The organism is Chitinophaga sp. MM2321, assembly GCF_964033635.1.
In the GTDB taxonomy this organism is placed as follows: Bacteria; Bacteroidota; Bacteroidia; order Chitinophagales; family Chitinophagaceae; genus Chitinophaga.
In genome coordinates this window covers 2,364,523-2,479,865 of sequence record NZ_OZ035533.1, presented here as the reverse complement: position 1 = coordinate 2,479,865, position 115,343 = coordinate 2,364,523, and the positions used below count along the sequence as shown (strand labels likewise).

Here is a 115,343-nt window from a genome sequence, read left to right as displayed (position 1 = left end):
ACAGGCTATCCTGTAGTACTACTTTTTTCAAAGCAATAGATACATTGGGAAAACTACGGAACAGGGAGGGCTCCATATCCTGTATGGTCAACTTACCATTGATATGGTCATTCAGCTGTGAGGTGATCTGTTTAAGGAAGTTAGCTTTATTGGCATGCATATACCAGGTAAGGCCAAGAAACAATAAGATGATCAACCCGATAATGCTACCGCCGGTAATGAGTGTAACCTTGAGCCATTTCCGCATGTAGTAAACGTTTAATGTTATAACAATGAAACAGTTAAACAGTTCATAATATACAAATAAAAAGCGGAAACCGTTTGATCTGATACCAAACGGTTTCCGCTTTTATGTTCCAGGTCAAATGAATAATACGATTCAGTTAACCAATTATCTATCTTATTAATCTATAAATCCGATAATCCTGGTCTTAGTCGTCCAGTCTTAATACTGCCAGGAATGCTTCCTGTGGTACTTCTACGTTACCTATCTGACGCATACGTTTTTTACCTTCTTTCTGTTTTTCCAGCAGTTTACGTTTACGGGAGATATCACCACCATAACATTTTGCGGTAACATCTTTACGCATGGCGCTGATGTTTTCGCGTGCTACAATCTTGGCGCCGATAGCAGCCTGGATAGCGATGAGGAATTGCTGACGGGGCAACAGTTCTTTCAGTTTTTCACAGAGCTTGCGGCCAAATTCCTGGGCTCTGCCACGGTGTATCAGGGCGCTCAGTGCATCCACTTTTTCTGCGTTGAGCAGGATATCCATTTTCACGATATCACTATCACGGAAACCGATCGGCGTATAATCGAAGGAAGCGTAGCCACGTGTCTGGCTCTTCAGTTTATCATAAAAATCGAATACGATTTCTGTCAGCGGTATTTCAAACATCAGCTCTACACGGGTAGTGGTAAGATAGCTCTGATTGAGCAGTATCCCACGTTTGCCGAGGCAGAGGGTCATGATATTACCGATATATTCAGGTTTGGAAATGATCTGTGCACGGATAAACGGCTCTTCGATCCTTTCCAGCCTGGTAGGATCGGGCATTTCGGTGGGGTTATTTACGATAATCACACCTTCATTGGTCGTATGTGCAATAAAGCTCACGTTCGGAACGGTGGTGATCACCGTTTGATTAAACTCTCTTTCAAGACGTTCCTGGATGATCTCCATGTGAAGCATACCCAGGAATCCGCAACGGAAGCCGAAACCAAGCGCCTGCGAAGTTTCCAGCTCATAGGTCAGGGAAGCGTCGTTTAGTTGCAGTTTATCCATACACTCACGCAACTCTTCAAAGTCCTCTGTTACTACCGGGAAAATACCGGCAAATACCATTGGCTTTACTTCCTGGAAACCGTTGATCCCTTCTTTACAAGGGTTGTTGGCCAGTGTGATGGTATCTCCTACTTTTACTTCTTTCGCACTTTTAATCCCGGTAATAATATATCCCACATCGCCGGTAAAGACTTCTTTCTTTGGCTCCAGTCCCAGTTTCAGGATACCTACCTCATCGGCTTCGTATTCATCACCGGTGTTAAAGAACCTGATTTTATCTCCCTTTTTAATAGTACCGTTAAAGATGCGGAAGTACGCGATAATACCACGGAAAGAGTTAAATACGCTATCAAATATCAATGCCTGTAATGGTGCATCGTTGCTGCCTTTGGGGGCCGGGATCCTGTTTACAATTGCTTCCAGGATCTCTTCAATACCGATACCTGATTTGCCGGAAGCCAGGAGAATATCTTCCTCTTTCACACCAATCAGTTCCATGATCTGATCTTTCACTTCTTCAATCATGGCGCCCTGCATATCAATTTTATTGATAACAGGAATGATTTCGAGGTCATTTTCCAGTGCCAGGTACAGGTTGGAAATGGTTTGTGCCTGGATGCCCTGGGCTGCATCTACCAGCAGCAGTGCGCCTTCGCAGGCTGCCAGTGCGCGGGATACTTCGTAAGAGAAGTCCACGTGTCCGGGTGTATCGATCAGGTTAAAAGTAATTTTTTCGCCATTTTTGGCGATATAATCCATCTGAATAGCATGACTCTTGATGGTAATGCCTTTCTCTCTTTCCAGGTCCATATTATCCAGTACCTGGGCCTGCATATCGCGGTCAGAGATAGTATGGGTAAATTCCAATAAACGATCCGCCAGGGTGCTTTTTCCGTGGTCAATATGGGCAATGATACAAAAATTGCGAATATTCTTCATATGTTGTTTTACTGGTCCATTGGCTTTTCTTACTATTCATGAAGCCTTTTCCAGCCCGCAAAGGTATTAAAATTAGTTTATTAGTTGGCAGCCGACCACGATTATGTTTTTGATAAACACCCTATCTGCGGATTGTCAATTTTTGATATATTAGATATAAATCCTCAACTTTAAGCAACAGACACCTTAAACTTATATTATGGAACTTGCAAGTCAATTCGAAAACGCTGTGGCAGCGAGCAAAACGCTGGCAGAAAAGCCATCAAATGATATTTTACTACAGCTGTATGCCCTGTATAAACAAGGCACTACCGGCGATGTAGACACGGATCCCCCCTCCAACCCTTTTGATTTTGTAGCCAAAGCCAAACATGAAGCCTGGGCAGCCATAAAAGGGAAAACCAAAGAAGCAGCGATGCAGGAATACATAGACCTGGTAGGAAAACTTAAAGGACAGCCATAAAGATTAATGTGTTATTGCTTACTTTTGATACATGATACCAGCATATACATATAGCGAAAGGACACAGCATTTCCTGGCTCTGGAAGAACAGTACGGCGCCCACAACTATCATCCGTTACCCGTAGTGCTGGAACGCGGGGAAGGCGTTTTCCTGTGGGATGTGGATGGAAAACGTTACTACGATTTCCTCTCGGGTTATTCTGCTATCAACCAGGGGCATTGCCATCCCAGGATCATTGCATCATTGATAGAACAGGCGCAGAAATTGACATTAACCTCCCGCGCTTTCCATAGTGATCTGCTGGGAGAATATGTACAGTATGTGACCCGCTACTTCGGTTATGATAAGGTATTGCCCATGAATACAGGTGTGGAAGCGGTGGAAACAGCACTGAAGCTTTGCCGCCACTGGGCATATATGGTAAAAGGTGTTCCGGAAAACAAGGCCAAGATCATCGTTTGTGCCAATAATTTCCATGGACGCACGCTGAACGTCATCTCATTTAGTACGGATCCTGCTGCCCGTGATAATTTTGGCCCGTTCATGCCCGGTTATGAAGTGATTCCTTTTAATAACCTGGCTGCACTGGAACAGGCATTACAGGATAAAAATGTGGCCGGTTTCCTCGTAGAGCCGATCCAGGGAGAAGCCGGTGTAATGGTACCTGATGAAGGTTACCTGGCCAAAGCCCGCCAGTATTGCCAGGACGCTAATGTACTTTTTATAGCAGATGAAATACAAACGGGGCTGGCACGTACCGGCAAAATGCTGGCATGTGACCATGAAAATGTGCGCCCTGATATACTCATTCTCGGCAAAGCCTTATCCGGTGGTACATTGCCGGTAAGCGCCGTATTAGCCGATGATGAAATTATGCTGACGATTAAACCAGGTGAACATGGTTCTACATACGGCGGTAATCCACTCGCCTGTAAAGTAGCCATCACTGCATTACAAGTACTGAAGGATGAAAAGATGACGGAAAATGCGGCTGCCATGGGACAATTACTGCGTAGTGGACTAGCGGAACTGCAATCTCCCTATATTACTACCATACGGGGTAAAGGATTGCTCAATGCCATTGTGATCCGGCATAAGGACCCTGAAGCCGCCTGGGATCTGTGTCTGACTTTAAAAGATAACGGCCTGCTCGCCAAGCCAACACATGGTGACAAAATCCGTTTTGCGCCTCCGCTGACCATTACTGCCGCCCAGGTGGCAGATTGTGTGCAGATTATCGGGAGAAGCATGGAAAAGGCCTTTAGCTAATTGTGGTATGACAACATCATATAAAGCCATCCGCAGTTCAGGATGGAACACGGACTTCTTAATCGGCTTCCCTGACGGGTTATTCCTGTTATTCTTTGCCACTCAGGTAATGGAAGGATTTCCCATGGAAGTACAGACCTTTTATACTATACATATCTGCATCTGGCTGATCGGTGGCTTGCTGGTGATGTACAGCGCCTACCAGGCCAACAAGGGAGACGCGCAGCACGACAGTGCCATCTTATCCGATAACGAGCGGTCCAAGTTACAACAGCTCGATATCAATGAGGGTATGATTGAGCAAATAGCAGATGAGATGATAAAAGATGCAGCAGTATGGGAAAATACACTGGAACAGGAACAAGTAAAGGAAACTACGTTTATCCGTTCCCGTGCCATCAGAAGTGCAGTGCTTACCTGCCTGTTTTTTTTATTGGGAGGGTCTTTATCATTAGGTCCTTATCTCTCGAATGAAAATTTCACCGCTGCTTCACAAACCAGTATGATGCTGGTTTTCCTGGGGTTAACCATCTTCAGTTTCATTAAAGCAAAAATAACCAGCCAACGTCCGTTACCACTTATTTTGCGTTACTGGCTCATGGGAGCCGGCATACTCGGTGGCGCCTGGATTCTGCACAAAGTATTCTGATTTCAGGAGCGTACAGGCGTAAAGAGCACGCATACAAATGCTACTCCGGCAGCGGCCAGCGATACATAAAGAGCGATACCTGTTTCCGGGCATTCTCCGATTTCGCAGCGTGAAAACAATAACATATTACGGAAGGTCCAGGCCAGCAGGAAACCACATACAAAAAGATTCATCCTGGCCACCCATTTGTTTTTGATGATAAAGATGACGATGCTCATCACCGACAACGCAATATTCAGCTTGCCGGGTTCCCCATAGTTAGAGCCGGTTGTGTTCATACCTGTAAAAAGAAGATGCCTGCTTTCTACCGTTGACCATGGAAGGAATGCGCATACAATAACTACCAGCGCAGCTATTATACCAATAATACCGGTTTTGTACATGAGTTTCAATTTAGCGGGGCGAAGATAAACAATTACAAATTACGAATACATGATTCCCCTCATCTTCCTCCTGGTTCGCAGTGTGTACGCAGGTAATTTGTATATAATGTAGACAGATGTTCAAAGGTCCCCTCCCCTTCAGAGATGTTGTGGGTGCGGTTGGGATACGCCATAAACTGGATCTGCTTATTATATTTTATCAGTTCATTCAACAGCATTTCCGCATTCTGATAGTGTACATTATCATCACCGGTGCCATGAATGTACAGGAGATTTCCTTTCAGATTGCGCGCATAGGTAATGGGAGATCCTTTTACAAAATCTTCCCGGTTCTCCTGTGGCAGTCCCATATAACGTTCCTGGTAAATGTTGTCATAAGTAAGCTGGTTGCCCACTGCGGCGATAGCAATCCCCGTTTTATAAATATCAGGATATTGAAAGAGTAAGTTGAGTGTCATAGAACCACCGCCACTCCAGCCCCATACTGCGGTGCGGGAAGAATCAATAAAAGAATACTTACGCATGAGCGCCAGCGCGCCCATGGCCTGATCGCGGGTGTTGATCACGCCCACTTTACGGTACACGCATTTACGCCAGTAGCGGCCTTTCGGTAAAGGGGTGCCACGGTTATCCATCGATATGTAGATGTAGCCGTCTGCGGCCATGTCGCCATCATACAGGTAGTTACGTCCTGCCCCTATTGCATCCAGGGTGGTAGCGCCGGCAGGTTCGCCGTACACATAAAATACAACGGGATATTTTTTAGCGGGGTTGAAGTTGGCCGGTTTACTCATCCAGCCGTCCATTGTAACGCCGTCTACAGTGGTTACCTGGAAGTATTCCACCTTATTGGGCTTAGCAGCGGCCTCTTTCAATGCCTGCGCCACGGTATTGCTGCTGCTTGTATGTGCGGGGAGCTGTATATTTTCTACAACCGGGTAAGTATAGGCGTTACTGAATTCATGTATGGCCCAGGAACCACTGGGAGATATCCCGTAGCTGTGCGTACCCGGTTCATTGGCCGGCGTGATGCGCACGGCCTTTCCGCCGGATAGCGGTACCTGGTAAAGGTATTGCTGGGTGGCGTTTTCGGGCGATGCCAGGAAATAGATCACATGATTAGCCTCATCAACTTTAGCGATGTTAATCACATCATAGTTGCCGGGCGTGAGTAAGGTAGCCTTGCCTTTGTCCAGCGGAATATTATAAAGATGACGCCAGCCATCCTGCTCACTTACCCATATAAATGCCTTGCCATTACCGGTAAAATCCCAACCTTCGATGTTATTATCGTCCCAGCGTGATTTCACATCAATCCAGGCGGTGTCTTTCTCTTCGTACAACGTATGTGCTTTACCGTTAGTTGCCTGGCAGACCATTATTTTGCTCTCGTTCTGTTTGCGGTTTAACTGCTGGATAATGAGTTCTTTTTTACCTGGCACCCATTCCATACGTGGAATGTAGTGTTGTTGCTGATCACCTGGAACCTGCATCCAGGTGGTTTTTGCGGTATGTATATCTACTACGCCTATACGACATGCAGAAGGATTTTCGCCCGCGACCGGGTATTCCACCGGTGTTGTAAATGAATAGATTGAATCTGTATTATTGATCATCAGGAAATCCCGGATACCGGTAGCATCGATCTGCCAGTAAGCAATGTTATTGCCATCGGGGCTCCAGCGGAATCCATCCCGGCAACCAAATTCTTCCTCGTACACCCAGTCAAAAGTACCGTTGATCAAACGACGGCTACCATCCCTGGTCATTGCCTGGATAGTACCGGTGTTCAGGTCTTCTACATAAATATTATGTCCGCTTACATAAGCTACTTTATTCCCGTCCGGCGACAATTTGGCGAACATCAGCGAAGCAGCCGGTTTATCTTTACCCAGCTGCTGTAATTTGCCTGTGGTGAGGTCCAATACCCAATAGTCGCCACGCGTTTCATAGCGCCATACTTTTTTGGCATTTGTATAAATCAGTAATTTTTTTTCGTCGGCAGAAAAATAAAAGTCTTTTATAGGAAGCGGTTTCGTGGTCCCTGCAGGGGTATATTGCGCGGCTGGCACTTTTATAGTAGTGGCAGCGCCTGATAAAGGTGCTGTCATAATACCCTCGGTGCTGCTCTTTAAAACGGACTGCCCGTCGCGGCTCCACCTGATGCCCGTTCCGGGTTGAGCAAACAGGGCGGTACTGCTAATAACGATAATAACAAATAGTACGGTAAGGCTCCTCATTGATTCAATATGAATCACAATGGTAACCAAAATTAAAAATATATAAAACGAACAATACGGGAATGGCGTAGTGACAGTGTTGAATGGCTAACTTTGGAAGATATAACCTTTTTTGTTTTTTCCAAGAAATGTGGATAAAATGGTGGAAAGATTAAAAAAATATTATTTCTTTTTTCCTACTTTTATGACATCAATGACATTTATCTTATGAAAATCAGCTGATTAAACAGCTGTTACCAGTATTCTTTTGATCCTATAGAAAAACCATCAGTTATGATTCAGATAACCTTATCTTACAAAAACCGCGAAGTAATTCAATTCGAAGACTCGCTCCTTGCGCAAATTGCAGAGAATACAAGACGACTCCTCTGCGTGTTACTGGAAGACATCTATGACCTGGTAGCCAAAGAAAAAGGGCGTTTCCGTATCTATCTGGATCATCATCCAAAAATTGAAGTGGAAGGGTTCAGCAAAGGTCTGCGAGACAAGATAGAACGCACTTTACGCGGCGAATCAGCTTATGATTGTTAAACGACTGGCCATTCTTCCCTGGTAATTCCTTTATACTAATTATCTTAGCGCGGTAAATAATACAAGGGGAATGCAAATCACCTTTATCCAGCTACTGGAATTACTGGGCACTTTCGCATTTGCTGTTTCTGGTGCAACAGCTGCCATTAATAAATCGTACGATGTAATCGGATTACTGGCGTTGGCCTTCATTACAGCCATCGGTGGCGGAACTGTGCGCGATTTGCTGATCGGCGCTACACCTGTTGCCTGGATGAATGATGAACTGAGTAATACAGCGATCATTGTAGCGGCAATTATTGCCGCATTATTTTTCTCCTACGTAAAAAAATTACAACGATGGCTCAGCATTTTTGATGCGGTGGGCCTGGCTATGTTTACCATTACCGGTATCAACAAAGGTGTGGCAGCAGGTCTGCCCATACCTGTTTGTGTGGCGCTGGGTGTTATCACCGGCGCTTTCGGGGGCCTGATCCGGGATGTAATTACCGGCGAACAGCCCATCCTGTTTACCCGCGAAATATACGCCGCGGCTTCTATTGCAGGTGGCGTGATCTATCTCACAACCAGCACCTATACCTCATTGCCGCGGGATCTCGTACAAAGTATAGCCGTTACCGTTATAGTACTTATACGGCTGCTGAGCCTTCGTTACAACTGGCAGTTGCCACGCATGCGGGCATAACATTTCCGGCGTCGGGAGCTGCGGTTTAATTTCAGGCAGCACGACCGGTCGTATTAATTTAAATTAATAAATTTCCTATATTGCTGATATGATGTCCTTGTTCGATAACTACATTGGATTTGCCACCACCGTATTCATGGGGTTGCTGGCGATTGTGAATCCGATTTCCGCCATCCCTGTATTTATGGAGCTCACCTCCAATATGGACAAGAAAGCGAAGCGGAATATCGCTACCAAATCAGTGTTAATCGCTTTTAGTATCATCCTGGTGTTTAGTGTGGCCGGCAAGCTCATCTTCCACGTATTCGGCATTACCCTGGCGGCGCTCCGTGTTACCGGCGGCATCCTGGTATTTGTGATCGGTTATGAAATGCTCCGTGGAAAAAATGAGAAAATGCAGGGTGAGAAACTGGGCGACCAACCAGTAAAAGCAGACCAGGGCATCAGTGTGGCCATTACTCCGCTGGCGATGCCCCTCCTGGCCGGACCCGGCGCTATTACCACCGCCATGAGCTATTCTGCCGCAAAAGACATTACCCACCTCACCATCGTAATCGCCCTCTATGCCATTATCTGTTATATCACTTATCTCCTCTTCATCGCCGGAGAACGGATCGTGAAAGTAATCGGCAACAATGTAATGATGGTGATCACTAAAATGATGGGACTTATCCTGGCCGTAATCGGCGTACAGATGCTGGCGCTTGGCCTGCAGGAGTTGTTCAACTTCTAAATTTTATTTCTTCGCAACAATTTTAAATCGTTTCGTGTTAATTAGAAGAAGCGAACTAAATATTCATTGACTTAGCTATCACAATTATATATAGAATACCATTACCCAGGCTACCGGTAGCCTTTTAATAGCGAACAAATGTAAAGTAATCTAATATACAATCCATTCATCTTATTCCCGGTTAACAGCAGGTCACGTTGCTTCAACGTGTGCCTGTTTTTTCCCTTTCAGGATACATTTTTTTAGTTGAACAACAGGTAAAATCCGTTATTGATTACTAGGTGGATATTACCGTTCCTTTTATTTAATAGGGACAAAAGAAATCAATATAGACGGAACAGTTAGCAAAAGCCGTCCCGAATCTTCGGGACGGTATGTATAATCAAATCCGGGGCCGGAAACCAGCACCCTAGTTAATCAAAATGTTTTCCTTTATTTCATCTGTGGCATTTACTACTACCCGGTCGTTGACCTGCAGGTCGCCGAATACTTCTGTAGAATCGTTGTGGTGGTTACCTTCCTGTATATCCACCCATTTTGTATGATGATCTTTTACCACTATTACATATTTTTTTTCTGTAGACATAACCACCGCGGAGGAAGGTACCACCATTGCTGTGGCGGAACCATTCAATGGCAGTGTGATCTCTGCATACATACCTGGTTTGAGTAATTGTTTACCATTTTGTACATCTATTTCCACAGCTTCCGAACGAAACTTATCATTCAGGGTACCGGCCTTCCTGGAAATGTTTCCCTTAAACTCCTCTCCCGGCAAGGCATTCACACCAAAACGGACAGCCGATTGTTTCAGAAGTTGCCCGCTGTACATTTCAGGTACCTGTACGATCAGCCTGAGCTTATCTTCCTGTTCCAGCATGAGCATGGGCGTGTCGTCTGTTTTGGTGTCGGGCCCTACCAGCGCACCAGGATGAATATTGCGCTCTGTGATCACGCCATCAAAAGGAGCGGTGACGGTGAGATAGCTGCGCATCACTTCCTGCGCTTTCAGATTGGCTTCCTCGCTGTTCATCAGGGCGCTGTCTCCCAGCATGCGGGCTTTGGCCAGCTCCAGGTCATGTGCAGAGATGGTACCCGGCGTTTCGCTGGTGGCGACGGTGCGCTCGTAATTGTCTTTGCTCCCTGCGTACATAGCAGCTGCCTGTAAATATTTGGACTGGGCTGCATAGTACTGCTGTGCTACTTCCGGCGCTTCCAGTACCAGTAACACCTCTCCTTTTTTTACACGGGAACCTCTGTCTACCGTAATATTTTTCACAAAACCATTCACTCTCGGATATATACTCACCTTCTGAAAAGCGGCCAGTGCGCCCGGTAGCCGGATGCTCCCGGCCAGTGGTTGTTGCACAACACGCGCAAAAGTGAAGGACTGATCTTTGATCGTTGTTTCCGGCTGCTTGGGAGCAGCGGCACTATTGCAGGCTGCTGTGGAAATAACAGCGCCCGCCAGGAGTAAGTGGATTTTATAATATTTCATTTGTTATATTTTTAAATTGAATTATTAAATATCAGTTGGCATTAAAGAAGGAGAATGCAGATCTGCCTTTCGTTGTATCCTTCCGTATACCAATGGTAAAATGAGCAACGCGGCAAATGTTGAAGCAACCAGTCCGCCAATCACTGCACGTCCCAGCGGGGCAGTCTGATCACCTGCTTCTCCCAGCCCCGTGGCCATCGGGATCATACCGGCTATCATTGCCAGGCTGGTCATCAGGATAGGCCGCAGCCGGATGCCGGCGCTGACCACAGCGGCCTTGCGTGCATCTTTGTATTCAATACGCAGTTTTTCCGCATTGGTAACAATCAGGATGGCGTTGGCTACCGATACCCCGGTAGACATGATCATGCCCATATATGATTGCAGGTTTAAAGTAGCACCGGTAAACAGCAATGCCAGCAAAGCCCCGGCGATCACTGCGGGCACTGTGGTAAGCACTACCAGCGATAATTTAAAAGACTGATAGTTGGCTGCCAGCAACAGGAAAATCACGACCACCGCAATGGCCAGTCCATTCTGCAGACTGCCCAGTGTTTCCACCAGTAAGCTGGAAGCGCCCTTCAGTTCTACGATCACGCCTTTAGGCGGTGTACCTGCGGCTGCCACCACCTCCTGCACTGCTTTGGTAGCAGCGCCCAGATCTGTCCCGGAAATGTTGGCACTAACGGTAACGAACCTACGTGGTCCGGCACGGTCAATTTGTCCCGGCATCCTGCCGGTAGTAAAAGTGGCTACATCGGCCAGCACAGGCCGGGAGCGGCCGGGCAGCAAAGGAATTTCTTTCAGATCATTGATAGCGGTCATACTATACTCCGGCACCTGTACCTGCACCTGGTAGGTATAGGCCACTTTTTCATCGAGCCACTGGTTCTTTTCCGTAAAGCGGCTGGAAGAAGTAGATGCCGTAACAGAGCGGGCCACCTGGTAAATATTCAATCCCATCTGCGCCAGTTTCAACCGGTCGATCTCTATATTGATCACCGGGAAATTCAGTGGCTGCGCTATCTGCACGTCCCGCAGGAAAGGTATTTTACGGAGATGATCAACGAGATTGGTAGCAAAACCGGCAATCTGTTCCAGGTCTTTTCCCGCTACGCGCAGCTCTATAGGCGTACTGGCGCCCTGGCTCATAATTTTTTCTGTGAGATCAATAGGCTCGAATGAAATACGCAGGTCGGGTATCTTCGCTGCAATATTCTTCCTGAGCTTATCTTTCAGCGATTCTATATCTACCTTATAATCTTCATCCAGATTTACCTGCAACACTGCTTCATGCGTACCACTGTTAAAAATATACAGGTTACTGGTGCCGTAACTGCTGGGGATAAGTCCCACATAAGCAGAGCTGATGGCCACATGCCCCTCCACCGTGCTGTCGATAATACCCAGCACTTCATGCAACTTAGCTTCCGTGCGCTCCAGGCGGGTACCGTCGGGTGCGCGTAAACGCAGCTGGAACTGGCCAGTATTGACATGCGGCATCAGGTCCTTCCCTATCCACAGGTAGCAACCGCCGGCCAGCAGTAAAGCTCCCACCACATAAACGGCCACGATGATACCGGATCTTTTCATACCGCTTTCCAGCACGCGCATAAACCGTAACTTGAAACGCTCAAAGAAACCATTGTTAACCGGGTGTTCCTGTTGATGCGCCAGGTGTTCATCTACCTCAGCTATTTCTTCTTTATCCAATGCCAGCCCTGCATGCATATGCTGGTATTTATCTGCTTTCAGCCACCAGTTCGAAATAACAGGCACCAGTGTTTGCGCAGCAAAAAATGATGCGATCATCGCAAAACCAATGGACAGCGACAAAGGCAGGAACATAGCGCGGGGCACGCCCGTCATAATAAAAGAAGGTGCAAAAACAGCGAGAATACAAAGCAGGATCAATAACAACGGGAAGGCTATTTCTTCACATGCATCATAAATTGCCCGCCGGATTGGTTTCCCCATTTCCAGGTGCTGGTGAATATTTTCAATGGTAACGGTAGCCTGGTCTACCAAAATCCCAATGGCAAGCGACAACCCGCTCAACGTCATCAGGTTGATGGTTTGTCCTGCCATCTTCAGCCCTAATACGGCGCAGAGGATCGCCACCGGAATGGTCACCACCACTACCAGGCAACTGCGCAGGTCGCGCAGGAACAACAGCACCATTAAACCGGTGAGTAATGCACCCAGCAATCCTTCTGTGACCAGGCTTTTCACGGCATTGATCACAAATATGGACTGGTCAAATTCATAAGAAACCTTTACATCATCGGGCAACAGGCTTTGCATTTCCGGCAGCCGCGCCTTTAGCAGCTTCACCACTTCCCAGGTGGAAGCCGTGGCAGTTTTAACGATAGGAATATATACAGAACGTTTTCCGTTGATCAATGCATAATCCACTGTAACATCGGCGGCATCCGCTACCCTGGCCACATCGCGGACAAACACCGTGGAGTTGCCATTGGTTACGATAGGAATATCCGCAAAATCAGTCACCTTCTTTTCCAGTGAGTTGATCGTAGTCACATACATGGTGTTATTGATGCGGATGTTGCCGGAAGGTGTCATCACATTATTTTTTGCGATGGCCTCTACCACCTGGTCGGCGGAGAGATTGAAGCTGCGCAGCTTCTTCGGGTCTACATTCACCACCACCGAACGTGAGTTGGCGCCAAAAGGTGGCGGCGCCGATAATCCCGGAACAGATGCAAACATTGGCCTGATACGGGTTGCAGCCAGGTCATATATTTCCTTCAGGGATTTATTGGGACTGCTGAACACCAGCTGCCCCACCGGCAACGACGAGGCATCAAAGCGTAATACCTGTGGTGGCAATGCTCCCGGCGGAAAAAACTTCATCGCACGGTTTACCTGCAAAGCCACCTGGGCAGAAGCTTCCGCCATATCCGTATTTTCATAAAAGGATAACTTTAATAACGTTAACCCCTGTATGTTTTTAGTTGAGATATTCTTTACACCATTTACATACAGGAACTGATCCTGTAGCCGTGTGGCAAAAAAACCTTCCATCTGCTGCGGCGACATGCCCCCGTAAGGTTCTATCACGTAGATAGTAGGCAGGTTTAACTGCGGAAAAATATCGATGGGAATCTTTAAAACAGACAGCAACGAAAAAAGCAGCATCCCACCGGTGATCACCACCACCGTGATGGGCTTTTTTAAGGCTGAAGAAACTAATGACATAGAAAAAAATTTATGAGCGGCTAAAAGCTGTTTAACAATTGTGTCAACGTGTTACCGGCATATGCTGCCCTGAAGAGTGCTTTCCACGCTTCATCGCGCGCCTGCACCACATCTGTTTCCGCCCTGTTGAGCACAAACAAGGCGTTTGTCACTTCAATGATATTGGTAAGGCCGCCTTTATACAGGGCCATCTTCTGCGCTGCTGCGGCATGCGCCGCATTTAACTGCAAGGGCAGCTCGCGTAGTTTATCCCTTGACGTTAGTATGTCTGATTGCGCCTGTTCGTAGATCGTCTGCAATACGGTGCGGGAAGTTTCCAGTTGTTGAGCAGCCGCAGCTGATTTAAATTGCTGCACGGCCAACTTTTCATGCGTACGTTTCAGGTCTGTAACATTCCAGGTAATGCCCAGGCCCAGCAGGTAGTTATATCTTTTATAACCCAATCCGCTAAACAGGTTCTTGTCATATATGTCGTTGAAAGAGCCGCTGGAGCCACGCATCCATCCCGCAGCCATGAGGTTTACTTTCGGTAGCTGCTGTTTCTTTACCACCTGTTCCTGCGCACGTTGGCGGAGATACAAGGCATCATAGTACTGTAGCATGGGATGCGCGCTGTTGTCCGTAGTGAAGTGGCCATCAAGTAAGGCCGGCAGTTCTGCCGCATTACCGATGGCTGGCTTTACCTGCGCCGTATCCAGTCCTGTAAGTCCCGCCAGTTCAATGCGTACCTGGTTATAGCGGTTCGCTACTTCCAGCAGGTTTAGCCGGGCCTTTGATAATTCGGCGGCGGCCACGGCGCTGTCTACACCCGGCTTAAGCCCGTGCAATACAATAGCGGTTACCGCATGCAATACTTCTGCGGTCCGTTTAATATTATCTGACTGGATACTTTTAAGTTCGTGTAGCCGTAACAGTTCGAGGTAACGTTGAATTACATTTACCGTTAGCTGGTTGGTTGTATTATCAAGATCGGTTTTGTTCACCCGCAATGCCTGTTGCGATTCTTTTTGCTGGCTGGTATAGCCGCCAAAGTTATAGATTTCCCATTGCATGGCCGCCATGGCGATATTGCCGCTCATCAGCGCACTGTTATTTTCATCACGGATACCACCGGAGGTGGAAGGGATCATCCCCATTGTAAAATAGGATCCGTAAATACTATTGTCGGTACCTGCATCTATCTGTTCATGTAGTTTTAAAGCCGGATACCAGTTATGCTTTACATCTGTAACGTTGGCCTGTCCTGCATTTACGAGCGCCTGTTTTGCTTTTACTGCCGGGTAATGCGCCAATGTAAGTGCAATGGCTTCCCGCAGTGAAAGGCTATCCACTGCTGATTGGGCGAATAAGGAAGTGATGGGTATTAAGCATAGCAATACCGCATACCTCTTCTTCGCAGAAATATGTATACGCATAAATCGCTGAAAAGATTTGTAAGAAATAAAATTAAAAGAGGGGGAATCAGGCCGTGGGCGGGCCTCTCCAACTTCTAAGCGGTATAGGAACGCTCAAGTAAGGATTGCAATGGTAACCGGTGGATGTATGTGTCTCACAAACAAAACAATCGCGTACGGCTGTATAAAAAACAGGACAAACCCTGTTGTGATAATCGTTTAATCCAACAGGACGGCGTTTGAGTTTTTTGATGGTCTCCTTATAAAAGGGCGCCTGGGATGCATGCGCGGGATAACTTTTTGCGATGGTATATCCGTCTGCGTTATGTGACGCAGGTATCGCCTTCTCCGCTTTTTGCGGGAGAAAAAAAATAGTAAACAACACAAGGCATAAGTGCCGGAAGAATTTCACGGGCATCAGATTATAGCATCCTTATTATAGCATCCAATTATAATCGCACTAAGATATTCAAATGATAGCTGGTTAAGAGAATAACCATCAACATTTTAATGAAATTTTAATGCATACAATTCCCAAGATATTAAAAAAAACAAATAAGACAAAGCTCTTCCATTTTTAACATGGCGTTCGCAAGACGGTGGTCCTGCATATACAAACAGGTGAAGGTCTGGTATTCATCCAGCGAGGGGCCCACCGCTACTACTTTGAGTTCGTAGTCTTCCAGTTGCAGGTTTACAAAATCGAGCAGTGCTTTTGCAAAATCATCTGCTGCTATCATCTCCTCATATTCTTCTGCAGCAGGTACTTCCAGCGTTATGCCCATTGTTTGCAACGGCGTGAGTTCATTCAATGCAAACATACCCGTATCCGCCAGATCCTGCCACTCAAATTCGGCCAGGTTACCCGTATTCTGCAAGGCCACCTGGAGCTCGTCCCATACCGCCATTACAGTGGGAGGCACTATCTCCGGCAGGTTGCTGATCTGTTCTTCCGCATCATCTTCATTGAAAATATCCAGGTATAACTGAGCCAGGGGTTCACGGGCATTACCAAGACTGCGCAGCTTTTCCAGTGTCTTTAGTTCCTGTATCAGCAGGTCCCAGCGCAGCGATAATTCCACGGCATCTTCTTCATTCATCTCATCCGCGATCAGCACGGCCTGATCGTGCAGCTTATAATTATCCAGTCGATTCTTTTTGATATGCAGTCCGGGTCCTGCAAAGGAAAGTTCATAAGAGGCACAATTCAGGAATGAAGTGCCTATCAGGACCTTGTCCTTAAATATTTCATGGACCACGCTTTCTTTGGTGTCTATATGCGAATACCCGCTATCCTGGCCGTATGTATCCGTTAACCAAATAAAATCTTCGCGTGAAATACTCCGAACCTGCTTTTGCATAAAATAGATAATAAAGCACAAAAGTAACTAAATTCGATGTGGGATAATAATTGACAGAAGAATCATTAAAAAAACGATTATGGAAAAAAGAAAACTGGGAAGATCAGGGCTGGAAGTAGCCCCACTCGCCTTTGGCGGCAATGTATTCGGCTGGTCAGCAGATGAACCGGCCTCTTTTACCCTCCTCGATGAATTCCTGGCTACAGGGTTCAACCTGGTAGATACTGCAGATGTTTACTCCCGCTGGGTTACCGGCAATAAAGGAGGTGAATCGGAAACGATCATCGGTAAATGGATGAAACAACGCGGCAACCGCAACCAGGTGATAGTAGCCACGAAAGGTGGTGGTGACATGGGTTTGGGCGATGGAAAGAATATCACCAAAGCCTATATTTTAAAAGCCGTGGAAGATTCGCTTAAACGCCTGCAAACGGATTATATCGATCTGTATCAAACACATTACGACAACGAAGCCACACCGGTGGAAGAAACGCTGGAAGCTTATGCCATATTGGTAAAAGCCGGTAAGATAAGGGCTATCGGCGCTTCCAATATGAAAGCAGCCCGGCTGCTGGAAAGTTTAAATGCCAGCGAAAAAAATGGCTACCCGCGTTACGAAACTTTTCAACCTGAATATAACCTGTACGACCGGGAGCGTTATGAAAAGGAGTATGCAGCTATCTGTGAGCAACACCAACTCGGCGTGATCAACTTTTATGCACTCGCCAGTGGTTTCCTCAGCGGCAAATACCGCACAGCAGCTGATGCCACCAAAAGCAGCGCACGCGGACAAAAAGCACTGAGCTATCTCAATGAAAGAGGATTGCGTATCCTGGCGGCGCTTGATAAAGTAGCCGCACAATACAACAGCACGCCGGCAGGTATTTCCCTGGCATGGCTGCTTACACGTCCTGCAATAGCGGCGCCTATTGCCAGTGCTACCAGCAAGGCACAGTTGCATGAACTAACCCATGGTGTGAGCCTGCAACTCGATGCAGCAGCAGTCGAATTACTGAATGAAGCCAGTAAATATTAATTTAGGGATTTTTTGATTTACGAATTTAGGGATTTGAAATGCAGCAAAGATAACCACGTAGGTCTCCGCTGCATTTCAAATCCCTAAATTCGTAAATCAAAAAATCCCTAAATATTATTATAGCCTGAATTTCAACCCTGCATTCAGTCCAAGTCCACCAATATTAATGTATGACTTGAGATCATTGGAAGCCTCATTATCGTTTTTATAAAATGTTTTAGTGCCACTCTCATTAATTTCCGTGTTCGAATTCTTATCCAGTGTAGTAACGTATATCGTATTCTTTTCTGCTACGCTGAGATCACCAAGAGAGCGGCCCGGCAAGTCCTGAATCTTGTCACCGGTGGTACCATTCACAAGTGTATGCGCTTCCTCATACGTGGTGATTTCCTTCTCTTTGCTCTTTACCGGTACATTGCGGTATTCTGCTTCTACAAAAATATCAAAGCGGGGTGACACATTGAAAGAGACACCCAACGCTCCCTGGAAACCGATAGTAGGATTGGGTTTGATCTCTTCCTTCCGGTGAATGGTTGTTTGTATCATAGCGCCGGGTACCGGGATGGATGGCGGTGGTGCAGACAATTGATAGGCGTCTGTTTCAATATACAGCCGTCCCCATAATGGTACTACCACCCCAAAGCGAACGTAAGGATTTACTTTTTCCATACCCGGGCTGAGCACCAGGCTGGGCGCAAAGTCAATTGCATTTACATAGCCATGGGATTCCACACCGCCCAATTCTTTTCCGGAACCAACTATTGTGGTGAGGTTGCGGGTCATCAGGTTTTTTTTGCTGTGGAAGTAGTTGAATGTTCCTTCTACCGCCATGTACTTATTGATGTTGTAACCAACAGACAAACCACCCCTTACTCCTTCTCCATAAGAGCCGGTGAGTACTTTTCTGCTCAGTGTATCCAGCGGGTTAGCGTTGGTAGGGTTATACTCCGTGTGCAGGTCCTGCGGCGGGTATGGGCCAACATTGGGGAACTGTCCCGGTGACACGCTAAAAAAATAGCCACCGCCGATTTTGAGATAAAATTTTGAATGTGGAGCTGATGAAGAATGGTCCTGGGCCTGGAGGCTTCCTGAAATTGCCAATGCAAGCATAGCTGCAGAAAGCAGGAAAGGTTTTTTCATATGCAATGGTTTTGGTGAGCGGTAAACAAAACGGGTAACAATCTATAGGAAGTTACCCAATTATTGCCATATGGCAAGCACCAAAACCCATGCCCTAAAACGCTTCCGCGAGTGACAAATAAAGCCCTTTCTGCCGTGATTCACCACTACGTTTCTCCCCTACGGCATAGTCTATACGAATAGTAAGCCGGGCGCCTTCATCATAGAAATAACGGATACCGGCGCCATATCCCGGCTTAAAGCCAGCGAAGCGGAAATCGTGGTTACTGAATACCGTACCGGTCCCTGCAAACGCTGCCAGGGCAAACTTGGGCTTCACATCCAGGAACCATATATGAACCCGTATTTTCGGATCAATAAAGTAGCGGTATTCTGTTTGTGCCGCGAGGTAGTTCTGATCGCGGTACCGGCCACTGTAATACCCCCGCATGATAAGATCATTCCCCATTTCAGGAAGGAGATAAAACGGCAGTTGATTGCCTTGCAGGCTGTTCAGGATACCATTGAAACCCAGTGTGCTTTTAGGCGACAAGGAAATAAAATGTGCGCCCTGCGCTTCCAGTTTAAACAGCGGATGCGAGCTGATGAAAGCAGGTGCATACGCTGCATTCAGCTTCAGCCACCAGCCACGGCGGGTATAGTTCTGGTTATCGCGGTTATCAAAAATGCCGGTAAGGCCCAGGAAAGTTACATGTCCGCCTTCCTTGTCTGTAAGGGACATCGTATTGTAAATGCCTTTGTTGTCACTACTGCTGTAGGCATCGTTCTGATAAAGAATGGAAGCGCCGGCATAAAAGTGTCCGGAGATGCGCCGTTCGCCCTCCAGCTGTACTTTATACCGGATATTGCTTAACAACGAACGGTCACTGTGGTGGGTGGCATCACCGATTCCAAAAAAGTAAATAGGATAATTATGATAGCGCAGATTACCCTTATAATGCCAGGTGTTACCACTGGTCCATATATTGGCTTTCAGGTCTACCTTGAATTGATTTTCAGTGGTCAGGGATGGGATCAGGTTAAGCGTAGAGTTGCGCGTAGTGGGGTCAGGGTACCTGTTATCCGTATAAAAGGAATACAGCATCGCTGCCCCTATCTCCAATCCTTTCTCCTGGGAATATCCCAGTACAGGCAATGGAAAAAAACTGCGCCTGCGTAAGGGTAAACTATCATATATACCTTCGGGTGAGGCGTCCGCTACTGCAATACTATCGTGTGTGTCTTGTGGCGACACACCAGCCTTTGAAACGCTATCCTGTTGAGCTTTTGCACCGGCCGTTAATAAAATAAAGGCCGCTGTGATCCTGACTATCTTACACATAGGCTGCAAATGTAAGTGTAAAAGCGGAAAATCAACCCGGTGCCAGGCTGGTTTATACCCTGTCAGAATGCCCCAGGCTTTTCTCCGGATTTACCACATCGCGGACCAGTTGTTTCAGTATTTTGATCTCCGGAAAATGACCAGCTTCTTTTCGGTCAAATATTTTTTCTCCGTTGAGATAAATGATATAGCTACCGCCAACCTCGCTGGGACGCAAGGTTACACCGCCCAGGTCGTCAGTAAAAGTAGTGAGCAGTTCCTGCGCCATGTAGGCTGCACGCAGCAGCCAGCCACATTTCGGACAATATTCAATCGTAATAACAGGTTTCATGATTAAAATGATTTTATTTATTGGCTTTCGCAAATTTAAATCCTGACAAAGAAATAGCGGCTAAGATCATACCGGCAAATAACAGTACACTACCGGCAATAAAAGGAGCGCCCGGAAAATAAACGATGGCACCCGCCTGGGTAAACCAGGTAAACATATTAGTCATTAACAAGGGACCTACCACCATGGTTAAACTGATCAGACTTGTGAGTGCCCCCTGTAATTCTCCCTGTTCATTGGCCGGTACCTGGTTGCTCATGATACCCTGTAATGCAGGACCACAGATACCTCCCAGGCAATAAGGCACCAGGAAAAGAAACATCATCCAACCTTCAGTGGCAAAGGCAAAGAGTATATAACCCACCGTATAAAAGAGCAAACCAAGGATCACGGATTTTTTTTGCCCGATCTTCGGGATAATGATACGGATCAGCCCACCCTGTACTATGGCGACCAACAGCCCCACAAACATCAGGGAATAGCCTACCCAGCTTTCATTCCAGCTAAATTTTTCCATGGTATAAAAGTTCCAGGTGGATTGCACCGCATAACCCGCCACATACACCAGGATAAGAGAGATCACCAGTCCTGCTATTACCGGGTACCTGCGCAGGTGCGTGAGTGAACCCACCGGATTTGCGCGTCTTATATCGAAAGAACGGCGGTTTTCCGGCAATAACGATTCCGGCAGTACGAAGAAGCCATAAAGGAAATTCAGGAAACTCAGTGCGGCAGCCGCGATAAAAGGGGCACGCGGTCCCCAGTGGCTCAACACGCCACCCAGTCCGGGTCCTATAATGAAGCCCAGCCCAAAGGCCACGCCAATCATACCAAAATTCTGCGAGCGTTTTTCAGGGGTGCTGATATCAGCAATGTAAGCGGTAGCAGTACTCATGCTGGCGCCGGTGATACCCGCTATAATCCTTCCCACAAACAACAGGGCGATATTAGGCGCAATTGCCAGGAAGATATAGTCCAGGCAAAAGCCCATCAGAGAACACAGCAATACCGGTCTTCTGCCATAGCGGTCACTTAAAGCGCCCACTACCGGCGACAAGATAAACTGGGTAATGGCATAAGCAAATGTAAGCCAGCCTGCATACCGGGAAGCACCACTCAAGCCTTCCCCTGTAAGTTGTTCTATCAGTTTGGGCATTACCGGTATAATAATGCCGAAACCAATGACATCTATCAGGAGGGTGATGAAAATAAAGCCTAGCGCAGCACTTCTTTTAACGGTCATAAAAGTGAAAAATTTTCGGAAAGATACAACGGTATTTGAATTTAGCTGGTCCTAACACAAAAATCACACGCCTCAGACCACTTTTTCTCTGCCGATCTTTTGAATCGTCACACATAATCTATATTTTTATGCAATATTAAAGTAGACCGCCCCCTAAACGCTCTACAATGTCACCGCCAACAATTTACCACTATGCAGCCGGCCATACCTTTGAAGAGATATGTTTTTATGACGCTCTACCTATTGCTGCTATCGCCTGTGGCCATGGCGCAACAACAGCGGGCCGACAGCTTGCTGCAAACACTTGCTGCTCACGTAAAGAAAGATACGGTGCGGATAAATCTGTTAAATCAGGCTTCAAGACTCTATTTTACGCGTGATGCCACCGTGTCACAGCAATATGCCCGGGAAGCATTATCACTGAGCGACAGCCTCCACTATACCAAAGGAAAAATATGGGCTACCCGCAACCTCGCACTGGTGGAGAATACCAAAGGTAACCTTGATAAACAAATGCAGCTCACCGTCTCCGCACTGGAGTTGGCGGAAACAATGGGCGACCTGGCTACCCTCGGCATCCTTAACAATGATATCGGTAATATCTTTACAGAGCAGAATAGTCCGAGAGATGCGCTGATCTACCTCCGGAAATCATTACGGATAAAACAACAACTACATCAGCTCGCAGAAACGGGTAAAACCCTGAACAATATCGGATCTGCCTACATATCTCTCCAACTGCCGGATTCAGCCCTTCACTATCTCCATAAAGCAGAGAAAATAAAACTTGAACTGAATGACCAGCAAGGACTGGCCTATACTTATGAAAACATGGGCATCGTTGCCATGTTGCAGCATCATTACGAAGAAGCCCTCCGTTACCACCAGTTGTCTGCCGCCTATTATAAAGCAGCAGGTAATTTACCCGGACTCACCAAAGCAAGTCTTAATCTCGCAGAAATACAGACGCTGCTGGGAGATATGAAGAATGCAGAAAGAAATTTAAGTGCCGCAAAAGAGATCAATGCGAAGCTGGGCAATGTAAAAAATGAGATGATCTATTACAAGATCCGCTATAAGCTGGATTCTTCCCGGCATGACTATGCTGCTGCGTTACTGAACTACCAGGAATACAGCGGGCGTAACATGGATTTTTTCAACGTAGAAAAAAGCAGGCAGATCACCAAGTCACAGATGAAATATGAGTCTGAAAAAAAGCAACAGGAGAATGTAATGCTCAAAAAGGAGCAACAGCTACACCTGGCTACCATTCAGCAACAACGGGTACTGGTATGGTCCGGCGCTTCCCTGTTCCTCGCGCTGTTGCTGATCACCGCCATCGTATACCGCCTGTATAAACAGCAACAGGAACTCTATGCACAACTCAACAGCAAGAACCAGGAAGTATCGTTACAGAATCATATTATCCTGGAACAAAATGCTACCCTGGAAAACCTCAACCAGGTAAAAGATAAAGTCTTCTCCGTGATATCGCACGATCTGCGCTCTCCCCTGGCTATCCTGGAAGGATTGCTCTTTTTATTGCGGGATGAAAAGATTGATGCCGCCCAATTCCGTTTTTATTCGGATGAATTATGGAGAGATGTAAAAAATACCGCCTACATGATGGATAATATGCTGCAATGGGCCAGCAATCAGATGAAAGGGATCAGTGTTAAAGCGGATGATTTTGATCTTACCCTCCTGCTCAACCAGGAATTTGAGTTGCTTCAGACCCTGGCACGCCAGAAAGAGGTGAAACTTGCTCATGAGCTGAATAACACCATTGGCGTATATGCCGACCCCGACATGATAAGGCTGGTGCTCCGTAACCTGATCAATAATGCCATTAAATTTACACCCGGCAGCGGCGAAATTGTGATCGCAGCCCGGCAGGATAAAGAAATGATAGAGATCACTGTCAGGGATAATGGTACCGGTATTCCACCGGAAGACCAACACCGCATTTTCTCCAACATCTACTACTCTACCACCGGTACGCGTAACGAAAAAGGTTGTGGATTAGGTTTACATCTCTCCAAAGATTTTGTAGAACGTAATAATGGCCGGATCTGGTTCCACAGCACCCCTGGTAATGGCAGCAGCTTTTACTTTACATTACCGTTATCTGAAGAACACGATGCTAACGCCCGCGGCTATACGGTAGTACTACAGGAACATCCTGTAAATGGCATGAGTGTATTAAGAAAATAACTACTCCACCCCTTCCGCCAGCGCGATGATCTCTGTATTGAGGGCGCGTTTGATGCTGCGTTCCGTAGTTTTATCCGCATGCGGTAACAGCAGCTGGATTTTAAACTGTACAAAATCCTTCTTGATTTCTATAATTTTCAGGGAAAAACTATCCGGGGTATAACTGGATTCGAACGCTGCTATCGAATGGCGCAACCGCTCTTCCAGCACTTCCAGGGTAAAGGAACGCTTGTGATCCAGCTCAAACTCGATGGTCATCTTTTTGATATTCTGTTTCGACTGGTTCAGCACAATAGCCGTAAAGATAACCGAGTTGGGCACAATCACCAGGTCATCGTCTTCATTCTGTAATACAACGTTGATCAGAGTGATATCCATAACCCTGCCTTTGTATTCCCCTATCCGTACCTGGTCACCCAGTGACAACTGATCGGAGAACATAATGATCAGTCCATTGATCATATTGGCAATATAATCCTTGGTAAGTAAGGCGATGGCCGCCGCAACGATGGTGATACTGGTAACTAGCTGCAAGAGGTCTTTCCCGAAAAAAATGGGGATGGCCAGCAGAAAAAAGATGGTATTGAGGACAGAAGTTATCCGGTTGATCCCCAGCACAAAATTGTCCTTTTCAATAGGCTTTGTACGATGGCGGCGGGTATACCAAGACAATATTACCAGCCAGGCAATGGATATAATCAGGTTGGCACCGAGGAAAAAAGACAACGCATTGGTGATTTTAAACAGCCAGCCGAATTTATTGTAGAAAGGGGGATGTTCCAGGTTAAAAAACACGATACCAGCGTATACCAGCAGTTTTACCAGGAAAATGATCCGCTCCCTGCGGTTTGCATTCTTATAGGTTTTGTCAGTTACCATCATAGCTTTTCAGCGTACTTTCTTGCAAAAGTACAATGGTAGATTGTTTTTTTATCAAAAAAGCTTATTTTCGTTCTTCCAGTCTTATTTATTCCTGCCAGCTATAACCATATTGAACCATATTATTTATTGCAAAAGCGACTTTATAAGGTAGTCTTTTCATTTCATTTTATCAAGGATTTCCAGCCATATGATACGGGCAATCTGTTCACTTTCTACCGTGCGTAACCTGCCTTCTATCGTGTCTGTGTGATCAATGATAAATGTACTGGTTTCAGGTTGGTAATCCTGAAGCATATACGGACTTACATCCGGAATAACCTGGTACACCGTTTCAGCAGCAGTGCGATTGATACTGATGTTCAATCCATATGCTTTACCTTTTATCATGACTGTTACGTTGTGCTTTTCCATATTAAAAATCCAACAAGGGGTATGCCATATAAAAAAGACCGGCTCCCTTTGATAACCGGCCTTGAATAGTGTACGGAAAAGATAAAAACAAGGTTGCGTTATGCCGATGCTTTCGTACGGCGGGTAGCTGTTTTTTTCTTTGCAGTAGCTTTTTTAGCGGTGGATTTCTTTGTGGTAGATTTTTTGGCAGTGGCCTTTTTAGCGGTAACCTTTTTAGCCGTTGTTTTTTTAGCAGCAGCTTTTTTAGGCACTTTCGCACCTGCTTCGCGGGCTTCAGACAAACCAATAGCAATAGCTTGTTTGGGATTCGTTACTTTTTTACCGCTTCTGCCACTTTTTAGTTTGCCCTCGTGCATTTCGTGCATGGATTTTTCCACTTTTTCCTGGGCTTTTTGAGAATACTTTGCCATAATGGAAGATTTAAAGGGTTATAAAAAGCGTAATACAAGAAAATGAACAAAATACAAGCCAGTCATCATAAAAGGGTATAACAGTGATATATGTGGAGGATTACTTTAAAGTGTGTTAAAAATTCTATGCATTGTGGAACGAATTGCCCTAACAGATCACCCGGTTTCAATTGAATATCCTTTATAGCAAAGCGATTGGCCGGTGGCATGCATCTTGTTCGCAATTATAAATATATTGTTCACTACACTATTAAAATCCAGGATTATGGAACACATGAGGTATCAACAACTGGCACCTAGTGCTAACAATCAGGAAACCATCTCGCCAGACAAATCCAAACACAGTAAAAGGGGATTTGCATCAATGGACCCAGAACAGCAACGTGCCATATCACGGGAAGGTGGGAAAGCAGCACACCAGCAAGGTGTTGCCCATAAGTTTACATCAGAAGAAGCGCGTGCAGCCGGTAAAAAAGGCGGTGAGGCAGTGAGCCGTAACCGTGAACATATGGCTGCTATAGGCAGGAAAGGCGGTACAAACCGTGGTAAGAAGAAGAATAATACAACAGAAGATATTTAGCAGAAACCCGGCAATGCCGGGTTTCTTATTTTTAGTATATTTAGTATAAACCATTAAAACTGCGTTTATGCTATTACTCATAAAAGTGCTGATCGGCTTTGTGATGCTGGAGCACCTGTATATCCTGTGGTTTGAAATGTTTGCCTGGACCACCAGGGGCCCTAAGATCTTCAAAAGTCTCCCCAGGGAATTATTTCCCCCTACCAAAGCCCTCGCAGCCAACCAGGGATTATATAATGGTTTTCTGGCAGCAGGATTATGCTGGTCATTGCTCATTCCCGACCCGGTATGGTCCATGCATGTAGCCACGTTTTTCCTCGCATGCGTAGCCATAGCCGGTATCTATGGGGCATTGACAGCAGGCAAACGCATATTTTTCGTACAGGCACTTCCTGCATTGATAACCATCGTACTGATTTGTTTAGCTATCCATTAACATGATACAGGAATCAGATATCAGAATTGGTAATTATGTCTCCTATTTCGATTATAATATGGAAGAATCAGTTTTTGTGGTAGAAGGCATCCTGGATGGTTTTATTTACAACACCGGTTTACCACGCAGTAAAATATCCTGTGCAAAGGCTAACCCGGTAGTGCTGGACCTCTACCAGCTCATGAAATTTGATTTTATCAAAGGAATAAAAGAAGATGGGGAAGATGAAAATGTTTATTCCTTAAAATATAACCGGCTTAACAGCGTCCATATCAGGTTTGAAGAAGGCATCTTCCAGCCGGTAACAGACACCCCGGCGGGGTTGGTTTCCTACGGCCGGCCTATCGTACATGTACACCAGCTGCAAAATCTTTTCCATGCACTAACAAGGGATGACCTCACACTATAAGATCTTTCCAGCCAGATGCTGGGAATGAATACTGCGTAATATTTTTTGAAAGATGAGCATCGTATAAATTCCAATTTAAAAAAGATCTTTGAGGGCCTGACGTGCAGCATGATAGCCGCACATACCGTGTACCCCGCCTCCCGGCGGCGTGGAAGCCGAACAGATATAGAAACCTTTTGCACTGGTACGGTATGGCGACCAGCGAAGCGCAGGCCTGGTAAAAAGCTGGCGGATATCGATAGCGCCGCCATTGATATCCCCGCCAATATAATTGGGATTGTATGCCTGCATTTGCGCCGCATTCATGGCATGTTTGCCGATAATACGTTTTTTAAACCCAGGCGCAAAGCGTTCTACCTGGTTCTCAATAATGGCCGACATGTCCACTGTTGAGCCATTAGGTACATGGCAATAGGCCCAGGCAGTATGCATACCTGCGGGCGCACGTGTTTCATCAAACAAACTCTGTTGCGCCAGCAGTACAAAAGGTTTTTCACTCACTTTGCCTTGCCAGCACATTTGTTCTGATGCGGCAATTTCTTCATAAGTATTACCGATATGCACGGTACCGGCTTGTCTGCATTGCGCTGCTGTAAAGGGAATAGGTCCATCCAGCGCCCAGTCCATTTTAAATACGCCGGGGCCGTACCGGTATCCTTCCAGTTGCTTTTCATAGAAGGGAGAAAAATGGCTTCCGGCAATCTGTAATAACTGTTTGGGGGATACATCAAATAGTACTGCATGTGCGGCGGGCAACTGGTTTGTTGACTGCACCTGGAAGCCTGTGCGGATTTCACCGCCTATAGCCGTAAAGTAGGCCGCCATAGCATCTGCCAGCTGTTGTGAACCACCTTTTACCACCGGCCATCCTTTCACATGTGCAGCGGCGCTCAATACAAGCCCTATCGCAGCACTAGACAGGTAAGATAACGGCAGCATCGAATGGGCGGCCATACCGGCCCATAAAGCCCTGGCTTCCGTTGTTTTAAAACGTTGGGCGATCCGCTCTGCAGACAGCAATCCTTTTAAACCAAACTTTATCATGGGAATTGGCTGCTTCGGAATATGAAACGGGGCCAACAGGTCATCAGCCAGGGAAGACCAGTCGCGCACAACGGGGGCGATCAGCCGCTGATAGGCGGCTGCATCTGCACCAAGCCGTGTAGCCGTTTCCGTAAGGTCATGCTTCAATACCGCCGCCTGGCCATTGTCAAAAGGGTGCGCCGCTGCAATGGGCGGATAGATCAGCGACAGCCCATATTCCGCCAGCTGCAAAGATTTGAAGAAAGGTGATAAAGTAGCCATCGGGTGAATGGCTGCGCATACATCATGATGAAAACCGGGCAAGGTAAGCGCAGCTGTGCGCATACCGCCGCCAATAGTATCTTTGCCTTCTATGAGCAACACCGTTAAACCTGCCTGTCGTAACGTAATAGCAGCCGCCAGCCCGTTTGGGCCTGCACCAACTACCACCGCATCATAGTCCGTCCGGCTTCGTTTAACCATGTACGTTATCTGTTTTTTTGTTCGTTATGTCCATTTCACGGACCGATCATCAGCTGAGCCTTACACCGTTCTGCAACCTGTCAACAACCTGGTGAAAGGAGCCCGCATTCGTTACTTCGCCTGCATTCACAAAAAATATTTCATCCGCATTCTCAATGGTATTTAACCTGTGGGCAATAATAACGCGGGTTGTTTCGGGTGGTAACTGCGCCAGGATCTCTCCCAGCAATTGTTCTGTAACCGTATCAATATTGGCGGTGGCCTCATCCAGTATCAGCAGTTCCGGTTTACGCAAAACCGCCCGTATAAAGGCAATCAGCTGTTTTTGTCCAAGGCTCACACTTTCTCCGGCAGACTGCACTTTTGTTTCCAGTCCTTCTTCAAAGATAGCCAGTAGTTTTTCAAGATTGGCAGCCTTTATTACTTCTTCCAGTTGCTCATTGGAATAATCTGCATATAGTTCATTTCCATACAGAATATTTTCCCTCACAGTGCCGGTAAACAAGAAAGGCTCCTGCAAAATAAACCCGATCTTCCGGGTACGTTCTGCATCACTGTAAGCACGTATATCCTTCCCATCTAGCAGCACCGTGCCTTTGGACGGATCATACAATCTCGCTATCAGGGAAGCGGTGGTTGTTTTCCCGCCGCCGGTAGGGCCTACCAACGCATATGTTTTACCTCTTTCCAGTTTAAAATTGATATTGTGCAGGATCTCCCGCCCTTCCGGGTAAGCAAAATGTACGTTACGCAATTCAAGGAGCGCGGATGAAGGAATAGCCACAGGACTTTCCACTATTACCAGGTTACTTTCCAATGCCAGGATCTCGGAGATCCTCTCCCAGCCTGCCATAGCCGTCTGGAAGTTTGCCCACAGCGTAGCCAGTTGTCGTAGCGGGCTATAGAAATGGGTCGCATAGGCGATATAACTGATCAGCAACCCAATCGTAAAATTGCTGGTGCTGATCAGGTAGACTCCATACGCCAGTACGATCAGTTGGGCGATACTGGAAAGCAGGCTGTAAAAAGGTAAAAAGACGTTATTCGCCAACCCAACGGCAATGGCTGTACGATAATTTTTTTGATTGGCGCCGTCGAAACGTTCCCGGAAATAATCGCGGCGGTTGAAAGCAACGATCACTTTAAAATTGCTCAGGCTTTCCTGGATCTCGGCACTCAGACCACCTACTGTTTTCAGATTGATCGCATTTTTTTTCTTCACCCAGGGAGATAACAACCGGGTAAAGATCAGGATCAGTAATGCGGGCAGCAAGGTAGCCGCTCCTAACCTGAAATTGAGCAGCAACAGGAAGATACCGGCACCCGTCATGGTAACTATACTTCCTACAAACTGCATCAGTGATTGAGAAAAAAACTGGTTCAGTTTATCGGTATCATTGTTAACGCGCGAAATGAGATCCCCGGCTTTATTCTGATTAAAGAAAGCCACCGGCAAATGCTGCAACTTGTTAAAAATAGCGTTGCGTAAAGTGAATAGAGTCCGCTGCCCCACTGTTCCCATCAACATGGTTTGCAGGTAGCTCGTCAGGAATGCCACCACATAAATGGCTAGTAAAATACAGGAGAAAACCAGCACACCATGATATTCTTTGTGTACTACATAAGTATCTATGGTATGCGCCACCAGGAAAGGTCCCAGCAGGTTCAATGCGGAATTGGTGAGGGTAGCCAGCAACGCCAGCGCCAGGTTTTTCTTCTCGTGTGAAATGAGCTTCAGCAAGCTGCCGAGTGCTTTGTATGCAGCAGCATCCTGCTCATGTCCGGACAACTTGTTAAGATTGTAATTCATAATTGCTGGTGCTTTGTTGCGACTGAAAGATCTGCATATACTCAGGGCTGGTACGCATCAGGTCATCGTGTGTACCACGGCCAATCATCTCTCCTTCCATCAACAGGATGATCTGATCGTAATGTTCCACTGAAGCGATCTTTTGTGTCACGGAAATCAATGTCAGATCCGGATAGTTTTTCTGCACATTCTCCAGGATCTTTCTTTCTGTATTGGTATCCACACGTGCGGTGAAATCGTCCAGCAGCAATATTCTCGGGTTAATGGCCAATGCACGTGCCAGCATGATACGCTGCTTTTGTCCGCCGGAAAGACTGGTGCCCCGCTCCGAAATAATAGTGCTTAGTTTATCCGGTAAGGTGTCGATAAATTCTTTTAGTTCTGCGGTGGTAATCGCTTTTTCCAGTGATTCATCTGTAACGGTATCACTAAACGCAATATTCTCCCGGATACTCATATTGAAGATGATACTATCCTGGAATACAAAGCCAACCTGACTATAGAACGACTCACTGTTATAAGATTCTACCGGATGACCATCTATCTCTATACTGCCGCTACCTGGTTTTATCAATCCGGTGAGCAGGTAAAGCAGCTGTGTTTTACCGGCAGCCGTGGGACCTATTACAGCTATCTTCGATCCTGCTTTTATGTCAAATGAAATATGCTTCAATGCCGGTTTTTCTCCGTAGGTAACCGTCACATCTTCCAGCGTAATATTACCATCCAGTGTCTTTGTCAAGGTACCGGCCACCGGTGTATCCGGTGTTGCCAGTACGGTGCTGATACGCTGATAGGAAGCCGTAGCCTGCGCAATAACGTTGCTCATAAAACCGATGACCAGGATCGGAAATATCAACAGCGACAGATAACTGCTGAATGCGGCAAAATCGCCCAGGCTCATGCTCCCGTTGATCACGTAGTGGCCACCCAACGCCAGGATGGTTAAACCCGCCATGTTGGCCGTAAAGGTGATAACAGGAATAAGACCGGCGAACAATTTCAGGATCGATAACCCAAAATTCATGGCCTTCACATTGGCAGATAGAAATTTGTCATACTCCATCTGCTGGGAGTTGATCACATGGATTAAAGCAGCGCCGAGGATACTTTCATTAATCACTTTATTAAGCCAGTCCATGATCTCCCGGCTTTTTATAAAGAGGCTCCTCACCTTCCGCAGTACCACGTAAAAAGTAATGCCCATAATAGGCAAAATGGCAATCACCGCTAAAGCGAGCTTCCAGTCAATAATAAGGAGCAATATACTGGCGCCTATGATAATAAATATCGATGATACCATAGAAACAATGGCCTGGGAAACGAATAGCTTAATGGAATCCACATCCGCGGTAAGATTGGTCAACAATCTCGATGGATTGTTTCCTTCAATCCAGGCATAGCTTTGCCGGGAAATTTTATCAGCAATCTTGGTGCGGAGGTTCCTGGCTACCAGTTCAGAAACGTAGGTCTGGATAATGTTCTGTAGCCAGGTAAATATAAAGATGATGAATGCAGCCGCCGAGAATTTTATGATGATAGGCTTATACAGAAAGTTGCCGTCGTTATATGCGTCTATACCGTTACCGATGATCTTCGGTAACCATAAATTCAGGCCGTTGCCCAACAGGGCAAAGAGAATGAGGAGGATGATCATTCCCCTGTAAGGTGTTAGCAGGCTGAAAATACCAGGTGGTGCTTTTTTGTTAGCTGTTTGTTCCTTCATGCGCGATTTGATACCGGAGGTCTTCCAATAACGGAGGATCAAGGTAATAAAAAGGCAGTAAAGTAGGGTATCCTATCTGTCAAAAAAATTGTTCTTTCTTCTGTTACACTGGTAAACCGGTTTGTTTATCCTTATTGCTATGACCGTTGCTGCTCTTGTGTACCATGGCTCTTTTCCGCTTACGATGAGCAGCCAGGGTCCGGTTGGGGATAAAAATTGATTTGAGTGCATTTTTTAATATATGCAGATCCGATTGTTTTACCAACCAGTCGGCAGCGCCTAAGTGCTTTACCTGTACCAGGTCGTTGGGGTCAAACGAAGTGGCGTACAGGATAACCGGTACATGCTCCATGCATGGGGCGTTTTTGACGTCATCCAGTCCCTGTTTCCCGTTACTGACGGGCTTAATGGTCTTCAGGAAAATGTAATCGGGTTTGATCTGCTGCTCCGCTGCATAAGACATCGCGTCTATGTGGTTATCAAAACATATGCAGGCTTTATTCACTTTTAATAAATCCAGGGCAAGAAAAAACTGATTGCGGCTATTGCGGTCATCATCAATCAACAAAATAGTCAGGTAGTGTAACATTTCAGTATGGGTTTAATTCCTGATAACATGACATCTCAAAATAGGTGCCTGATCGCTACATAGCGGCTATTCACAGGAGGGGGTTATGTTGTAGTAAATATGATGTGGACAAATATTCCATTATTGAGTAAAATAGCCGCAGTGGGTGCCGGGCATAAAAAAAGGACAAACAGCCATATATCGCGTTTGTCCTTTTTAGTGACCTCATCTGGATTCAAACCAGAAACCTTTTGATTCGTAGTCAAATGCTCTATTCAGTTGAGCTATGAAGCCATTTTTCCCTTTCAGGATTGCAAAGATAGGAATAATCCCCAACCTAACAAATTATTTTTCAAGTTTTTATATCTGTTAACTTTTTAACAGCGTTTTCATTTTCCGATAAAAAATGCCGCAATAAATGCAGCATTTTTTATCTTTTGGTGACCTCATCTGGATTCAAACCAGAAACCTTTTGATTCGTAGTCAAATGCTCTATTCAGTTGAGCTATGAAGCCTTTTCCCGTTTCGGGATTGCAAATGTAGGATTAGTTTTAAATTAAACAAAAAAAATAGAAATATTTTTTTGGAGATAGAAGTACTACCGTCAACGGGTAAACGTTAAATGTATTTCCATCCATCTTACTCAGGCATAAAAAAAGGCTTCAGCATTCACTGAAACCTCTTCTTTGTGACCCCGTCTGGATTCCCAAACTCAATACCATTGCCGTATAGATGCAATTGTAAAGTTTTTGTAACACTTTTCAAAATTTATACTTCTATCGGAGGTAATCCCTCTACTTCAACCCTTTGCAACACACTCTCGTCATCCTCGTGTCGCTTCCTTACTGAGTTTACCGGCCAGTATTCGAGATTATCCGGAGGCATGCTGAAGTCCAGGATTTCTTTTATACCAGCGTCGTCCAGGTCCGGCCGTATCCAAGTCGCCAGCATATCTTCGGTAAGCATTAACGGCATCCTGCCGGGGTTCTCTCCTGCGTTATGTATCTGTTTTAATAAGGGGTTGGCTTCGCGGGTAAGTAAGGTAAAGGTGGGTATCTTTTCGGACTTATCTGTGTCCCAGGAGTTCGAAAGCGCCCACAGGCCCGCTATGAAAAACACCTTATTTGCCCCTTGGTTTATCGTGTAGCAAACTTTGCTTTTCAGACCTACTTCGCGGTATTCAAAGAATCCGGTAGACGGGATCAGGCACCGCTGGTGGCGAATTTTACTCCACATAGTGTTTTTCTCCAAAACTTTTTCACTCCGGGCATTTAAGTAATATTGTCGTTGCTTTTTTACCTTCTCCGGTGAATTGAGCATGGCAGGTATTGGCCCCCAGGTAAACTCTTCAAGTCTCGCTCCATTGTGATCTACTACAACCGGCCACGCGGGGTAAGACATGCCAATTTTGTGAAAGGTGGGCTGAAACTGTAGCCCTTGCTGGACGGCCAGCGGGAACGGTACTGCTCCAATAATTTCAGGAAGCTTTACTTTTAGCGAGTTGTCGTAACACATAGAAACGTTTTATAGGAAATATGATTCAATTTTTTCCGCCACACGGTCTAAGAAGTCTTTCGGAAACAAAGTGTGCCTTCCTTTCAGATTCCCGTTTTCGTCCGGTAAGAAAATAATTCGTTGCCCTTCTATAAGTGCAGTATATTCCATGTCCCCCTCCATGTTTCGTGACACCATTATTTCACGACCATCGATATTAATATGCCCGGTTTCCAGCATTAATTCGGCTTCTTCCCAGTCTGTATATTCTGTATACCAGACAAAAGCCTTGTCCATAAGGCTTTCTATATCCACTTCATAATCTGAAAAGGGAATGAAAGCTACGTTAAAAGACTGATTGTCGTGCTTGTACTTTTTACTCACGCGACCAGACAAGAACCTTGTCGGGTCTTCGGTTTCGGCGGTAACTATAGCGAATAATGCCGCAGGGTAACCGGTGTGTAATACGAAATCCGGTAAACCAATTACCCTTTCGTCTGTTGCAAACAGAAAAGATTGTCCAAACGTTTCCATGAACCACGTTTTAAGATTATTCCTAAGTTACAAAGAAAGATCCAAGGCTGTTCACTTACCCTTTAGTTCTATTTTTAACCATGCCGATGCGTCGTTATGCACTTTTTCGGAATAATTGCCTGCATGCTGTTGTAGTATCCAGTTTTTACCCATCCAGGGAATTGTATTCCCGTAATTACATTCCACCAATTCTAATGTTAGGTGCTCCTGCGGCGCAAATACAAACTTGTTACAGAGAAACAGGAAACGGGGAGTTAGGTTTGGGTACGGAATATATACAGGACGAAGTATGGGACCTCTCCGTTTAAGTAATTCGCCGAATACTGCGTACCAAAAATCCTGCACTTCGTGGATATAAGACACATAGCGGGTCTTTTCTCGACCTTCGAACTGAACTATCCACCTACCGGCGTTAATTGGTTTTAGGTACACGACATTGCCGTTGAACGAGTGCTGGCAGGCGCCGGTGGCAAATATACGCTCGAAGCCCATATTTCCAAGGCGAATAGCATTAATCGGGATCGGGGTAAGATCCTGCACCATGACGGGCAGATATGGGTAATCTTCCTCCGTAATTTCAATAATCTCCTTTCCCAGCGCGAAATAATATCCGGGACGCGCCTCCCTCAATTCCACCGGCATAACACAGTATTTGCCGGCAAAATACTAATATTTTTAGCATTTAGAGGAAAATAAAAGCTGAATAACGGTCCGTCCTAAGACTTATTTGTCTAAATTAACTAATTCGAATATCTGTCTTGTCGCACCCTTCTTTACTACGGGGACTAATTTCAATTTAGACGGCCCGGAAAGATTATATAATTCGGTTAAAAACTTATTCATTAAATTCGCGCCCAAAACCCTGGCCGAAGAAGGAATGAATGAGCCATTTAGCCTTACAGCAAAATCTGACTTGGCGTCCGCTCTTGATATATACACCTTGCCCTTTTCGGAAAAAAAACTAACATAATCGCTAAGTGATTCTATGCCTAATACCCTTACAGCTTCCGTCGACAGACCGATTGAATTATTCTTCAGAACAGATAAGTACGGGATAGTTCCCTTTCTTATGCGAGCGTTACCGTATTTTGCAGACAATGTTTCATAGCGAATTTCCTCCATCCTAAACTCATTTAATTTCGTATTTATCAATTTAAAAAAGGCCGATTGCCCCTTCTTTATTCCGCCAAGGTAAAGACGAAGAGTATTTATTTGCAATGCATCCCGCCTAAAGCAAAAACCACCAGCCTTATTTACACTCACTTCAAATCCTACATTGGATTTAATAAAATATATATCATCCCCTTTAATTCTTAGTTCAAATTTATCCCCAGGATCAATACCATTTCGTTCCAAGAATAATCTCCTAATAGTTATTAGTCCACTTATATTTATACATGCGTCTGGTTCTTTTTCTCGATTTATTTTTGGATTAAAGCCAAACCCACAATCCAAACAGCGAACAATTCCTGCTCGAATTAAAGAAGGGGGAGAATTTATGTACGTTGACCCACACCTTGGACATTCATAATTCATAGCAAAGTGTCGTATAAGAAGTCAAACTGTTTCCCTTTCCCCCAAAAAATATTGATCTCTTCCTGCAGGAAATAAACCTGGCTGGCTGTTAATTTATTCACCTTGTCGAGTAAAATATCGGGGGTTGCACCATGGCGGGAGATGCCAGATTCGTATTGTTGAAAGTCATACAGATGAGCTATAGCGATACCTTTGTTAGCCTGAAAGTCTACTTCTTGTATTATTCCATTTAGGCTATCGGTGAGTGCGTTTACTTCTTCCTTTGTGAAAAATCCTTTAATTTCTCCAAGACTGTATTTCCTTAATTCAAAATAAGCCGGAACAATTTTTTCAGCCGCCCCTCCTTTGCTGTCATATAGGTTGTTGATCTGCTTTTCCAGCTCTTCGGAAACTCGGAAAGTAATGCTTTTCGGTACACTTTTCTTAACATTTGCCATATCGTATTAGTTTAGTAGTTTCACGCTCCCGCTTTTCGTAAGTGTTAGCGGGGAAAATAGCCCCAGGCTTGCAGGCTTGGGGCTTTATATTTTTAATATGCAGTTTCCTGGTCGAGGTATTCCGCGATCGTTTCGCATTCTGTTTCTTCAATCGTGTTGAAAGCTCCCTGCCAGGACGTTTCGAAAGTTACATATGTTTTGCCCTGGAAGTGTGTTAACAGGTGTCTTTCGCCCTTATTCCAGTCTGTTTGGTCCGCGTATTCTGCGTCTTCAAAGCCTTTCATTTCGCCCGTAACCTCCTCGTATACGCAATCCAATTCAGCAGATACTACGATAATAGCTTTCCAGTTGTGCCCATCCCAGTATATATATGCCTCACCATTTATACTCCCGTCAGTCAAATTAGCCTTGCTTCCGTCTTCAAAGAAGAAATCAACCCGTTGCCCATATGCAGATGTAGACGTATGTCCGGACAAAGCGTTAATTTCCTGGCTATTCTTATTATAGCAATAAGCGTCTTCTCTAACGGGCACCAGTTCATTTTCTTCATCCTTCATATACAATCCGTACATATTGTATATTGTATCTATGTCCTTTTCGTCAAAGGAGAATATTTTCCCGAAATCAGATGATAATTTTTCAACATTCTTAAAGTAGCGCATTTTGTAAGTGTTTTGTAGTAATCCGAGTTGCAGCCCGGAGTCGCTCAATCCGAACGACATAACAAAGATAATCAAAATCTTTATATTGTCAAGATTATTTCAAGATAAAATAAAGATAGTCCAAACTTTCAGAAAGTACTGAAAGTTTAAATAAAAAAGCCGCTCCTAAACAGAAGCGGCATGCTGATTGCCAAAAAGGTTATTTAACCAGCATGAATTTACACAAAAAAGCCAGGTGAGAACACCCGGCCCGATTAAAATTCCACGTTATGAAAAACTGATCGCTATTTAATTTCAGGCCAATCCCAATATGGCCGGTCTGTTGTCGCTTCGCTTTTGTGAGGCACACTATACCTCAGCACAACAGGGCCATCAGGATTCATGCAGGTAACTGCAAGATTTAAGTTTTTGCTGAACCCCTGAACCACGGTCGCAGGCAACACATCTGCGCCATTATTTGCCGCATGGCTGTCAGCATCGTTCGGGAAATAATGTACTTGTCGGCCTAGTGTTGGCAATTTTACTTCGCTCATTTTATATCAATTTTATGTGAAAAATTAAAGATTGACGTACTGTGTACCTGGTATAAAATCCTTTTCATGGTACTTCTTAACCAGTTCGGATTCTGTATATCCAAAACGCTTTTCGAAATGCGGGTAATCCTTTTTTGTTTTCCAATCACCACCCCATTCCCATCCTTCTGCCTTACAGATCTGTACAACCTCCATCCAGTCAGGCAGGTGGTCAAAGTCGTAGTCTTGTTGCATATTCCACGATGCGGTCTTGCCATCAATGATCAGTACGATATCAAAGGCAAGGCCGTAATTATGGAAGGAGTATCCAGCCTTTGCCCATGTGACTTTAGGTCCTTTCTTCGTACGCCCTTGTGCATATAGATCTGTTTGTTCTGCGAAAGAACGAAAGACATTTGCAAGACGCAAGACAGCGCGACCTGTGAGTGCGACATCGGATAGCTGCAGTACACGCATTGCACTGTCGCGTCCTGCAGGATGAAGTGTTTTGATTCTTTCGATGCTTATATTATCCATTATTATTCTTTTTCTGGTATAGCTTCGATCACACCGTTATTATCGTACACTCGGATCACGGAAATTAGCTTCCGGGTGATCACCGGCACCGTATCAACGGGCGGCGTTACAACCGGTGGTTCTGTAATCGCGCCACCCTTAACTTTCGTAAGCAGCCACTCGTACATACTCACACCGTTTTCTTTATGCGATGGATTATAAATATCTGCCCAGCAGCAATGGCCGCCCGGATATAATGTTAATTTACTGGCACCAGGGGAGTACTTGTTAATGCTGTCGTTGTATCTCCTTGCGTTGTCCGTCATATTACCCGGATCCGATGCTCCAGAAAAGAACCAGGCTGAAGTTTTTGCCTCCTTAAAGAAAGAAAACTTTTTCAGCGTCCCCTCGTCCGGCGCCGATGGCGACATGGGGATAATAGCAGCGAGTTTATTTAGTAGACCCTGGCTGTATGTAACGGCTTGTATAACGCCCTGGCCGCCGGAGGATAACCCAGTAAGATAAATTCTATCCGTGTCGATCCTGTAAGATTTCGGCAGATCGGAAAGCATAAAATCGATAGCATCCGGCGCGGTAGTCCATGCCCAGTGCTGCGGAGAGATAACTATAAACTTGGTCAATTTTCCGGTTGCCGGATCTACGGCCTGTATCTTATTCCCGTTTGCTATAACCTGCGGCAGGCCCTGGCCGATAAGGTTTTTAAGGCCCGCTACGCCCGACCCGATCTCTCCATATCCATGCAAAAAGATTATAAGTGGATACTTATCGTTCGTTACATTATAGTCGTCCGGGAGGGATAGTAAGGCGTTCTGTGTAGCGCCATACGAAGCTGTTTTAACCAGTATTGGCGTCTGGTTTCCTATAAGGCTTTGCGCGTTAATTTGGATCGAAAATGCTGCGAAAAAAAGTAGTAAGATGATGTGCTTTTTCATTTTTATATTTAATTTTTAAATTGGTTTTACGTCGAAAAGTTCTATTACGCTTATATGTCCAAACGTGCTACCAGACTTAACCCGCATCAGAATTGTTACAGTGCCTGTAAGTCCTGTGTAGTTTGTTCCCTGTGTGTATGTCAGATTAAAGGCAGATTCAAATTCCTGCCAGGTGGTGCCGCCGTCTATACTTGTTTGCAGAACGCGCGGGCCTGCAGCGTCCCGGTTGCCCCAAATTTTAAGGCTTGCCTGAAATCCGGAGGTTATTACAAGCGTACCGGTAACGGTTCCTGCGCTGGTGTGGAAAAACACGTTGTCGCGCACGGCGGTCGCGGGATAATCGTCCACTGCCTGCTGCTTACCACCAAAATTTATAGAGTCGCCGAAAGGATATCCTGTATCGCCGGGCTGTCCGGTAAAGTAGGTACCTGCTGGTAGCTTATCTACGGCAAAGCTCATTCCTGTCAGCGCCGAGCCGGCCGTGTCTACGGGATCCGTAAACCAGGTGCTACGGAAATCCACAACGTTGTTCCAGGTATCGCCATTTGCCGCCACACCTGGTGCGCCGCTTGCCAATGTCGGAGGATTTGCAGGGGTCTGTACTCCGTCGTTGCTTACGGCAGCGTTGTGCCTCACACCATCACCGCCGAGATCGAATAAGAACCTGCGTGCGACAGCTGCTGCAACACTAATAACTACATCGTCTGTACCGGTTAATCCGTTACTATCTGTTACTGTTAATCGTAGAGTATAGCTGTTGCCATTCGACAAGCTATTAACCGTTACTGTTGCGGTATTCGCGTTGCTTAATGTAATCCCCGTACCGCTCAAAATCGTCCAGGCGTAACCGGATATCGTAGCGCCGGCATAAGCAGTACCGGATCCTGTTACGGTTGTCGAAGTCGTGCCGGCCGCGAGGTTCTTATCCGCACCAGCGTTGGCAGTCGGTGCCTGCGCGGCAATCTGTGCAACGGACGAGAAAGCGGTATAGCTGCCATCTTTCAGCTTCGCATGAGACTTGTAGTACCCGGCCTGCACGGCATACTGTTTTTCCAGCAGCGTTGTATCGGTAATTGTATCGAACAACGAATAGGTTATGCCGTCTGTAGACCTGTGTATTTCGAAAGCAGTGTACGCAGTATTCGCACGGAAGAAATTCACCCACGCTGCCCAGGATGTGCTTTCCAAGTCCGCCACACCTGCGGCGTTCATGTGTGTATCGTCCAGGTTGTAATCGTCCCGGATATCTGCTACAGTGCCGGGTTTTAAGTAGCGGGAGAAATTCAGATTGCATACGTATTTTAGGTACGGATGAACTCTTAATTTCGGCTCCAGGGTGACCAGGACGTTTTTCTCCGAAGAGGAAAGTGAGGTTCGCGGTCGCGGCCCGTTGAACAAAACAATCACACCGCGCGCAAAGGCATAATTAAATATTGTTTCCCATTTTGCAATTTGAGTATCTGCATCGTAGTTTATTGCCCAGTTTGTCGGCTCATCGACGATAACAAAAGAAGGGTTGTATTCCAATGCTGCGTCTATATTCACGCCAGCCGTTCCGCCTTGCGCGGTCGGCATGAGGTTGCGCGTATCTTGTCCGGCCACGCCAAGATTTATAAAAGTCGGGGTCGTTGTATTTGCGGCAAGCCTGGCGTTAATGCGATCTTCGTACCGATCGGGAGCCGGTGGCTCATAACCCGCCATCGTACTACTTCCTATACCTACTATTACCGGACTTTCGTATAGAGATTTATCGTTAAAAGTAAAGCGCGCGATCATATATCCGGCATTCTGGATAATCCGGAAAGGCTGTGTATCGAAACGGAGGATGGGATACGCTACACTGGATATTATTTCCAATTGCCCTTCCTCGTCTGGCACAGAAACACCATCCATCACAGTGGTGGTTGGATAGAGCATAGCGTCGTATGCTTTCCCGCCGATTATCGTATAAGCCTTATTCATTTGTAATTATTATTCTGGATCCATCAGGATAGCCGGATAGGTCCGCTGGCAATTCAGAAAGCACTTCATATTTCGGCTTGTCGGTCAAGTCGGGAAACGATCCAGACGTGGCTACTGTAGAAAGGTCAGAGGTGTTTGCCTTGCCTTCTAACGCAGCATCTACTTCCGTCTTGCTATATGTTGTAGCGGCATTAGCCTTCCCGGTGAGGGCGGAATCAGATTCGGATTTCGTATACACACTATCCTTATCTGCCTTTGTAGTGCCCAGATTGGTGATGGCTGTATTTATGTCGGTATCGTCATAATTTTCAAGCCCTTCCAACTTGGTTTTTTCTGTATCCGTAAAAGCATTTGTATCCGGATTGCTTTCGTACTTAGTCTTTATAGTCGCCGCTGTTTCTGCTGTAGACGTTCCCTTTTGGATTACCCACTGTGAATCGTTGTCATCCCAGATATACGCCGCTATGTCTTCTCCTTCCCCTTCGTCCACATAGGCATAATTACCTTCGCCGCCTACATCCGCGGCGTTCAGATCGGACAAAGAAACATAGGTACCCTTAAAATGAGACCCCTCCAGGGCGGCTAATTTATCCTTCTCTGCGGTGGTGAAATCATTTGTTGAAAGGCCTTTCCCTGTAACCTTGTCTACCTTTCCAGATAACGATGCGGTCACAGTCGTGCCGTCTGCTTTGGCCGCAAGCGCAGCAGCCAGTCCAGTAACATCGGTCATCGCATGTTGGTGCGCTGTCGGTGTTCTGGCATCGGAAAGCCGGCTGTCGGTAGTACTTACGGGTGTAAATCCAAGCGCGTCCTGTTTTGCATTCCACGCGGCTTTATCGCTATCTGATACAAAGCGGTGTGTTGCATCCTGAGTAACATTCCCTCCTGGCGTGCTCCCTGTATGGTTTGCACGGTCGAGATAAAACGCAGGCGTTTCCCCATCCAGTGTTTCAGCATCTCCGCCACTACCGGGAATAGCTTCAATTTTTTCGTCCAACACACGCCCCTGATTTGCGGATAGCGCAGACGTTGCACTGGTCGAATCGAGGTTATCTACAACCGTAGTGGTTCCACCTCCAGGTAAAACGTCATTAAGTGGTGCTATTTCTATTACGCTCATTTTACTTAGTTATGTAGTCAACAACCTTTATTAATCCGCGGAAGGGATACCGGATAATAGTTTCGGTAAATGGCACCTTCAAATCATAGCCGTATCCTTCATCGCTCGATGGTAAATCCTTTTCATTATCATTCCCCCAGGGTCTTAATTTTAGATAGGTTGGGTCACTGTGAACTATAAGGCCATCGTCGATTTTGTGCGACAAGACGATTCTATTTCCCGATTTTACATCCATCCGGATTCCCGGGTACAAAGACCAGTCGATATAGGTACCGTCCGAGAACCGCCACCGAAAGGCCCAGCCACGATTATCTTGCCGCTGGACGATGAGGTCTATTTTCTCGGTTATTACGTTTGTATACACGCTCATGTCAATATTTTTTTTGCCATCGATATAATCGGATTCCTGAACGTCCAAGCAAGCAACACAAGGCACCCCGCAGAAAGCCATAAAATAGCCTTCCTCTGCACCTCGTTCTTACTCGTTAATACATCTACCTGTAATTGCAGATAAGTCGTTTTAGCCGTGTCCTCTTTCGAAATACGAAGAGTGTCTGTAGTGTGTACAGTGATCATTTTACTGTCCGGACACTTCGCGGACAGGTACACGTATTTCGTAATTACCTGTTTTGCGGAATCGCATTCAACCCTCACGGTATCCTGTAAGATCATTGTATTCCCGGCGATATACGCGGTATCATACCGGCTCTCACCGGCGACATATACTGTCTCGGACTTTACCGGGAAACGATCAGCGCATTTCTGTGCGAGTTTCTTTTCGGACGCGCAACTGCAAGCGAAAAGCGTTATGGCGATTATGTAATTACTTATTCTCATTTCACGTAAGTATTAATTCGTGCCTCCAGTAATGCTGTTCTCACTTTCAAATCAGCCAGGTCGGCTTCTATCTTAGATTTCCAGATCTTATTATCTGCTGCCTGCACTTCCTGGTTGCGTTCTATCCGAGTGGTAGATTCACTTACGTTATCTATCTTACCCGCCTGTCTGCCTACATACCCAACAACTGCTATCGTCTGCACTATCACTACAGCTACCTGGATTATATTTAGTCGTACTTCCTTTATATCCATTTTTATTTGTTGTCGAGTTTCTTAATCATCCCGGACAGTCGATCTACAGAAAGCCCTATTACAAAAGAAAAATACATTGTAAGCTGCTGTCCTAATACCTCCTGCGAGAATCGAATACAGACGAAGATTAAAAGACAGCTTGTTAACATCCGCTTCCAGTTGTCCCGAATCAGATACCTGTAAGAAAATTGTTTAGGGCTTTCTGTACTATGCACGTCGCGCTTATTAGCTCGCAGAAGCAAGTTTAATGTTGCTCCAACAAATGCATAGAATACCGCTACAACAAAGGGGATTACGGCAATGCCTCCGAGTAGTTCGTTTAATATTTCTTGTTTCATTTTTTCATTTTTTGTTTTTTAATCCTGAACAGCAACAACAACCCACTTGCCGCTTATTACTTTTATTTTTTCCCTACCTAAAATATTAGGACGAGTAAAGGGAGGCATCGTGTCCTGATTCCTATTGTAAATCGGATAATTTGCTGTCCATGCGCTTGCCGTAGATGCTGTAGCAAAAAACTCCAGTTCTCGACCCTCCGATGTTGCGGGATTGGGTAATGTAAGCGTGTGTGTTGAGCCCGTGCTGGTGCCCTTTAGGTCGATGCTGTAATCGTCTACAGTTATTGTTACATTCCCGGTAACCGCACGTGTAGCGGTAGTTACAGCACCAGACCAAGTTGCAAGCCCACTTGCATCTGATGTTAATTTCTTACCTACACCGGGAGCACCGCCTGCGATTTTGATTTGATTATTTACTTCGAGGTTACCAGTAGTCGCATTCCATTTCCCGCGTACAGTAGTGCCATTGGTCATGAAATCGATGTTCGTTACGTTATCCATCGACCGAACAAATATGCCACTACCTCCTATGCCAAACTCGCCGAGCGGAACGACTCCTGTACCAAGAATGTAGGCATCTGTAGACCAAACGTTCCCCTGTACTTGTAATGGAGATGAACGTAGGGTACTTGGAGAAACATTACCTACGGACAATATGCCACTTGACGATATCGTTACTTTTTCACTCGAACCTATACCGAAACCTATTTTACTACTTGCGGCGGCATTAATTGCAAGCTCTCCGGAGGCGCTTATTGTGTTTGAGGTCCCATTTTGGAGGCTCAATAATCCAGCTGCTATTTTAAAATCTGTTGAGGAAACAAGAGCGGCTGGCGCACCACTGGTTGTGCCAAACGGCACAATGCCAATGCTACCAATTAACGAGGTAATTTGTATGTCGTTAATTGTTGTATTTGCTTTTCCTATCCCACCAATTTCAGTCGTGGCGTTGCTTTCGTAGAATCGAAAAAAGGAGTTATTAGAAACGCCTGCACCTGTACCGATTATACCCGATCCATTTGCAGCGCGAAAGCCATACGGCATACTAATAATACCAGTACTTCTATTTGCTTCCATTACGGTAGTCGTAGTCCCGGCATCATTATATCTTAGTAGTGTCCAATTACTACCTGCGTTCGCCGATTCTGCACCATTTAATAGTATGCCCCACCTAAAAGCGGTACCATTTAGCATGCCGAACTGCAAACTCCCTATACCGGCATTGCCATAAAAGTTATTAGCCCGCATATTTCCGCTTATCCAGCTATTAGCTGTTTGCGCAGATGCGTTTTGATTTTGTATATAGTTTGCAGAACCTGTAGACGGTGCCGCATCCGTAATGCCATAACCTGCTAAGGTTGTAGGATTCGTACCTACAGTTACCCTTCCCTGCGCATCAGTCGTCACTTTTGTATACGTGCCGGTAGTACCTGTATTTTTTAATGTAAGAGGGATAGAAGTAGTTCCGGAACCGGTTGCATCTCCTGTTGCTGTTATAGTTTGATTACCGGTAAGGAAGTTTGAAGTCCACGGCGCCCAGTTGGTGCCATCGTAACGCAATAATTGCGAAGTTGCGGGAGCGGTAGAGGACACGCCAATACCTTGTAATTTATTTGCGTTCCAAAGTGCGGTAGTATTAAGCGCAGAGAATGTATTGCCCGCAAGCGCAAGACCGGTACCTGCTGCGTAACTATTTGCGCCAGCATATTGAATAAATGTAAGAGTTGTTGTGCCGACAGTTATCACTCCCGAAGTAGCAAGGGACCAACCGGTTTTATTATTGTTCGTTCCTTCCTGTACGAAGATTTGCGAACCTTGTTCGATCTCTCCGGGGATTGCCTGGTCAAAGTCTGTTGACCTGCTCCACGCACCAGCGGCTACAATATATATTCCATTCTGGCTTCCGGTTGTTTGATTCTTAACAAGTACGCGATCACCAGCAATAGCTGAAACACCATCGATCGTTTGCGGTGCAGAAAGTGTGATATTTGCAATAGTAGCTACACGAACAGCAGCCCGTTGTTTGTAACCGGAAAGGTATCTGTCATCCAAATATGAATAATCCAACCCCACAGATCTATCGGCAGAAAAATCACCGCCGCCGGTCATACCTGTACCAACGGTCAACGCCCGCGTTAAAGGTGTATATGCAGATGTTATGCTGCTTTTCGCCACCATTTTCAGGTGGCCGGCTATATCAGTAGCGAGAACACTATCTTCAGCAATATTATTCTTTTGTTGTGCGAACAATGCAGATCCTGTCACCGAAAGATCACCACCCACAGTCCAATTATCATTAACTTTCCCATCACCGGAAATCTGTATAGAAGAGTTGCCGTCCCATGTCACTGGACTGCCGCTGGGATTTGAAACCAATAGGCCGCCCGCGGCCAATAATAGCGGCTTGAATGCAGTGGCACCAGTTTCATAAGAATAGATCACATTAGCACCAGCTGTACGCATGCGTAACCTGCCAGCGCCGGCTCCCGAACCTGCATCTAAAATTAATTCCCGGTTGGTTATATTCCCTCGCTCTGTTACTCTTTGTAGATCGTTTGCTTGTATGCTGTCTTCTGTATTATCTATGCGGTTAGAAAGAGATGCTGTATCGCTATACTTCATTCTTAGCGCAAGACTATCCGGTAACCCTACTATATTCACTTGCGGGATGCCGGTCATTTTAACTGCCAACTCTCCTCCATTAGTGAGCCTAAAAAATAAAGTGTCGTTTGATCGGCGGGCGGAGTCAAGGGCGAGTGCTATACCAGATGATCCACCTCCAATAGTTTTAACCCAATAGAGGCCATTGTACACATAGATAGATGTATCACCAATATTATATGCAATGGCTCCAGGTGTATTCAGATTGGATCGCAATAAAGTATCTGTAGGTAAATAAAAAGTACTGTCTACCTTTATGCGTTTAAATTGAGTACCATAAACATTATTCGGTTGGTATATCTGCGCACTGGCAGAAATTCCAAAAATTGTAAGTATGAATATTAATAAGTTCTTCATTGATTAAGTGTTGATTAATGGCAATCCGCCCACATTGATCATACGTGTTTCAAAGCTCGAACCGAATGGCTTAATTATAGTATTAGGCCACCAGTCGTATCCTGGTCCAGACATATACCCAACCCTGTATTCGCTATTAGGATTTGTATTATCCACGCTCCCGGGCGTACCTGTCCCATCTACATCGGCCGCTCTGGCTCCTGCCCTGTTGAATTTATTGTCGGTTAAGTGATTGTGAGATTGGGTAGCAAACCCCTGGAAGCTACCAGGTAAATTACCTTGCCCTGCATCAAAACGATCTTCATCAATAGTACCAGAAGGGTCAAGATATCTTAAGCCTCGTCCGGAAAGATTAGGGAAATTGAATGTTGTCGAGCCATTGCCTAACCCCCAAAGCCCCTTGTTGAGTAACCATGTAGCATTTGAAACCACAGCAGCAGGTTGAGCAACCTGAAGCTTCTGAATAAAATCCCATACTCTTGGCCATTCAGAACGCAACTGCGGAACATCGGTAGTGGCGACGAATTGATTTGGCCCGGCTAGATAACCAAAATCAATTGTCCCGATACGGTTCCATTCTGTCTTAAACATCTGGACTCTCCATCCGCCTTCCATAGGGATAAGACAGAGCTGATCGTTTTTACCCATATAGAGCGTCGATATATCTTGACCGTCATAGGAAATGATGTCGGATCCGGTTCGCACTATAGACGCCTGCCTATGCGAGCCGCTGTTTGAAATAATAAACAAAGCCACATTTTCCGGATAAGCGGCGGCGGACGGCAGGGTTACGGTCAGAATACTAGTGGCTCCGCTCAAAACAATAAGTTTCCGAAACATGCCAGCTGTTATGGTGCTGGATGATGTGATTATCTGTTCGCCATTTGTAAATCTGGATATTGCATCGGGTGTTGGAATATATGGCGAGAACTGCGGTTGAAATGTTAGTATTACTGTTTCGCCATCGCCGAACATATCGCCCGGAGCCAGTAATCGCACCCCTCCTTGAACATCATCGTCGGTATTTATTACATCATTGTCCCACTCTACCCCTTTTATAGAAAGCTCAATTCCCCTTCTGTTAAGTTGATAGATTTTACCATCCAAATAAGGATCGTATATAACTGTCCCGTCATCAGAAAGCGTAGCTCCAGATGGAAGCGACGTGCCTATTCTGTAAACTCTATCCGGAAGTATTGACCCACTTCCAAGAACGCTTGATATGAGCTGCGCTAAATTATTTACCGTAATTCTCTTCCCCAGCAGATCTTCGTCTTTCCCAATATTCAGATAGTCATTTATATCGGGCGCAACAACGTCTGCGAGCTCCTGAATCGCAATTAGGTTTACTATGTCTACGTTTGGTTTCATTATCCAATTGGTGTTAGAACGTTATCTAAATCCTGATCAACACTCAATATGTTATTGGCTCCCTGGTCAGTGCTTATTGCGAACAACGCTCCTTGCTGAGCGAAAACCGTATCCGGATATGGCATTGGTGAATTATATTCAATTTGCATATTGAACAAACACCCCCCATCTACCGAGCTATTTAAAGTATAGTAACCTCCATGCGCAGCAGAGTAATCATTAAACACTTGTATCACTTCATCTGCATTCGAAGCAGGACCAATAAGTGTCATATCGTACCAGAAGACTGCTACAGGATATGGATTGGGACATCCTGTTAGTTGCATCTTACTGAAGTCAGATAGATATACTTGCTTGTTAATTGGCAGATAATTGGTTTTGAATTTACCACAGCCAAGAAGGCTCACATCAGACTTCATTACATCTCTCATTTGGCTATTAAGATCAATCTGCGTAATGAGTGCTTCTCCGGAATAAATAATTCCTCCGTTCTTAAATGCGCTTGCGTACCATTTTATTTTAAACCCCATCTCTGCAGCTGTAGAAAATTCGGTGTAATTATATATTTGGTCGTAAACTATGAGCAATGGAATTGATATGGTATAACCTCGATAGTCACTTATATAATCCCTGTCTCTTCCTTGTGGTCCACTTATCTCCCTGGTATCGAATGTTCTCGATATTTGACAGTCAGTTGCGTAACAAACGGGGATTTGCTCTCCGTTTAATTCAATCGAAATAATAAAATCAGACCCCCTTATCGCTCCCATGCTAGTCGTTTGTGTCCTCTATGTCGAACTCCTGATAAGTAGTATCCGCACCATCTTCCGGCAATGCTGCCTGTAAATCCGTTTGATGAATACAATTTCTTACACTATACCTATCATTCATCTGCACCATATTGATTTCTGGTAGCCCGGTGAATGAAAACAAGTGCCAAAACTCTATTGTATTGCTCTTTATATTTCCTTGCCAGCCTTTAACAGATTTAGCATATTGGTCAATATTTGAATCGGCCATATGCTGCTCCATATCCAAAACCTTCCCAGGATTCAAGGCCGAACTCCAATTTTGTGTTGGTGTGCCCGAATCATCTATTGCAATGGTATTAGACAAGGTCGGAATCCCTGTGTCCATGAAAAAAAAGGCCCTTGTGTCCAGGACTTGAGAAAATCTTGCGTTGTTTCTATCAATGATGGTCCTGCCGGCAGATGATACTTTGACAATACCGACTTTGATTGGATAAATCTCCACAGACTGACCATCTTCTACAGGGTCAATTGTATTTAACTGAGTTGGGCTAAATATTACTATTTGGAGTTTATGAGCCCCTGGCAACACTGTCCTTCCATTGACAATTGGAGGAAGAGGTAAAGATGTCAGGCTAAATGACGCATTTTTCTTTTTGCCTGAACGAGAGGTTCCAATAGTTGGAAGCCCATCGGCAACACCGGTCACATCAATCCAGTTCCCAGAACCATCAATTGCGAATCGTTGAGAATCATCTTCCCTGTAAGTATTAATTATAAGTGTCAAATTTCCTGTATTATTAAATACACACTTGAAACTGACCTGCAGAATATCTCCAACGGTGATTTCTTTTGGCACATCCCCGGCACCGAGTTGGCCCTGGCTTATAGATCTCCAAAATGGAGGCTCATTTATAAAGGGCAATACCGCTCTATAAGGATTCTCAATTGTTCCAGACCCCTTACGCGTTAAAGTGGTAAACCCAGGGCCTTTTATCCAAAAATCAAAGTTTGTTCCGTCGAAAGCAGTCCATTGAAAGTTCTCAACGAGGTTAATTGCACGATAATCCATGCTGTAATTCACTTCCTTTATAGCTGGATACATTATTACCTTCGCGTCAAAATCAACTGGCACACCATCGTAGGACGCTTCACTCTGCCCTATATGCCTTTGTATAGTAGGTAGTGAAAGTTCAGTCAGTGCCCCATTGATATAATTTTCAGCGACAACAACATCCTGTATAAGGTCCGGCATTCTTACCAACCAAACCTGATTTTGGGCAATAAATAACCGCAAGTAGAATTGCTGGCATATTTTTTCGACCATCGTGTATACATCATCAGGCCCTTTTGCGAAGTCAATAAACATGTCCGAGTGAACATAGAGGTCATTCAGAAAAGAAGCGTCACCCGAAATATTGTCCGGCCTCAATGTGTTAATTACATTCATGGCGATATCACTATCGAGGACCTGTAATAGCCCACGTTCCATAACAATCTCGTATAGGGACATCCATCGGTAATCGAATATTCCGCTATCAGTATAGGCATTCCATACTACCGATTTCGTGAATGATAACCCATCTACAGCCGTGAGGGTTACCGAATAAGGAGGAAATTTATAATCGTATTCACAAGCATCCGGCTTGATGTAAAAGTTATCGTGTAATGAGTCGTTTTTATAAATTTCTACCTTAAACCTACGCTCATCAGCATCGAAAAATAATTCGGGCAATGGCTCATCGGCAGCGCCGGTAAACTCATATGAGAGAACGGCCTGACGCCCGATAATCATCGTAGATTTATCATCCGACGTATCAACCCTTTCGAGTATTAATGGCTCTGAAGATGGAATAAGGGTAATGGGTACCGATCCGGCATTGGCCTGGTCGTCCAGAATATCAACCCTCCAATTTGCCGGGTGGACATTGTGGTTGTCTGTAAAAGAATACGAATATGTCCGGAAATATGCCATTAATTCACCCTTCTTTGTGCACGGCGAGCGCGCTCGGTGGCTAATAGCAGATCTGGGCCGCGTAAGGTGGCCGTTAATCTTCCAATTCGATCACGATTTCTTCCAAGTTTGTCTAAAACTTCAGATGGGATAACATACTCTTCACGACCGGGGTTATCTCCAATCATAGCTAATCCTGGGGCGCCAACCATGCCCCCGCCAGTTGCGAAGGAAGGGACCTTATTTTTCAATATAGAGCCGATTGCGACAGCGCCTATTCCGGCGGCAAGGGCTACATATGGATTTGCAAATAGTGTTTTTTCTGCAATAATTTTTAATGTAGCTGCTTCAATCAATGATTTACCAAAGTCAATTATAAACTGACCCATAACTCCGACTAATTTATAAAGAGACTTGCCTAATGAATCCCCGCCAGATATTACCCCTGCTATTACTTCGCCGATACCTTCAGCTCCTGCAGCGGCCAGCCCACGAAGCTGATTGCCAAGATCAATTGTGGCCGCCCCTAATCCACCAGTGATATTACCCCATTTTATTACGCTATTATCAATTTTAGATTGCGTGTCAGATTTTAATTTTGCAATACGGTCATTAAATTTCTTTTGAAATTTATCTATATTCTCAAGTCCAGGCGTTTCATCAACTTCTGGCGGCACAATTTTGCTCTTATCAAGGAATAATTGAGAAGACTGATCTTTTGTCCCAAGAAAAGTTTTTAGATCTTCAATGGATAAATTGGGAATTTTAATGGTTTTAAACGCCTTACCCAATGCCAGTAGATTCTTCGTTTGGATAGGAACTGTTCCAATAATAGCCGTACCCAATAAATTTATTTGACTTGATATTTTTTGCAACTCAGGCGAAGTGGGTTTGAGCCCCAACTTCACAAGGCTATCAAATGCTTTCTGCAGAGATGCAATTTTATCCTTAGAAATTGAATCAAAAGACGCTCCGGTGAGCTGGGCTTGGTAGTCAACAGCGGAGAGTTCAGCAGAAAGTTTTTTAAGGACATCTATAACCGTAATAACACTTTTTGCCGCCTTTGGCTTGTCAGGTGTGTCGGTACCTGATACAGAAGTTACCAATTGATCCATAAGGTCTTTCATCTTGCTTTGCAGATCTCCAATCCTACCGAATTTTCCCTCTACAGAACGCGCGATACCATCGGTTGCCGTCCCAATATCACTTGCAAATTTCCTTGCGCCAACATTCAACAATGAATCGGCCGATTTGAAATTTAAAGCAACGTTCTTTGCTCCTTTGGCAACAGTACCTGCAAAGGACTTGAAAGGATCTTGGGGGTTCTTCGCAACCAATGAAGCAAATCCCTTGTTTATTATCGGGGCGCTCTTTGCAAGTTCTTCAGCAAGAGATGATATTTGATCCTGCAAACCTTTTATTACAGCTGTCCTTACTATAGAATCAGTGTATCGATCTGTTGCCTTTTTAAGATCTTCGTAACTACTCTTTTCTATCGATAGATCACGGAAATAGTCCGAGTTCAGCTTTTTCAATTGATTCAAAGCCGCATTCCTAGCTTCATAGCTCTTATTAGTATCAAGTACAATTTTCCCCAAAGCCTCTGTTGTTGCAACTTGGCCCTGGACGCTACTTGTGGCCTCTTTCATTATTTCGGAGGCGCTTTTTTGGCTTTGAGCCAATTTATCCGTCTCTGTTTTTGCTTTTCTGGAGCTTAGGGCAAAGAAGGTTAAGGCAGAAGTTATAACGCTTACGGCCAATCCAATTCCGCCAAAACCAACAAATGACCCACCAAGCAATTTTAAAGCACCAGCAACAGAGCCACTACTTCTTACTAATCTTGAAAATGAATCGATCAGTGGTGGTACATTGTTTTGTATCGCTATAAAACCAAAAGGGGCGTCCTGTGCAACACGTCCCAGATCGATTAATGCTGATTGAGTGCCCCGAGCCGTAGTGTTAAACCTTGGCAGAGTGTCGCTAGCTGACTGCGTTGCGCGCGATAAAGTATTAAACTGAAATCCAGTCGCTTTTGACTGAGCAATAAATGATGATAGAGCGGCCTTTGTGGTTAGAATGTCTTTGGTATATAGGGACATTGATTGACCAAGGCTTCTGAAAGAAGCTTGGCCGGTTTGTTGAAGTCTTTTCACTTCAGTTTCAAGTAGGGAAATATCTTTATTAAACTCCTTCAACGCACCCTGGCTGTCGGCCCTATTGGCCTCAGTACGCAGTGTCGTAATGGAATCCTTAAGCCGGTCTATTGATTGATATTGTTTTCCAAGTAGTTCAACAGAATTTGCGGCACTCCTGAATGCAGTGTCTTCAGCAGACAAGGCTGTTCCTGTTTGTTTTATGGCCTGGGTTGTCTGGCCAATAATTGCACTCAGATTACCTCCACTACGGGCAAATGCATCAGACGCGAGTGCAGCATCTTTCATCCCTTGCTCACTAACAATTGCGCCTTTCGATAAGGTTAAAAGAGATTGTGTAAGTCCAGAAGTCTTGCTTGATGCCTGGTCAGCCTTTTTCCCCTCTTGATCAACGGTATTGGAAAACTCAGTTATCGAAGCTCTTGCAGCGGCAAGCCCTTGCTTGAGCGCATCTACTGTCGCCCCAAGTTTTATGCTAAGCCCTTCCTCCGTTGTTGCCATTTGCTCGCCTATACCTTGAAAAAATTGCTGCCACTTCTTCAGCTGGCAACTTCACGATCTCAATTGGTTCATCTGTTATTAAGGGCATAAATTTGCGTGGATCACGAACCTTTGAGCCATTAGCCCGGGCGACTACATGCGCAATCGCCCTTACTCCTTCCATATATCTTGCATGTCTCAACCAATACCCTTGAGCTCTGCGAGAATAATCCTTCCAGGTCATACGGTAGAACTCTTGCGGCATAAGCCCCAGCTCCCCAAATGCAAAGTCTAGGACGTCTTCCCACGTCTTTTTTTTTCTGGCTTATCGGATGGCTCAGTTTTGATAATATCACGGATTTTTGAAAAGTCTAGCCACGTATTGAATACCAATACCATGTCCGACTCTTCACTGTCGGCGCACCATCTGAGCACATCTTTTTTGGTATAATCCTTCTGAATATCCTCTGCGTTATAATATCCTTCAAGCCCGGCAAAAACCAAATCAGCAATAGCTTTCATATAGTTATCGCTCATAATAGCCATCATCTTTTCACCAGCCTCTAATGGATCAAGTCCATAGATAGCTCCTAACGTGGCTTTTGCATAGTTATTAAACCATAGCGCGCGCCGTGCGCCACCAATATTAATCTCAATCTTACCGTTCATTTTTTAAGTTGTAGCTGGTTCGATATCCTGAGAATAGTCACCTTTCACACTAATTGTGAAGTCAAATGTCGCTACCTCGTTATTACTGTAGGTTGTTGATAGGCTGGTAAGGAAGCCGTTGCCGCTGTAAGTAACGTCGCCTGGTACTGGAACGCCAGATGCGGGTCCCATTGCCCAGGCAAAAACAGTTTTACCACGGAAAAATTCATCCATCTTAGCTTCGGACAACTTGCCATTAAAGACAGCTTCATCAGTGTCTCCCAAAAGGATCTGCGCGGTCCCGGAAATTTCGAATGTTGGAGTGTCACCGGGAAGATTATCTGGCCCGCATTTACTACCAGCGTCGATTGCATCTCTGCTTCTGTCAAAGGTGTGTTCAACCTGACAAACGAGTAGGATATCTGTTACCCCTTCTGTAATACGGATTACGACGTCACCACCGTTCACCTTTCTTTCTGCCATTGTTAAATGTTAACTTGTTCGTGTACATTGTGTGCGAACCGCAGAAGCCTACGAAGTATTTTCCATACCCCATTTTGGCCCTCAATCGTATTGTCAGAAATCAGCTTTGTGCTGATTAATTGAAGGTTATTTGTTAGTGTTAGTCTTTGCCCCGAAGGATTAATCCTGTTTAATATTTGTCCACAGATAGAATCCAACATTTCACTTTCTACAGCACCATTAAATCCCGTTACTACATCTACAAGCATGGTACATTCATGGCCAAAACACTCTTTAACACTATTGTCTGTATCTGTTTGCGTTGACAAGATAATGTAGGGGTAAACGGCATTATTCGGAGCCATTTTATCATACACCTCTATAGCTGTTAATCCCACTATTACAAACCCTTGCAAGGCTTGGAAATAGGCCTTTCTTACGCTATAATTTGTATCCTGCATTATACTGTTGTTATGCCTGTTATGTTATTATTTCCACCGGGCCGAATAATTGTAATCCCTTTGAGAGAATCTTTAATCAGACTCTTTTTTATTTTTTCAATCAATTTCTTCCTCTCTTCTTCGTAGGCCGGAAACAAGAATGGACGTGCTGGTAAATTAACTTCCCGTATACCTTGCCCCTTGAATTGAATTGCATAATCCTCAAGCCCCACCGGAACATCTACTAATCCTCCGGTTCCAAATTCCACATATGGACCATAGTGCTTTTGCGCAACTACGCCGTGGTCTAGTGGTTTAATGTGTGTAGCACTTATGGCATTTGACAATCCACCTGTATCTTTCGGGACCGCTCTTTTAGCGTCCCTGGAAATAATATTTGCCGAAGCGGTCAGGTATCCATCAACATTATCAATAACGGCCTTTTCAAGATGATTTAATTCAGATAGAACCTCTTTAAGTCCAGACATCTCGAACGATATAAATCCTTTTGCCATTACACTTGTTCAATCAAAGTCATAACAATGAATCGTTTTCTACCTTCAGTTACTTCCTCTCTACTATTCAGTATTAAGACTTTCCCTTCGTAGAGAAACCTGATATCTTTATTCACTTCATGCGAAGGGCTATATCTTATTTGTACTTCATAGGAATTGGTTTGTACATTCTGTAACTGCTGTAATTGTCTCCACGACCTGACTGGCCCAACGTAAGCCCAGGTTGTGTAGATTGTATCCCATGTTTCATCAAAACCTCCGGAGTCATTCCGTGTTCTGGTAAGATTTTGCGCTTCCAGTCGTCGGTTAAATAGTCCTATTGGTTTGATCTTCATATAAATATTCCCGTTCCGTTTCTACGAAATGGTTTCAAGCTCATAGCGGCCATTGGAGATATTTGAGTATCGAAATCTTCTTCCCCCAAATGCTCCAGCATCCATAAAACTTGCTGTTTTATAGCCTCCCGAAGTGCCATTGGTGTATCAGGAAGATCATATCCACTCTCGTATTCAATCTCCAAGTAACATGCGCAGGGAGATTCGATGAATTTGTTCCCTACGCCAATAATACTTAGTTCGACATCGCCACCATCTCTATCAAAACCAGTTACATTACCAATTGGCGATCCGGTAATTTCAATACCGCCACAAGAGTTGTCAACGATTGCGCGAATAGTTTTTTTGGCTATCCCGATATCATATTTCTCTTCCAGCATTTCACGTGCCGCTACTATCATTCCCTGTATAGTCATGTTCTTCTCGTCATAGTCAATACTGGCCCACGTTTTCATTTCTTCTAGCGTGACCGGTTCTTCTACGGGAGGAGTGATTACAGTTTTGTCCAATAGCTTATTGCTGCACATTATTTCTTCGGTTTTGGCCCACGCTTTTTCGCAATCACTTCAGATTTTTTCGGAGATGGAGTTTCGACCTTCTCCTCCTTTGTTACCCCCTCGATCTTTTCTGGTTTCTCTTCAGTCCCTGGGATCACCGGTTCGATTGACTCATTTGACTGTTGCTCATCTGCCAATGATTCCTCTACAGGGTCAAGCAACAATACAAATCCAGATCTAGCGAGCTTATGCGCCCTTCCAATTTCATATTCCGCATGCCGACCCGGCAGCATTAACTGCATCGTGTCTGCATCACGAAATCTTTTGCGTATCTGAACTCTCATATCATTTAAATAAGGGCGCCAGTATTACCCGCCGCCCCGGTTATCAAAAATCAGGATCAGGTTGTCGGAGTATAGAAATCGCCAACGATGAAGTAATCATTACCATAAATCGGGAACGCAATGGTTTCCTCGATACGAACGGTAACCATATTCTTCTGTACATTGTCTTCATCCTGTTCGAAGAACTGGAGGATAGGCGGTTCCTGAATAATAAGGTTTGCGCCCTGTACCCAGTCGCCAACGATGAATTGACCCGGATTTGCTGCGGTAGACTTGAATACCGGTACACCGGCAACATAAAGCTGTCCGTTGATATAGGTAACCAATTCACGCGGCAGATCATAAGTACCAGCTCCGCCGGCTGCGCGATTAAGCAACAGTGTTGCGTAGTCGGAAGGACGGACCAGGATACCGTTGGCATCACGATCGGCATCTTCCAACTGAGTTACTGCATCCACCAGCTGTTCAACCCAAACCTGAGTTGTTCCAGCATACGGAGTGTAGTTACCGGCATCGGTGATACCGGAAATATTTGGGGAAACGCCATCACCATTGATCAGCTGATCATCTTCCACACGGAGCAGCTTCTCAGGCAAACGAGATTGCAGGAAGGTTGTTAGACCAGCTACATCACGTAACATCTTACGTGATACCTTTACAATACCAGCTATGGTCTGCGATGGAGTGCTCACTTCCTGTAACCGAAGATCCAAGCGAGGCTTGGCGGCACCTTCGGCCGTTGGGGCAATAGCACCTTCTCCGGCGATCTCTTTAACATATGCGTAGTGCGAGCCACTCATTGACCCACCAGTAAGTAACTGGCGAATATGCAGGCGCCTACGGGGTTGTTCGATAATACCTGGGCGAAGATCTGTTATAGAAACATCAGCTGTCGGGAAAGTGGTTGCACTAACCAATGTCATGTCGCCAACAGCCTTCATTTGGAAGGAAACTTCCCGGGCGCTTTTGGTGGCAAACCTTTCGATTGCATCCTTGTTTTCTTCGATTGATTCAGCGAGCAGGCTACGGAAGCTCTTTTGCTCAGTACCTACTACAACACCTTTCTTATCTTTGGCGGCAATAAGCTCATCCAGGGCTTCCTGGTTTTTCTTGTCTGCGTCATCTTTGGACTTCTGCCATATGGTAATGGTATTTACTTTTTCTTCGATAGTGCCTGCTTTGTCAGAAGCCTTCTTTGCTTCTTCAGTAGCGGTGTCAGATGCTTTCTTTGCATCTTCGGCGGCTTTCTTTGCACCCTTTACTTCTTCAGCAACCGGTTTTAGTTCCTCCGCAAGGGTATCCTTTAATTCTTTTACTTCCATTATTATTTAGTTGAAAAGTCCTGTGATAGTGTGTTTTAGCTCTGTTTGTATATCAATCAGCACCTGCACACTATCCGGCTCAGTGGACTTTTCTTCCGGCTGAGTGGTGTTTGACGAGAGGTCAATCGTAAACTGCTGCAGTCGTTTTAATTCAAGCTGCAACAGGCTATTATCTTCATCAAAATGACCTGATTTAATGCCCTTAATTAGCATGTCAAATCTTTTGATTTCCGACTCAATTTGTTCTGAAGTAAAAACGGATTTTGTGACGCCTAGGGTTGGCGTAAAAGGATTGGCTCCCCAAAGGACGGCTGACCCTTCCCAAAGGGCGGCCTCGGTAATTTCACGTACATTTTCGGAGTATTGGCCTGATTTCACAGTACGAAAGCCAACGCTATGTTGGTTAATATCTCCAGCTTCATAGAGCGGCCAGATAGTATCACGCCATAACTTAGTATCCCTATAGGGGGATATTCCAACAATATATTTACCTTCTTTGTATAGTTCTGAAAACTTACTTAATGCCGATGTGAGAGAATAGCCATGATCGGCCATGTGCCATATTTCGTTGGTCCCGTGAGGGCCACGCTCTTTTATGGTCTTATCAAAAGCTGTGGAAGAAAAAATATCATTATCTCGGTCGACGCTTTCGAGTTCCGCAATAGCAACCTTAACACTGCGTGTTTTGGTATCGACATCTAATGTTTTAAGATTGAATATTTTTCGCTCCAATACCGCCTTCATGGGCTGATATAAATTCTAGCGGTCGAAGCAAAAAATCAGAAGAGATAGAATCACATAAAATCAGCCCGCTCAGCAAATGTACCAATTAGGTTCAATATTACCAAATAGGTAATTTATTTTTCAAAAAAGGCCGCTTTAATTCCTATGGTTATGATTTGAGTGATATTACTTTGCGATGGGTGGATAATGGTAATATCCGAATTAACCCCCACGTCTGGTACGGTTACCGGTAGCTTCGGTACAGACGAGTATCTCGCAGGACTGCTTCCGGATGGCTTCTTAATCAACCTTCCATTTGCATCCACGACGATTGTATACGCAACAGTGCATCGACACTGAATAACGTTTCCTGCACTTCCATTCGGATCACCGGGAAACATTAGCTCTTCTCCACCAGAAAAGAAGGGTCTATCACCTGGTACCACTTGCCCATCAAGATCCCAATGATCATAATGTGATTTCGGAGGACGACGAACCCGGTCGTCATTGGCGCTGATCCATTCTTTCTCCATCAGATACTCACTCTGCTGGGCGGTTATTTCGGCTGCTGCGTTGGAAGCCCGGACTGTTTCCGTTCTGACCACCACTCTTGCCTGCTTGCGCGTGTATGGCATTCCTGTGATCTTCCGTGCCAGTTGCTCCACCCCAAGCCCTTCTTCAACACCTTTGGCTAGTACTTGCCTTATAGCCTCCTTTTGGGTGTTTGTGATGGGAATAACTGACTTGTTCAGTAGAAACAATTCAAAGAACCGTTGAATCTCTTTTGTCAGTTGCTCATTGAATCCTAGTGTCGCCGCCTTCCTACTTATCTTTACCTGTTCCTTTATCGATCGCTGAATTATACGCCCCCTGCGCAAACCAACGACCTTATAGAGTAGTTGCAGGAGGTTTATTATTGGATCAATGGTCACAATACGGTCAATCATCGCCAGCGCGTCACGGGTGCCGTTCTTTATCAGATACGTAGCAAACGCGTCATTGTTTGCTTGAAGTGCTTTGTATATTTTAGGAAGCCAATATCTTTCCTGCTTTATCTGAAAGGCTGAATAAGTGCGATAATATTCCCGACGTTGTTGTCTATTCATTTTACACAATTGTCAATTCCACAAAAAGCATCACCTTATTTAATATATTTCCCACTTTTGTTCTGTTTGCTTAAATAGAACAAATGCCGTCTCTGTAATTTCATGGGCAAACAACAAAATAATCTTTCCTCTATGGTATTCCATCAACCGACATACTATCTCAATAGGACCATCACCACTTTTAACGAAAGTAGCCTTGCTTCCTTCGAAATCTACTGTCATTAACCAATATCTCATTCTTTTCCAAATTTAACACCGCTTATAACGGTCATGAATCCAATAACAAGGAACCATCCCCAATTACCTATGCCATAAATGGCCATGTATCCGGCGATTCCTACCCCTAGGAGAGAAACCGTATTTAGGGCGATGACGGCATATAGTGATTTCATTTCAAGTCATTTAGTTGTTTGCAAATCTCCTTATATCTCTCATGCCCAGAAATCTGCCGGCCGCCTAAGAACGTTTGGTGCGCCACTAGTGCCAGCTTAACACAGTCTTGGAACTGTTTATTGTCCTGGAATATATTCAGGGTCACCGCGCCATTATCACACCACACTGCGCAACTACAGGAAGGAATAAAGTAAACAACGTTATTTTGATCTTCGGTCGACAGTCCGAATGCATGATTATGTGATAGATGATTAATAATTAGTTGCTTCACGGAACCTGATATAATTAACCCCTCTATTTGAATATTGAACAAAAATGATTGCTTTTGCCTTTCCTCAACCTGCTTTATTAGCTGTCTTGACGATTCATTACGCATATACATTGCATTTGATTACAGCCTTATGAAACCCCATCATATGACTATCTCTATGGGGTCCGGATTTCAACAACTGCAGGCTAACTTCTGTAATAGGGTAGCCCAAAATATGGAGCATGCTCATTGCCTGGTAAACCAATGTCATATTAATCCCGCCAACAAATACTAATTTGTTTGGGTTATATTTGACTATAATTGTTTTTACCATTTTAACCCGAAATCAGATCGTTTGATCTTGCTCATGCGGCCGTCTGAGTGATGAAATACAATGCCCTCTATCACGTTTGATTGGAGAAATACACTGATTCCTTCAAAGGTTCGGTCAAAAGACGGTAATGCAGTTATTCCGTGACGATATAATGTATGTGTCTTCACCCTATCCCTATTGCCGTTAATCTTTGGCCCCACTGCTTCATATGTGCCGTCTGGAATAGGGTTTCCCCTCCAGCCAATAGGGCCTTCCGCCTGAATCTCCAATAAACAAATAGAACCTTCTACAGCCTCCTGAATCCATTTATCAGGATAATCTGCTAGCGGCACCCATCCGGGCCAATGACCTGTAATCGGATCAGCACCTTCCTGAGCGGGCATGAATCCAGGAGGAGGTGTTTTTCCATGCTTAGCATCAAAACGTTTGTATACTTCGCGATCTTGAATCAATATACATGTACCGTCCCACTTGCGAGTAGCTACACCCTCGCCGGATAATACCCATTCACAGCCTGGGGCTACTTGATCGGTTAGGGTAAATTTGCTACCATGCTTGGGTGTGCCGCTTTCGTTTGTATATTCAAATTCTCTTACAAAAAGCGTTGGTATCTTTCTCATAATCTTACTTTTAATTCAAGCTCTTCTCCGGTAAGGGCGTAATAAAAATTTTGAATTTGATGAACGCAATTAATAGACTTGCCGATGCTTTTTCCATGGATATGCACTTCCCAATCAGGCGAATCAGACAATATTCGCTCAACATCAATTATCCCCTTGAAAAACACTTTGCGTACATCTTCGATAAACCCAAATTTCAGCAGCCATTCTTCTGTTAATAGGATGGAATCAATTTCGCTAAACATGCAATTACCTACGCCCTCCCTCATAGATTGCTTTAATGTGTATTTCACATCCAGATAATTGTTCCCGACCGACAATAACCTAATAATCGGGTTAATACGGCCCTGTATTCGCGTGTACTCAACATAATTACCAATCCGCAATTCGCTATCTTTAATCATATTATTGTTTTCCTATACCAATCGTGCCGTATCGACTAAACATCAAATTGAAGTTTGAGTGATTCTCAACGGTGGATAATATGTAATCATGAAACTGCAAAATGGATTGCTCAAATTCTATATGGAGCAGATTTATGTTTACCCAATAATGCCCGCTCTTGGATTTTGAAATTATTTTTGGAACCCTACCGTCCCGGGCTAAGACAAATTTGTATTCTTCCTTTTTCCATTTAGCATATAGCCCAAAGGAGTGGCAGAGCGAGTTTCTTAGCTGAAATAGTATTTCATACTTTTCAGAATCTACATAATCCTTACAATATGCTTCAAACCGTTCCTTTACCCCCATTTTCCCGCATTTAGATGTGTCGCTATCGCCATACCTGAATTTGGCGATTAAATCAATGCCTGTCATAATAGCTGTAACGGCGGGGAATAGCGCCTCAGATGTAAGCTTTTCTCCTGTAGTCGGATTTATACCAAAACAGGTGTAAATATCCCTTCTAAGAAGATAGAGGGTTGAATGGCATTTGTTGTATTCCACGTTATCTGGATCATCTTTCGGATCTCTAAAAAATACTTCAATCCTTCCTTTTGTATTTACCATGGTATCAATTTTTTACAAATCTACCAGGAGTATCTGTTATGAGTATCAGTTTTTAAAAGTTCCTATATAAGATCTTTTATGGGGCGAGTTGTCAGGGACGATTGAGTTATTTCGCCAATTGTCCCATAACTCCACGATCCATTCTTTCAGCTATGCGCTCCTGCAAGAAGAGTAATGCGGCCTCCATATGGGTAATAGCTAAGGACCCCTCTCTTGATGGAAATTTCGCATTCATTGATTTGTGCCTGGCTATCAGAGCCCGTAACAACTGTTCAGATTGTAGACCAGGAATCATTGTCCCATCTTCATTCTTCTGCACAAATTGTATTTCCTGAAAGGTGTCGTCGTAGACAGTTTGGCCTTCATGGAATCCCAAGCAATTTTTAAGCTTGAACTGATGCGCTACATCGTTATTGTAGGCTTCTTCGGAAGTACCCCATACGGACACTTGGCTGCTTGGGAATACTGGTCGCAATTGCTTGTCATATCTTAATGTTCCTTCTGATCCTAATTGATTTGTTTGCATGTATAGTTATTTGGGTGATAAATTCTACAGTCAAATGAGAAAGAGGCAGTAATTGTCAGGTGTAGAAATAAGAAATGCCATGAAGTTTGACCACCCCATAGCAACACAATACAATCCGCTCCTCATGTGGTCAATCAGATATAAAATTACCTATTTGGAACAATATTACCAAATAGGTACACATTTATTTTTTCTCAGGCGGCTTTGGGGAGAAGTTTTTTGCTATCAATAAGATTATGTCTTTCTGCGTTTGCAGGCGTAAAGCCTCTTTCTTAGCCTTCTTTATCCGGCAATCGGAAGGCTCAATGGGGATAGCGCGATTGATAATTTCTTCCAGGGTCATAATTCCTTTAGTCGTTTTAACACATCAACCGATGTGTGGCCGTCAAATTCATGCGATTCAAGTTCTTTAGCAAAATATGTCATATCCCAATATGAAACTGGTAAATGATACGTTATTTGTTCGCCGGAATTATGACCATATCCAAGTATAAACCATCCTGCATAAGATATACCATCGGCATTTTTAAGACTCTTCCATGTCTTATTAAGTTCACCACGGCCATTATCTATATCAAAAAGCATCTCACATAGCTTTACCCACAACACGCACCGATGATCATACAGCTCACCAAATGTATGATAGCCATCAGATACCTCGTTCGTATTTAAAAGTCCGCGAAGTGAATGTATTTTAATTGCCGTATTGATATGTGATGATACCTTATCTGTCAATACAGTTAAATCATTGTTTAATTCTGGAATGGCATTCATTTTAGTAGATGTTTTTTATAATTCAATGGGTCTTGTGACCATGCCCGATACCAGTGGTACAAGTACACCCCCTCGGCTATACCGATCTTGCCCCCTTTCTTGATTAATTCCTTCCCGAAATGTGTATCAAATGTGTCGCACTTCTCCCGGAATTTAACCTTATCCCATGTCCTGCGAGGGAAAAGGAGAAATAACCCTGCAACTGGTCCTTTATTTTGCTTGATAGAATCGTAGTTGGCTTCATATAGTTCTTTTGCAATCTTTCCATGATTAAGCATATTGTGATCGTTAGAGAACTCATTTTTATACAATTGCGTTGTGGCCCTCAACCGGTTGGTGATACATCCAATTAAATCATATTTGCCGGTCGCAGCCTGCACAATATCTTCAATCTGCTTACCCCATTGATTATCGGGGGTCAGGAATATCGTATCCCCATCCCGAATACATACCCAGTCATCCTGAGGAACGCGTGCTATTTGGGCGTTATATTCGCCTCCTATGTCTTTTTCGGTAGAGAAGGGCGTTAGATACCAGACACGGGGCTTCATGGGCTTTATTTCTGGAACAGTAGCCTTATGTTGCATCACTTTGATGTATATGTGAGCAATATTAAACGGGATTACAGAGGGCGTAAAGTTCATTCGCCGCATTACTACAGGCAAGCTAATTTGATCTCTGTTGCAAGTCTTAAACAACTCCTTCCACCATGCCTCGCATACCGCGTTTACCTCTGGATTATTATCCCGAAGGATTATACCGGTTTCATATAATCCCATTTTGGCAGGGATGCCTTCGTTTTTATAGGCTTCCAGTTGTCCTTCAATGGCCAATACTGGCGCTTTGTTGATTTCAATACACCTTAATCCTTCCTGGTAAACACAATCCCTTGAAGGGTGCCGCTTTAGCAGCATTCCGCCACGGAAATATGACTTAACCAGATGACCAATATCCCTGCGTATTGCCGTACTGCCATCGAGATAGATAGTGAAATTGTAATCCGGCAGGTACTTATGAGCGAGAATCTTTATTTCCCGTTGCTTCCGTTGGACATTTTCACACTTTGCAATAATCCTCACCTGCCAGCCAGGGGCCACTATCCTGTCGTTGTCCGTAAACAGGATATAGTCAAATCCGGGTGTCCGGATAGGTATTGGTTTCGGCTCGTCATAATCCCCGAGTATCACCGTATAAACGCATCTCCTCATTTTCTCAGTCTGAATATGGCAATTCCATTCCACCAGGTTTCCCGGTGCCCGTTGCCAGGGGTGAATAATTCATGTTCTTCAATTACATGTAGCTGCAGGTCGGCTATTGCCTTTCGGGTACCGGTGCGTGCCGGTTCATGGTTCCAGTCATCAACGATGTACACAAATTCGCCAGCCATTTTTCCTATATACATTACAAGGGCATTATACTGATCCTGTTCAGTGTGACCCCCATCGTAGAAGTAATACTCATTGCCTTCGCCAACTGCTTCAATTTGAAGAGTATTGAAACAATCTCCATTTAAGAAAGCGAAGGTTAAGTTAGCGGTATTGGCCAGGAACTCTTTATGGGGTCCGCCAAACTGGCTAAAATCATCTATGGCGGTCGCCCTTATCTGCTTACCGTATAGTGCGGCGATCAGCGTAGACCCCTTCCATGTACCAATTTCCAGATATGCCCCTTGGACCAGGTTATTCAGCAGATGCCAAATACGAGGCGAGGACATTCCCTTTAATCCGGCAATTACCACTGCAGGTAGATTGCTTTTTAGTAGTTCAGCTTTCTCAATTGCTTGTTTTATCTGCATTAATTCTTTCTATTATATGTGAATGATATTTACGGCTATTAACCCCACAGTAAGGGTCAAAGACCGATCCGGCGTCAATAAAAGTGTGAAGCTCTCTGTAACAGTTATAAAGTAGGTCTACAAAGTAATTTGCAGCCATACCGGCAGAGATAAACACTATCCAATCAGAATGCCCGCCCCCTAATATTGTTCCTATATCAAGGAGGATCTTATCCCGATTAGTCCAGCAATTCGCTGTACCAGTATCAATTATAACATCGTTCATGTTGCAGATATGGTGTAAATAAGCTGGCCCGATAAACAATACCATGCGCCCTTTCACTGCATCAAACAGTCGGTCCAATCCCTCCTCTTGAGATGCATTATGCAGAATATCAGCATTTATCCAATTGCTTCCATTTAACAACCATTCATTTGCCACAGCTGGGAATAATCGTTTTGCTAATGGTTGCATGCCCAGATAATAAGGCTGCGTACTATTTATTATCTCCTTCAGGGCTTCCCCTAATTCAGGATAATATAAATTACCGTCGCAGTTCGATTTACCTGGTCGGGTTTGCAGGACGCAATTAAACTCTCCATCCCCCCAACGGGAAAAGGCAAAGTTCTCTCTGTTCTGAAGTTTTGATATAAGCTGATCGTAATTCATTTATCAACCTCTATATGGTTTCTTTTATACTTTTGTATCCGTTTGTATTTTTCGTGGCTGCACATCCCACATGAACATGGAGCCCCATGTGACCGAAAGGCATAAAGACTATCATTTGCAGCTTCCTTAAAGCCCCATTTTTTCAATCGGCGCCTATAGCGCAACATCTTTAATTCGTGTCGTCTGGCCTTATTCATGGCCTGAAGGTTGCGATTGACATTAACTTATCATAGTTCACTTTAATGCGCATCCTCTCTTCAGGGGTTGCTTTTTTATCTTTATTACGTTCCATTTCGGCAAGGAACTTTCGTGCATCTTTACCACGAAGCACTGGCGTTTCGGCTATTGGTCTGCTCATCTTGGTATTAATCAACCGCGTTTTTAAAATCAGTTCAGTGATAGTATGGTAATAAAGTATTACACTTCTGAAATTTCCCCCAAAATACATAAGCGTTTTTTATCGATCTTATCCCTTAGTAAATAAAGCACGTCTTTTTGTTCTTCGGGCGAAAGGTCATTTTTAATAATTGATGCCATATCATGCGACCCAGAAACACTCATGGGATATTGATCTTGATCGGCAATTTGATCATCAATACGCCTTAAGGCATAACAAGCCCTATCTGCCAAAGATTTCAGGGAAACTACCCTCTCTACTGTTTTAAAATCCATATATCTTTATTTTATCTGTAAGGATTCAACTTTGCCTTATCCAATGCATCTACATCCGCCGATATATCCTCTATCGGCATTGCCAATGATTCCATCGTTTCCAAATTACCCGGCATCCACACTTTATCCATGTTTGGATCGGAGGATCTGCCAAACTTTTTCAGCTCCCTGCGTTCATTTGGGGTGATCTCCCAGGATTTATCCAGCCAATCGGTGAGCGTTTTCATGTCCTGCTGCAGCACCGGAATATTGGAGAAGTCCGCATCAATGAAATATTCTCCAGAATCCCCGAAATCAGGCAAAAGGAACGCATTAAGCGCATCCCGCATCTTAATAACCATTGGTATCACCCCGTCCGTATAAGCAGCCTTATAGAACTGCTCCATGTTATTCATGGTGGCATGTTCGTTATCGTTGAATATTGCGGATGGCATTTTGAAAATGCGACACAGTTTACGGAAGGTCATGGAACCCGATTCGATTAAGTCCATATCGACAGGAGATAACCCGGTTTGGATATAGCCTAATTTACCAGCGGAAAACAAGATCTTGCCCCGGTTCTTATTGCCCCAGGTTTCCGCTTCCCACTTCTTTTTCAATGCACCTACTTGTAGATTACTCTGGTCGTCAGGTTGAATTGATTCATTATAAATCATTCCGGCAGGCCCTCCGTGCTGGAATTGCGCTGTTGCGCTATCTTCCTCGCTGTCTGACCTGGCTAATGTTTTGGCTCCAGCCCTTAGCGGCGGCATGCCCATCAAGTGAGAGCCGTCCGGCTGGTAATCTGGATTGAAATACTTTAGGTGAATAACCTCTTCTTTCTTCAGCCCCATTTCTCCCCACAGGAAGAACATGTAACCTGCAATAGAGACGGGGAAAGTGCCATCAGGGACTATGGTTGTATATTGTGAAGGGATTGTATATAATGCTTTAGGCACCCCCTGATTAGCACCCATTGATAACGATTCCTTCCAGATGTATGAATTACCGGTAATATCCAGGAACCCATAACACTTTTCCAAGAACTCCGTTTGGCTTTCCCCTGGGTTCGGCCTTTGAAGGAGAATGTTTATTGGGTTGCTATCATCAACCTCCTGCAACGCCTTCACCTTATAGATCTGTGACTTAGCAACAGCTTCGGAGGAAACGACTTCACCGGAAGTAAGCGCCTTGTATTCACGCAGCCACTTTTTCCCTTCTTCTCCCTTTATTTTATATACGTAAAACGGAATACCGGAGGCCATTTGGGCTTTCCGAGAGATAATTGAGTATACATCAGCATTGTTTACATACCCCTTATCAACAGATGCCTTTTGGTCTATCTTTGGGTATATCGGTGTTACAGGCGTCCACATAGGGTCCTTTTGATCCAGCCATTGCTGCACGTAGGAGTTCATCATATTCTGAATCTCCTTTGGTGATGGCCCTAATATCCTACTTAATAGATTTGCCAATTTGCTTTCTGTTTCAATTCAAAGTACATCCTCATCATTAGCGTATCTGAATAGTCAGGAGATCTGCCCAATAGGTCTTTTACATCGTCCTTGGACATTATTTCCAACTTCTTATCGTTGTCGGCTTCTTTCTTTTTAACCTGTTCTAGTTCTTCAGAAAGGGCCTCTCTTATCTCGTAATTATCACACTTTACGTATAACTTATGATCGTTAATCGTCAGAGCCAGCATATAATAGCACTGGCTTTTTAGATTTTTATAATTCTCCTGCTCCTTTGTAAGCGGGTTCTCCAATGGGGTGCTATTATTCACGAACCCTTGGCACCTTAGCTTATCGACTACGCCGCCGCCTACTCCATCATCATCGCAAATAACTGAAGACAAGGGAATGCCATGCCTTGTCCTCATCTTTTCTATTTCGTCGGCCACCTTCGTGGTCCTTTGCTTTTCCAATGTTTTTATCTCAATCACACGGAAGCCATTCCAAACCATAATAACCGACTTATCACGCCCAAAACGGGCTATATCGGCTGTTATAAACTTCTTGCCCTCTGCTACAAAGTCATTTGTGAATATGTCAATAATGGCGTCATATTCAATCAACGCGTTATCGTCATCATCGTAGTCGAAGTTCCCGAATAAGAGCCTTTGCTTCTTAATCTTGTCGGTAATAGACCGTAGCTTATCAATATAGCCCTTGTCGATGAAGGGATTATCTTGCACAAGCGCCTGTAAGAACTTTCGCATTTCCGGCAATGCCTTGGCCTTGAATGGCTTCCAGAATACCGTATGACACCAGTTCTTCTTCGGGTTTAGCGTTACGAAGATCTTTCCGATTAGTCCGTATTTTTCATTCAATTGCCTGCCTACACGTGATTTCAGTGTATCAAAGGCGCCGAAGTTTACCTCTCCGCCCTCTTCTATCCACCCTCCGGTATATTCAACAGATCCATATCGTTCATAGAAAGGATCGCGTGGGACGTATTTCAAGTCCAAGAGATCAATTCGGCTTCCGTTGGAAAACTGAATGAAGTGATCCTGTCCGTTGTAGGTCCAGTACTTATCCTTTGCCACGCCGTACGTCTTGCAAACCTTCAGGAAGGTCTGAAATGTCGATTCTCTTAATCGCTTCAGCTCCTCTCTTCCAATGAACCACCTGGTTCCCGGATAGGCAAGCGCCATAAATACCTCCCAAACACACCCGGTCCAACTTTTAGCGCCGCCGGCAGCACCCCCATATCCAAACTCTTCTGTAATGTCATCCGTGAGAATCTGTAATGCCTGCTCTTGCTTTTCATGCTTTAGTCCATCCTTTATAACAAACAGGTCGAACCTCTTTCTTTTAAAGAGCTCGACCAATATTTCTATTCGCGGTATTTTAAGTACTTCATTCGCCACGTAGCTTTAGTTGTAACTCAGCCAGCTTCACAAGATCTTCATCCGACAAATTTCCCATATCCGTTTGGCCTATTTTGTCACCCTTTGAAGTATGGTCGAATTGATGTTGGTTCTTCCATCCCATATTAGACAGGGCGAAAATCGCCCCCGTCGGCCGATCGTGAAACAACCTTTTCTCGTATCCATGTTCAACTCTGGACCTTGCCCTTTTAATTATGTCAGAATACTCCGGCTTTTCTTCGTAGTCATCTAAACTCTGCCTATGAGCAAATCCAAGGAATAAAACCAAACCGGTAACGGTATACGGCTCTGGGTATCTATCCCATGCCTTTACCTCTTCAAACTCTATCTCTTCTGTCTTTTTATTAACCCGAGGCTGCTTTTCAAAATGAAATTCTCCTTCGCAATAGATGAAATAAGCGTCAACGACTGCAGATAATTCCTCTGGGTTGGCAAATATGGGCGGCCGGCCTCCGTTATTCCCTATGGCATATTTGTTCCCTATTTTACCAATAGGGGAATCCTTATGTCTCTGGGCGGGTGTTGCCTTACTCTTTATTGCCTTCTTCTTTGTATTTGGTTGAGCCTTTGCCATGATCAGGGGATTAAAGCCAGTGCTACAGCTATAAGTGTTCCGCCAAAACCAACCAACGCCCCCACAAGCAGGTACACGCACCTGGATTGTTTGAGCTTTTCAATCTCTTCGGTCATGTGAACTATTGAACGGCGGTCGCTTGGTGGAAGTGGGCGCCGTTTTTCAGGATCTTGATGCTCCCGAAGGCGAGGAAGTAGTTCACCGGTACTAAAATCAATATTACCATTCCTTCTGTCGCCACATATGGGCGCCGGCGTCCGGCCGCACTTACTGCCGGCGTTTATTTCCTCCGTCATCCCCTTATGATTAACTTGTGAGAATACTTCCCGCCACCCTCCGGGGCTGCATTTTCCACAATAAGGCAATCGAGCCATCCGTTGGTATCGGACAACCCAAGTTCTTGCGCAGCTTGCAGCTCCTTGATGAATGCGTCTATTTTAATTGAGAGACAAATATCTGTTTCGGACATTCCGGTAGGCGAGTTTGGCCTCTTGGCCCAGCGAAGATAACAGGCCTTTAATCTTTTCGTAATGGACATTAATATAATTGTAGATCCATGTATCACATTTCCAATCAGGCCATAAAACGGCAAATCCCTATCAAAGATAAGGGAAATTACCTATTCGGTACAAAATTACATTTAAGGTACTATTGTCCTAATATCTTCAAGAAATCGTCGGGCGAGAGCGGGTTGTTTTTGTCTTTTAGCTTGATCAACCCTTCGAGAAGAGCGCCCATTTGCTTTTCTTGCACTTCTTTCAGGTCTTGAAGTTCACAATAGATCATTTCTATAGTAGCGCCGGGCGCAGGACGTTTAACGCTAAATTTCTCTTCCCCACGGATTACATATTCTAATTCATAATTATATTTGTCGCAGATAATAAGCACCTGCTCCACGGTGGGTACCCGCCGTCCAGCGCGAAAATCATATATAGACGCGCGGCGAAGCCCGATGGATGTGCACATCTCAGCCTCAGTGACCTTCCCTTTTTCGTTGAGCTTTCTCAGCACCTCATCGAACACAGATAAATACCGGCGGCGAAGCCCAGCTTTGAAATCCTCTTTTTTACGCATCTTAACTGATTATAACACATATTACATACATGGGCAGCATTTAGGGATATTAATATGCCTTTGGAGCAGTTTCGTCAGCATTGGATACTTCCAGACATTTAATACTTATTGTTAAATAGAAATAGTTCTGGTTTATTTTGCTGAACCAAATCAAGTCAATCATATTGCTTCCGCCAGTTACAACCGTCATAGATGGGCCACCACTTTTTATACGGACTACATCCCCTACTTTAAACTCTTCTGTCATAGTTATAGTGTTTAGAAATAAAAAAACAGTTTGATATTTTACCTCGAATATTCGATTGTTTCCGGGATTGTTGTTTGCGCAAACCGAACCATATCATCAAATACACTCCGCCTCATATCCGCCTTCCCTCGGTATTCGATGTCTACCCAAGAGGGCTCTGAATAAACAGATCCGAGCCTAATGCCAATGCCAGTATTCCCTTGCCCTGTAATTATCACCTTATTACCGTTAATTACCAGATTCATCTTATAATCGATATATTTTATATGCTTCACATCGGTTGCGATAGTACCAAGCTCTTTATCCCGGCTCAATATTGCATATCCGCTTTTTATTAAAGACTTGGAAATATAAGTAAATAACGAATCCCCGGATATTGGATAGCTTAAATTGATTTTTTTTGCACCTTTAAAAGGCTGGTCTTGAGGAGTATTAATATTCTTGTTTTGTGCAAAACACGAGGCTGATATAAAAATCAGCACATATAATATATATTTTTTCATTTGCGAGATACTATTTTATATTTACCAATTATCATTTGCCATATTCTTTACCATTGCCTGTTTAATATTACCCTCAATCGCCCCAAATGTATTTTTTAAATGGTTAACAGCAACATAGTCAAGTGCTTTGTGTTTCTTCTTATTCACCATACGACTTACAAAAGTCTCCGCAGGCTCGTTATTAACTTTGATATCATTTATCACATATCTATATCGACCATTCTTACATTCAATCGAAATGAGAAAGGTATAAGTCTGGTCTAAACCAACTCTTATAGCAGCTCTGGGATTTGCCTCTACCATTTGCCTATATGCCCCCCTACCACTAACAGATCCCGATTGAGGATTATCTGATTGAATTACATACCTGGAGTTTTCAAAAGAAGTTACAAACCACTTTTTAGCAGCATTATAAAGCGATTGTTGCTCAGCACTATCAACTTTCACAACATCTTGATATGATATCATATTTTGATCGTCTACGGGAAAATTGGGAAACTCAGGTGAAGGGTTATTGTTTTGTGCAAAAACAAATAAAGGGAGTTGTAATAACAGGGCAAAAAATAGTTTCTTCATAGTGGGTAAATATTGAGTTTATTTAAAGGTCAACCAATAACACGTTCATGTGAAAAATGGGGCTACGCAGATATAGAGCGTAGTAAAAGTGAATTTTGCTAAAATTATTAGTATTTTTATCCCTGTGTAAAAGAACGTCGTTATGAAGAAGAAGAAAACTCCAACAACCAAAACAGAGACTCAATCTATTCAGCCTGTGGCGAATCCTGCCCTTTCTCCTTTTCCAAGTCCCACCAAGCTATCGTGGTATCGCGATCCAGTTCGTCCAGAGCATCATCCACAGAAATCCCTAATCTCTCAGCCTCCAGTTTTGCAACCCGCTGATACAACACCTTAATTAATGCCCTCTCCCTGTTTATTGGATCGCCCGGAGGAGCAGGCTTCTCTGTGAATATTTCCGTAAAATCCAGATTGAATGCCTTACAAAACTCTCTCAAAAATCTCTCACTAACATTTTTTTTGCTATTCAAATATTCACTCACAACACCAGAGTTATAGCCAGTCGCTTTCACTATCTCCCTACCCGGAAACCGCAAATTCAGCTTATTCACTTCATCCAAAAACCTTTGCTGTCTTATATCTTCTGGTTTTTGCAACATTGTTTCAATAATTGTTTTAATTTTTCTCTCAAAATATTTGTTTTTCTCTCTTATTTCTCTCATATTTGTGTAACAATTGAGAAACACAGAAGAAACATACGAGAAACAAAGATACAACAAACGATAATTCGACAATCAGTACAAATACGCATAAATCCTAATGAGATGTTAACAGACAAAAAGAGAAAAGAGTTTAAGGAGCTGTTTGAGAAAGTGAATATCTCTTCTATCTGTAAAGAATATAATATAAGCCGTGTAGTTGTTTGGCGCTTTGTGAACGGGAAAAGTAAGAAAGTAAAGAAGATGACGGAGCTGGGGAAAGTGATAGCAAAAGCGCGGAAAGAAAAAGCAGCAATAGATAAACAGATACATAATCTCTAACTCTTAATACTCCTTAATATGAATCGTTTCCAGTTATATAAGAAAGTTCCGTCCGGATTGATACACATCACCAGTCTGCTGGCCGATAATCTAGATCAAGCTATCGAAATATTGCTTGAAAGCCGCTCAACAGATTATAGGGGCAACAGGGTGGCATTCATGGAGCAATACAATGTGACCGGTATAACAAAACCACGATTCAACAACAGAATCTCAACACTTTAATATTCTCCGATATGCTCTCTCCCACCATCCACACCGCCTGGATACAGGATTGTTCGGAAGAAGTAAGTCACTACGATATACCGGTGCTTACCCTTCGTGGGGAAGGGCCGTTCACAGAGCCTACTTTCTTCCTTAACGAAGCTCACAGAGCAGACGAGACAAAAGCCCGAGAGTTCTTTAAAAGGAACGACGCGGAACCGCAGGACCTGGAGGATACAATATACCAGCTAAGTGATTTTGACATTGACGAAGAAGTGCTGGCAGAAATAAGACACGCTCTAATAGAACTCTAATAATATCTCTAATAACGTCTAATATCTTATAACATGCTCGTAACAACCTTAACAGACTACATGATACTCGGTACGCTTCTGGCCCTTTTCGGACTTTACAAAATGGGTTTCGTTAGTCATATGCGGGATTTCTTCACCGGTAAAGATTAAAGCCATGGACCAGTATAATCAACTCGCAACACTGCTCGCTTTAGCCTCTAAGGAAATAAAGCTGTACTCCGTTCGCGTGACACTCGCAAGAGAGAATGAAAAATTACTGCACGAAGGAAATAAGATGCTGCGTGGAAAGTACGAAAGTAACCTGGACTTATACTCTACCCTGGCTCAGCTCTCTTTAAACTCTTACCACGCTATTATGGACGAAATCGAATCAATTCACGCTTCAAATTTTACTGTATGAAAATAGATCCAAACCATCCGGCGTACCCTTCTATTGAATCCATAAACCACGGAAACGGCGCGATCGAAATTCGGACAAATGATTTTGGTCTTTCCGTCCGCGCAGAACTGGTATCAAGGGCTATGCAGGGGCTTATTGCCTCCTTGGGCAGGCATAACCTCACAGCTGCAGACGACATAGCCCATGATGCCGTTATATATGCCGACGCATTGATCACCGCCCTAAATGCAGAACAATGATCTGGTACGTCCTTATTATTCCCGCAGCGGTAATTGTGTTGATCGCATTCATCGTTACAAATTATTTCTTCCGCATAAACAAAGAACATGTACGATTTAATAAAACATCTGGACAGCCTTACTGCAAATCTTGTGTGCATTCTTATTGTAGCTGTGGTCTGGGCGGTGATTATGAGCCGGACGAAAGAGGTGGATGGGGAAAGAAGGTACGAGGGAAGGACGACCTACCGGAAGTTGAAAAGGAATTAAAGAATACGACAAAGCAGTTATAGGTTATGCGGGGCTGATCCCGGCCCTGCTTTACCAAAAGACATTTTCATAGAGGTATAGGGATAAATAGCACCTCCGGCTGTTTCTACAGCTGGAAATAATTTGAAAGTTCATTGAATATAAAATATTGTGGATTGTGTCGACCAGAATTAACAGGTGCCGTTGCCTGCTGGAGAATAATTACGGAGAGAGTCGGAAACGCGAACGACAGGTACGATCCACAACACATTTGAAGTAGGTTTTTTGCTGATACTTTTTCCTGCTTCACTTGGCCCTATCGGTTTAGCCGTGGCTTTCGATAGCGAGTAGGGGCGATAACCGCATACACTTTGCGGCTCACTAACAAATTCAGAATTGCAATGCAGAAGGATTGCATTACTTCCCCCTTCTGCATTGCAACTCCAAAAAACACCGTATGAAACGACAAAATATATTAATCGAATTAACACAGTGGGCTTTTGTCGGGCTTATTGCCTGGTCTGCCTACGAAGTTATAAAAGCAGTAATCTCTATATAAAAAAGCCCGAACGTGGCGCGTCCGGGCAGAATAGAGCAAATCGGAAAATTCAACAACTATTCTTCAAATCAAAAATACAATAAAAATGACAAGAATCTACGATTCATACTCCGACTTCCTTCAACGGGAAGATAAAACAGAAAACGGCGTGAATAAAACGTTCGCCGCAATGCGCCCAAATTGGAAGGCTGACAACGAAAGCAATGAAGGCTGTTGGAATTGCTCCGATTGCTCCCGTTGCTCCGATTGCTCCGGTTGCTCCGGTTGCTCCCGTTGCTCCGATTGCTCCGGTTGCTCCCGTTGCTCCGATTGCTCCGGTTGCTCCGATTGCTCCGGTTGCTCCCGTTGCTCCGATTGCTCCGGTTGCTCCCGTTGCTCCGATTGCTCCGATTGCTCCGGTTGCTCCCGTTGCTCCGATTGCTCCGGTTGCTCCCGTTGCTCCGATTGCTCCGATTGCTCCGGTTGCTCCCGTTGCTCCGATTGCTCCGGTGAAACTGAAAAAAAAGAACCGAAAGAGACCACCCAACACGCCGGATTCACGGTTCCTGTAATACAGAATATCCACCAGTCGATTTTGGCGGCCGTAAAAGAACCTGGCGCTTTCGATATGGGCACATGGCACGCATGCAACACCACTCATTGTTGGGCCGGATGGGCTGTACACTTAGCCGGAAAAGAGGGGTACGCCTTGGAAGATCAAACATCTACTGTATTTGCTGCTATGCAAATTTTAAAAGCCTCTTCTCCAATAAGAGTAAGTCCAGTGAGGTTTTATGAAACGAACGCAAAGGCCATGCGGCATATCGAAAAGTGTGCTGAAGAAGAGGCAAAATTATCCGCCGCAGAATAATAATCACATCCTAAAATACCTAGCCATGCAGATCCTATCAAAGAAAATGACAACAATCGGCTCACTTGAAATATCCTGGTTAGATGGAGCAGAGGTACGAAAAGAAACTTTCTCGGCTGAAGAGGTACAATTCTTCATGTTTCAAACCGGATTGATCACAGACGCAGACAAAGAAAATGTCGATATCCCTGGTGAAGGGCGTTGGTCGTATATCTACTTCCTACAATCGCAGCTAACAGATCAGTTCTGCGAGAACTTAATTAACACAAATACTATTACAAAATAAAAGGCACCGGTTACCGCCGATGCCAAATTACAAACTTAAAAACAGAGCAAAAGTATGGAAAAAGAATTAATCAATACTGAACTCCAAAAATTCAACGTAACCGATAGCTGGATAGCCGAGGCGAAACAGAAATATATGCCGATGACCATTTCAGGCATGGATGATAAAGAAGGCCTTAAAGAAGTCCACGAAGCCAGGATGGTTATAAAAAGGAAGCGTATCGAAGTCGAAAAAGTTGCCAAAGACCTGAACGAAGACGCATTGATATGGCAACGGACAGTAAATTCCGAAAAGAAAAGAATCATATCCGAGCTATCCCCTATCGAAGATCACCTGCAGTCCGAAGAGGATAAAATCGAACAGGAAAAAGAGCGCATCCGTCAGCAAGAGGCACAAAAAGCAAAAGAAAGGTTCAATAATCGTGTAGCGGCGATCATAACAGCGGGAATGGTATTCGATGGGCAAAATTATTCCATTAAGCACATGACAATCGATAATGAAAAAATTGGCCTGATGGACGAGAGGCCCTTTAGCGACTTCCTCTCCGCTGTTCAATCCGAGAAAATAAAAGACGAACAGGCCAAGGCAGAGACAGAACGTCTTCGTGCCGAGGAGTCCGAGAAGCTAAAACAAGAAGCCGCGCGCCTTGAGAAACTTAAAAAAGAGCAAGAGGAGCGCGAAGCTGCATTCAGAGCGGAACAGGAAGAAATACGAAAAAGGCAGGAAGAGAAAGAACGCATCCTCAAAGAGGAGTCTGAGAAACAGGCAGAAACCGCTAGAAGCCTTCGCATTGCATCACGAGCCAACCAGCTTATTGACCTTGGCGGTATAAAAGAATTTAATTCCATAACCTATAAAGGTCGGTCAATAGCCTCTTCCTACGACCTGGATTACAAAACACCTGAAGAATGGGACACCTTCCTGCAAGAACGGAGGGCTGGTATTGTTGAATATGACCGGCAGCTGGAAAAAGAAAGGATTGAAAGAGAGGGAAAGGCGCGATTAGACGCGGAAGAAAAAATTAAAGCCGAAAATGATCGGATCACGAAGGAGGCAGAAGAGGCTAAAAAAGAAGGTGAAAGACAAGAATCTCTGCGACCTGATAAAGAAAAATTGCAGGACCTGGCGAACAATGTAATCGCAATAGCCCTCCCCAAAGTTACCTCTGAAGGTGCGCAACAGATTGCGAATGACGTTCGATTAATGCTCGGGAAAATCCAAACTCATATCCTTAATAAAATAAAGACTTTATAAAAATGGAAAAGAACAAAACAATGGAGGTTGCTAAGGTGCTAAATAATAGTGTCCTGGAAGTACTAACCTCTGAAAAATTACTCGGTTTCGAAAAAGCATATATGATAGCAAGTGCGGTGCAAGAATTGAAGAAGTTGCTTACCCCTGAATACATGAAGCCGATTATGGCACTTCAGGGAAACAAACTTGGTTTCAAAACCGACAAAGATAAAGACGGAGGCTACCCCGAGGAAGCGGTTAAGAATTGCCTTGTCGAAGCCGTTCTAATGGGCGTCCAGCCTTTCGGTAATCAATTTAATATTATCGCCGGAAACTCATACATCACAAAGGAGGGCTTTGGTTACTTACTATCTAACATTAGTGGCCTTTCCTGGAAGATTATTCCACAATTACCGAGAGTCGGTGAAAAGTCAGCTGCAATCGTAATGAAAATTCAATGGACGTACGGCGGCGTTTCGGAAGAGCAGGATATTGACTTCCCAATTAAGGTCAATGCATTCATGGGGACGGACGGCGTTATAGGAAAAGCAACACGGAAAGCTCGTGCTTGGCTGTTCTATACCGTAACAGGAAGTGAAATATCCGATGGGGATGTACAAGACATCGACGCCAAGATCGTCTCAACCACCATTAACGAAACAAAGAAGACTCCACAAGAAATAGAAGCTGAAAGGATTGGACTATTAATACAAGACACCACAACCATTAAGGAATTGGAAGCACTGAAACAATATATCCAGCCTTTTCAGAAGGAGCTTTACGAAGAAAAATTAAAATCTCTTAGCTGATGGACTTCTCAAAAACACTTTTTCGCAGCTCGTCTATCGGTCACATAATGACCGAGCCTCAAAGCAAAGCCGCAAAGGATCGGGGTGAACTTTCCGAAGGGGCGAAAACTCACTTAATCGATGTATATGTATCCAGGAAGTACGGCCGCCAGACTGATATATTCAGCAAATACCTTGAAAAGGGGTTAGCTGTAGAGGAGGATAGTATTACACTTTTTAGCCGAGTTAAAAGGAAATACTATAAAAAGAACGAAACGCATCTTAAGAATGATTTCATTATGGGCACCCCGGATCTTTACGAAGGGGTGTCTATAAACGAAGCCTCGCTGATCGTGGATATTAAGTCATCCTGGGATATTTTCACCTTCTTCCGAAACCTTACCAAGCCGATTAACAAGGATTATTACTGGCAGCTAATGGCATACATGGCACTCACCGGAGCTAAGAAGGCTACACTTGCCTACTGCTTAGTCAATACCCCGGAATTAATGATTGTTGATGAAGAACGGAAGTTAATGTACAGGATGAACGCGGGCACGACCGAGAACCCACTCTACATTGAAGCCTGCGAAAAGTTAAGACAACTTTCAATCTATGACGATATCCCCATGAATCGGAAAATAATCGAATTTTCAATTGATCGGAATGATGAGGAAATAGAAAGAATCTACAGTAAAGTAAAAAAGTGCCGGGAGTATCTCAACGAACTTGAAGCCTCTATCTGCGAACCCCAAACACTACTACAATGATCGGCAAAACATTCTCCATCACAGAAAACAAGGTCACTCGCACCTTGAAAATAGTTGGCGAACACCTGGCTTACGGTAGAAGATTCTACGCGGTAGAAGATTCGATATCTCCTGGAAAACCGCATGACTTCGAGGCGGATGCTTTCGACCGGAGATTTAAAGTAACAGCATCCACTCGTTTCAAACAGCGTGTATTCACGGCCAGGCATCGGCAGCTACAATAACATCCATTCTACCCAGTGAAATTGATTTAACGAATAAAAATAGAGGGTATGACATATTTCCAAACAACACACTTGACACCCTGCGAGCTACAAGAAAGAATATTAACGGCAGGCTCGCAGGAAGACATTATCCGGAAGTTCTTTAATAAACACCCTACCGGCAAATTCACAGCATCGGACCTGGAACGAAAACTGAAAAGCGAACACCTTCTTTCGGAATACGTACCGATCACTTCTATCAGGCGAGCATTGACAACCCTAGCAAAGGATGGTTGGGTGAATAGGTTGAATGAGTGTAAGAAAGGGCCGTATAAGGTTAATGAACATTATTATCAGCTATCAACCGGTTGGGGAAAGGCCGGTTATTCAGAGGAACATCCTATAAACCTATTGTGAAATGGCGAAAATACGAACAGTAAAGCCGGAGTTTTGGGAAGACGAAAAGATTGGAAAGTTAAAAAGAGAACCCCGCCTCCTGTTCCTGGGTATGTTCAATTTCGCGGATGATCAGGGTGTCATCAAATCAAATCCTGTATATATCAAAAGTAGAGTATTCCCGTATGATGACGATTTAAGAGTAGGAGTGTTACAAAATTGGTTAGATGCCCTGGTTCAAGCCCGGATGTTGATACCCTTCCAGTACAAAGGAGAAGGCTATTACGTTATCCGCACTTTCAATGGCCATCAAAAGATCGATCAGCGTTACGCTCGGTACTCAGTAGATCCAAAATTCGTGAAACCTATACTAGATAAGGATTTGATCGACCACGCCGTGAACACACCGTGGCCACACCGTGAACACACCGTGAACACGTCGCAGGAAATGGAGGTGGAGGTGGAGGTGGAGGTGGAAGGGAGGGGGAATACGCCCGCCCAAGAAATTCCAAATCCGTTACAAACCGAAAAATCGGAAGACTATACACCCGGCGCGGAAAATCTATCTCCCCCGGTTGCGCCGCCCCCCTCCTCGGGCCCACCGCTGGAAGATGTGATACGATTCTTCCGTGGGGCTGGCGGAAACGAGGAGATGGCGGAGAAGTTCTGGAACAAATGGGACGGTGTGGGGTGGGTTGACAGAGGCAGCAGAATAGTCAGATGGGCCAGTTTGGCGAACAATTTCATTACAAATTATCACGAAAATGAGCAGAGAAATAAGCGCAGTAGTGGCGGAGGTGGTAACGGGATTAACAGTAGAAACGGCGGTTTCAACATCGTTGCAGGCCAACTTAGGAACGAACTTGAGCACTATGCTTCCGGAGGAACAGCGGGTTTTGGGAATGAAATATAAATCCCCCCGAATAGGTTCATTTTCACCGGAAATCCTTTCTGCTACCTGCAAAGGGTTGGTGATGAAAATCAGTGTGATTACCGGCTGGCAGATACCAGAGAGTAGCGAGTATGTTACAATCCTGGATGACCAACTGAAGAAGAAACTTGTTGATGACTACCAGGACCTGAACATAGATGAGTTTGAATACGCCCTACGGACTTACGGCACGAAGATTAAAGATTGGGGCAAAGGTTTAAACCTCGCGTTGATCGACGATGCGATATGTGAGTATATCGGCATACGGCAACACCTTTCCAGCCTGGAAGAACAAAAACGAAGTAAACAGCCCGAATTACCCGCATTGTCATCCGGGCCAGTGGATTGGTCCGCCGAATGGGAGAAGATCAAGGAATCGGCCCGAAATGGCGCACTAAACCAATCGTACATAATTACTCCCATATACGATTGGCTGAAACGGACAAACCAACTCACCGTATCGGGGGAAGCGCGAAAACAGATTTTGGAAGATTGCAGGCAGGCGCTTGCGTTTGAAATGTCGGTCGCTCTCCGCGCATCTAGTGAGCGAAATCCAGTAGCAAGGGAGAAGCTGGAATTGCTTACACAAGACGGGGACGACTGGCGCCAAAACGAAGATCTGTGGTCAGCCGTGATAAATGCCAGTAAGCAACAAACCGTGAAGATTGAAGCCCAAAACGCTATAATCAATGAATAAAACAGGAACGACAAAAGAGACAGTCCGGTGCAATATTCAGCTTTTGCGAAAGTCGCAGAATCTTAGCCAGGGGAAGTTTGCAAAGTTACTAAAGGTGAGCAGATCCGCGCTAGGTTCTTACAAAGAAGGCCGCTGCACTCCTTCCATCGAAACGCTACTAATAGTCTCGAAAACATTCAATATCCAATTAGAAATTCTCATAACCAAAAACCTGAGTGTAGTATGGAAAGAAAATGCACAAAATGCAACGAAACAAAAGAACTCACAGAGTTCATCAAAGACCCAAGCCATCCTGGAGGCCGCAAATGCTATTGTAGAAAATGCGCAAATGCTGCTTCAAGAGAGAGAGCAAAAAAATTAAGAGAAGAAAGAATGCTATTCATTTAACTATGCCGGGGAAAATGATACTGCATTACAACCACGGTCACACCAGAAAAGAGGATTACCGTGACCCGGAACATGCGAAGAAAATAGTTCGGCGTTGGTCATTGAATTACAATCTAACAGCTAAAGACCATTACATAACCATAATACCAGAAATAGACGAAGATGAAACAAGTGATATATGGAACGGTACCGAGCAAGAGCAACTGCTACATAATAGTGAAGATCAAGGGGGTGTCCTCCCTGGCAAAATCGCCCGCATTGAGAAAGTATGAGAATGATTTCTACATCCAGTGCAACCAGTACCGGGGCAAAATGATTGAAGGGTATTTTGAATTTCACATGGATGTTTTCTATCCGAATCAAAGAGCAGATTTAGACAATTCATTGAAAGTGGTTTTGGACTGCCTGCAACGCGTCAAGGCTTTCAAAAATGACAACAAGGCTGTCGGACTGCACATTCGTAAGTTCAAAACTGAAGGAGATCCCAGGATTGAATTTGAAATCGTTGCCGTATGAGTGGCTATCTGGAATACCGCCTCCGATTAAAGAACGAGGATCGCCCACCGAAAGAGAATAAAGTCCGAAAGATAAAACAATACAGCGATAAGCGAGCAAAGATCAACCGGGAGTATTACGCGAGATCCCGGCCAGTGTGGAAGGATAAGCCGTGTGAGATCAATGCTCCTGGTTGTTCAAAATCCGCTGATGGGATTCATCACCTAAAAGGAAAAGGCACTACAGAATTACTCATGGATGAAAAATATTGGATGGCCGCCTGTAACAAATGCAACCTTTTTGTGGAGGAGAATCACGCATGGGCGGTGGAAAGAGGGCTTAAACTATCACGCTTAAATAAAAGATCGAGTAATGGAACTGAACAAAATATATAACCAGGATTGCATAGAGGGTATGCGACAGTACCCGGATAAGTTCTTTCAACTGGCTATTGTAGACCCTCCGTATTTCCAGGGGCCAAACTTGTCTGGATACTATGGCAAAGGATACAGTAATCTCGGTGTAAAACGGGCGAAGTATTACAAGGGATGCAAAGAGTGGAATGTACCGGGTCCAGAATACTTCCAAGAGTTGCGCAGAGTGTCTAAGAATCAAATTATCTGGGGCGCCAATCATTTTGCCGGTGTATTTGATTCATCCTCCCCTTGTTGGATTATCTGGGATAAGGATAATGGGAAAAGTTCCTTTGCAGACGCCGAAATCGCCTATACTTCATTTAGGTCGGCGGTTCGAATTTTCAAGTATATGTGGAATGGCATGCATCAAGGGTCGTTCGGCGGTGATGTTTCAAAAAATGAGAAGCGCATACACCCCACGCAAAAGCCCGTTGCGCTATATAAATGGCTGCTCGCCCATTATGCCAATGCGGGAGATAAGATCCTCGACACTCATGCAGGCAGCTGTAGCTCAGCGATAGCTTGTATAGACATGGGGTTTGATTACATCGCATATGAACTTGATCATGACTACTGGAAAGCGGGCACTGAGAGGGTAAGGCAATTTGAAGCACAACTCAAACTTTTTTAATCAGGCGTCAGCCGCAAATAAATAGAAAATGTATACAGAAGAAGAAATTGAAACACAGAAACGAAAAGCCCAAAAGTGGGATGAGTTGGAGGAGAAGATAGCTGTCTGTTATGGCAGAGAAAACGAAGATGGCGAATGGGAGGAAAACAATGATGAAAACATAGACCTCTGCACGATTGGGGAGATTGCCGCCAGCGCATTCGAGTGGCTATAACACTAAACTATCAACCGGCCCAGGAACGGGCAACGTATAATTATGAACAAAATAACACCGGAAGAAATACAAAACATTGTCTGCGAAGAGATCCTGCGGGAAGAGGTATTGCTGAAATATCCATCAATAAACATTGACCTGAAGTGGATGATTTTTGCAGCAATGAAAAGATACGCCGGGCGGAAAGTAGCGGAAAAAGACACCGAGCTTAAAACCCTCACCGACAAATGCGCCTCTCTCCTTACCACGATCTCCCAACAGCAGGATCAGTTGCAGCAAGCGCAGGATGGCATCGAAGAGGCGGTCACTCAGCTTGAATACTTGGATAAACGATTCCCTACTGGCACAACTCCTCCTGTAGTTTCTCGGCTGGAAACATTGGTAACCAAATTAAATCAACCGGCGAAGGAGGCCGATAAAGATGAGTAAGGCAATAACATTCTCCGGCTCCCCCACAGGTGATCCTCGGATTATAGCAATCGGCTGGCAGAGCTGGGGGAAGAAAAGAACTGTAATGCGCGTGATGTATTTTGAAAAGCGCCATCCGTCTGCAAAATATTTTTTGATGGAAAAGATAGGCAGGAGGTGGTATGAGTTCGGGCATTATCATTCGTTGGCAGAGGCTACGAGCATAGAAACAATGGCCTATAAAAGACAATTAACAGCAAAATAAACGCTACCGGGAAAGATGAATTATGATTCGGCCATTGCATATACTACCTGACCTGATTCACAAAACCGCACACCTTCATCCTATGGCAAGGGCTTATGATATGTTTCCGTCTCCATACGATTACGAGCGGCTATTGTTTTTTCAAAACGAGCATATGTGTAAGATGTTTTTTCGGTTTATCGATCCGAAACACAAGGACGAACAACCATTTTGGCGCAATAATACCTGGCATTATTGCGTAGCCGATAGTGAACTCGGAGATTACTATTGGTTTAACCTTAATCAGTTAATTATTTGTACAGATTAAACGCCACCCGATAAGCGATACCGGGGAATGAAATGCCGTATTATATAAAAAGAGAGGTAAAACCATTGGAGGCTCGCCAGTTAACAGAGCGCAACCAAGCCGAAATTATGGAGTGGATTGGCGGTAGAAGGGGGCTTGATGGGTCGGTCGTACTTGTAACTCCTGAAAGCGGCAAGGGAACTCAAATAGCTGTAACTGGCGATTATCTTGTAAAGGGGTATACTGAATTATTAGGATGGCACTTTTGGCCCGTAAAACCTGATTATTTTGAATTGAACTACGAAAAAGTAAGAGATTAACCACACCGGCTCCGGCATCCGGTAAATAACTGAAGAATGGATTACCTAATCGAAGAAACAAAATACAGCCTGTCATACCAGCAACTAAAACAGCAGCATGAAGAGCTTTGCTCTATTGCCAATGGTCCTTTCATTACTCGTCTACCGGAAGCACTTCACTTAGCTTGCATTATCTGCTACCTGAAGGAATACGACCACCAGGTTTTAAGTGACCATGGCATAATACACCAGCTGGTGCACCTTCTGAATCACGAGGAGAATGCAATCCGGGATATAAAACAGATCAGGAAGCAGTTTAATGAGGTACTTTATTTATCTTAAATAACCCCCGTGAGGGAGAAAACGTGAAGAGAAATGGCACTACCAGTAATTTATAATGTAAAGCGGGTCGCGGAATACCTGCTTATAGACGAGGATACAGTTACAAAACTGATACGAACCCGTGAAATGGCGGCCAAAAAAGTAGGCAGAGAATGGCGGATTACCGAGGATGACATCCAAGAATATCTAAACTCAAAAAAGATAACCCGCCGCAAGACTGCTTAATAAAGTCCGGTTACGGCTTTATTAATTTCGTCATCATCGAGGCTATTTAAATATGCCTCGGTGGTGGAGAAGTTAGTATGGCCAAGACTGTCTTTTATAACCCAAGGGTCTACCTTTGCTCTTTTAATCATCTGCGCGAATGAGTGCTTGGCTACGTGAAACGTTAACTTATCTGTAATCCCGATAAGGATGGCGATCCGTTTCAAGCAGGTATTTGCCACGGTATTTGCCTCGTTTGTGGCATAATGGATCTGTACTTTTGTTTTACACAATTCTTTCAGTACGGGGAACAAATATGGCCCCGTACCGGTTTTGTATTTATCAATAATACGCTGTAATTTAGGGTGAATCTCCAACTCGCGAAAGTGCAGACCTTTTGTCATTCTGTATTTCAATATATTATTTTCAATCTGATCGCGCTGAAGCTGAACAACACTCCCAAATCTCATTCCCTGGGCATAATAAGAAAACAAGAAAGCATCTCGGTATAAATCCATTACTCCAACCAACTTTAATTCTTCCATTAGGGTTATTTGTTCTGGCAAAAGTTTGATACGACCAACTGGTGTGGTTTTCGCCCTAAACATTTCAAAGGGGTTATGCCCAATCTCTGGCCACATTCGTTGTGCTTCCCGGAAAGCGGATCGGAGATGACGTATTTTCCTAGCTACGGTATTGGGTGTATTTTTCTTTTCGTTTCGGAAAAATGAATCTATTTTTCTCACGTCCTCTATGGTTATGCTATTCAGAATTACATCCCCATTAAATGATTCCCTTAGCTGCTCTTTTAATGATAACATCCTGGAGTAAAGGGTCAGCGCACTGTCTGCGCTATACCGATTGGCTATCTTGTCGAGTATTTCCGAAAATGTGTGACCATTGGCCGGCACATCCGAAAGCAGGAAGTCAAAATCAAATGGTCTATTATCCAATCTTAGCCTAGTAATCTTCTCCATTATTTTAGATCGTTCATCCTCGGCGATTGAATTTATATAAAGTGCATCCGGATGCCTCCTTATCCAGTCGGATATCCCCTCTTTAAATTGTTCAGTTTTAACCGAGAAGCCGATATATTTATATCTGCTCTTACCTTCATTGCTAATTCTAATACACAGGGGGAATGTACCATCGTCTTTTTTGCGATGAGTCTTTAGAATAACCTTTACTGTAGCCATAATTAGAAATTTACATTGTAAATACGCATTGTAAATGCGTTGTAAATATATGTGGCGTGATTGATAGGTGCAGCTTGGGTTAAATCGTGCTTACGTAGCTATTAAGAATAGCCACCACAAAGCAAAAGCCGCTATAGTAGCGGCTTTAATTAAAATGATTTGTGACCCCGTCTGGATTCAAACCAGAAACCTTCTGATCCGTAGTCAGATGCTCTATTCAATTGAGCTACGGAGCCATTATAATGATAGGATGGCAAAGGTATGAGATTTTCCGAAAATGTCAAATTCTTTGTAATAAATCCCCATAATCTCCTGGTTTACACTTACTTTTACAAGAATTGTTTAATCATTATTACGCGTGAAAATTCAACTCTGGAGCATAGGAAAAGAACATGATCCCTACATCAGGGAAGGCATCGCTGTATTTCAAAAAAGGTTGCAACATTACGTGGATTTTGATGTAAAACTCATCCCTACTGTAAAACAGGCTGCCAGTCTATCCGTTCCTGAACTCAAAAAACAGGAAGCCAAAATAATCATGGACCTGCTACAGCCCACAGATTATTTGCTGGCACTGGATGAAAAAGGAAAGATGATGACAACTATCCAGTTTTCAGATTTTCTGCAACAACGCACCAATGCCGGTACCAGGCAGCTGATCATCCTGATCGGTGGCGCCTTCGGTATAGATCCGTCTTTGCTGCAACGGGCGCAGATGCAGCTATCCCTTTCTCCGCTTACCTTCCCACATCAGCTGGTAAGACTTATTTTCACAGAACAGTTGTACCGCGCCTATACTGTATTAAACCGCGAGAAATATCATCATCAATAGTTACATTTATAGTCTAACAATCCGAGCTTATGGCACTTAATATTAGCATTAGTATTATCATTATCATCATTACCTGCCTCATATCCTATACCTCGCTGAACAATTATGAGCAGCTGGAAAAGTTAATGATGCGGCCATACATGGTAAATAATTACAAACAATACTACCGGTTTATCACCTCAGGCTTTGTACACGCAGACTATCAGCATCTGCTGTTTAATATGCTGACCTTATTCTTTTTCGGAAGTTTTATCGAAGGAGTATTTGAACAGTTATTTGGCAACAAGGTCGTTTATGTGCTCTACTATATCCTGGGTATTATTATCTCGGATATTCCCTCTTATATCAAACACAGAAATAATCAGCAATATGCATCCTTAGGCGCTTCCGGAGCTATTTCTGCGATTGTATTTACCGCCATCCTGGTAAATCCCTGGGCTTCTATTTACCTGTTTTTTGCCATTAAAATTCCGGCAGTGGTATATGGTGTGTTATTCCTTGCGATCTCTGCTTATATGTCGAAGAAAGGTGGTGGCAATGTGAATCATGATGCGCATCTGTGGGGTGCTTTATTTGGCATCATCTTCCCGCTTGTATTTCATCCTGAACTGGGCACCAGGTTTTTGGAGATGCTATTAAATAAATAAAATTTACGAATTTTTTGATTTTGGAATTTAGGGATTTGAAATGCAGCGGGTATATATGGTTATCTCCGCTGCATTTCAAATCCCTAAATTCCAAAATCAAAAAATTCGTAAATTCCTACACTGTTGTCTCCAAACAAAGCATATCCTTTGTTCCCGGTGTGATCTTAAACCGGTCGTCAACTCTCCTGCCTACTACCCATACAATTCTTTTGGCAGACTCCAGTACCCATACATTTTCCTTTTGTGGTAATGATAATTTCTGATCGATCAGAAAGCGACTGAGCTTTTTCTTTTTGGGCATACCCAACGGATAAAAATAATCACCTTGTTTCCATTTTCTCAGGATAAGCGGGAAGGTCACCTTGGCAGCGTCCAGCCAGGCGGTTGTTGCAGCAACAGGAATCGCTGTACTGCCTCTCTCCTGCCGCCGCAGGTGCAGCTGACCACCGGCAAACGCTACGTGCTGCTGTGGGGCTTCAATCACCAGTAACGGCGCATCCGGAATAGATAGCGGCGTAACAAGCAACCAGTTACGGTTGCGGATGATGCGGTGGGTGGACGTTTCCACGTATCTGCCGGATTCACTGTCAAGCAGAGCCAACACTTGCTGCGCTTGTGCAGTAGAACAACCAAACTCCCGGAACAGCTCCCAGGCAATGGTTTGCAGCGGAACACTCTTTTGCAATTTCAGTACAGGCACCATCCAGGTATTGTCTTTTTGAAACAACAGCCTGGCCCGGTGCTTTGCCATCGCCTGCTGGTAAAGGATTTCCGCTTCCTTCATGCGGGCGATGCTGCCATCCATATTTTTCACCGCCGCAGGAAAAACTTCCTGCATCAGCGGAATAATACGGTGACGGAAGAAATTACGTGTATACTTGTCCGTTATATTCGAACTGTCTTCCACATATGCTATTTCGTGTAAAGCTGCATAAGCTATCAACCTGTCCTTTTCTGTAAATAACAACGGCCTGATGATGCGTTCCTGTTTAGGCATAATCCCGTGCAACCCTGCGATACCGGTGCCTTTACAGAAGTTCATCAGTGCTGTTTCCACGCTGTCCTGCATATGATGCGCGGTAGCGATGAAAGCATAACCCTCCTTTTCACGGATCTGTTCCAGCCACTTGTAACGCAGCTCCCGCGCAGCTACCTGGATACTTACATGGTTATCTGCGGTGTAGGCATGGGTATCAAATCTGATGGTATGCAAAGGTAAATCCAGCGCAACAGCCTGTTGCTGTACAAAGTGTTCATCTCTCACCGACTCTTCCTCTCTCAGTTGAAAATTACAGTGAGCAATACCTGCTGAAAAACCAGCCTGTTTAAACAGGTGCGCCATCACGATGGAATCCACGCCCCCGCTCACTGCCAGCAATATCCGTTGCGACGGATCAAACAGTTGTTGGCGGGTGATATATTCTTTAAAATTTGTCAGTAAATGTTGCGGCATCCTTTGTTTCTTAATTGATTAATATACCAGGTCTTCGTATGCAGATTGCAGTTCATTATAAGCATGTCTTTCATTGCCAGCCTTTGCCATTTCCATCCCTTTTTCATAGGTGCTGATGGCCGCTTCTTTGTCGCCGGCGCGCTCAAGCAGCTTACCCAGGTGATAGTAGGAACCAACATAGCCCGGCTCAAAGGCCAGCAATTCTTCAAACAGTTGTCTTGCCGTTTGATCGTCGTTCAGTTTTATATATTCCAGTGCCAATGCATGCTTCAGAAAGCTGTCGTTTGGGCTGCTTTCCAGGAACTGTCTGATTTGCGCAATTCTATCCATGTGGATTTTGTGTTTTTTACCAGGTGCCGTAATAAATTACAGATAACAGTTATATAGATGCTTTTTACTGACTAAAATCATAAGACAGCCCACGGTTGGCTTACTTTAATTAAATATATTTGCTATTACCGCATTTTTAAACAAAACAGTTTAAGGCCATGAAGATTTTAGTTTGTATCAGTAAAACTCCGGACACGACTGCAAAAATAGCTTTCACGGACAATAACACGAAATTCAATGAGGTTGGTGTCCAGTTTATTATTAATCCTTATGATGAATGGTATGCCTTGGTAAGGGCGCTGGAGCTGAAAGAAACGGTGGGTGCAGATTTGCACCTGATTACTGTTGGCGGAGCAGATTGTGACCCGATCATACGTAAGGCGCTGGCATTGGGCGGTGATGAGGCTTTTCGTGTAAATGCCGAAAACCCCGATAGTTTTTATATTGCTTCACAGATAGCGGCACATGCCAGGGAAAAACAATATGACATTATTTTCACCGGAAAGGAAACCATCGATTATAATGGTTCCGGCATCGGCGGTATGGTAGCAGAGCTGCTGGACCTCCCCTATGTGTCTATAGCCGCTAAATTTGACCTGAACGGTACTACAGCGACCATCAACCGCGAGATTGAAGGTGGAGAGGAAATATGTGAGGTATCACTCCCGGTGGTTGTTTCCTGTCAGAAAGGGATGGCGGAAGCGCGGATCCCGAATATGCGCGGAATTATGGCGGCCAGAACGAAACCGCTGACCGTAACAGAACCGGTAGCAGCAGATACGCTTACCAGTGTGGTGAACTTTGAATTACCGCCCGCAAAAGCCGGTGTGAAGTTGATCAGCCCGGATAATGTAGCTGAACTGGTGAAGTTACTGCACGAAGAAGCGAAAGTGATCTAAGCCGCAGTACTTATTTCTTCATTATTAATCAACTTATTCATGTCTATATTAATATTTGCCGATCAGGCACAGGGAAAAATTAAGAAAGCTGCATTTGAAGCCGTACAATATGGCGCCAAAGTAGCGGAGCAACTGGGTACAACGGCCACCGCCATCGTGCTGGGACCTGCAGACAACGCGGAACTCGCAGCATTGGGTAATTACGGCGCCGCTAAGGTTTTGCATGTAGCAGATGCCCGTTTACATGAAGTGGAAAGCACCGTATTCACCAAAATCATTGCCGAAGCTGCCGAAAAAGAAGGCGCAAAAGTGATCATCTTCCCACATAATTTTGATGGTAAAGCAATTGCATCACGTGTAGCAGCCAGGCTCAAAGCAGGATTGGTAGCGGGTGCTATCTCCTACCCTGACACCAGCAATGGTTTTGTAGTGAAGAAGAATGTATTTTCCGGTAAGGCATTTGCCAACATCAATATTACAGCCGATAAAAAAGTGATCGCGATCATACCCAATACATTCCCGGTGGCAGCGGGGTCAGGAACAGCTACTGTAGAAGCTTTCGCAGCAACGATCAACGATGCTGACTTCAAAGTGAAAGTAGTGAAAGTAGAAACGGTGAGTGGCGATATCCCGTTAACAGAAGCAGAAATCATTGTGAGTGGCGGCCGTGGACTGAAAGGTCCGGAGAACTGGGGAATCCTGGAAGACCTGGCCAAAGCACTGGGCGCAGCTACTGCAAGCTCCCGTCCGGTGGCAGACGCAGGCTGGCGTCCGCATCATGAGCATGTGGGTCAGACCGGTCTTACCGTAAGACCTAACCTCTACATAGCCATTGGCATTTCCGGCGCTATCCAGCACCTGGCCGGTGTAAACGGCAGTAAGGTGATTGTGGTGATCAATAAAGATCCGGAAGCACCCTTCTTCAAAGCAGCCGATTACGGTATTGTAGGCGACGCTTTTGAAGTGGTTCCCAAGCTCACAGAGGCGGTGAAGGCGTATAAAAGTAAATAGTACCAGATGGTGTAAAGGATGGATTATATATTATGAATGATGGAGTTATGAGGAGATTTTACGGATCGATCTTTGGGAATATCTCCCCACAACTCCATCATTCATAATCTGTAATCCATCAATATATTAGTCATTAATCATGATAGATTTTTTTTAGATAAGGAATATTTTTCTAACTTCACGGTCTTACAAAATATTCAGCGACAACGCAAGACAGATATGAGAAAAATAGAACTGGAAATAGTTGCTTTATCGCACAGCATTACGCAGACTCATTCATATGCCGTGGTATTGGGAGAGGTTAATGGTTTACGCCGTTTGCCGATTGTGATTGGCGGCTTTGAAGCGCAGGCGATCGCAGTGGCGCTTGAAAAGATGCAACCCAGCCGCCCTCTTACGCATGATCTGATGAAAAACTTTATGAACGCATTCAATATTGAATTACATGAAGTGGTGATCAGCAATCTCCAGGAGGGCATTTTTTATTCGAAGCTTGTCTGTTCCAGCAACGATGAAACGATTGAAATAGACTCCCGTACCTCAGATGCACTGGCATTGGCAGTACGCTTTGGATGCCCTATTTACACATTCGAAAATATCCTCAACAGTGCAGGCATTTTACTGGATGATCCTGCCGGTAAGAAAAGCAACAAGCCCGTTACCCCCACTATTTCAGAACACGACAGAGGTGCAGAGGATGACCTGAAAGCGATGAACGTGGACGAGCTGACCACCTTACTACAGGAAGTGCTGGAACAGGAAGATTACATCCGGGCTATCGCTATCCGCGATGAGATCAACAGCCGCAAAAGTAAATAATCATTATTCTCGCAGGGAACCGTAGCTGGTAGAGAATGGTCTGCTGCTCCCAGTTTGCTGTATAATGTATCCTACATGATCGTTTTTCCCAACTGCAAAATAAACCTCGGTCTGCATATCACCGGCAGACGCGCAGACGGTTTTCACGACCTGGAAACTATATTCTACCCATTACCACTCAACGATGCACTGGAAGTGCTCTCCCCCGGTACGCTGCAATTCAGCAGCAGCGGAATCGCCGTTCCGGGTGACCCGGCCGACAATCTTTGCCTCCGGGCATTTCACTTATTACAGCAAGATTTTCCTTTGTTGCCTGCAGTGAACATTCATCTGCACAAGCATATCCCTATGGGCGCAGGGTTGGGCGGCGGTTCAGCAGATGCAGCTTTCATGCTGCAGTTACTGAATACAAAATTCCGGCTGGAGCTAACAACTGCGCAGCTAATGGATTATGCAGCAAAGCTGGGTAGTGACTGTCCATTCTTTATTATCAACCAGCCGTGCTTTGCCAGTGGCCGGGGTGAAGTACTGGAACCGGTGACGCTGGATCTCTCCGGCTATTCCTTTTTACTGGTTTATCCGGGTATTCATGTGAATACAGGCTGGGCATTCAAACAGGTAACGCCGCAGTTACCAGCGCATGCACTCGGGGAAATGATCCGGTTGCCGGTAAGCGATTGGAAAGAAGTGATCGGGAATGATTTTGAAGTACCGGTGTTCCAGGTTCATCCGGTGTTGGCGGATATCAAGGCAACGATGTATGCCTCCGGGGCTATATATGCCGGTATGAGCGGCAGCGGGTCAACGATGGTGGGGATCTTCCCTAAAAACAAAATAGCTGACATCTTGTGGGATGCCAGCTACCGGGTATTTGTAATGAAGTGATTTTTACTTTACAGAAGCTACCAGGCTTTTGAAAGTTTCTGGTTCATTCATAGCCAGATCAGCCAGAACTTTTCTGTTCAGGTCGATATTTTTACCAGCTAATTTATTCATGAACACAGAGTAGGTCAACCCTTCTGCTCTAACAGCAGCGTTGATACGGGCGATCCACAGCTGACGGTAGTTTCTTTTCTTTAATTTACGACCAACATAGCTATAAGTAAGTCCTTTTTCAAGAACGTTCTTCGCTACTGTGTAAACATTTTTTCTTTTACCGTAGAAGCCTTTGGCTTGCTTTAAGATCCTTTTTCTCCGGGCTCTTGAAGCTACGGCGTTAACTGAACGAGGCATTTTGCTTGTTTTTTTCTCAGGTTATAAAATTCGATTCTTTTTGACAGATACTAGCGGAGACCGAGCATTCTCTTAACCAGGTTAAGATTTGCTTCGTGAACCAGCGTACTACCTCTCAGGCTACGTTTTCTTTTCGTAGATTTTTTAGTCAGTAAGTGGCTTTTGAAGGCCATAAACCGCTTAATCTGTCCGTTCCCACCAATCTTGAACGTTTTCTTGGCACGGGAATGTGTCTTTACTTTGGGCATCTTACATCAAATTTGGTCAGCAAAGGTAGGGAATTATTTTAATAATGCATACCGTTCTACAAATAAATCGGCCGCTATCCCCGATGTGGATAACTTTTTAATATGTTTTTCTCCTTCATTAATGGATTGACTATCAATTTTCCGCCTGCCTCCGCTTTACCTATCTAGCTCATATATCATATTAATAGTATTAGCACTATTTTTATATTCCTATATTATCATTAATTTTAATTTTAAAATAGTCACATATTTTAGCCATATTAGTATAAATACCTGACGCCTATGAAAGCATTTTACTCATTCCCACAGTCCGACTGGAACAAGGTTTTCACCCTTTTTTACCGATGTAAACGGTTGAAAAGCAATGAGCACTGAGCATCTATAAATGCTCATGGCTGATACTTTTTTCACTTAACCGTTTTACACCTATGAAACCTTTTTTATCCTTTTTATACCTGATTCTGGGTCTTATGCTGATGTCCGTCACGACAACAGCACAAAAGGCATTTATAAACGCTCCCGACAACGTATGTAAGGGAAGTTTAGCCAGCCTGAACGGACTCTTATGGGACAAAGACTTCAATCCTGACCATATGGACTGGAGCGTATCACCCGCCCTCGCCCCTGCAGACTACGAGATGGTGTTCTGGACAGGTACCGGTGTTACTCCGGGACCAGGCGCTATGTGGCTCGGTCAAAAGCCGAACACCACCTATCCCGGCGTCACCGCAATGACCATCAGACTAAAGAAAGAAGGCACCTATACCTTTACTGTAAAAATTTATAAAACTAGTAATAGTACTCCATATACTGTCTCCAAAACAATTACTGTTCAGAACTGTGATATGAGTGCTTGTCCCGGTACCATCAGTACCATGGCAGGGTTCAAAGAAGACTTTGGCCGTATGAAGACGGGAAATGCGCAAAAAAAGAATGATATCATTGATGGCATCCAGCCTGCTGCAGACAGGTACCTCTTTGGTTCCGGTCAACTCGATGATAACTATTATGCTGTTTATTATAATACACAATTGAGAACTGAATGGGTAAGCTCACAGGATCATACCCAGAACTTCTTAGCACCCGACTCCGTAGGCGCCATGCTGGTAGCGAATTCTGCGCTTGAGAAAAAAGCATTTTATAAAAGAACGATCACCGGGCTTTGTCCTGGTTCTATTTATTCCTTTTCGGCCTGGTTCATGAACGTGAACTCACTCGCCACTTTTTATGATGGTTGTGCCAGGTCAACAACTTCCAAACCGGATGGCTACCACTACGCCGGTGTAACTTTTGTACTCTCGGAAACAGGTACCGGGAAAGAAATAGGACGATTTAATACCTATGATGTATCGATGAACCTCAAGAAGCCGGAATGGCAGCAATATGGAGGTAGTTTTAAAACAAAGCTTACATCGGTAGACTTAACCATCATCAACAACAACTACGGCGGTTGCGGTAATGACATCGCTATTGATGATATTGAATTTAAATATTGCAGCCCTGATATATTTGCATTTGTGGATGGTCTGAAGGATGAACAAAGAACGGAAGACAGGGTGTGTGGCGGTGCTGTACTCGACCTGACCGCCTTCTTGAATCCTATAGACTATTTCGATCAGCCAACCTATAAATGGCAGATTAGCCCTGATGGCCTCGAAGCTACCTATGTAGATATTGTGGACGGTCCCGTGAACGCCGGTGTGATTTCAGGTGCAACAACACCTGTCTTACATTTTGGCCCTGGTGCATTGAAAGGCGATCCCAATGTCGAAAAAACTTACTATTACCGCGTGGGCATTACAGAAAAGGACAACCTTAGCCTGACAGGATGCGCCGCGCCGTCGCGCCCCGTGAAGATAACGATCCTCCCACAACCACAGATTACCATTACCGGATCGGAAATATGTTCCGGAGCAACAGCTACCCTTACTGTTGATGATAAATATGATAGCTATGAATGGAAGGTAATCCCGATTGTTACCGGCCAGACGCTTACCGTATCTCCAACAGTTACCACTACCTATGAAGTAGTGGGTGAGAAATCATATGGTAATGCTAAAGTCTGTAAGGATAGTAACCGCGCCGAAATTGTCGTATATGACCCTCCTGTTGTAAATGTAAGCCTCCTCACTCCGAAAGAAATCTGTCTGGGTGACGAAGTGAAACTGGATATCCAGGAAGAGAATAAAGATTATGATATTAAATGGGATCTGAATGGTACGTTGATACCAGGTGAAACAGATGTAACGCTGACCCATACTCCTACTACAGCTACTACAGGTGCATTCCATAACATCTATAATGTAACGGTAACGAATGGAGTTTGTGTAGTGGATGACAACATGGAAGTAATCGTGCATACGCTGCCGGATGCAACCGTGGGACCTGATCAGGTACAGTGTATCACCTCCCCTACCTTTACACTCACTGGTAATCAACCACCTGCCGGTCAAACTGGTCAATGGACATTTAAAGATGGAATAGATAATGGTGCGACGATCACCAACCCGGCACTCTACAACAGTACTGTTACCGGACTGCCGGCTGGCAAAAGCGTGACGCTGATATGGACCATTACCAATGACAACAAAACAGATTGCGCTGACGAGGCTTCCCTGACTTTAACCAGTTTGCCGGAACCTGTTAGTGACGCAGGAACAGCTATCACCCAATGCGGTATCAATACATTCCAGTTGGGCGCCAACGAACCCGGTGAGTATGAAACTGGTAAATGGACGGTCACTGCCGGCTCTGGTGTGACCTTTGATGATGCTACCAGATACGATGCCATCGCAACCATGTCAGCAACACCAGTGGTGAAAGATGTAACACTTACCTGGACCGTCACAAACGGCAAATGCCTGGATGCCACTTCCACCGTTATTTTACACCGGAGGAAAGCACCCACCCTTACGGCCACCGCGGCGGCAGTTTGTAATGCTGATAATAAGTTCACGATTACATTCTCCGGACTTACAGGAACTGTAACGGAATATACCGTTAAGCCAGGCACACCTACGCCTATGCCCGGATTTGTAGCTGCAGCGACCACTACGCCATGGCCTACCACTGGTAATACTATTGTGGTGGACTATACAGGCCCTGTTGCTGCCGGTACTTATAATTTTATATTGAGTGTACAGGATGGTACCAATGCAGGATGTACCGCTGATATTCCTTTTACTGTTAAGCTGGATGAAAAGCCAACAGTAACCATCACCGGTAATCCTTTGGATATCTGTCTTGGCGCCGGTGTTACCCTTAGCATCGAAGCAGCTAACAGTACTTATACCAAAACCTGGAAAGTAGATGGGGTGACTGTTGGTACGAACAGCCTTACGCTCACGCATACACCATCTGCACCCGCAGGAATCAAGGTTTACAGTGTGACCGTAGTAAACGGAACATGTACAGAAACAGTTTCCCAGGATGTAATCGTGAATGCTGTTCCGATAGCTAATGCCGGTATAAACATTTCCCACTGTGATAATGGTACTTTCCAGATGGCGGCGGTATGGGATCCGGCTATACCAATTGCTGATCAGAAAGGTGAATGGTCTATTGTTGGTACTGCAAATGGCGCCAGTATCACTACAACTACTGATCCGCTCACAACTGTAACTGGTCTTACTGCCGGAACTGCTGTTACGCTCAGGTGGACGGTCAGCAATACGAATAACAGTAGCTGTTCTAATTTTGCGGATATTGTATTAACGAATACACTGCCGATCACTGTCAGCGTAGCGGGTAATCCGATCACGCAGTGTGGTATTACTACTTTCCAGCTCAGTGGCAATACCTTAAAAACCGGTGAAACCGGTAAGTGGACGGCTCCTGCTGGCTCCGGTGTGACCTTCGATCATGACGACGCACCGAATGCAATAGCCACACTGCCGGCCACGCCTACCTCACAGCAGGTAACGCTCACCTGGACCATTTCAAATGGCGTATGTACCGCGACTACATCTGAGGTAGTATTAACACTCACGGAAGCGCCTACACTAACCATTGCGCCTATTGCTGCGGTATGTAACAGTAAGGGTTCCTTTAATCTCGCTTTCTCTGCTGTTGATGGTACTATTACCAAATACAGCATTAAAGCTGACGTACCCACGCCAATGGCGGGCTTCACAGACATAGTAGGTGCTACCTGGACAGGTGTAAGTCCTATCAATGTAACTTATCCTTCTACTGTAGCAGCAGGTACTTATAACTTCACCCTTACCATCCAGAATGGAAACAACCAGGGATGTGTAACTGTGATTCCGTTCTCTGTTAAAATTGATCAGGAACCTACCGTAGCCATCACCGGTAATCCTGCTGAAATTTGTAAAGGAACGGCCGTAGCACTCAGCATCGATGCTGCCAATGGCGCCTATACAATACAATGGACACTGAATGGAGTTAATGTCGGAACGGGAACATCTCTCGCCAATACACCTACCTTTATTGGTGATAACATTTACGAGGTAACCGTTACAAATGGCGCCTGCTCTGTTACTGAAAATGTAACCGTTGTAGTTAGATCCGTGCCCGTAGCTAATGCCGGTATAAACATTTCCCACTGTGATAATGGTACTTTCAAGATGGCGGCGGTATGGGATCCGGCTATACCAACTGCGGATCAGCAAGGAAAATGGTCTATTATTGGCGCTGCAAATGGCGCCAGTATCACTACAACTACTGATCCGCTCACAACAGTAACCGGCCTTACCGCCGGAACAGCTGTTACGCTCAGGTGGACAGTCAGCAATACGAATAACAGTAGCTGTACTGATTTTGCGGATATAGTATTAACGAATACACTGCCGCTCAGCGAAAACAAAAATGGTGCGCCGATCACGCAGTGTGGTATTACTACTTTCCAGCTTAGTGGCAGTCCCATAAAAACAGGTGAAACCGGTAAGTGGACCGCTCCTGCAGGCTCCGGTGTGACCTTCGATCATGACGACGCACCGGATGCAATAGCCACGCTGTCGGCCACGCCTACCTCACAGCAGGTAACGCTCACCTGGACCGTTTCAAATGGCGTATGTACCGCGACCACATCTGAGGTAGTATTAACACTCACGGAAGCGCCTACACTAACCATTGCACCTATTGCTGCGGTATGTAACAGCAAGGGTTCCTTTAATCTCGCTTTCTCTGCTGTTGATGGTACCATTACCAAATACAGCATTAAAGCTGATGTACCCACGCCAATGGCAGGCTTCACAGACATAGTAGATGCTACCTGGACAGGTGTAAGTCCTATCAATGTAACTTATCCTTCTACTGTAGCAGCGGGTACTTATAACTTCACCCTCACCATCCAGAATGGCGACAACCAGGGATGTGTAACTGTGATTCCGTTCTCTGTTAAAATTGACCAGGAACCTACCGTCAATATCACCGGTAATCCTGCTGAAATTTGTAAAGGAACGGCCGTAGCACTCAACATCGATGCTGCCAATGGCGCCTATACAATACAATGGACACTGAATGGAGTTAATGTCGGAACGGGAACATCTCTCGCCAATACACCTACCTCTATTGGTGATAACATTTACGAGGTAACCGTTACAAATGGCGCCTGCTCTGTTACTGAAAATGTAACCGTTGTAGTTAGATCCGTGCCCGTAGCTAATGCCGGTATAAACATTTCCCACTGTGATAATGGTACTTTCCAGATGGCGGCGGTATGGGATCCGGCTATACCAACTGCGGATCAGCAAGGAAAATGGTTTATTGTTGGTGCTGCCAATGGCGCTACTATCACTACAGCTACTGATCCCCTCACAACAGTAACCGGCCTTACCGCCGGAACAGCTGTTACGCTCAGGTGGACAGTCAGCAATACGAATAACAGTAGCTGTACTGATTTTGCGGATATTGTATTAACGAATACACTGCCGCTCAGCGAAAACAAAAATGGTGCGCCGATCACGCAGTGTGGTATTACTACTTTCCAACTCAGTGGTAGTCCCATAAAAACCGGTGAAACCGGTAAGTGGACGGCTCCTGCTGGCTCCGGTGTGACCTTCGATCATGACGACGCACCGAATGCAATAGCCACGCTGCCAGCCACGCCTACCTCACAGCAGGTAACGCTCACCTGGACCATTTCAAATGGCGTATGTACCGCGACTACATCTGAGGTAGTATTAACACTCACGGAAGCGCCTACACTAACCATTGCGCCTATTGCTGCGGTATGTAACAGTAAGGGGTCTTTTAATCTCGCTTTCTCTGCTGTAGATGGTACTATTACCAAATACAGTATTAAAGCTGACGTACCCACGCCAATGGCGGGCTTCACAAACATAGTAGATGCTACCTGGACAGGTGTAAGTCCTATCAATGTAACTTATCCTTCTACTGTAGCAGCAGGTACTTATAACTTCACCCTTACCATCCAGAATGGAAACAACCAGGGATGTGTAACTGTGATTCCATTCTCTGTTAAAATTGATCAGGAACCTACCGTAGCCATCACCGGTAATCCTGCTGAAATTTGTAAAGGAACGGCCGTAGCACTCAACATCGATGCTGCCAATGGCGCCTATACAATACAATGGACACTGAATGGAGTTAATGTTGGAACGGGAACATCCCTCACCAATACACCTACATTTATTGGTGATAACCTTTACGAGGTAACCGTTACAAATGGCGCCTGCTCTGTTACTGAAAATGTAACCGTTGTAGTTAGATCCGTGCCCGTAGCTAATGCCGGTATAAATATTTCCCACTGTGATAATGGTACTTTCAAGATGGCAGCGGTATGGGATCCGGCTATACCAATTGCTGATCAGCAGGGTGAATGGTCTATTATTGGCGCTGCCAATGGCGCTACTATCACTACAGCTACTGATCCGCTCACAACAGTAACCGGCCTTACCGCCGGAACAGCTGTTACGCTCAGGTGGACAGTCAGCAATACGAATAACAGTAGCTGTAATCATTTTGCAGAGATAGTATTAACAAATACACTACCGCTCAGCGAAAACAAAAATGGTGCGCCGATCACGCAGTGCGGTATTACTACTTTCCAGCTCAGTGGTAGTCCCATAAAAACCGGTGAAACCGGCAAGTGGACCGCTCCTGCCGGTTCCAATGTGACCTTCGATCATGACGACGCACCGAATGCAATAGCCACACTGCCAGCCACGCCTACCTCACAGCAGGTAACGCTCACCTGGACCATTTCAAATGGGGTATGTACCGCGACTACATCTGAGGTAGTATTAACACTCACGGAAGCGCCTACACTAACCATTGCACCTATTGCAGCGGTATGTAACAGCAAGGGTTCCTTTAATCTCGCTTTCTCTGCTGTTGATGGTACCATTACCAAATACAGCATTAAAGCTGACGTACCCACGCCAATGGCGGGCTTCACAAACATAGTAGATGCTACCTGGACAGGTGTAAGTCCTATCAATGTAACTTATCCTTCTACTGTAGCAGCGGGTACTTATAACTTCACCCTTACCATCCAGAATGGCGACAACCAGGGATGTGTAACTGTGATTCCATTCTCTGTTAAAATTGATCAGGAACCTACCGTAGCCATCACCGGAGCTCCACTGGATATCTGTGAAGGAGCAACAGTAACATTCAGCATTGACGCGGCGAATACTGCCCCGGGGTATACGATCAAATGGGAACTCAATGGCAACGCTTTAACTGAAACAGGGGCCACGCTCATACACAAACCGACTAAGGTTGGAGACAATATTTATAAAGTGACCGTTACCAATGGTGCCTGTGTGGTGGAAGACAACATCACCGTAACCCTGCGGTCTATGCCGGTTGCAGCTCCGGATCCGGGATACAGCCAGTGTAACGTTCCCAACTTCAATCTGAAGTCAACTGCTCCACTCACTGACCAGGAAGGTGTATGGTCATTTAAAGGTGGTATCAACAATGGTGCTACCATCACCAGTACCACCAGTAACAACACCACACTGACAGGATTACCTGCCGGTAAGTCGGTGACGCTTATATGGACAGTGACCAACAAGGGTAACAGTTCCTGCACTTCCAGCAAAGAGGTAACGTTTACGAATACACTACCGCTCAGCGAAAACAAAAATGGTGCGCCGATCACGCAGTGCGGTATTACTACTTTCCAGCTCAGTGGTAGTCCCATAAAAACTGGTGAAACCGGTAAGTGGACCGCTCCTGCCGGTTCCAATGTGACCTTCGATCATGACGACGTACCGAATGCAATAGCCACACTGCCGGCCACGCCTACCTCACAGCAGGTAACGCTCACCTGGACCATTTCAAATGGGGTATGTACCGCGACTACATCTGAGGTAGTATTAACACTCACGGAAGCGCCTACACTAACCATTGCACCTATTGCAGCGGTATGTAACAGCAAGGGGGCCTTTAATCTCGCTTTCTCTGCTGTTGATGGTACTATTACCAAATACAGCATTAAAGCTGACGTACCCACGCCAATGGCGGGCTTCACAAACATAGTAGATGCTACCTGGACAGGTGTAAGTCCTATCAATGTAACTTATCCTTCTACTGTAGCAGCAGGTACTTATAACTTCACCCTCACCATCCAGAATGGCAACAACCAGGGATGTGTAACTGTGATTCCGTTCTCTGTTAAAATTGACCAGGAACCTACCGTCAATATCACCGGTAATCCTGCTGAGATTTGTGAAGGAACGGCCGTAGCACTCAACATAGAAGCGGCCAATAGTGCCTATACAATAAAATGGACACTAAATGGAGTTAATGTCGGAACGGGAACATCTCTCGCCAATACACCTACATTTATTGGTGATAACCTTTACGAGGTAACCGTTACAAATGGCGCCTGCTCCGTTACTGAAAATGTAACCGTTGTGGTTAGATCTATGCCGGAAGCTAAAGCCGGCATAGATATCACACAATGTGATAATGGTAAATTTAAACTGGGGGCAAACAAACCCGAAGACGATCAAACCGGTACATGGGTTATTATTGGTGCTGCAAATGGCGCTACTATCACAACCGCTACCGATCACGCAACAGAAGTAACCGGCCTTACCCCTGGAAAATCCGTAACAATCAGGTGGATTGTAACCAACAACTACAAATCAACCTGCACAGCTACTGATGATATCGTATTAACCAATACGCCTGCACTCAGCGAAAACAAAGATGGTGCTCCGATTATACAGTGTGGTGATCCTGTTTTCCAGCTCAGTGGCAGTCCAATAAAAACCGGTGAAACCGGCAAGTGGACGGCTCCTGCTGGCTCCAATGTGACCTTCGATCATGACGACGTACCGAATGCAATAGCCACGCTGCCGGCCACGCCTACCTCACAGCAGGTAACGCTCACCTGGACCATTTCAAATGGCGTATGTACCGCTACTACTTCTCATGTGGTATTAACACTCAATGAAGCGCCATCACTGACATTGGCAGCTATCAACGCGGTATGTAACAGCAATGGTACTTTTGATGTCGCTTTCTCTAACGTGAAAGGTAACATTACGGAGTATAGCATTAAAGCAGCTGCTACCAAAGCGATGCCTGGCTTCACAGCAATAACCAAATCATGGTCAGGCATAAGTCCTATCAAAGTAAGTTATCCAACTACTACGGTTGCGGGTACCTACAACTTTGTACTGACGATCCGCGATGGTAAAAACAAGGGATGTACAACAGACTATAACTTCTCTGTTAAAGTACAGACACCTTCAAAAGTACCTACCAGCATCACGCCTGCTACCATAGAAATATGTGATAAGGGAGATGTGAAACTGACCATCGTAGGTGGTAGCCTGGGTACAAATGAAAACGGTACAACCAATGCAAAATGGCAGTGGTATACCACCGCTTGCCCTGGCACAACAGGCAGCACAGCGGTTACACCGGATGCTGTCAGCCCGGATGGCAGAACAGCCACCTTCAAAAATGTGGCGGTGAGTACAACTTATTTTGTACGTGCAGAAAGTACAGGTGCTTGCGGAAGCAGTGCTTGTGTATCAGCCAAAGTAACGGTTTATGAAAAACCTGCTGATGCATATGCCGGCCCAGATCAGAAACATTGTAATATCAAAACTGATCTGCAACTGGAAGGTAACGAGCTTAACGCTGCGGGAGCTGTTGGAACATGGACTACCTATAACGCAAGAGCAGTTATACACAATCCAAATCTTCCCACATCAAAAATCACATTGCTCCCCGGTGATACTGCCACTTTCACCTGGACTATTAAGAACGGCGTGTGTACAACAACCAGTGATCATGTATTCATCACCAATTATGAAACACCAGCCACCGCCGATGCCAACAAAGACCAGGAAAACTGTAATAATGCCAATTTCACGCTTAACGGTAACGCACCTACGCAATATGGCGCCACCGGAACCTGGACATATCCAACAGGGACAACTGGTGTAACGATTGCAAATAAAAACCTGGCTAATACCACCGTAACGGTAGCAGCAGGTAAAAGTGTAACCTTCACCTGGACTATTACCAATGGTACCTGTGCTGCTACTTCCGACCAGGTGGTTGTCACCAACTATGCGTTAGCCGCTAAAGCCAACGCTGGTCCGGATCAGAAAGAATGTAACAAACTGACTGATTTTGTGATGCGCGCCAATGCACCCGGCGTAGCTACCGGTAAAGGAAACTGGAAAGATATCAGCCGTATCCCTGGCAGGGCTACCATCAAATCACCAACCAGTCCAACTACCGCTGTTACAGTGCCTGTAGGAGACACAGCGATCCTGCAATGGTCCATTGCCAACGGTGTATGTGATAGTACTTTCAGTACAGTGACCATCATCAACTACAAAAAAGCAGCTACCGCTGTAGCGGGTCCTGACCAGGAAAAATGTAATAGCACCACAGACTTCACCATGGAAGCAAATGCGCCAGGTGTGGCCAGTGCAACCGGTACCTGGACAGACATCAGTCGCAGACCAGGCAGGGCTACGATTAAATCACCGAATGATCCGTTCTCTAAAGTAACGGTTCCTCTTGGTGACACCGTCATCCTGAAATGGACGATCTCCAACGGTAACTGTACCGGAACTTCCAGTACGGTAACCCTGATCAATTATGCTAAAGCAGCTGATGCCGCAGCAGGTTCTGACCAGGAAAAATGTAATACCACTGCCGACTTCACCATGACAGCAGACAAGCCAAGCGTATCCAGTGCAAAAGGCTTCTGGTCAATTGTAAAAGGTAATGCACTGATCAGGTCTATCAACAACCCTGCTTCTGGTGTGAATATTAATATAGGCGACACCGTTACCTTGCGTTGGACGGTTACCAACGGCGTATGTAGTGCTACTTCAGACGAAGTAACCCTGATCAACTATCAGGCGCCGGTGGCTGCAAAAGCGGGCCCCAACCAGGAACATTGTAATGATGCTACCTTTAAAATGGATGCCAGCGATCCCGCTGTACCTGGTGCAAAAGGAAGCTGGAAAGTTACCAGCAGCAACGCTGCACTGATCAGCATCAGCAAAACAGATGACAGAAAAGCAACGATTACCGTACCTGCCGGTGAAACAGCAGTATTAACATGGACTGTCAGCAATGGTGTGTGTACCGCTACCAGCTCCAGTGTTACGCTGATCAACCGGAAACCTATACTGGGTAACACTATCCAGGCCGATCAGACAGTATGTACTACTGAAATGCCCATGGCTATACGTGGTAACCTGTTGTCCGGAGGTAATGGTACCTATACTTACGTTTGGCAGCAAAACACGGCAGGTGCAACCGGTCCGTTCACAACAATTACCGGCGCTACCAGCGATATCTATCAACCGGGTCTCCTGGCTGCCGACACCTGGTACAGAAGACTGGTTACATCCGGTGCATGTATCAACAATATCAGCAACGTGGTTAAAATAACGGTTGTCAACAAATCACCGTTTGTTACTTCCGTACCACCTGCTATCACAACAGAATGCGTACAGGGCAAGGATTACACGACCCTCTTCGGTAAGCCGGTATTTAGTCACGCACCTTATGATAATGTGACACTCACTGTTACTTACAATGACGTTACCGTGGTAACTTCACCATGTCTTAGCACCATCACCCGTACCTGGACGGCTACTGACAGATGCGGATTGTTCGTTACTGCTTCGCAGACCATTACGATACAGGACACAAGAGCACCGGTATTCACCACCCCTGCTCCTGCTAACGTAACCGTGGATTGCGATAAAGTACCTGCAAAAACAGACCTGATAGCAAAAGATGATTGCGCGGGCAACATCACCATTCCGGTGGTGGAAGTACGCAAAGACATCCCTGGCGCAACCTGCACCAGCAACTATCAGCTGATCCGTACCTGGACTGCTGTGGATGCCTGCAACACAGGTATCACACTCACACAGGTGATCACGGTGAAGGATATGAGTGCACCGGTATTCAATATGCAGCCACCAGCTGATGCTACCGTGGATTGCGATAAAATACCTGCTGGTACCAATCTTACTGCCAGCGATAACTGTACACCGGGTGTCATTACGGTAATACCGAAAGATTCCCTTGTACATAACGCGGGAAGCTGCGCCAGTAACTATATCATCTTCCGTAAATGGACGGCTATGGATGATTGTGGAAATGCACGCGCCGTACAACAAATCATCAGGGTACAGGATACCACCAGACCAGTATTCTCTATGCCTGCGCCGAATGACACCATCGTAAATTGCGATATGGTACCGGCATGGCCTGTCATTACAGCGACCGATAACTGTTCTGGTAACATCCAGGTATTCACCAGCTCAAAAACACTGAAATTGCCCGGAGCCTGTGCTGGCAACTTCCTGGAAATACGTACCTGGACCGCAACAGATGATTGCGGCAACAAAACAGTGATGCAGCAGCAGATCACCGTACAGGATACCACTAAACCGGTATTCACCGTGAAACCGCCTGCCGACACCACTGTAAGCTGCGATAACATTCCGAAACCTGCTTTTGATGTAGCAGTAACCGATAATTGCAGCACTATCGGAAACGGTCTCACACTGAGCCGCCAGATAGTAACGGAATCAATTCCAGGCGCATGCAAAAGCGATTATCGCATCATCAGAACATGGATTGCGAAAGATGCCTGCGGCAATATCGCCACCATGAAACAAGTGGTTACTGTAAAAGATACCACCCGTCCGGTGATCATGCCTGCTCCGGCAGATGTAGTGATCTTCTGCCAGGATAAAATTCCTTCAGCACCGGTATTAACCGCCACAGACAATTGTGATCCGGCCTTCCCTAAAAAAGCAATTTATAGTGAAGATCCGTTTGTGAAGGATATCTGTAACGGCTACACGATTATAAGAAGATGGACCATTATGGATGCATGTGGCAACAAAGCCAACGATGTTATTCAACGTGTGATCATTAAACCTTGCGACAAACCGCAACTGATCGCTACCCTACCAACCAACTGCTCCGACAATCCAAGGATTGCCCTGCAGCCTGCAGCGAAAGTTTCACTGCCAACATTCACACTGGTAGCTGTAACGCCTGCCAACGTGGTAGCTGGTCTGCCGCTCACACAAAGCAGCAACATATTTAACCTGAATGGCGCTACTTCGGCATCGTTCATCATGACAGATGGTAAAACAGGTTGCTCTTCAGACACCGTGACCTACGACCTGAACTATATACAGAAACCGGTCGTAAACCTCGGCAGGGATACCACTATCTGCGGTGGCAACAGCCTGGTACTGGACGCTGGCGCAGTGAACTTCGCCTACAGTATCAAATGGTCTACGGGCGCCACTACGCAACGGATCAAGATCACACAGGCCGGTACTTACTGGGTGAACGTCAGCAATGGCCAATGTATCACGTCAGATACCATTAAAGTTGGCCTGATACCAACACCATTGGTAGACATCCCAGACACCACCATCTGCCGCGGTCAATCCGTGAAACTGGATGCGTATGTAGACGGGGCACAATACCTCTGGAGTAACGGGGCTACTACCCCATCTATCCTGGTAAGCACACAGGAACAGTTCTGGGTGAAAGTGATGAAGAGCGCATGTATCACGATCGATACGATCAAGGTAAGCGTGAATCCTCCACCAGATATCAGCCTGAGTCGCGACACCGCTATATGTCCGGATCAATCCATTATGCTCACCGTAAATTCAAACGGTGGCCGCATCAAATGGCAGACAGGTGAAACCAGCAACTCCATCATCGTAAATCAACCCGGTGGATATTGGGTAGCGGTAAGCAGAGATAATTGTGTGGTGAGAGATACGGTAAATGTGAGAATGAAACCGGGTATCACCCTGGACCTCGGACCAGACAGGAACATCTGTCCTGATGGCACCGTAGCCTTTGATGGTACCAACCCGGATGCGATCTCTTACCTCTGGAATGATGGTGATACCAATCCCGTAAAACAGGTAAGCAAAGCCGGTAGATACAAACTGGCCGTGATGGATAGGTTCTGTCAACGTGTATACCTGGATAGCGTAAGAGTAAACATCACCGGTATACCAAAAATCAACCTGGGTAATGATACCACCATGTGTAAAGGGGAAACCCTCACACTCCGCGCAGAAGGCGGCGGCATCACGAGTGCACGTTGGGACAACGGATCTTCAGGGCCAACCCTGGAAGTAACCAACGGCGGCACTTACACCGTTACCGTATTCAATGATTGTGGTAGTGCTACGGATAACATCACTGTTGACTTTATCCAGTGCGAACCTAAACCACAATTCCCGAATGCCTTCTCACCAAATGGCGATGGAAGAAACGATGTATTCAGACCAATAGTAAGAGGACCTATGTTCTCATATGAACTGCGCATCTTCAACCGTTGGGGTGAACTGATCTTCCTCTCTGCGGATGACCACAAAGGATGGGATGGTAAATACAAAGGCAGCCCTGTAGATGTAGGCACCTATGTTTGGTGGCTTACTTACAAGAAAGCTGCCGGCGGATCAGCCAATATCATTAAAGGAGAAGTTACCGTGATCAGGTAAAACTGATAACCGTATACACCCGTTGCAAAAAGCAGAAAGCCAGTTGGTTTTCTGCTTTTTGCATTTCAGGGTACTGGCTGTTTTCATAAAACGTCCTACATTCGTGCATACTGAATTGTATTAAAGCTGTTGTCTGTATGTTAATTCGTTTTACCACTGCCCTTTTTCTATCGGCATGTATTACATTGCCTGGCCTTGCCCAAACCCAAGGCAACCTGGATCTGATTCCACGGCCCACTTCCGTAACTGCTACCCACGGAAACTTTGAAATCAATGACCGGACCCGGGTATTTGCGGATCCTGGCTTTATGCCGGTAGCCAAACTTTTTGCCGATGCTGCCCGTTTGCCTCAACCACAATCGGCCCTGCTACGGATAAGCCAGGCCCACAGTTTTGTTTTCCGGATGGCTGATCATACCGCCATCCCGGACTCCGCTGGTTATCAGCTGAAGATCACACCAGACAATGTGTTTATCACTGCCCGTACAAAAACCGGCGCCGTAAATGCCATGCAGTCATTGTTACAACTGATGCTCCTGCAACCTGACCAATCGAAACTCCCTGGCGCTGAAATCAGCGACCATCCCCGTTTTGGATACAGAGGTGTACACCTGGATGTTTCCCGGAATTTCTTCCCGGCCAGTTATATCAAACGTTTTATTGACCTGATGGCATTATATAAGATGAATACTTTCCACTGGCATCTCACAGATGGCGCTGGATGGCGGCTGGAAATAAAAAAGTATCCCGAACTGACAAAACAGGCCGCATGGCGGGATCATGCCAACTGGAAAGACTGGTGGAGCAAAGGCCGTCACTATTCAACTGAAGGTGATCCCAACGCCTACGGCGGATATTATACCCAGCAACAGGCACGCGAAATAGTGGCTTATGCGGCACAACGCGGCATTACCGTCATCCCTGAAATAGAGATGCCCGGCCACTCGGAAGAAGTACTCGCCGTATACCCGCAACTCTCCTGCTCCGGTATCCCTTATAAAAACTCAGAGTTCTGCCTCGGCAACGATTCCACCTTTGTCTTCCTCGAGAATGTATTACAGGAGGTGATGGATATCTTCCCATCTACGTATATCCATGTAGGTGGTGATGAGGCCAGTAAGAAAGCCTGGAAACAATGCCCCAAATGCCAGCAACGTATCCGTACCGAAAAACTGAAAGATGAAAATGAGCTGCAAAGCTACGCCATCCGCAGGATGGAAAAATTCCTGTTGGCGCATAAACGAAAACTGCTGGGATGGGATGAAATCCTGGAAGGTGGCCTTGCACCGGAAGCTACCGTCATGTCATGGCGGGGTGAAAGCGGTGGCATCTCCGCAGCAAAAGAAGGCCATGATGTAGTGATGACGCCCGGTAGCTACTGTTACTTCGATAGCTATCAGGCCGATCCTGCCACAGAACCTCCCGCCATCGGCGGTTATCTTCCGCTGGAAAAAGTATACAGCTATGAACCTGTTCCAAAGGAACTGAGCCCTGTTGCTGCCAAACATGTAATCGGTGCACAGGCCAACATCTGGACGGAATACATCCCAAGCACAGATCACCTGGAATACATGGTATACCCGCGCCTGATCGCATTATCCGAAGTAGTATGGTCAGATACACTGCACAAAAACTGGGATAATTTCCACCAGCGGATCCAATCTCACTATCGCTTACTTCAACGGCTAAACGTAAATTATTATCGCCCTTCCTATAACGTTACGATCCATCCACAAATAAATCAGCACAAGACGACAATCACCTTCAGTACAGAGCAATACCAGCCGGAGATCCGCTATACACTGGACGGAAGCATCCCTGATAAAAATGCACAATTGTACAAGGGCGCCTTCCAGGTAACCGGTTCCGCCCTGCTGACAGCCGCGATCTTTAAAGACTCCCTGTTACAGGGAAAGCCGGCTGTACTACCTATTGATGATCATAAAGCCATCGGCAAAAATGTGATCTATAACCTGCCTTACAATAAAAGTTATCCCGCGCAGGGAACAGCTACACTTGTCAATGGTTACCGCGGAACGTTAACTTATGGAGATGGGCAGTGGCAGGGATTTACGGGAGATATGGATGTAACGGTAGACATGGAACAGGAAACCGTACTCAACAGTTTATCTATTACTTTTATGCAGTTGACAGGCCCCGGTGTTTATATGCCGGCATTTGTGGAGGTACTGATTTCATCAGATGGTAAAAACTTCAAACCGGTACAACAGGTAAAAAACGATATTCCCACTACTACGTCAACACTTACCTTTAAAGATTTCAAATTTAATCTGAACGGTCAAAAAGCCCGTTACGTAAGGGTTCACGCTGTAAACGATCAACATGGGTTTATGTTTACCGACGAAATAATTATCCAATGACCAGACCAGGATTAACTGATTAAAAGATTAAACAAGATGGGTGTAGTAGATATAAGAGAAGAATAATTGTTGATCTTCTTTTTATATCTACTACACCCATCTTGTTTAATCTTTTAATCAGTTAATCCTGGTATCATTTAAGCCTGGTCCTGTGTTTGAAATCCACCATACCATTGAATCCATGCATTGGTTTGGCATTAGGTACTACCGTACGCAGGTTGGCCGCTTCAGCAGTAGACAGGCGCGCATTCGCACGGGCAAATGCTCCAGTGTTCAGATAAGAGAATATTTTTTGCAGGTTGTCATCATCAGCATTGCCCCAGGGTACATTTACATAATCAACGGCAGCTGCATCCACATCAATTCCATTGTAATATTTTCCGATGCCTTCTTTATTTACTGTTTCGAAATTAATCGCATACAGATCTGCCAGGTATTGCTGCTTATGCGCTTTATCGTAAATGGAAATATTAAAATCGATAAATCCTACCGGTTTACCATACGTTTTTTCTCCTACCAGCTTCAATTTATCTCTCAGATAAGGTCTGAGGTTATTGAGGGTAAGCTCGCTGGCTGATGCCGTATTTCCTGTAGTTATAAAGAATACATTTTTGAGCGACAGACCACCCGTTCCGGCAGGAAAGTTCACCAACGATGTAAGCTCAGTTGCAGCAAGGTTCTGCATGAGTTTATCATTGTAGAGATAGGTATACATCACCTGTCCCGCAGCCGACGCCGGTGCAATGGCAGCATCCAGGTACTCCGCTGTGGTAATGGCACCACCGCCGTTGTACCGCAGATCTACGATCAGGCTGGTGATCCCTTTTGTTTTGAACTTGTCGAACGTTTGATCCAGCGCGGTTTTGGTATAAGTAGGCTGACCATCGGAATTAGTAACACTGGAAAAAGTGTACATGGAAAAATAACCGACGTTCTCCCCTTTCACCGTAAATACGGTGTCGAACAATACCGGGTTAATATTATAGGAAGTGGTATTCAATGTTTCGGTCGTAGTACTATTATCCGTCCTTTTAAATCCGAGTGTTACGCTGGAACTATTAAAGATGGCATCGTAAGTACTTTTTAAAAATGCCGTGGTATTTTGAATATTACTGTTGCCGTTTACAGAAGTGATCTCCCAACCGCGGGTTACCCCTTTTAATCCGGCTGGACTGTTTTTATCGGCATACAAAACAAACAGGTGTGCTTTTCCTGACTGGTCCACTGAAATGCCGTAGTCGAAACCAAAGTCGCCGGTGGCAGCCGCAAAATTTTGTGCAGATACGCCATTCATCAGCTTATTGGTGAGTGTACCATTACGGTCCAGGAAGCTGTAACGGTCGTAAGGCGCGTTAGGCGTAGCCGTTGTGTTGATAGCATATGTTTTCATCTGCGATAACAGGCTATCCGCATTGGCATATTTGCTGTCCAGTGGGTTCAGTTTCGGCACCTGTCCATACCAGTAATAGGTGGGTAACCCTGCGGCTGAATTTCTTCCGCCATCAGCATACGATACCTGCATAATCTGGTACATGAGGTATTTCAGGGAATCCTCTGCTTCCTTTGCGGGAATAGCCGTGCTGGTAGTGGTGGTGTCTATGGGATCAGGACCAGGGGTTGGTTTATTATTATTATCCTTATGACACGCCATCAGTAATCCGGCACACATCAGGCCCGTGAAAACTGCTTTGGCTCCCGCAGAAAACAAATTTGTATGCATAACAACGGTTAAGACTATATGAAAGTTTGCCGGTCCCTTAGTGGGTTGCCAGCGTTTGTTTGGTCCAGAAGTCCGTAGAAAAATACATCAGGCTCATCATACGGGGATCGTTTGCACCACCCTGGCCCTGGGCAGCGTTCGGGTCCTGTTGTCCTGCTTTGGGATCACGGGGCTTCCGGTCTTCCTTATTTAATGCATTTACTTTAAAGCGGTAAGCTACCGGTTTGTCGCTACCGGCAGGAATTCCCGCCACACTTAACGGAATAGCCATCTCACAAATCAGGTTGCCGGCGGCATCAAAAGAGGATGCAGTGCGGATACCATATTTATTAGCTACCGGTATTTTTCCGTTATCGATACCGGTGAAGCCGTCTACTTTTATTTCTTTCACGTTCGCCAGGATCTTTTTCTTCCACTCTTCCGCTACGCGTTGCTGTGATTCTTCCGGCACATCCGGTGCGGGAGTTGCGTTGGTGGTCAAGGGGAAAGTCAATGATGCACCCACTTTCTTTTTGCCGGAAGGATTAATACTGAACGTAAGGCCCGACCGCATGATCTTAAACTGGCTTTGCGGATCAGGCACACTTACTATTACGTAAAGCGTATCCTTATCGTTGGCTATTGTATAAAAAAGCTTTGTTTCATTATTATAGAATTGTAGTGGTTTAGGCCATTCTGTTGCCTGTCCGTCAATACTTATATTTGCCGGCGCCCATTTATTTGGCTCGCTGTCCTGTGCATGTACGTTTATTTGCATCAGCAGGCCTGTTATCAACCCCGCTCCTGCTATCAGCGCCCTGTTTATAATCATACTTCTTTTAGTTTCTGTTAAGCTGCAACGTTAACAAAGAAATCTGAAACAATTTACGGAAAAAGCATATAAGCGGGAAAAAGAATCGGCGAACGGGCGGGAAGTGCAGGTGGAATCGTATTTTACCGGATTAAGAATATTTTAATGAACGGCTTTACTTCTCCGGAAAATAAAAAAAGCAGGGAAGAAATCCCTGCTTTTCTATAATATATAAAAGATCGTTTAATACAATAAACGTGTCTTGATGGTATGTTTCACCCCTTTCAGCAGTGTCAGTGCTTCCTGTGACAGCTGTCTGTCTACATCCAGCACTACATAACCGATCTGGTCATTGGTTTTAAGATACTGTCCAAGGATGTTGATCTTATTCTCTGACAGCGCGGTGTTAATGGCAGACAGCACACCCGGTACGTTTTCATGCACGTGGAGGATACGATGTGTGTTTTCAGTGGGTGGTACGCTGATCGCCGGAACAGTGTGAGAGCCAAAGGTGGCGCCTTTTTCCAGGAAGTTCAGCATTTTGGCGCTGACGTCCAGACCTATATTATGCTGCGCTTCCTCTGTACTTCCACCGATATGCGGTGTCAGGATTACGTTAGGCAGTTTTTGCAGCGGTGTGCTGAAAGCTGCGCCGTTCTTTTCCGGTTCTACCGGGAATACATCGATAGCTGCACCGGATAACTGACCGCTTTCCAGGATGTCTTTCAGTGCTTCCAGGTCTACCACTTCGCCACGTGCGTAGTTGATAAAGATGGATCCCTGTTTGGCATGTGACAGCACTTCCCGGGTGATCATGTTGACCGTAGTTTTGCTGGAAGGTACATGCATTGAAACGATATCAGATTGGGCGAACAGCTCCTCCATTGACTTGTACTGAACCGCATTACCCAGTGGCAGTTTGGTTTCAGCATCATAATAGATAACGTTCATTCCCATACCTTCTGCCA

Annotated in this window: 112 protein-coding genes and 3 tRNA genes (2 of these 115 only partly in view); 38 read left to right on the top strand and 77 right to left on the bottom strand. The window is 45.0% G+C overall.

What is annotated here, in order from left to right; translation table 11 throughout:
- On the bottom strand, positions 1 to 247 hold the start of the coding sequence (locus ABQ275_RS09690; RefSeq protein ID WP_349318090.1) for an AsmA-like C-terminal region-containing protein. Its footprint begins 2,180 nt before the window's first position; 247 of the gene's 2,427 nt are visible here — the first part of the coding sequence; its start codon is at positions 245 to 247; its stop codon lies off the left edge, out of view.
- 184 nt (positions 248 to 431) lie between these two features.
- Complete coding sequence (lepA, locus tag ABQ275_RS09685) at positions 432 to 2,225, bottom strand: translation elongation factor 4 (RefSeq protein WP_349318089.1); 1,794 nt, start codon at positions 2,223 to 2,225, stop codon at positions 432 to 434.
- A 199-nt stretch (positions 2,226 to 2,424) separates the two neighbouring features.
- Here lepA and ABQ275_RS09680 point away from each other — a divergent pair, with 199 nt between their 5' ends.
- The 3 genes from ABQ275_RS09680 to ABQ275_RS09670 are packed head-to-tail and all read left to right on the top strand — an operon-like array spanning position 2,425 to position 4,607.
- Positions 2,425 to 2,688: an acyl-CoA-binding protein gene (locus ABQ275_RS09680; protein WP_349318088.1), complete on the top strand. Its 264-nt coding sequence runs from the start codon at positions 2,425 to 2,427 to the stop codon at positions 2,686 to 2,688.
- Positions 2,689 to 2,719: 31 nt separating this feature from the next.
- Entirely contained in the window at positions 2,720 to 3,958 is a 1,239-nt protein-coding gene (rocD, locus tag ABQ275_RS09675) for an ornithine--oxo-acid transaminase (RefSeq protein WP_349318087.1), read from the top strand.
- A gap of 7 nt (positions 3,959 to 3,965) precedes the next feature.
- Entirely contained in the window at positions 3,966 to 4,607 is a 642-nt protein-coding gene (locus ABQ275_RS09670; RefSeq protein ID WP_349318086.1) for a VIT1/CCC1 transporter family protein, read from the top strand.
- 2 nt (positions 4,608 to 4,609) lie between these two features.
- Here the strand turns inward: ABQ275_RS09670 and ABQ275_RS09665 are convergent, their stop codons facing one another.
- Positions 4,610 to 4,990 carry a hypothetical protein gene (locus ABQ275_RS09665; protein ID WP_349318085.1) on the bottom strand — a complete coding sequence of 127 codons (381 nt, stop codon included), beginning with the start codon at positions 4,988 to 4,990 and terminating at the stop codon, positions 4,610 to 4,612.
- A 59-nt stretch (positions 4,991 to 5,049) separates the two neighbouring features.
- Positions 5,050 to 7,230, bottom strand: coding sequence for a DPP IV N-terminal domain-containing protein (locus ABQ275_RS09660; RefSeq protein WP_349318084.1), 2,181 nt, complete (start codon positions 7,228 to 7,230; stop codon positions 5,050 to 5,052).
- Between the two features lie 273 nt (positions 7,231 to 7,503).
- Here ABQ275_RS09660 and ABQ275_RS09655 point away from each other — a divergent pair, with 273 nt between their 5' ends.
- The 3 genes from ABQ275_RS09655 (at position 7,504) to ABQ275_RS09645 (ending at position 9,179) form a co-directional block, all read left to right on the top strand.
- On the top strand, positions 7,504 to 7,761 hold the full coding sequence (locus tag ABQ275_RS09655; RefSeq protein WP_349318083.1) for a hypothetical protein: 258 nt from the start codon (positions 7,504 to 7,506) through the stop codon (positions 7,759 to 7,761).
- 70 nt (positions 7,762 to 7,831) lie between these two features.
- Positions 7,832 to 8,446 (top strand): trimeric intracellular cation channel family protein, encoded by a 615-nt coding sequence (locus ABQ275_RS09650; RefSeq protein WP_349318082.1) that lies wholly within the window; start codon positions 7,832 to 7,834, stop codon positions 8,444 to 8,446.
- Positions 8,447 to 8,534: 88 nt separating this feature from the next.
- The gene (locus ABQ275_RS09645) at positions 8,535 to 9,179 is read left to right on the top strand and encodes a MarC family protein (protein ID WP_349318081.1); all 645 of its coding nucleotides are present in this window, start codon (positions 8,535 to 8,537) and stop codon (positions 9,177 to 9,179) included.
- A 409-nt stretch (positions 9,180 to 9,588) separates the two neighbouring features.
- On the opposite strand, the gene ABQ275_RS09640 is transcribed toward ABQ275_RS09645, so the two are convergent.
- From ABQ275_RS09640 to ABQ275_RS09625, 4 genes are all read right to left on the bottom strand, one after another.
- The gene (locus ABQ275_RS09640; protein ID WP_349318080.1) at positions 9,589 to 10,677 is read right to left on the bottom strand and encodes an efflux RND transporter periplasmic adaptor subunit; all 1,089 of its coding nucleotides are present in this window, start codon (positions 10,675 to 10,677) and stop codon (positions 9,589 to 9,591) included.
- Between the two features lie 24 nt (positions 10,678 to 10,701).
- Complete coding sequence (locus ABQ275_RS09635) at positions 10,702 to 13,896, bottom strand: efflux RND transporter permease subunit (RefSeq protein ID WP_349318079.1); 3,195 nt, start codon at positions 13,894 to 13,896, stop codon at positions 10,702 to 10,704.
- Between the two features lie 20 nt (positions 13,897 to 13,916).
- Positions 13,917 to 15,311: a TolC family protein gene (locus ABQ275_RS09630; protein ID WP_349318078.1), complete on the bottom strand. Its 1,395-nt coding sequence runs from the start codon at positions 15,309 to 15,311 to the stop codon at positions 13,917 to 13,919.
- A gap of 521 nt (positions 15,312 to 15,832) precedes the next feature.
- The gene (locus ABQ275_RS09625) at positions 15,833 to 16,651 is read right to left on the bottom strand and encodes a hypothetical protein (protein WP_349318077.1); all 819 of its coding nucleotides are present in this window, start codon (positions 16,649 to 16,651) and stop codon (positions 15,833 to 15,835) included.
- A 79-nt stretch (positions 16,652 to 16,730) separates the two neighbouring features.
- On the opposite strand from ABQ275_RS09625, the gene ABQ275_RS09620 reads away from it, so the two are divergent.
- A complete protein-coding gene (locus ABQ275_RS09620) occupies positions 16,731 to 17,687 on the top strand; it encodes an aldo/keto reductase (protein ID WP_349318076.1) in 957 nt (318 codons plus the stop codon).
- 117 nt (positions 17,688 to 17,804) lie between these two features.
- On the opposite strand, the gene ABQ275_RS09615 is transcribed toward ABQ275_RS09620, so the two are convergent.
- The 4 genes from ABQ275_RS09615 to ABQ275_RS09600 all read right to left on the bottom strand — a co-directional run bounded on the left by ABQ275_RS09615 (position 17,805) and on the right by ABQ275_RS09600 (position 21,722).
- Positions 17,805 to 18,827 (bottom strand): outer membrane beta-barrel protein, encoded by a 1,023-nt coding sequence (locus tag ABQ275_RS09615; RefSeq protein WP_349318075.1) that lies wholly within the window; start codon positions 18,825 to 18,827, stop codon positions 17,805 to 17,807.
- Positions 18,828 to 18,921: 94 nt separating this feature from the next.
- On the bottom strand, positions 18,922 to 20,148 hold the full coding sequence (locus ABQ275_RS09610; protein WP_349318074.1) for a hypothetical protein: 1,227 nt from the start codon (positions 20,146 to 20,148) through the stop codon (positions 18,922 to 18,924).
- Between the two features lie 52 nt (positions 20,149 to 20,200).
- Positions 20,201 to 20,488, bottom strand: a complete 288-nt coding sequence (locus ABQ275_RS09605; RefSeq protein WP_349318793.1) for a SelT/SelW/SelH family protein — start codon at positions 20,486 to 20,488, stop codon at positions 20,201 to 20,203.
- Between the two features lie 4 nt (positions 20,489 to 20,492).
- Positions 20,493 to 21,722 carry a TCR/Tet family MFS transporter gene (locus ABQ275_RS09600; RefSeq protein WP_349318073.1) on the bottom strand — a complete coding sequence of 410 codons (1,230 nt, stop codon included), beginning with the start codon at positions 21,720 to 21,722 and terminating at the stop codon, positions 20,493 to 20,495.
- A 228-nt stretch (positions 21,723 to 21,950) separates the two neighbouring features.
- Between ABQ275_RS09600 and ABQ275_RS09595 the strand changes: the two genes are divergently transcribed.
- The gene (locus ABQ275_RS09595) at positions 21,951 to 23,936 is read left to right on the top strand and encodes a tetratricopeptide repeat-containing sensor histidine kinase (protein ID WP_349318072.1); all 1,986 of its coding nucleotides are present in this window, start codon (positions 21,951 to 21,953) and stop codon (positions 23,934 to 23,936) included.
- On the opposite strand, the gene ABQ275_RS09590 is transcribed toward ABQ275_RS09595, so the two are convergent.
- The 3 genes from ABQ275_RS09590 to ABQ275_RS09580 all read right to left on the bottom strand — a co-directional run bounded on the left by ABQ275_RS09590 (position 23,937) and on the right by ABQ275_RS09580 (position 25,639).
- Positions 23,937 to 24,818 carry a mechanosensitive ion channel domain-containing protein gene (locus tag ABQ275_RS09590; RefSeq protein ID WP_349318071.1) on the bottom strand — a complete coding sequence of 294 codons (882 nt, stop codon included), beginning with the start codon at positions 24,816 to 24,818 and terminating at the stop codon, positions 23,937 to 23,939.
- Between the two features lie 156 nt (positions 24,819 to 24,974).
- Entirely contained in the window at positions 24,975 to 25,229 is a 255-nt protein-coding gene (locus ABQ275_RS09585; protein ID WP_349318070.1) for a hypothetical protein, read from the bottom strand.
- 98 nt (positions 25,230 to 25,327) lie between these two features.
- Positions 25,328 to 25,639 (bottom strand): DUF6496 domain-containing protein, encoded by a 312-nt coding sequence (locus ABQ275_RS09580; RefSeq protein ID WP_349318069.1) that lies wholly within the window; start codon positions 25,637 to 25,639, stop codon positions 25,328 to 25,330.
- Positions 25,640 to 25,904: 265 nt separating this feature from the next.
- Between ABQ275_RS09580 and ABQ275_RS09575 the strand changes: the two genes are divergently transcribed.
- The 3 genes from ABQ275_RS09575 to ABQ275_RS09565 all read left to right on the top strand — a co-directional run bounded on the left by ABQ275_RS09575 (position 25,905) and on the right by ABQ275_RS09565 (position 27,064).
- The gene (locus ABQ275_RS09575; protein WP_349318068.1) at positions 25,905 to 26,219 is read left to right on the top strand and encodes a KGG domain-containing protein; all 315 of its coding nucleotides are present in this window, start codon (positions 25,905 to 25,907) and stop codon (positions 26,217 to 26,219) included.
- 67 nt (positions 26,220 to 26,286) lie between these two features.
- On the top strand, positions 26,287 to 26,655 hold the full coding sequence (locus tag ABQ275_RS09570) for a DUF1304 domain-containing protein (protein ID WP_349318067.1): 369 nt from the start codon (positions 26,287 to 26,289) through the stop codon (positions 26,653 to 26,655).
- A gap of 1 nt (position 26,656) precedes the next feature.
- Positions 26,657 to 27,064 (top strand): hypothetical protein, encoded by a 408-nt coding sequence (locus ABQ275_RS09565; RefSeq protein WP_349318066.1) that lies wholly within the window; start codon positions 26,657 to 26,659, stop codon positions 27,062 to 27,064.
- 75 nt (positions 27,065 to 27,139) lie between these two features.
- Here the strand turns inward: ABQ275_RS09565 and ABQ275_RS09560 are convergent, their stop codons facing one another.
- From ABQ275_RS09560 to ABQ275_RS09305, 52 genes are all read right to left on the bottom strand, one after another.
- Positions 27,140 to 28,570 (bottom strand): NAD(P)/FAD-dependent oxidoreductase, encoded by a 1,431-nt coding sequence (locus tag ABQ275_RS09560; protein ID WP_349318065.1) that lies wholly within the window; start codon positions 28,568 to 28,570, stop codon positions 27,140 to 27,142.
- Between the two features lie 49 nt (positions 28,571 to 28,619).
- Positions 28,620 to 30,380 carry an ABC transporter ATP-binding protein gene (locus tag ABQ275_RS09555; protein WP_349318064.1) on the bottom strand — a complete coding sequence of 587 codons (1,761 nt, stop codon included), beginning with the start codon at positions 30,378 to 30,380 and terminating at the stop codon, positions 28,620 to 28,622.
- Positions 30,364 to 32,106, bottom strand: a complete 1,743-nt coding sequence (locus tag ABQ275_RS09550) for an ABC transporter ATP-binding protein (RefSeq protein WP_349318063.1) — start codon at positions 32,104 to 32,106, stop codon at positions 30,364 to 30,366. The genes ABQ275_RS09555 and ABQ275_RS09550 overlap by 17 nt, the downstream gene beginning before the upstream one ends.
- A 103-nt stretch (positions 32,107 to 32,209) precedes the next feature.
- A complete protein-coding gene (locus ABQ275_RS09545) occupies positions 32,210 to 32,695 on the bottom strand; it encodes a response regulator (RefSeq protein WP_349318062.1) in 486 nt (161 codons plus the stop codon).
- A 199-nt stretch (positions 32,696 to 32,894) separates the two neighbouring features.
- Positions 32,895 to 32,968 (bottom strand) — tRNA-Arg (locus ABQ275_RS09540).
- A 144-nt stretch (positions 32,969 to 33,112) separates the two neighbouring features.
- Positions 33,113 to 33,189 (bottom strand) — tRNA-Arg (locus ABQ275_RS09535).
- 253 nt (positions 33,190 to 33,442) lie between these two features.
- On the bottom strand, positions 33,443 to 34,075 hold the full coding sequence (locus tag ABQ275_RS09530; protein ID WP_349318061.1) for an SOS response-associated peptidase family protein: 633 nt from the start codon (positions 34,073 to 34,075) through the stop codon (positions 33,443 to 33,445).
- Between the two features lie 123 nt (positions 34,076 to 34,198).
- Positions 34,199 to 34,702 (bottom strand): hypothetical protein, encoded by a 504-nt coding sequence (locus ABQ275_RS09525; protein WP_349318060.1) that lies wholly within the window; start codon positions 34,700 to 34,702, stop codon positions 34,199 to 34,201.
- A 51-nt stretch (positions 34,703 to 34,753) separates the two neighbouring features.
- Positions 34,754 to 35,344, bottom strand: coding sequence for a hypothetical protein (locus ABQ275_RS09520; RefSeq protein ID WP_349318059.1), 591 nt, complete (start codon positions 35,342 to 35,344; stop codon positions 34,754 to 34,756).
- 81 nt (positions 35,345 to 35,425) lie between these two features.
- Entirely contained in the window at positions 35,426 to 36,238 is an 813-nt protein-coding gene (locus tag ABQ275_RS09515) for a hypothetical protein (protein ID WP_349318058.1), read from the bottom strand.
- Positions 36,235 to 36,675, bottom strand: coding sequence for a hypothetical protein (locus ABQ275_RS09510; protein WP_349318057.1), 441 nt, complete (start codon positions 36,673 to 36,675; stop codon positions 36,235 to 36,237). Before ABQ275_RS09510 ends, ABQ275_RS09515 begins: the two co-directional genes overlap by 4 nt.
- A 92-nt stretch (positions 36,676 to 36,767) precedes the next feature.
- Positions 36,768 to 37,397, bottom strand: a complete 630-nt coding sequence (locus ABQ275_RS09505) for a hypothetical protein (protein ID WP_349318056.1) — start codon at positions 37,395 to 37,397, stop codon at positions 36,768 to 36,770.
- A 224-nt stretch (positions 37,398 to 37,621) separates the two neighbouring features.
- Positions 37,622 to 37,870 carry a hypothetical protein gene (locus ABQ275_RS09500; protein ID WP_349318055.1) on the bottom strand — a complete coding sequence of 83 codons (249 nt, stop codon included), beginning with the start codon at positions 37,868 to 37,870 and terminating at the stop codon, positions 37,622 to 37,624.
- 24 nt (positions 37,871 to 37,894) lie between these two features.
- Positions 37,895 to 38,386, bottom strand: coding sequence for a M15 family metallopeptidase (locus ABQ275_RS09495; RefSeq protein ID WP_349318054.1), 492 nt, complete (start codon positions 38,384 to 38,386; stop codon positions 37,895 to 37,897).
- 2 nt (positions 38,387 to 38,388) lie between these two features.
- Entirely contained in the window at positions 38,389 to 39,318 is a 930-nt protein-coding gene (locus ABQ275_RS09490; protein WP_349318053.1) for a hypothetical protein, read from the bottom strand.
- Between the two features lie 15 nt (positions 39,319 to 39,333).
- Complete coding sequence (locus ABQ275_RS09485) at positions 39,334 to 40,725, bottom strand: PKD domain-containing protein (RefSeq protein WP_349318052.1); 1,392 nt, start codon at positions 40,723 to 40,725, stop codon at positions 39,334 to 39,336.
- 547 nt (positions 40,726 to 41,272) lie between these two features.
- Positions 41,273 to 42,400: a hypothetical protein gene (locus tag ABQ275_RS09480; RefSeq protein ID WP_349318051.1), complete on the bottom strand. Its 1,128-nt coding sequence runs from the start codon at positions 42,398 to 42,400 to the stop codon at positions 41,273 to 41,275.
- Positions 42,401 to 43,233: 833 nt separating this feature from the next.
- Entirely contained in the window at positions 43,234 to 43,491 is a 258-nt protein-coding gene (locus tag ABQ275_RS09475; RefSeq protein ID WP_349318050.1) for a hypothetical protein, read from the bottom strand.
- A gap of 2 nt (positions 43,492 to 43,493) precedes the next feature.
- Positions 43,494 to 43,829 carry a hypothetical protein gene (locus ABQ275_RS09470; RefSeq protein WP_349318049.1) on the bottom strand — a complete coding sequence of 112 codons (336 nt, stop codon included), beginning with the start codon at positions 43,827 to 43,829 and terminating at the stop codon, positions 43,494 to 43,496.
- An 18-nt stretch (positions 43,830 to 43,847) separates the two neighbouring features.
- Positions 43,848 to 46,847, bottom strand: a complete 3,000-nt coding sequence (locus tag ABQ275_RS09465) for a hypothetical protein (RefSeq protein WP_349318048.1) — start codon at positions 46,845 to 46,847, stop codon at positions 43,848 to 43,850.
- Positions 46,848 to 46,850: 3 nt separating this feature from the next.
- Positions 46,851 to 48,218, bottom strand: a complete 1,368-nt coding sequence (locus ABQ275_RS09460; protein WP_349318047.1) for a hypothetical protein — start codon at positions 48,216 to 48,218, stop codon at positions 46,851 to 46,853.
- A complete protein-coding gene (locus tag ABQ275_RS09455) occupies positions 48,218 to 48,988 on the bottom strand; it encodes a hypothetical protein (protein ID WP_349318046.1) in 771 nt (256 codons plus the stop codon). The genes ABQ275_RS09460 and ABQ275_RS09455 overlap by 1 nt, the downstream gene beginning before the upstream one ends.
- Position 48,989: 1 nt before the next feature.
- Positions 48,990 to 50,942, bottom strand: a complete 1,953-nt coding sequence (locus ABQ275_RS09450) for a hypothetical protein (RefSeq protein ID WP_349318045.1) — start codon at positions 50,940 to 50,942, stop codon at positions 48,990 to 48,992.
- On the bottom strand, positions 50,942 to 53,575 hold the full coding sequence (locus tag ABQ275_RS09445) for a hypothetical protein (RefSeq protein ID WP_349318044.1): 2,634 nt from the start codon (positions 53,573 to 53,575) through the stop codon (positions 50,942 to 50,944). The genes ABQ275_RS09450 and ABQ275_RS09445 overlap by 1 nt, the downstream gene beginning before the upstream one ends.
- Before the next feature lie 270 nt (positions 53,576 to 53,845).
- Positions 53,846 to 54,223 carry a hypothetical protein gene (locus ABQ275_RS09440; RefSeq protein ID WP_349318043.1) on the bottom strand — a complete coding sequence of 126 codons (378 nt, stop codon included), beginning with the start codon at positions 54,221 to 54,223 and terminating at the stop codon, positions 53,846 to 53,848.
- A gap of 3 nt (positions 54,224 to 54,226) precedes the next feature.
- The gene (locus tag ABQ275_RS09435) at positions 54,227 to 54,685 is read right to left on the bottom strand and encodes a hypothetical protein (RefSeq protein WP_349318042.1); all 459 of its coding nucleotides are present in this window, start codon (positions 54,683 to 54,685) and stop codon (positions 54,227 to 54,229) included.
- 2 nt (positions 54,686 to 54,687) lie between these two features.
- Entirely contained in the window at positions 54,688 to 55,125 is a 438-nt protein-coding gene (locus tag ABQ275_RS09430) for a DUF3168 domain-containing protein (RefSeq protein ID WP_349318041.1), read from the bottom strand.
- The gene (locus ABQ275_RS09425) at positions 55,125 to 55,619 is read right to left on the bottom strand and encodes an HK97-gp10 family putative phage morphogenesis protein (protein WP_349318040.1); all 495 of its coding nucleotides are present in this window, start codon (positions 55,617 to 55,619) and stop codon (positions 55,125 to 55,127) included. Before ABQ275_RS09425 ends, ABQ275_RS09430 begins: the two co-directional genes overlap by 1 nt.
- A gap of 331 nt (positions 55,620 to 55,950) precedes the next feature.
- Positions 55,951 to 56,481, bottom strand: a complete 531-nt coding sequence (locus ABQ275_RS09420; RefSeq protein ID WP_349318039.1) for a hypothetical protein — start codon at positions 56,479 to 56,481, stop codon at positions 55,951 to 55,953.
- Positions 56,481 to 56,795: a hypothetical protein gene (locus ABQ275_RS09415; protein ID WP_349318038.1), complete on the bottom strand. Its 315-nt coding sequence runs from the start codon at positions 56,793 to 56,795 to the stop codon at positions 56,481 to 56,483. The genes ABQ275_RS09420 and ABQ275_RS09415 overlap by 1 nt, the downstream gene beginning before the upstream one ends.
- A gap of 56 nt (positions 56,796 to 56,851) precedes the next feature.
- Positions 56,852 to 58,117, bottom strand: coding sequence for a phage major capsid protein (locus tag ABQ275_RS09410; RefSeq protein ID WP_349318037.1), 1,266 nt, complete (start codon positions 58,115 to 58,117; stop codon positions 56,852 to 56,854).
- A gap of 6 nt (positions 58,118 to 58,123) precedes the next feature.
- Positions 58,124 to 58,861, bottom strand: a complete 738-nt coding sequence (locus ABQ275_RS09405) for an HK97 family phage prohead protease (protein WP_349318036.1) — start codon at positions 58,859 to 58,861, stop codon at positions 58,124 to 58,126.
- A 113-nt stretch (positions 58,862 to 58,974) separates the two neighbouring features.
- On the bottom strand, positions 58,975 to 59,946 hold the full coding sequence (locus ABQ275_RS09400; RefSeq protein ID WP_349318035.1) for a phage minor head protein: 972 nt from the start codon (positions 59,944 to 59,946) through the stop codon (positions 58,975 to 58,977).
- Between the two features lie 39 nt (positions 59,947 to 59,985).
- On the bottom strand, positions 59,986 to 60,183 hold the full coding sequence (locus ABQ275_RS09395; RefSeq protein ID WP_349318034.1) for a hypothetical protein: 198 nt from the start codon (positions 60,181 to 60,183) through the stop codon (positions 59,986 to 59,988).
- Between the two features lie 733 nt (positions 60,184 to 60,916).
- Entirely contained in the window at positions 60,917 to 61,543 is a 627-nt protein-coding gene (locus tag ABQ275_RS09390; RefSeq protein WP_349318033.1) for a DUF5565 family protein, read from the bottom strand.
- On the bottom strand, positions 61,540 to 61,947 hold the full coding sequence (locus tag ABQ275_RS09385; protein WP_349318032.1) for a hypothetical protein: 408 nt from the start codon (positions 61,945 to 61,947) through the stop codon (positions 61,540 to 61,542). The genes ABQ275_RS09390 and ABQ275_RS09385 overlap by 4 nt, the downstream gene beginning before the upstream one ends.
- 1 nt (position 61,948) lies before the next feature.
- On the bottom strand, positions 61,949 to 62,551 hold the full coding sequence (locus ABQ275_RS09380) for a hypothetical protein (RefSeq protein WP_349318031.1): 603 nt from the start codon (positions 62,549 to 62,551) through the stop codon (positions 61,949 to 61,951).
- A 106-nt stretch (positions 62,552 to 62,657) separates the two neighbouring features.
- Positions 62,658 to 63,077 carry a hypothetical protein gene (locus tag ABQ275_RS09375; protein ID WP_349318030.1) on the bottom strand — a complete coding sequence of 140 codons (420 nt, stop codon included), beginning with the start codon at positions 63,075 to 63,077 and terminating at the stop codon, positions 62,658 to 62,660.
- A gap of 184 nt (positions 63,078 to 63,261) precedes the next feature.
- On the bottom strand, positions 63,262 to 63,420 hold the full coding sequence (locus tag ABQ275_RS09370; RefSeq protein ID WP_349318029.1) for a hypothetical protein: 159 nt from the start codon (positions 63,418 to 63,420) through the stop codon (positions 63,262 to 63,264).
- Positions 63,417 to 63,851, bottom strand: coding sequence for a hypothetical protein (locus ABQ275_RS09365; RefSeq protein WP_349318028.1), 435 nt, complete (start codon positions 63,849 to 63,851; stop codon positions 63,417 to 63,419). The genes ABQ275_RS09370 and ABQ275_RS09365 overlap by 4 nt, the downstream gene beginning before the upstream one ends.
- Positions 63,848 to 65,059, bottom strand: a complete 1,212-nt coding sequence (locus ABQ275_RS09360) for a glycosyltransferase domain-containing protein (protein WP_349318027.1) — start codon at positions 65,057 to 65,059, stop codon at positions 63,848 to 63,850. Before ABQ275_RS09360 ends, ABQ275_RS09365 begins: the two co-directional genes overlap by 4 nt.
- The gene (locus ABQ275_RS09355; protein ID WP_349318026.1) at positions 65,056 to 65,565 is read right to left on the bottom strand and encodes a hypothetical protein; all 510 of its coding nucleotides are present in this window, start codon (positions 65,563 to 65,565) and stop codon (positions 65,056 to 65,058) included. Before ABQ275_RS09355 ends, ABQ275_RS09360 begins: the two co-directional genes overlap by 4 nt.
- 58 nt (positions 65,566 to 65,623) lie before the next feature.
- Positions 65,624 to 66,295 carry a hypothetical protein gene (locus ABQ275_RS09350; RefSeq protein ID WP_349318025.1) on the bottom strand — a complete coding sequence of 224 codons (672 nt, stop codon included), beginning with the start codon at positions 66,293 to 66,295 and terminating at the stop codon, positions 65,624 to 65,626.
- 417 nt (positions 66,296 to 66,712) lie between these two features.
- A complete protein-coding gene (locus ABQ275_RS09345) occupies positions 66,713 to 66,967 on the bottom strand; it encodes a hypothetical protein (protein ID WP_349318024.1) in 255 nt (84 codons plus the stop codon).
- A gap of 11 nt (positions 66,968 to 66,978) precedes the next feature.
- A complete protein-coding gene (locus ABQ275_RS09340; RefSeq protein ID WP_349318023.1) occupies positions 66,979 to 68,367 on the bottom strand; it encodes a phage portal protein in 1,389 nt (462 codons plus the stop codon).
- A gap of 38 nt (positions 68,368 to 68,405) precedes the next feature.
- The gene (locus ABQ275_RS09335) at positions 68,406 to 69,818 is read right to left on the bottom strand and encodes a phage terminase large subunit (protein WP_349318022.1); all 1,413 of its coding nucleotides are present in this window, start codon (positions 69,816 to 69,818) and stop codon (positions 68,406 to 68,408) included.
- Entirely contained in the window at positions 69,808 to 70,413 is a 606-nt protein-coding gene (locus ABQ275_RS09330; RefSeq protein ID WP_349318021.1) for a DNA-packaging protein, read from the bottom strand. Before ABQ275_RS09330 ends, ABQ275_RS09335 begins: the two co-directional genes overlap by 11 nt.
- Before the next feature lie 648 nt (positions 70,414 to 71,061).
- Positions 71,062 to 71,487 carry a helix-turn-helix transcriptional regulator gene (locus ABQ275_RS09325; RefSeq protein ID WP_349318020.1) on the bottom strand — a complete coding sequence of 142 codons (426 nt, stop codon included), beginning with the start codon at positions 71,485 to 71,487 and terminating at the stop codon, positions 71,062 to 71,064.
- A 49-nt stretch (positions 71,488 to 71,536) separates the two neighbouring features.
- Positions 71,537 to 71,734 (bottom strand): DUF2158 domain-containing protein, encoded by a 198-nt coding sequence (locus ABQ275_RS09320; RefSeq protein ID WP_349318019.1) that lies wholly within the window; start codon positions 71,732 to 71,734, stop codon positions 71,537 to 71,539.
- Between the two features lie 38 nt (positions 71,735 to 71,772).
- Positions 71,773 to 72,237, bottom strand: coding sequence for a hypothetical protein (locus ABQ275_RS09315; RefSeq protein WP_349318018.1), 465 nt, complete (start codon positions 72,235 to 72,237; stop codon positions 71,773 to 71,775).
- Positions 72,238 to 72,258: 21 nt separating this feature from the next.
- Positions 72,259 to 72,813, bottom strand: a complete 555-nt coding sequence (locus ABQ275_RS09310) for a DUF4468 domain-containing protein (RefSeq protein WP_349318017.1) — start codon at positions 72,811 to 72,813, stop codon at positions 72,259 to 72,261.
- A gap of 185 nt (positions 72,814 to 72,998) precedes the next feature.
- Positions 72,999 to 73,475, bottom strand: a complete 477-nt coding sequence (locus tag ABQ275_RS09305; RefSeq protein WP_349318016.1) for a hypothetical protein — start codon at positions 73,473 to 73,475, stop codon at positions 72,999 to 73,001.
- A 102-nt stretch (positions 73,476 to 73,577) separates the two neighbouring features.
- Between ABQ275_RS09305 and ABQ275_RS09300 the strand changes: the two genes are divergently transcribed.
- The 3 genes from ABQ275_RS09300 (at position 73,578) to ABQ275_RS09290 (ending at position 74,950) form a co-directional block, all read left to right on the top strand.
- A complete protein-coding gene (locus ABQ275_RS09300) occupies positions 73,578 to 73,793 on the top strand; it encodes a hypothetical protein (RefSeq protein WP_349318015.1) in 216 nt (71 codons plus the stop codon).
- A gap of 236 nt (positions 73,794 to 74,029) precedes the next feature.
- Complete coding sequence (locus ABQ275_RS09295; protein ID WP_349318014.1) at positions 74,030 to 74,311, top strand: hypothetical protein; 282 nt, start codon at positions 74,030 to 74,032, stop codon at positions 74,309 to 74,311.
- Positions 74,312 to 74,707: 396 nt separating this feature from the next.
- Positions 74,708 to 74,950, top strand: a complete 243-nt coding sequence (locus ABQ275_RS09290; RefSeq protein WP_349318013.1) for a hypothetical protein — start codon at positions 74,708 to 74,710, stop codon at positions 74,948 to 74,950.
- 907 nt (positions 74,951 to 75,857) lie between these two features.
- On the opposite strand, the gene ABQ275_RS09285 is transcribed toward ABQ275_RS09290, so the two are convergent.
- Entirely contained in the window at positions 75,858 to 76,352 is a 495-nt protein-coding gene (locus ABQ275_RS09285; protein WP_349318012.1) for a hypothetical protein, read from the bottom strand.
- Between the two features lie 260 nt (positions 76,353 to 76,612).
- Between ABQ275_RS09285 and ABQ275_RS09280 the strand changes: the two genes are divergently transcribed.
- From ABQ275_RS09280 to ABQ275_RS09205, 16 genes are all read left to right on the top strand, one after another.
- A complete protein-coding gene (locus ABQ275_RS09280) occupies positions 76,613 to 76,873 on the top strand; it encodes a hypothetical protein (protein WP_349318011.1) in 261 nt (86 codons plus the stop codon).
- Positions 76,874 to 76,927: 54 nt separating this feature from the next.
- Positions 76,928 to 78,127 (top strand): hypothetical protein, encoded by a 1,200-nt coding sequence (locus ABQ275_RS09275; protein WP_349318010.1) that lies wholly within the window; start codon positions 76,928 to 76,930, stop codon positions 78,125 to 78,127.
- A 2-nt stretch (positions 78,128 to 78,129) separates the two neighbouring features.
- The gene (locus ABQ275_RS09270) at positions 78,130 to 78,915 is read left to right on the top strand and encodes a hypothetical protein (RefSeq protein ID WP_349318009.1); all 786 of its coding nucleotides are present in this window, start codon (positions 78,130 to 78,132) and stop codon (positions 78,913 to 78,915) included.
- Entirely contained in the window at positions 78,915 to 79,664 is a 750-nt protein-coding gene (locus tag ABQ275_RS09265; protein WP_349318008.1) for a hypothetical protein, read from the top strand. Before ABQ275_RS09270 ends, ABQ275_RS09265 begins: the two co-directional genes overlap by 1 nt.
- Before the next feature lie 44 nt (positions 79,665 to 79,708).
- On the top strand, positions 79,709 to 79,888 hold the full coding sequence (locus ABQ275_RS09260; protein ID WP_349318007.1) for a hypothetical protein: 180 nt from the start codon (positions 79,709 to 79,711) through the stop codon (positions 79,886 to 79,888).
- Positions 79,889 to 80,285: 397 nt separating this feature from the next.
- Positions 80,286 to 81,176 carry a hypothetical protein gene (locus tag ABQ275_RS09255; RefSeq protein WP_349318006.1) on the top strand — a complete coding sequence of 297 codons (891 nt, stop codon included), beginning with the start codon at positions 80,286 to 80,288 and terminating at the stop codon, positions 81,174 to 81,176.
- Positions 81,136 to 81,891, top strand: a complete 756-nt coding sequence (locus tag ABQ275_RS09250) for a hypothetical protein (protein ID WP_349318005.1) — start codon at positions 81,136 to 81,138, stop codon at positions 81,889 to 81,891. The genes ABQ275_RS09255 and ABQ275_RS09250 overlap by 41 nt, the downstream gene beginning before the upstream one ends.
- The gene (locus ABQ275_RS09245; RefSeq protein ID WP_349318004.1) at positions 81,884 to 82,252 is read left to right on the top strand and encodes a helix-turn-helix transcriptional regulator; all 369 of its coding nucleotides are present in this window, start codon (positions 81,884 to 81,886) and stop codon (positions 82,250 to 82,252) included. The genes ABQ275_RS09250 and ABQ275_RS09245 overlap by 8 nt, the downstream gene beginning before the upstream one ends.
- 188 nt (positions 82,253 to 82,440) lie before the next feature.
- Positions 82,441 to 82,794: a RusA family crossover junction endodeoxyribonuclease gene (locus ABQ275_RS09240; RefSeq protein WP_349318003.1), complete on the top strand. Its 354-nt coding sequence runs from the start codon at positions 82,441 to 82,443 to the stop codon at positions 82,792 to 82,794.
- Positions 82,791 to 83,168: a hypothetical protein gene (locus ABQ275_RS09235; protein ID WP_349318002.1), complete on the top strand. Its 378-nt coding sequence runs from the start codon at positions 82,791 to 82,793 to the stop codon at positions 83,166 to 83,168. The genes ABQ275_RS09240 and ABQ275_RS09235 overlap by 4 nt, the downstream gene beginning before the upstream one ends.
- Entirely contained in the window at positions 83,146 to 83,820 is a 675-nt protein-coding gene (locus tag ABQ275_RS09230; protein ID WP_349318001.1) for a DNA methyltransferase, read from the top strand. Before ABQ275_RS09235 ends, ABQ275_RS09230 begins: the two co-directional genes overlap by 23 nt.
- Positions 83,821 to 83,848: 28 nt before the next feature.
- Positions 83,849 to 84,034, top strand: a complete 186-nt coding sequence (locus ABQ275_RS09225; RefSeq protein WP_349318000.1) for a hypothetical protein — start codon at positions 83,849 to 83,851, stop codon at positions 84,032 to 84,034.
- Positions 84,035 to 84,076: 42 nt separating this feature from the next.
- Positions 84,077 to 84,463, top strand: a complete 387-nt coding sequence (locus ABQ275_RS09220) for a hypothetical protein (RefSeq protein ID WP_349317999.1) — start codon at positions 84,077 to 84,079, stop codon at positions 84,461 to 84,463.
- Positions 84,456 to 84,707 carry a hypothetical protein gene (locus tag ABQ275_RS09215; protein WP_349317998.1) on the top strand — a complete coding sequence of 84 codons (252 nt, stop codon included), beginning with the start codon at positions 84,456 to 84,458 and terminating at the stop codon, positions 84,705 to 84,707. The genes ABQ275_RS09220 and ABQ275_RS09215 overlap by 8 nt, the downstream gene beginning before the upstream one ends.
- Positions 84,708 to 85,046: 339 nt before the next feature.
- Positions 85,047 to 85,313, top strand: coding sequence for a hypothetical protein (locus tag ABQ275_RS09210; protein ID WP_349317997.1), 267 nt, complete (start codon positions 85,047 to 85,049; stop codon positions 85,311 to 85,313).
- Positions 85,314 to 85,349: 36 nt separating this feature from the next.
- A complete protein-coding gene (locus tag ABQ275_RS09205; protein WP_349317996.1) occupies positions 85,350 to 85,634 on the top strand; it encodes a hypothetical protein in 285 nt (94 codons plus the stop codon).
- 221 nt (positions 85,635 to 85,855) lie between these two features.
- Here ABQ275_RS09205 and ABQ275_RS09200 read toward each other — a convergent pair whose 3' ends face one another.
- Positions 85,856 to 87,034, bottom strand: coding sequence for a tyrosine-type recombinase/integrase (locus tag ABQ275_RS09200; protein WP_349317995.1), 1,179 nt, complete (start codon positions 87,032 to 87,034; stop codon positions 85,856 to 85,858).
- 162 nt (positions 87,035 to 87,196) lie between these two features.
- Positions 87,197 to 87,270, bottom strand: a tRNA-Arg gene (locus ABQ275_RS09195).
- A 122-nt stretch (positions 87,271 to 87,392) separates the two neighbouring features.
- Here ABQ275_RS09195 and ABQ275_RS09190 point away from each other — a divergent pair.
- Both ABQ275_RS09190 and ABQ275_RS09185 read left to right on the top strand, forming a co-directional pair.
- Positions 87,393 to 87,866, top strand: coding sequence for a 23S rRNA (pseudouridine(1915)-N(3))-methyltransferase RlmH (locus tag ABQ275_RS09190; RefSeq protein ID WP_349317994.1), 474 nt, complete (start codon positions 87,393 to 87,395; stop codon positions 87,864 to 87,866).
- Between the two features lie 29 nt (positions 87,867 to 87,895).
- Positions 87,896 to 88,513 carry a rhomboid family intramembrane serine protease gene (locus ABQ275_RS09185; protein ID WP_349317993.1) on the top strand — a complete coding sequence of 206 codons (618 nt, stop codon included), beginning with the start codon at positions 87,896 to 87,898 and terminating at the stop codon, positions 88,511 to 88,513.
- A 115-nt stretch (positions 88,514 to 88,628) separates the two neighbouring features.
- Here the strand turns inward: ABQ275_RS09185 and tilS are convergent, their stop codons facing one another.
- Together tilS and ABQ275_RS09175 are read right to left on the bottom strand one after the other, a co-directional pair.
- Positions 88,629 to 89,966 carry a tRNA lysidine(34) synthetase TilS gene (gene tilS / locus ABQ275_RS09180; protein WP_349317992.1) on the bottom strand — a complete coding sequence of 446 codons (1,338 nt, stop codon included), beginning with the start codon at positions 89,964 to 89,966 and terminating at the stop codon, positions 88,629 to 88,631.
- An 18-nt stretch (positions 89,967 to 89,984) separates the two neighbouring features.
- On the bottom strand, positions 89,985 to 90,296 hold the full coding sequence (locus ABQ275_RS09175; protein WP_349317991.1) for a tetratricopeptide repeat protein: 312 nt from the start codon (positions 90,294 to 90,296) through the stop codon (positions 89,985 to 89,987).
- Positions 90,297 to 90,454: 158 nt separating this feature from the next.
- Between ABQ275_RS09175 and ABQ275_RS09170 the strand changes: the two genes are divergently transcribed.
- The 4 genes from ABQ275_RS09170 (at position 90,455) to ispE (ending at position 93,910) form a co-directional block, all read left to right on the top strand.
- Positions 90,455 to 91,195 (top strand): electron transfer flavoprotein subunit beta/FixA family protein, encoded by a 741-nt coding sequence (locus tag ABQ275_RS09170; RefSeq protein ID WP_349317990.1) that lies wholly within the window; start codon positions 90,455 to 90,457, stop codon positions 91,193 to 91,195.
- 39 nt (positions 91,196 to 91,234) lie between these two features.
- Complete coding sequence (locus tag ABQ275_RS09165) at positions 91,235 to 92,206, top strand: electron transfer flavoprotein subunit alpha/FixB family protein (RefSeq protein ID WP_349317989.1); 972 nt, start codon at positions 91,235 to 91,237, stop codon at positions 92,204 to 92,206.
- A 219-nt stretch (positions 92,207 to 92,425) separates the two neighbouring features.
- Complete coding sequence (locus ABQ275_RS09160; RefSeq protein ID WP_349317988.1) at positions 92,426 to 93,025, top strand: bifunctional nuclease domain-containing protein; 600 nt, start codon at positions 92,426 to 92,428, stop codon at positions 93,023 to 93,025.
- Between the two features lie 75 nt (positions 93,026 to 93,100).
- Positions 93,101 to 93,910 carry a 4-(cytidine 5'-diphospho)-2-C-methyl-D-erythritol kinase gene (gene ispE, locus ABQ275_RS09155; protein WP_349317987.1) on the top strand — a complete coding sequence of 270 codons (810 nt, stop codon included), beginning with the start codon at positions 93,101 to 93,103 and terminating at the stop codon, positions 93,908 to 93,910.
- Between the two features lie 3 nt (positions 93,911 to 93,913).
- Here the strand turns inward: ispE and rplT are convergent, their stop codons facing one another.
- Both rplT and rpmI read right to left on the bottom strand, forming a co-directional pair.
- Positions 93,914 to 94,258 carry a 50S ribosomal protein L20 gene (gene rplT / locus ABQ275_RS09150; protein WP_349317986.1) on the bottom strand — a complete coding sequence of 115 codons (345 nt, stop codon included), beginning with the start codon at positions 94,256 to 94,258 and terminating at the stop codon, positions 93,914 to 93,916.
- 50 nt (positions 94,259 to 94,308) lie between these two features.
- Positions 94,309 to 94,506 carry a 50S ribosomal protein L35 gene (gene rpmI / locus ABQ275_RS09145; protein WP_349317985.1) on the bottom strand — a complete coding sequence of 66 codons (198 nt, stop codon included), beginning with the start codon at positions 94,504 to 94,506 and terminating at the stop codon, positions 94,309 to 94,311.
- A gap of 428 nt (positions 94,507 to 94,934) precedes the next feature.
- Between rpmI and ABQ275_RS09140 the strand changes: the two genes are divergently transcribed.
- Together ABQ275_RS09140 and ABQ275_RS09135 are read left to right on the top strand one after the other, a co-directional pair.
- Positions 94,935 to 109,484: a gliding motility-associated C-terminal domain-containing protein gene (locus ABQ275_RS09140; protein ID WP_349317984.1), complete on the top strand. Its 14,550-nt coding sequence runs from the start codon at positions 94,935 to 94,937 to the stop codon at positions 109,482 to 109,484.
- Positions 109,485 to 109,621: 137 nt separating this feature from the next.
- Positions 109,622 to 111,865, top strand: a complete 2,244-nt coding sequence (locus ABQ275_RS09135) for a family 20 glycosylhydrolase (protein WP_349317983.1) — start codon at positions 109,622 to 109,624, stop codon at positions 111,863 to 111,865.
- A 133-nt stretch (positions 111,866 to 111,998) separates the two neighbouring features.
- On the opposite strand, the gene ABQ275_RS09130 is transcribed toward ABQ275_RS09135, so the two are convergent.
- From ABQ275_RS09130 to serA, 3 genes are all read right to left on the bottom strand, one after another.
- Positions 111,999 to 113,585 (bottom strand): S41 family peptidase, encoded by a 1,587-nt coding sequence (locus tag ABQ275_RS09130; RefSeq protein ID WP_349317982.1) that lies wholly within the window; start codon positions 113,583 to 113,585, stop codon positions 111,999 to 112,001.
- A 37-nt stretch (positions 113,586 to 113,622) separates the two neighbouring features.
- Positions 113,623 to 114,396 (bottom strand): hypothetical protein, encoded by a 774-nt coding sequence (locus ABQ275_RS09125; RefSeq protein WP_349317981.1) that lies wholly within the window; start codon positions 114,394 to 114,396, stop codon positions 113,623 to 113,625.
- 222 nt (positions 114,397 to 114,618) lie between these two features.
- Positions 114,619 to 115,343, bottom strand: the 3' portion of a protein-coding gene (gene serA / locus ABQ275_RS09120) for a phosphoglycerate dehydrogenase (RefSeq protein ID WP_349317980.1). 511 nt of this gene lie beyond the right edge of the window; the window shows 725 of its 1,236 coding nt (coding positions 512-1,236); its start codon lies off the right edge, out of view — the gene reads right to left on this strand; the stop codon is at positions 114,619 to 114,621.

Coding starts and splice junctions, on each gene's coding strand:
- ABQ275_RS09275 (WP_349318010.1), top strand. CDS start 76,928: ATGGAAAAAGAATTAATCAATACTGAACTCCAAAAATTCAACGTAACC.
- ABQ275_RS09185 (WP_349317993.1), top strand. CDS start 87,896: ATGGCACTTAATATTAGCATTAGTATTATCATTATCATCATTACCTGC.
- ABQ275_RS09440 (WP_349318043.1), bottom strand. CDS start 54,223: ATGAACGGTAAGATTGAGATTAATATTGGTGGCGCACGGCGCGCGCTA.
- ABQ275_RS09240 (WP_349318003.1), top strand. CDS start 82,441: ATGAAACAAGTGATATATGGAACGGTACCGAGCAAGAGCAACTGCTAC.
- rplT (WP_349317986.1), bottom strand. CDS start 94,258: ATGCCTCGTTCAGTTAACGCCGTAGCTTCAAGAGCCCGGAGAAAAAGG.
- ABQ275_RS09375 (WP_349318030.1), bottom strand. CDS start 63,077: ATGCAAACAAATCAATTAGGATCAGAAGGAACATTAAGATATGACAAG.
- ABQ275_RS09310 (WP_349318017.1), bottom strand. CDS start 72,813: ATGAAGAAACTATTTTTTGCCCTGTTATTACAACTCCCTTTATTTGTT.
- ABQ275_RS09520 (WP_349318059.1), bottom strand. CDS start 35,344: ATGCCGGTGGAATTGAGGGAGGCGCGTCCCGGATATTATTTCGCGCTG.
- ABQ275_RS09450 (WP_349318045.1), bottom strand. CDS start 50,942: ATGGCATATTTCCGGACATATTCGTATTCTTTTACAGACAACCACAAT.
- ABQ275_RS09490 (WP_349318053.1), bottom strand. CDS start 39,318: ATGAAAAAGCACATCATCTTACTACTTTTTTTCGCAGCATTTTCGATC.
- ABQ275_RS09425 (WP_349318040.1), bottom strand. CDS start 55,619: ATGGCAAAAGGATTTATATCGTTCGAGATGTCTGGACTTAAAGAGGTT.
- ABQ275_RS09585 (WP_349318070.1), bottom strand. CDS start 25,229: ATGGAAAAGCACAACGTAACAGTCATGATAAAAGGTAAAGCATATGGA.
- ABQ275_RS09430 (WP_349318041.1), bottom strand. CDS start 55,125: ATGCAGGATACAAATTATAGCGTAAGAAAGGCCTATTTCCAAGCCTTG.
- ABQ275_RS09280 (WP_349318011.1), top strand. CDS start 76,613: ATGCAGATCCTATCAAAGAAAATGACAACAATCGGCTCACTTGAAATA.
- ABQ275_RS09505 (WP_349318056.1), bottom strand. CDS start 37,397: ATGTCGTTCGGATTGAGCGACTCCGGGCTGCAACTCGGATTACTACAA.
- ABQ275_RS09650 (WP_349318082.1), top strand. CDS start 7,832: ATGCAAATCACCTTTATCCAGCTACTGGAATTACTGGGCACTTTCGCA.
- ABQ275_RS09290 (WP_349318013.1), top strand. CDS start 74,708: ATGAAAATAGATCCAAACCATCCGGCGTACCCTTCTATTGAATCCATA.
- ABQ275_RS09620 (WP_349318076.1), top strand. CDS start 16,731: ATGGAAAAAAGAAAACTGGGAAGATCAGGGCTGGAAGTAGCCCCACTC.
- ABQ275_RS09215 (WP_349317998.1), top strand. CDS start 84,456: ATGAGTAAGGCAATAACATTCTCCGGCTCCCCCACAGGTGATCCTCGG.
- ABQ275_RS09175 (WP_349317991.1), bottom strand. CDS start 90,296: ATGGATAGAATTGCGCAAATCAGACAGTTCCTGGAAAGCAGCCCAAAC.
- ABQ275_RS09355 (WP_349318026.1), bottom strand. CDS start 65,565: ATGTCCTCGCCTCGTATTTGGCATCTGCTGAATAACCTGGTCCAAGGG.
- ABQ275_RS09655 (WP_349318083.1), top strand. CDS start 7,504: ATGATTCAGATAACCTTATCTTACAAAAACCGCGAAGTAATTCAATTC.
- ABQ275_RS09415 (WP_349318038.1), bottom strand. CDS start 56,795: ATGAGAGTTCAGATACGCAAAAGATTTCGTGATGCAGACACGATGCAG.
- ABQ275_RS09220 (WP_349317999.1), top strand. CDS start 84,077: ATGAACAAAATAACACCGGAAGAAATACAAAACATTGTCTGCGAAGAG.
- ABQ275_RS09665 (WP_349318085.1), bottom strand. CDS start 4,990: ATGTACAAAACCGGTATTATTGGTATAATAGCTGCGCTGGTAGTTATT.
- ABQ275_RS09560 (WP_349318065.1), bottom strand. CDS start 28,570: ATGGTTAAACGAAGCCGGACGGACTATGATGCGGTGGTAGTTGGTGCA.
- ABQ275_RS09130 (WP_349317982.1), bottom strand. CDS start 113,585: ATGCATACAAATTTGTTTTCTGCGGGAGCCAAAGCAGTTTTCACGGGC.
- ABQ275_RS09225 (WP_349318000.1), top strand. CDS start 83,849: ATGTATACAGAAGAAGAAATTGAAACACAGAAACGAAAAGCCCAAAAG.
- ABQ275_RS09255 (WP_349318006.1), top strand. CDS start 80,286: ATGGCGAAAATACGAACAGTAAAGCCGGAGTTTTGGGAAGACGAAAAG.
- ABQ275_RS09330 (WP_349318021.1), bottom strand. CDS start 70,413: ATGGCAAAGGCTCAACCAAATACAAAGAAGAAGGCAATAAAGAGTAAG.
- ABQ275_RS09495 (WP_349318054.1), bottom strand. CDS start 38,386: ATGGATAATATAAGCATCGAAAGAATCAAAACACTTCATCCTGCAGGA.
- ABQ275_RS09160 (WP_349317988.1), top strand. CDS start 92,426: ATGAGAAAAATAGAACTGGAAATAGTTGCTTTATCGCACAGCATTACG.
- ABQ275_RS09660 (WP_349318084.1), bottom strand. CDS start 7,230: ATGAGGAGCCTTACCGTACTATTTGTTATTATCGTTATTAGCAGTACC.
- ABQ275_RS09200 (WP_349317995.1), bottom strand. CDS start 87,034: ATGGCTACAGTAAAGGTTATTCTAAAGACTCATCGCAAAAAAGACGAT.
- ABQ275_RS09475 (WP_349318050.1), bottom strand. CDS start 43,491: ATGGATATAAAGGAAGTACGACTAAATATAATCCAGGTAGCTGTAGTG.
- ABQ275_RS09235 (WP_349318002.1), top strand. CDS start 82,791: ATGAGTGGCTATCTGGAATACCGCCTCCGATTAAAGAACGAGGATCGC.
- ABQ275_RS09360 (WP_349318027.1), bottom strand. CDS start 65,059: ATGAGGAGATGCGTTTATACGGTGATACTCGGGGATTATGACGAGCCG.
- ispE (WP_349317987.1), top strand. CDS start 93,101: ATGATCGTTTTTCCCAACTGCAAAATAAACCTCGGTCTGCATATCACC.
- ABQ275_RS09265 (WP_349318008.1), top strand. CDS start 78,915: ATGGACTTCTCAAAAACACTTTTTCGCAGCTCGTCTATCGGTCACATA.
- ABQ275_RS09575 (WP_349318068.1), top strand. CDS start 25,905: ATGGAACACATGAGGTATCAACAACTGGCACCTAGTGCTAACAATCAG.
- ABQ275_RS09390 (WP_349318033.1), bottom strand. CDS start 61,543: ATGAGAAAGATACCAACGCTTTTTGTAAGAGAATTTGAATATACAAAC.
- ABQ275_RS09245 (WP_349318004.1), top strand. CDS start 81,884: ATGAATAAAACAGGAACGACAAAAGAGACAGTCCGGTGCAATATTCAG.
- ABQ275_RS09170 (WP_349317990.1), top strand. CDS start 90,455: ATGAAGATTTTAGTTTGTATCAGTAAAACTCCGGACACGACTGCAAAA.
- ABQ275_RS09140 (WP_349317984.1), top strand. CDS start 94,935: ATGAAACCTTTTTTATCCTTTTTATACCTGATTCTGGGTCTTATGCTG.
- ABQ275_RS09165 (WP_349317989.1), top strand. CDS start 91,235: ATGTCTATATTAATATTTGCCGATCAGGCACAGGGAAAAATTAAGAAA.
- ABQ275_RS09545 (WP_349318062.1), bottom strand. CDS start 32,695: ATGTTACACTACCTGACTATTTTGTTGATTGATGATGACCGCAATAGC.
- ABQ275_RS09325 (WP_349318020.1), bottom strand. CDS start 71,487: ATGCGTAAAAAAGAGGATTTCAAAGCTGGGCTTCGCCGCCGGTATTTA.
- ABQ275_RS09510 (WP_349318057.1), bottom strand. CDS start 36,675: ATGGCAAATGTTAAGAAAAGTGTACCGAAAAGCATTACTTTCCGAGTT.
- ABQ275_RS09210 (WP_349317997.1), top strand. CDS start 85,047: ATGCCGTATTATATAAAAAGAGAGGTAAAACCATTGGAGGCTCGCCAG.
- ABQ275_RS09350 (WP_349318025.1), bottom strand. CDS start 66,295: ATGAATTACGATCAGCTTATATCAAAACTTCAGAACAGAGAGAACTTT.
- tilS (WP_349317992.1), bottom strand. CDS start 89,966: ATGCCGCAACATTTACTGACAAATTTTAAAGAATATATCACCCGCCAA.
- ABQ275_RS09615 (WP_349318075.1), bottom strand. CDS start 18,827: ATGAAAAAACCTTTCCTGCTTTCTGCAGCTATGCTTGCATTGGCAATT.
- ABQ275_RS09635 (WP_349318079.1), bottom strand. CDS start 13,896: ATGTCATTAGTTTCTTCAGCCTTAAAAAAGCCCATCACGGTGGTGGTG.
- ABQ275_RS09670 (WP_349318086.1), top strand. CDS start 3,966: ATGACAACATCATATAAAGCCATCCGCAGTTCAGGATGGAACACGGAC.
- ABQ275_RS09380 (WP_349318031.1), bottom strand. CDS start 62,551: ATGGTAAATACAAAAGGAAGGATTGAAGTATTTTTTAGAGATCCGAAA.
- ABQ275_RS09340 (WP_349318023.1), bottom strand. CDS start 68,367: ATGATGAACTCCTACGTGCAGCAATGGCTGGATCAAAAGGACCCTATG.
- ABQ275_RS09250 (WP_349318005.1), top strand. CDS start 81,136: ATGCTTCCGGAGGAACAGCGGGTTTTGGGAATGAAATATAAATCCCCC.
- ABQ275_RS09610 (WP_349318074.1), bottom strand. CDS start 20,148: ATGTGTAAGATAGTCAGGATCACAGCGGCCTTTATTTTATTAACGGCC.
- ABQ275_RS09385 (WP_349318032.1), bottom strand. CDS start 61,947: ATGATTAAAGATAGCGAATTGCGGATTGGTAATTATGTTGAGTACACG.
- ABQ275_RS09555 (WP_349318064.1), bottom strand. CDS start 30,380: ATGAATTACAATCTTAACAAGTTGTCCGGACATGAGCAGGATGCTGCT.
- ABQ275_RS09135 (WP_349317983.1), top strand. CDS start 109,622: ATGTTAATTCGTTTTACCACTGCCCTTTTTCTATCGGCATGTATTACA.
- ABQ275_RS09515 (WP_349318058.1), bottom strand. CDS start 36,238: ATGAATTATGAATGTCCAAGGTGTGGGTCAACGTACATAAATTCTCCC.
- ABQ275_RS09365 (WP_349318028.1), bottom strand. CDS start 63,851: ATGAATGCCATTCCAGAATTAAACAATGATTTAACTGTATTGACAGAT.
- lepA (WP_349318089.1), bottom strand. CDS start 2,225: ATGAAGAATATTCGCAATTTTTGTATCATTGCCCATATTGACCACGGA.
- ABQ275_RS09405 (WP_349318036.1), bottom strand. CDS start 58,861: ATGAAGGCGGTATTGGAGCGAAAAATATTCAATCTTAAAACATTAGAT.
- ABQ275_RS09400 (WP_349318035.1), bottom strand. CDS start 59,946: ATGAATAGACAACAACGTCGGGAATATTATCGCACTTATTCAGCCTTT.
- ABQ275_RS09630 (WP_349318078.1), bottom strand. CDS start 15,311: ATGCGTATACATATTTCTGCGAAGAAGAGGTATGCGGTATTGCTATGC.
- ABQ275_RS09370 (WP_349318029.1), bottom strand. CDS start 63,420: ATGACCCTGGAAGAAATTATCAATCGCGCTATCCCCATTGAGCCTTCC.
- ABQ275_RS09500 (WP_349318055.1), bottom strand. CDS start 37,870: ATGAGCGAAGTAAAATTGCCAACACTAGGCCGACAAGTACATTATTTC.
- ABQ275_RS09445 (WP_349318044.1), bottom strand. CDS start 53,575: ATGGCAACAACGGAGGAAGGGCTTAGCATAAAACTTGGGGCGACAGTA.
- ABQ275_RS09525 (WP_349318060.1), bottom strand. CDS start 34,702: ATGGAAACGTTTGGACAATCTTTTCTGTTTGCAACAGACGAAAGGGTA.
- ABQ275_RS09600 (WP_349318073.1), bottom strand. CDS start 21,722: ATGACCGTTAAAAGAAGTGCTGCGCTAGGCTTTATTTTCATCACCCTC.
- ABQ275_RS09270 (WP_349318009.1), top strand. CDS start 78,130: ATGGAAAAGAACAAAACAATGGAGGTTGCTAAGGTGCTAAATAATAGT.
- ABQ275_RS09580 (WP_349318069.1), bottom strand. CDS start 25,639: ATGGCAAAGTATTCTCAAAAAGCCCAGGAAAAAGTGGAAAAATCCATG.
- ABQ275_RS09315 (WP_349318018.1), bottom strand. CDS start 72,237: ATGAAAAAATATATATTATATGTGCTGATTTTTATATCAGCCTCGTGT.
- ABQ275_RS09480 (WP_349318051.1), bottom strand. CDS start 42,400: ATGAGCGTAATAGAAATAGCACCACTTAATGACGTTTTACCTGGAGGT.
- ABQ275_RS09590 (WP_349318071.1), bottom strand. CDS start 24,818: ATGATGGTAACTGACAAAACCTATAAGAATGCAAACCGCAGGGAGCGG.
- ABQ275_RS09205 (WP_349317996.1), top strand. CDS start 85,350: ATGGATTACCTAATCGAAGAAACAAAATACAGCCTGTCATACCAGCAA.
- ABQ275_RS09295 (WP_349318014.1), top strand. CDS start 74,030: ATGCTCTCTCCCACCATCCACACCGCCTGGATACAGGATTGTTCGGAA.
- ABQ275_RS09550 (WP_349318063.1), bottom strand. CDS start 32,106: ATGAAGGAACAAACAGCTAACAAAAAAGCACCACCTGGTATTTTCAGC.
- ABQ275_RS09680 (WP_349318088.1), top strand. CDS start 2,425: ATGGAACTTGCAAGTCAATTCGAAAACGCTGTGGCAGCGAGCAAAACG.
- ABQ275_RS09395 (WP_349318034.1), bottom strand. CDS start 60,183: ATGAGATATTGGTTAATGACAGTAGATTTCGAAGGAAGCAAGGCTACT.
- ABQ275_RS09230 (WP_349318001.1), top strand. CDS start 83,146: ATGGAACTGAACAAAATATATAACCAGGATTGCATAGAGGGTATGCGA.
- ABQ275_RS09460 (WP_349318047.1), bottom strand. CDS start 48,218: ATGAAACCAAACGTAGACATAGTAAACCTAATTGCGATTCAGGAGCTC.
- ABQ275_RS09565 (WP_349318066.1), top strand. CDS start 26,657: ATGATACAGGAATCAGATATCAGAATTGGTAATTATGTCTCCTATTTC.
- ABQ275_RS09420 (WP_349318039.1), bottom strand. CDS start 56,481: ATGTGCAGCAATAAGCTATTGGACAAAACTGTAATCACTCCTCCCGTA.
- ABQ275_RS09645 (WP_349318081.1), top strand. CDS start 8,535: ATGATGTCCTTGTTCGATAACTACATTGGATTTGCCACCACCGTATTC.
- ABQ275_RS09345 (WP_349318024.1), bottom strand. CDS start 66,967: ATGGATTTTAAAACAGTAGAGAGGGTAGTTTCCCTGAAATCTTTGGCA.
- ABQ275_RS09125 (WP_349317981.1), bottom strand. CDS start 114,396: ATGATTATAAACAGGGCGCTGATAGCAGGAGCGGGGTTGATAACAGGC.
- ABQ275_RS09410 (WP_349318037.1), bottom strand. CDS start 58,117: ATGGAAGTAAAAGAATTAAAGGATACCCTTGCGGAGGAACTAAAACCG.
- rpmI (WP_349317985.1), bottom strand. CDS start 94,506: ATGCCCAAAGTAAAGACACATTCCCGTGCCAAGAAAACGTTCAAGATT.
- ABQ275_RS09435 (WP_349318042.1), bottom strand. CDS start 54,685: ATGGCAGAAAGAAAGGTGAACGGTGGTGACGTCGTAATCCGTATTACA.
- ABQ275_RS09305 (WP_349318016.1), bottom strand. CDS start 73,475: ATGAGAGAAATAAGAGAGAAAAACAAATATTTTGAGAGAAAAATTAAA.
- ABQ275_RS09465 (WP_349318048.1), bottom strand. CDS start 46,847: ATGAAGAACTTATTAATATTCATACTTACAATTTTTGGAATTTCTGCC.
- ABQ275_RS09625 (WP_349318077.1), bottom strand. CDS start 16,651: ATGCAAAAGCAGGTTCGGAGTATTTCACGCGAAGATTTTATTTGGTTA.
- ABQ275_RS09595 (WP_349318072.1), top strand. CDS start 21,951: ATGACGCTCTACCTATTGCTGCTATCGCCTGTGGCCATGGCGCAACAA.
- ABQ275_RS09570 (WP_349318067.1), top strand. CDS start 26,287: ATGCTATTACTCATAAAAGTGCTGATCGGCTTTGTGATGCTGGAGCAC.
- ABQ275_RS09640 (WP_349318080.1), bottom strand. CDS start 10,677: ATGAAATATTATAAAATCCACTTACTCCTGGCGGGCGCTGTTATTTCC.
- ABQ275_RS09320 (WP_349318019.1), bottom strand. CDS start 71,734: ATGACAGAAGAGTTTAAAGTAGGGGATGTAGTCCGTATAAAAAGTGGT.
- ABQ275_RS09300 (WP_349318015.1), top strand. CDS start 73,578: ATGTTAACAGACAAAAAGAGAAAAGAGTTTAAGGAGCTGTTTGAGAAA.
- ABQ275_RS09470 (WP_349318049.1), bottom strand. CDS start 43,829: ATGAAACAAGAAATATTAAACGAACTACTCGGAGGCATTGCCGTAATC.
- rocD (WP_349318087.1), top strand. CDS start 2,720: ATGATACCAGCATATACATATAGCGAAAGGACACAGCATTTCCTGGCT.
- ABQ275_RS09455 (WP_349318046.1), bottom strand. CDS start 48,988: ATGGGAGCGATAAGGGGGTCTGATTTTATTATTTCGATTGAATTAAAC.
- ABQ275_RS09530 (WP_349318061.1), bottom strand. CDS start 34,075: ATGTCTTACCCCGCGTGGCCGGTTGTAGTAGATCACAATGGAGCGAGA.